Source organism: Sphingopyxis sp. CR5, assembly GCF_059693785.1.
Genome location: NZ_JCATIE010000009.1, coordinates 55,673 through 164,689 on the forward strand (window position 1 = coordinate 55,673; position 109,017 = coordinate 164,689).

At 66.6% G+C, this 109,017-nt stretch carries 119 protein-coding genes (2 of these 119 only partly in view); 59 read left to right on the plus strand and 60 right to left on the minus strand.

Annotated features, from left to right (window positions below; translation table 11 throughout):
- The 5 genes in view from nusA to rbfA are tightly spaced (at most 58 nt apart) and all read left to right on the plus strand, a layout consistent with a single transcriptional unit that may run on beyond the window.
- A protein-coding gene (nusA, locus tag AC58D2_RS14450; protein ID WP_497391518.1) for a transcription termination factor NusA crosses the window boundary here: on the plus strand, positions 1–470 show its 3' end. 1,180 nt of this gene lie to the left of the window's left edge; 470 of the gene's 1,650 nt are visible here — the last part of the coding sequence; its start codon lies off the left edge, out of view; its stop codon occupies positions 468–470.
- Entirely contained in the window at positions 451–1,206 is a 756-nt protein-coding gene (locus AC58D2_RS14455) for a DUF448 domain-containing protein (protein ID WP_497391520.1), read from the plus strand. The genes nusA and AC58D2_RS14455 overlap by 20 nt, the downstream gene beginning before the upstream one ends.
- An 18-nt stretch (positions 1,207–1,224) precedes the next feature.
- Complete coding sequence (infB, locus tag AC58D2_RS14460) at positions 1,225–3,774, plus strand: translation initiation factor IF-2 (RefSeq protein ID WP_497391522.1); 2,550 nt, start codon at positions 1,225–1,227, stop codon at positions 3,772–3,774.
- A 58-nt stretch (positions 3,775–3,832) separates the two neighbouring features.
- Entirely contained in the window at positions 3,833–4,210 is a 378-nt protein-coding gene (locus AC58D2_RS14465) for a hypothetical protein (RefSeq protein WP_497391524.1), read from the plus strand.
- Between the two features lies 1 nt (position 4,211).
- Positions 4,212–4,622 carry a 30S ribosome-binding factor RbfA gene (gene rbfA, locus AC58D2_RS14470; protein WP_497391526.1) on the plus strand — a complete coding sequence of 137 codons (411 nt, stop codon included), beginning with the start codon at positions 4,212–4,214 and terminating at the stop codon, positions 4,620–4,622.
- Positions 4,623–4,684: 62 nt separating this feature from the next.
- On the opposite strand, the gene AC58D2_RS14475 is transcribed toward rbfA, so the two are convergent.
- Complete coding sequence (locus AC58D2_RS14475) at positions 4,685–6,112, minus strand: WS/DGAT/MGAT family O-acyltransferase (protein ID WP_497391528.1); 1,428 nt, start codon at positions 6,110–6,112, stop codon at positions 4,685–4,687.
- 82 nt (positions 6,113–6,194) lie between these two features.
- A complete protein-coding gene (locus tag AC58D2_RS14480; protein ID WP_497391530.1) occupies positions 6,195–6,668 on the minus strand; it encodes a group III truncated hemoglobin in 474 nt (157 codons plus the stop codon).
- Between the two features lie 79 nt (positions 6,669–6,747).
- Here AC58D2_RS14480 and AC58D2_RS14485 point away from each other — a divergent pair, with 79 nt between their 5' ends.
- The 18 genes from AC58D2_RS14485 to AC58D2_RS14570 all read left to right on the plus strand — a co-directional run bounded on the left by AC58D2_RS14485 (position 6,748) and on the right by AC58D2_RS14570 (position 25,436).
- Complete coding sequence (locus tag AC58D2_RS14485) at positions 6,748–7,179, plus strand: RrF2 family transcriptional regulator (RefSeq protein ID WP_497391532.1); 432 nt, start codon at positions 6,748–6,750, stop codon at positions 7,177–7,179.
- A gap of 41 nt (positions 7,180–7,220) precedes the next feature.
- Positions 7,221–7,823 carry a thymidine kinase gene (locus AC58D2_RS14490; RefSeq protein ID WP_497391534.1) on the plus strand — a complete coding sequence of 201 codons (603 nt, stop codon included), beginning with the start codon at positions 7,221–7,223 and terminating at the stop codon, positions 7,821–7,823.
- The gene (locus AC58D2_RS14495; protein ID WP_497391536.1) at positions 7,816–8,358 is read left to right on the plus strand and encodes a GNAT family N-acetyltransferase; all 543 of its coding nucleotides are present in this window, start codon (positions 7,816–7,818) and stop codon (positions 8,356–8,358) included. Before AC58D2_RS14490 ends, AC58D2_RS14495 begins: the two co-directional genes overlap by 8 nt.
- A gap of 69 nt (positions 8,359–8,427) precedes the next feature.
- Positions 8,428–8,859, plus strand: a complete 432-nt coding sequence (locus tag AC58D2_RS14500; protein ID WP_497391538.1) for a DUF6491 family protein — start codon at positions 8,428–8,430, stop codon at positions 8,857–8,859.
- Positions 8,860–8,891: 32 nt separating this feature from the next.
- Positions 8,892–9,851 (plus strand): tRNA pseudouridine(55) synthase TruB, encoded by a 960-nt coding sequence (gene truB / locus AC58D2_RS14505; RefSeq protein WP_497391540.1) that lies wholly within the window; start codon positions 8,892–8,894, stop codon positions 9,849–9,851.
- Positions 9,852–9,878: 27 nt separating this feature from the next.
- Positions 9,879–10,148, plus strand: coding sequence for a 30S ribosomal protein S15 (gene rpsO, locus AC58D2_RS14510; RefSeq protein ID WP_497391542.1), 270 nt, complete (start codon positions 9,879–9,881; stop codon positions 10,146–10,148).
- 294 nt (positions 10,149–10,442) lie between these two features.
- On the plus strand, positions 10,443–12,746 hold the full coding sequence (gene pnp, locus AC58D2_RS14515) for a polyribonucleotide nucleotidyltransferase (protein ID WP_497391544.1): 2,304 nt from the start codon (positions 10,443–10,445) through the stop codon (positions 12,744–12,746).
- 188 nt (positions 12,747–12,934) lie between these two features.
- Positions 12,935–13,636 (plus strand): peptidylprolyl isomerase, encoded by a 702-nt coding sequence (locus AC58D2_RS14520; RefSeq protein ID WP_497391546.1) that lies wholly within the window; start codon positions 12,935–12,937, stop codon positions 13,634–13,636.
- A 68-nt stretch (positions 13,637–13,704) separates the two neighbouring features.
- Positions 13,705–14,499: an outer membrane protein assembly factor BamD gene (locus AC58D2_RS14525; protein WP_497391548.1), complete on the plus strand. Its 795-nt coding sequence runs from the start codon at positions 13,705–13,707 to the stop codon at positions 14,497–14,499.
- 47 nt (positions 14,500–14,546) lie between these two features.
- Entirely contained in the window at positions 14,547–16,229 is a 1,683-nt protein-coding gene (recN, locus tag AC58D2_RS14530) for a DNA repair protein RecN (RefSeq protein ID WP_497391550.1), read from the plus strand.
- Entirely contained in the window at positions 16,229–16,954 is a 726-nt protein-coding gene (locus AC58D2_RS14535) for a GNAT family N-acetyltransferase (RefSeq protein WP_497391552.1), read from the plus strand. The genes recN and AC58D2_RS14535 overlap by 1 nt, the downstream gene beginning before the upstream one ends.
- Positions 16,951–19,095 (plus strand): NAD-dependent DNA ligase LigA, encoded by a 2,145-nt coding sequence (gene ligA / locus AC58D2_RS14540; protein WP_497391554.1) that lies wholly within the window; start codon positions 16,951–16,953, stop codon positions 19,093–19,095. Before AC58D2_RS14535 ends, ligA begins: the two co-directional genes overlap by 4 nt.
- A 168-nt stretch (positions 19,096–19,263) precedes the next feature.
- A complete protein-coding gene (locus AC58D2_RS14545) occupies positions 19,264–20,433 on the plus strand; it encodes a sterol desaturase family protein (RefSeq protein ID WP_497391556.1) in 1,170 nt (389 codons plus the stop codon).
- 51 nt (positions 20,434–20,484) lie between these two features.
- Positions 20,485–20,874, plus strand: a complete 390-nt coding sequence (locus AC58D2_RS14550) for a hypothetical protein (RefSeq protein ID WP_497391558.1) — start codon at positions 20,485–20,487, stop codon at positions 20,872–20,874.
- Positions 20,875–20,948: 74 nt separating this feature from the next.
- Entirely contained in the window at positions 20,949–22,952 is a 2,004-nt protein-coding gene (locus AC58D2_RS14555; protein WP_497391560.1) for a TonB-dependent receptor family protein, read from the plus strand.
- Between the two features lie 13 nt (positions 22,953–22,965).
- Positions 22,966–23,445, plus strand: coding sequence for a copper chaperone PCu(A)C (locus AC58D2_RS14560; protein ID WP_497391562.1), 480 nt, complete (start codon positions 22,966–22,968; stop codon positions 23,443–23,445).
- On the plus strand, positions 23,438–24,067 hold the full coding sequence (locus tag AC58D2_RS14565) for an SCO family protein (protein ID WP_497391564.1): 630 nt from the start codon (positions 23,438–23,440) through the stop codon (positions 24,065–24,067). Before AC58D2_RS14560 ends, AC58D2_RS14565 begins: the two co-directional genes overlap by 8 nt.
- A 22-nt stretch (positions 24,068–24,089) precedes the next feature.
- Positions 24,090–25,436 carry a PepSY-associated TM helix domain-containing protein gene (locus tag AC58D2_RS14570; protein WP_497391566.1) on the plus strand — a complete coding sequence of 449 codons (1,347 nt, stop codon included), beginning with the start codon at positions 24,090–24,092 and terminating at the stop codon, positions 25,434–25,436.
- Here the strand turns inward: AC58D2_RS14570 and AC58D2_RS14575 are convergent.
- Positions 25,433–26,317, minus strand: a complete 885-nt coding sequence (locus AC58D2_RS14575; protein ID WP_497391568.1) for a sterol desaturase family protein — start codon at positions 26,315–26,317, stop codon at positions 25,433–25,435. The genes AC58D2_RS14570 and AC58D2_RS14575 overlap by 4 nt on opposite strands.
- A gap of 69 nt (positions 26,318–26,386) precedes the next feature.
- Here AC58D2_RS14575 and AC58D2_RS14580 point away from each other — a divergent pair, with 69 nt between their 5' ends.
- From AC58D2_RS14580 to phhA, 5 genes are read left to right on the plus strand one after another with little or no spacing between them, the layout of a single operon-like run.
- Complete coding sequence (locus tag AC58D2_RS14580; protein WP_497391570.1) at positions 26,387–27,037, plus strand: Crp/Fnr family transcriptional regulator; 651 nt, start codon at positions 26,387–26,389, stop codon at positions 27,035–27,037.
- An 18-nt stretch (positions 27,038–27,055) separates the two neighbouring features.
- Positions 27,056–27,826 (plus strand): molybdate ABC transporter substrate-binding protein, encoded by a 771-nt coding sequence (gene modA, locus AC58D2_RS14585; RefSeq protein ID WP_497391572.1) that lies wholly within the window; start codon positions 27,056–27,058, stop codon positions 27,824–27,826.
- A complete protein-coding gene (gene modB, locus AC58D2_RS14590) occupies positions 27,826–28,521 on the plus strand; it encodes a molybdate ABC transporter permease subunit (protein WP_497391574.1) in 696 nt (231 codons plus the stop codon). Before modA ends, modB begins: the two co-directional genes overlap by 1 nt.
- Positions 28,511–29,131, plus strand: coding sequence for a molybdenum ABC transporter ATP-binding protein (locus AC58D2_RS14595; RefSeq protein ID WP_497391576.1), 621 nt, complete (start codon positions 28,511–28,513; stop codon positions 29,129–29,131). Before modB ends, AC58D2_RS14595 begins: the two co-directional genes overlap by 11 nt.
- Before the next feature lie 39 nt (positions 29,132–29,170).
- Positions 29,171–30,046: a phenylalanine 4-monooxygenase gene (gene phhA / locus AC58D2_RS14600; protein WP_497391578.1), complete on the plus strand. Its 876-nt coding sequence runs from the start codon at positions 29,171–29,173 to the stop codon at positions 30,044–30,046.
- A gap of 21 nt (positions 30,047–30,067) precedes the next feature.
- On the opposite strand, the gene AC58D2_RS14605 is transcribed toward phhA, so the two are convergent.
- From AC58D2_RS14605 to AC58D2_RS14620, 4 genes are all read right to left on the minus strand, one after another.
- Entirely contained in the window at positions 30,068–31,039 is a 972-nt protein-coding gene (locus AC58D2_RS14605; protein ID WP_497391580.1) for a 50S ribosomal protein L11 methyltransferase, read from the minus strand.
- Positions 31,040–31,042: 3 nt separating this feature from the next.
- Complete coding sequence (locus tag AC58D2_RS14610) at positions 31,043–31,735, minus strand: SDR family NAD(P)-dependent oxidoreductase (RefSeq protein ID WP_497391582.1); 693 nt, start codon at positions 31,733–31,735, stop codon at positions 31,043–31,045.
- Positions 31,736–31,774: 39 nt separating this feature from the next.
- The gene (locus tag AC58D2_RS14615; protein ID WP_497391584.1) at positions 31,775–33,124 is read right to left on the minus strand and encodes a methyl-accepting chemotaxis protein; all 1,350 of its coding nucleotides are present in this window, start codon (positions 33,122–33,124) and stop codon (positions 31,775–31,777) included.
- A 139-nt stretch (positions 33,125–33,263) separates the two neighbouring features.
- Positions 33,264–33,728, minus strand: a complete 465-nt coding sequence (locus tag AC58D2_RS14620) for an Lrp/AsnC family transcriptional regulator (protein WP_497391586.1) — start codon at positions 33,726–33,728, stop codon at positions 33,264–33,266.
- A 157-nt stretch (positions 33,729–33,885) separates the two neighbouring features.
- Here AC58D2_RS14620 and ald point away from each other — a divergent pair, with 157 nt between their 5' ends.
- From ald to sdhA, 5 genes are all read left to right on the plus strand, one after another.
- The gene (ald, locus tag AC58D2_RS14625; RefSeq protein ID WP_497391588.1) at positions 33,886–35,001 is read left to right on the plus strand and encodes an alanine dehydrogenase; all 1,116 of its coding nucleotides are present in this window, start codon (positions 33,886–33,888) and stop codon (positions 34,999–35,001) included.
- A gap of 21 nt (positions 35,002–35,022) precedes the next feature.
- On the plus strand, positions 35,023–35,268 hold the full coding sequence (locus AC58D2_RS14630) for a hypothetical protein (protein ID WP_497391590.1): 246 nt from the start codon (positions 35,023–35,025) through the stop codon (positions 35,266–35,268).
- Between the two features lie 291 nt (positions 35,269–35,559).
- Entirely contained in the window at positions 35,560–35,934 is a 375-nt protein-coding gene (gene sdhC / locus AC58D2_RS14635) for a succinate dehydrogenase, cytochrome b556 subunit (RefSeq protein WP_497391592.1), read from the plus strand.
- The gene (sdhD, locus tag AC58D2_RS14640) at positions 35,927–36,319 is read left to right on the plus strand and encodes a succinate dehydrogenase, hydrophobic membrane anchor protein (RefSeq protein WP_497391593.1); all 393 of its coding nucleotides are present in this window, start codon (positions 35,927–35,929) and stop codon (positions 36,317–36,319) included. The genes sdhC and sdhD overlap by 8 nt, the downstream gene beginning before the upstream one ends.
- The gene (gene sdhA / locus AC58D2_RS14645) at positions 36,316–38,118 is read left to right on the plus strand and encodes a succinate dehydrogenase flavoprotein subunit (protein WP_497391595.1); all 1,803 of its coding nucleotides are present in this window, start codon (positions 36,316–36,318) and stop codon (positions 38,116–38,118) included. Before sdhD ends, sdhA begins: the two co-directional genes overlap by 4 nt.
- A gap of 265 nt (positions 38,119–38,383) precedes the next feature.
- Here the strand turns inward: sdhA and AC58D2_RS14650 are convergent, their stop codons facing one another.
- The 5 genes from AC58D2_RS14650 to leuC all read right to left on the minus strand — a co-directional run bounded on the left by AC58D2_RS14650 (position 38,384) and on the right by leuC (position 42,075).
- Complete coding sequence (locus AC58D2_RS14650) at positions 38,384–38,677, minus strand: hypothetical protein (protein ID WP_497391597.1); 294 nt, start codon at positions 38,675–38,677, stop codon at positions 38,384–38,386.
- Between the two features lie 85 nt (positions 38,678–38,762).
- A complete protein-coding gene (locus tag AC58D2_RS14655; protein ID WP_497391599.1) occupies positions 38,763–38,972 on the minus strand; it encodes a DUF167 domain-containing protein in 210 nt (69 codons plus the stop codon).
- A gap of 68 nt (positions 38,973–39,040) precedes the next feature.
- Entirely contained in the window at positions 39,041–40,036 is a 996-nt protein-coding gene (locus AC58D2_RS14660; RefSeq protein ID WP_497391601.1) for an NADPH:quinone oxidoreductase family protein, read from the minus strand.
- Positions 40,037–40,057: 21 nt separating this feature from the next.
- Positions 40,058–40,648, minus strand: a complete 591-nt coding sequence (leuD, locus tag AC58D2_RS14665) for a 3-isopropylmalate dehydratase small subunit (RefSeq protein WP_497391603.1) — start codon at positions 40,646–40,648, stop codon at positions 40,058–40,060.
- Positions 40,645–42,075, minus strand: a complete 1,431-nt coding sequence (leuC, locus tag AC58D2_RS14670) for a 3-isopropylmalate dehydratase large subunit (RefSeq protein WP_497391605.1) — start codon at positions 42,073–42,075, stop codon at positions 40,645–40,647. Before leuC ends, leuD begins: the two co-directional genes overlap by 4 nt.
- 209 nt (positions 42,076–42,284) lie before the next feature.
- Here leuC and AC58D2_RS14675 point away from each other — a divergent pair, with 209 nt between their 5' ends.
- Positions 42,285–42,803, plus strand: a complete 519-nt coding sequence (locus AC58D2_RS14675) for a sterol desaturase family protein (protein ID WP_497391607.1) — start codon at positions 42,285–42,287, stop codon at positions 42,801–42,803.
- Here AC58D2_RS14675 and AC58D2_RS14680 read toward each other — a convergent pair.
- Genes AC58D2_RS14680 through AC58D2_RS14700 form a run of 5 tightly spaced genes read right to left on the minus strand, consistent with a single transcriptional unit; the run spans position 42,800 to position 47,044 of the window.
- Positions 42,800–43,480, minus strand: coding sequence for a glutathione S-transferase (locus AC58D2_RS14680; protein ID WP_497391609.1), 681 nt, complete (start codon positions 43,478–43,480; stop codon positions 42,800–42,802). The two genes, AC58D2_RS14675 and AC58D2_RS14680, sit on opposite strands and share 4 nt — an antisense overlap.
- Positions 43,481–43,527: 47 nt before the next feature.
- Positions 43,528–44,829: a serine hydrolase domain-containing protein gene (locus AC58D2_RS14685; protein ID WP_497391611.1), complete on the minus strand. Its 1,302-nt coding sequence runs from the start codon at positions 44,827–44,829 to the stop codon at positions 43,528–43,530.
- Positions 44,813–45,469, minus strand: coding sequence for a 3-oxoacid CoA-transferase subunit B (locus AC58D2_RS14690; RefSeq protein ID WP_497391613.1), 657 nt, complete (start codon positions 45,467–45,469; stop codon positions 44,813–44,815). Before AC58D2_RS14690 ends, AC58D2_RS14685 begins: the two co-directional genes overlap by 17 nt.
- Complete coding sequence (locus AC58D2_RS14695) at positions 45,469–46,332, minus strand: HAD family acid phosphatase (RefSeq protein WP_497391615.1); 864 nt, start codon at positions 46,330–46,332, stop codon at positions 45,469–45,471. Before AC58D2_RS14695 ends, AC58D2_RS14690 begins: the two co-directional genes overlap by 1 nt.
- 1 nt (position 46,333) lies before the next feature.
- Positions 46,334–47,044: a CoA transferase subunit A gene (locus AC58D2_RS14700; protein WP_497391617.1), complete on the minus strand. Its 711-nt coding sequence runs from the start codon at positions 47,042–47,044 to the stop codon at positions 46,334–46,336.
- Between the two features lie 87 nt (positions 47,045–47,131).
- Here AC58D2_RS14700 and AC58D2_RS14705 point away from each other — a divergent pair, with 87 nt between their 5' ends.
- Entirely contained in the window at positions 47,132–48,040 is a 909-nt protein-coding gene (locus tag AC58D2_RS14705) for a LysR family transcriptional regulator (RefSeq protein WP_497391785.1), read from the plus strand.
- A gap of 57 nt (positions 48,041–48,097) precedes the next feature.
- Positions 48,098–48,910, plus strand: a complete 813-nt coding sequence (locus AC58D2_RS14710; protein ID WP_497391619.1) for a universal stress protein — start codon at positions 48,098–48,100, stop codon at positions 48,908–48,910.
- Between the two features lie 146 nt (positions 48,911–49,056).
- Here AC58D2_RS14710 and AC58D2_RS14715 read toward each other — a convergent pair whose 3' ends face one another.
- From AC58D2_RS14715 to AC58D2_RS14725, 3 genes are read right to left on the minus strand one after another with little or no spacing between them, the layout of a single operon-like run.
- On the minus strand, positions 49,057–49,704 hold the full coding sequence (locus AC58D2_RS14715; RefSeq protein ID WP_497391621.1) for an HAD-IA family hydrolase: 648 nt from the start codon (positions 49,702–49,704) through the stop codon (positions 49,057–49,059).
- A gap of 53 nt (positions 49,705–49,757) precedes the next feature.
- Positions 49,758–50,462 (minus strand): VIT1/CCC1 transporter family protein, encoded by a 705-nt coding sequence (locus tag AC58D2_RS14720; RefSeq protein WP_497391623.1) that lies wholly within the window; start codon positions 50,460–50,462, stop codon positions 49,758–49,760.
- Positions 50,463–50,464: 2 nt separating this feature from the next.
- Positions 50,465–51,385, minus strand: a complete 921-nt coding sequence (locus AC58D2_RS14725; protein ID WP_497391625.1) for an SMP-30/gluconolactonase/LRE family protein — start codon at positions 51,383–51,385, stop codon at positions 50,465–50,467.
- 47 nt (positions 51,386–51,432) lie between these two features.
- Between AC58D2_RS14725 and AC58D2_RS14730 the strand changes: the two genes are divergently transcribed.
- Both AC58D2_RS14730 and AC58D2_RS14735 read left to right on the plus strand, forming a co-directional pair.
- On the plus strand, positions 51,433–52,032 hold the full coding sequence (locus AC58D2_RS14730; RefSeq protein WP_497391627.1) for a TIGR02466 family protein: 600 nt from the start codon (positions 51,433–51,435) through the stop codon (positions 52,030–52,032).
- 52 nt (positions 52,033–52,084) lie between these two features.
- Positions 52,085–53,527 (plus strand): NAD-dependent succinate-semialdehyde dehydrogenase, encoded by a 1,443-nt coding sequence (locus tag AC58D2_RS14735; protein WP_497391629.1) that lies wholly within the window; start codon positions 52,085–52,087, stop codon positions 53,525–53,527.
- Between the two features lie 202 nt (positions 53,528–53,729).
- On the opposite strand, the gene AC58D2_RS14740 is transcribed toward AC58D2_RS14735, so the two are convergent.
- Positions 53,730–54,494 carry an SDR family oxidoreductase gene (locus AC58D2_RS14740; protein ID WP_497391631.1) on the minus strand — a complete coding sequence of 255 codons (765 nt, stop codon included), beginning with the start codon at positions 54,492–54,494 and terminating at the stop codon, positions 53,730–53,732.
- A complete protein-coding gene (locus AC58D2_RS14745; protein ID WP_497391633.1) occupies positions 54,491–54,862 on the minus strand; it encodes a dihydroneopterin aldolase in 372 nt (123 codons plus the stop codon). The genes AC58D2_RS14740 and AC58D2_RS14745 overlap by 4 nt, the downstream gene beginning before the upstream one ends.
- A gap of 90 nt (positions 54,863–54,952) precedes the next feature.
- Here AC58D2_RS14745 and AC58D2_RS14750 point away from each other — a divergent pair, with 90 nt between their 5' ends.
- The 4 genes from AC58D2_RS14750 (at position 54,953) to AC58D2_RS14765 (ending at position 58,397) form a co-directional block, all read left to right on the plus strand.
- A complete protein-coding gene (locus tag AC58D2_RS14750; protein ID WP_497391635.1) occupies positions 54,953–55,456 on the plus strand; it encodes a GNAT family N-acetyltransferase in 504 nt (167 codons plus the stop codon).
- 570 nt (positions 55,457–56,026) lie between these two features.
- Entirely contained in the window at positions 56,027–56,611 is a 585-nt protein-coding gene (locus tag AC58D2_RS14755) for a DUF1285 domain-containing protein (RefSeq protein WP_497391637.1), read from the plus strand.
- Positions 56,611–57,201, plus strand: a complete 591-nt coding sequence (locus AC58D2_RS14760; RefSeq protein WP_497391639.1) for a CoA pyrophosphatase — start codon at positions 56,611–56,613, stop codon at positions 57,199–57,201. Before AC58D2_RS14755 ends, AC58D2_RS14760 begins: the two co-directional genes overlap by 1 nt.
- Entirely contained in the window at positions 57,189–58,397 is a 1,209-nt protein-coding gene (locus AC58D2_RS14765) for a CCA tRNA nucleotidyltransferase (RefSeq protein WP_497391641.1), read from the plus strand. Before AC58D2_RS14760 ends, AC58D2_RS14765 begins: the two co-directional genes overlap by 13 nt.
- Here AC58D2_RS14765 and AC58D2_RS14770 read toward each other — a convergent pair.
- The 3 genes from AC58D2_RS14770 to AC58D2_RS14780 form a co-directional block, all read right to left on the minus strand.
- Positions 58,370–60,049, minus strand: coding sequence for a putative bifunctional diguanylate cyclase/phosphodiesterase (locus tag AC58D2_RS14770; protein ID WP_497391643.1), 1,680 nt, complete (start codon positions 60,047–60,049; stop codon positions 58,370–58,372). The genes AC58D2_RS14765 and AC58D2_RS14770 overlap by 28 nt on opposite strands.
- Before the next feature lie 89 nt (positions 60,050–60,138).
- Positions 60,139–62,451 (minus strand): DNA topoisomerase IV subunit A, encoded by a 2,313-nt coding sequence (gene parC / locus AC58D2_RS14775; protein WP_497391645.1) that lies wholly within the window; start codon positions 62,449–62,451, stop codon positions 60,139–60,141.
- A 72-nt stretch (positions 62,452–62,523) separates the two neighbouring features.
- Entirely contained in the window at positions 62,524–63,936 is a 1,413-nt protein-coding gene (locus AC58D2_RS14780; protein ID WP_497391647.1) for a M20/M25/M40 family metallo-hydrolase, read from the minus strand.
- 121 nt (positions 63,937–64,057) lie between these two features.
- On the opposite strand from AC58D2_RS14780, the gene AC58D2_RS14785 reads away from it, so the two are divergent.
- The 4 genes from AC58D2_RS14785 (at position 64,058) to AC58D2_RS14800 (ending at position 66,505) form a co-directional block, all read left to right on the plus strand.
- Positions 64,058–64,684 (plus strand): lysophospholipid acyltransferase family protein, encoded by a 627-nt coding sequence (locus AC58D2_RS14785; protein ID WP_497391649.1) that lies wholly within the window; start codon positions 64,058–64,060, stop codon positions 64,682–64,684.
- Complete coding sequence (locus AC58D2_RS14790) at positions 64,681–65,508, plus strand: DUF1295 domain-containing protein (RefSeq protein ID WP_497391651.1); 828 nt, start codon at positions 64,681–64,683, stop codon at positions 65,506–65,508. Before AC58D2_RS14785 ends, AC58D2_RS14790 begins: the two co-directional genes overlap by 4 nt.
- Positions 65,475–65,888, plus strand: coding sequence for a ribose-phosphate pyrophosphokinase (locus AC58D2_RS14795; RefSeq protein WP_497391653.1), 414 nt, complete (start codon positions 65,475–65,477; stop codon positions 65,886–65,888). The genes AC58D2_RS14790 and AC58D2_RS14795 overlap by 34 nt, the downstream gene beginning before the upstream one ends.
- Before the next feature lie 98 nt (positions 65,889–65,986).
- Complete coding sequence (locus tag AC58D2_RS14800; RefSeq protein ID WP_497391655.1) at positions 65,987–66,505, plus strand: PAS domain-containing protein; 519 nt, start codon at positions 65,987–65,989, stop codon at positions 66,503–66,505.
- A gap of 21 nt (positions 66,506–66,526) precedes the next feature.
- Here AC58D2_RS14800 and AC58D2_RS14805 read toward each other — a convergent pair whose 3' ends face one another.
- Positions 66,527–67,456: an isopenicillin N synthase family dioxygenase gene (locus AC58D2_RS14805; protein ID WP_497391657.1), complete on the minus strand. Its 930-nt coding sequence runs from the start codon at positions 67,454–67,456 to the stop codon at positions 66,527–66,529.
- 153 nt (positions 67,457–67,609) lie between these two features.
- Between AC58D2_RS14805 and AC58D2_RS14810 the strand changes: the two genes are divergently transcribed.
- Positions 67,610–68,035: an EVE domain-containing protein gene (locus AC58D2_RS14810; RefSeq protein ID WP_497391659.1), complete on the plus strand. Its 426-nt coding sequence runs from the start codon at positions 67,610–67,612 to the stop codon at positions 68,033–68,035.
- 21 nt (positions 68,036–68,056) lie between these two features.
- On the opposite strand, the gene AC58D2_RS14815 is transcribed toward AC58D2_RS14810, so the two are convergent.
- From AC58D2_RS14815 to AC58D2_RS14845, 7 genes are all read right to left on the minus strand, one after another.
- Positions 68,057–68,377 (minus strand): PilZ domain-containing protein, encoded by a 321-nt coding sequence (locus AC58D2_RS14815; protein WP_497391661.1) that lies wholly within the window; start codon positions 68,375–68,377, stop codon positions 68,057–68,059.
- A 91-nt stretch (positions 68,378–68,468) separates the two neighbouring features.
- Positions 68,469–69,053 (minus strand): SOS response-associated peptidase family protein, encoded by a 585-nt coding sequence (locus AC58D2_RS14820; RefSeq protein WP_497391663.1) that lies wholly within the window; start codon positions 69,051–69,053, stop codon positions 68,469–68,471.
- Positions 69,054–69,060: 7 nt separating this feature from the next.
- A complete protein-coding gene (arfB, locus tag AC58D2_RS14825; RefSeq protein WP_497391665.1) occupies positions 69,061–69,459 on the minus strand; it encodes an alternative ribosome rescue aminoacyl-tRNA hydrolase ArfB in 399 nt (132 codons plus the stop codon).
- A complete protein-coding gene (locus tag AC58D2_RS14830; protein ID WP_497391667.1) occupies positions 69,452–70,135 on the minus strand; it encodes an RluA family pseudouridine synthase in 684 nt (227 codons plus the stop codon). The genes arfB and AC58D2_RS14830 overlap by 8 nt, the downstream gene beginning before the upstream one ends.
- An 8-nt stretch (positions 70,136–70,143) precedes the next feature.
- Positions 70,144–70,968, minus strand: a complete 825-nt coding sequence (locus AC58D2_RS14835; RefSeq protein ID WP_497391669.1) for a dioxygenase family protein — start codon at positions 70,966–70,968, stop codon at positions 70,144–70,146.
- A 4-nt stretch (positions 70,969–70,972) separates the two neighbouring features.
- The gene (gene wrbA, locus AC58D2_RS14840) at positions 70,973–71,575 is read right to left on the minus strand and encodes an NAD(P)H:quinone oxidoreductase (protein ID WP_497391671.1); all 603 of its coding nucleotides are present in this window, start codon (positions 71,573–71,575) and stop codon (positions 70,973–70,975) included.
- 84 nt (positions 71,576–71,659) lie between these two features.
- On the minus strand, positions 71,660–72,367 hold the full coding sequence (locus AC58D2_RS14845; protein WP_497391673.1) for a pirin family protein: 708 nt from the start codon (positions 72,365–72,367) through the stop codon (positions 71,660–71,662).
- Positions 72,368–72,502: 135 nt separating this feature from the next.
- Here AC58D2_RS14845 and AC58D2_RS14850 point away from each other — a divergent pair, with 135 nt between their 5' ends.
- Positions 72,503–73,429, plus strand: a complete 927-nt coding sequence (locus AC58D2_RS14850; protein WP_497391675.1) for a LysR family transcriptional regulator — start codon at positions 72,503–72,505, stop codon at positions 73,427–73,429.
- Between the two features lie 135 nt (positions 73,430–73,564).
- Positions 73,565–74,272: a response regulator transcription factor CtrA gene (ctrA, locus tag AC58D2_RS14855; protein WP_497391677.1), complete on the plus strand. Its 708-nt coding sequence runs from the start codon at positions 73,565–73,567 to the stop codon at positions 74,270–74,272.
- 78 nt (positions 74,273–74,350) lie between these two features.
- Here ctrA and AC58D2_RS14860 read toward each other — a convergent pair whose 3' ends face one another.
- The 25 genes from AC58D2_RS14860 to AC58D2_RS14980 form a co-directional block, all read right to left on the minus strand.
- Complete coding sequence (locus AC58D2_RS14860) at positions 74,351–74,791, minus strand: PilZ domain-containing protein (RefSeq protein ID WP_494227335.1); 441 nt, start codon at positions 74,789–74,791, stop codon at positions 74,351–74,353.
- Between the two features lie 162 nt (positions 74,792–74,953).
- Positions 74,954–75,478, minus strand: coding sequence for a hypothetical protein (locus AC58D2_RS14865; protein WP_497391680.1), 525 nt, complete (start codon positions 75,476–75,478; stop codon positions 74,954–74,956).
- Positions 75,479–75,717: 239 nt separating this feature from the next.
- Positions 75,718–76,254: a hypothetical protein gene (locus AC58D2_RS14870; RefSeq protein WP_497391682.1), complete on the minus strand. Its 537-nt coding sequence runs from the start codon at positions 76,252–76,254 to the stop codon at positions 75,718–75,720.
- Positions 76,255–76,403: 149 nt separating this feature from the next.
- On the minus strand, positions 76,404–77,276 hold the full coding sequence (locus AC58D2_RS14875) for a glycine zipper 2TM domain-containing protein (protein WP_497391684.1): 873 nt from the start codon (positions 77,274–77,276) through the stop codon (positions 76,404–76,406).
- Between the two features lie 126 nt (positions 77,277–77,402).
- On the minus strand, positions 77,403–77,894 hold the full coding sequence (locus tag AC58D2_RS14880; protein ID WP_497391686.1) for a GAF domain-containing protein: 492 nt from the start codon (positions 77,892–77,894) through the stop codon (positions 77,403–77,405).
- 1 nt (position 77,895) lies between these two features.
- On the minus strand, positions 77,896–79,014 hold the full coding sequence (locus AC58D2_RS14885) for an exonuclease/endonuclease/phosphatase family protein (RefSeq protein ID WP_497391688.1): 1,119 nt from the start codon (positions 79,012–79,014) through the stop codon (positions 77,896–77,898).
- Positions 78,990–81,149 carry a prolyl oligopeptidase family serine peptidase gene (locus tag AC58D2_RS14890; protein WP_497391690.1) on the minus strand — a complete coding sequence of 720 codons (2,160 nt, stop codon included), beginning with the start codon at positions 81,147–81,149 and terminating at the stop codon, positions 78,990–78,992. The genes AC58D2_RS14885 and AC58D2_RS14890 overlap by 25 nt, the downstream gene beginning before the upstream one ends.
- A 166-nt stretch (positions 81,150–81,315) precedes the next feature.
- Complete coding sequence (gene rplQ / locus AC58D2_RS14895; RefSeq protein ID WP_497391692.1) at positions 81,316–81,735, minus strand: 50S ribosomal protein L17; 420 nt, start codon at positions 81,733–81,735, stop codon at positions 81,316–81,318.
- A gap of 252 nt (positions 81,736–81,987) precedes the next feature.
- Complete coding sequence (locus AC58D2_RS14900; protein WP_497391694.1) at positions 81,988–83,046, minus strand: DNA-directed RNA polymerase subunit alpha; 1,059 nt, start codon at positions 83,044–83,046, stop codon at positions 81,988–81,990.
- Positions 83,047–83,158: 112 nt separating this feature from the next.
- Positions 83,159–83,548, minus strand: a complete 390-nt coding sequence (gene rpsK / locus AC58D2_RS14905) for a 30S ribosomal protein S11 (protein ID WP_003040416.1) — start codon at positions 83,546–83,548, stop codon at positions 83,159–83,161.
- 103 nt (positions 83,549–83,651) lie between these two features.
- Positions 83,652–84,020, minus strand: a complete 369-nt coding sequence (rpsM, locus tag AC58D2_RS14910) for a 30S ribosomal protein S13 (protein WP_497391697.1) — start codon at positions 84,018–84,020, stop codon at positions 83,652–83,654.
- Positions 84,021–84,232: 212 nt separating this feature from the next.
- Positions 84,233–85,024 carry an inositol monophosphatase family protein gene (locus tag AC58D2_RS14915; protein ID WP_497391787.1) on the minus strand — a complete coding sequence of 264 codons (792 nt, stop codon included), beginning with the start codon at positions 85,022–85,024 and terminating at the stop codon, positions 84,233–84,235.
- Positions 85,025–85,036: 12 nt separating this feature from the next.
- Positions 85,037–86,380 carry a TldD/PmbA family protein gene (locus AC58D2_RS14920; RefSeq protein WP_497391699.1) on the minus strand — a complete coding sequence of 448 codons (1,344 nt, stop codon included), beginning with the start codon at positions 86,378–86,380 and terminating at the stop codon, positions 85,037–85,039.
- Between the two features lie 51 nt (positions 86,381–86,431).
- Positions 86,432–86,830 carry a hypothetical protein gene (locus AC58D2_RS14925; RefSeq protein WP_497391701.1) on the minus strand — a complete coding sequence of 133 codons (399 nt, stop codon included), beginning with the start codon at positions 86,828–86,830 and terminating at the stop codon, positions 86,432–86,434.
- A gap of 172 nt (positions 86,831–87,002) precedes the next feature.
- Complete coding sequence (locus AC58D2_RS14930) at positions 87,003–87,644, minus strand: hypothetical protein (protein WP_497391703.1); 642 nt, start codon at positions 87,642–87,644, stop codon at positions 87,003–87,005.
- Between the two features lie 85 nt (positions 87,645–87,729).
- Positions 87,730–88,263 carry a demethoxyubiquinone hydroxylase family protein gene (locus tag AC58D2_RS14935; RefSeq protein WP_497391705.1) on the minus strand — a complete coding sequence of 178 codons (534 nt, stop codon included), beginning with the start codon at positions 88,261–88,263 and terminating at the stop codon, positions 87,730–87,732.
- On the minus strand, positions 88,260–88,742 hold the full coding sequence (locus AC58D2_RS14940) for a disulfide bond formation protein B (protein WP_497391707.1): 483 nt from the start codon (positions 88,740–88,742) through the stop codon (positions 88,260–88,262). Before AC58D2_RS14940 ends, AC58D2_RS14935 begins: the two co-directional genes overlap by 4 nt.
- Positions 88,743–88,870: 128 nt before the next feature.
- Entirely contained in the window at positions 88,871–90,262 is a 1,392-nt protein-coding gene (locus AC58D2_RS14945; protein ID WP_497391709.1) for a S41 family peptidase, read from the minus strand.
- 129 nt (positions 90,263–90,391) lie between these two features.
- Entirely contained in the window at positions 90,392–91,606 is a 1,215-nt protein-coding gene (locus tag AC58D2_RS14950) for a murein hydrolase activator EnvC family protein (protein WP_497391711.1), read from the minus strand.
- Complete coding sequence (locus AC58D2_RS14955; protein ID WP_497391788.1) at positions 91,603–92,031, minus strand: 23S rRNA (pseudouridine(1915)-N(3))-methyltransferase RlmH; 429 nt, start codon at positions 92,029–92,031, stop codon at positions 91,603–91,605. Before AC58D2_RS14955 ends, AC58D2_RS14950 begins: the two co-directional genes overlap by 4 nt.
- A gap of 145 nt (positions 92,032–92,176) precedes the next feature.
- Entirely contained in the window at positions 92,177–92,575 is a 399-nt protein-coding gene (gene rsfS, locus AC58D2_RS14960) for a ribosome silencing factor (protein WP_497391713.1), read from the minus strand.
- A complete protein-coding gene (locus AC58D2_RS14965) occupies positions 92,572–93,225 on the minus strand; it encodes a nicotinate-nucleotide adenylyltransferase (protein WP_497391715.1) in 654 nt (217 codons plus the stop codon). Before AC58D2_RS14965 ends, rsfS begins: the two co-directional genes overlap by 4 nt.
- Positions 93,222–93,500 carry a type II toxin-antitoxin system RelE/ParE family toxin gene (locus tag AC58D2_RS14970; RefSeq protein ID WP_497391717.1) on the minus strand — a complete coding sequence of 93 codons (279 nt, stop codon included), beginning with the start codon at positions 93,498–93,500 and terminating at the stop codon, positions 93,222–93,224. The genes AC58D2_RS14965 and AC58D2_RS14970 overlap by 4 nt, the downstream gene beginning before the upstream one ends.
- Positions 93,500–93,754, minus strand: coding sequence for a CopG family ribbon-helix-helix protein (locus tag AC58D2_RS14975; protein WP_497391719.1), 255 nt, complete (start codon positions 93,752–93,754; stop codon positions 93,500–93,502). Before AC58D2_RS14975 ends, AC58D2_RS14970 begins: the two co-directional genes overlap by 1 nt.
- Positions 93,755–93,785: 31 nt before the next feature.
- Complete coding sequence (locus AC58D2_RS14980) at positions 93,786–95,069, minus strand: glutamate-5-semialdehyde dehydrogenase (RefSeq protein WP_497391721.1); 1,284 nt, start codon at positions 95,067–95,069, stop codon at positions 93,786–93,788.
- A gap of 77 nt (positions 95,070–95,146) precedes the next feature.
- Here AC58D2_RS14980 and AC58D2_RS14985 point away from each other — a divergent pair, with 77 nt between their 5' ends.
- The 6 genes from AC58D2_RS14985 (at position 95,147) to AC58D2_RS15010 (ending at position 99,428) form a co-directional block, all read left to right on the plus strand.
- Positions 95,147–96,283, plus strand: coding sequence for a DUF3667 domain-containing protein (locus AC58D2_RS14985; protein ID WP_497391723.1), 1,137 nt, complete (start codon positions 95,147–95,149; stop codon positions 96,281–96,283).
- A gap of 65 nt (positions 96,284–96,348) precedes the next feature.
- A complete protein-coding gene (locus AC58D2_RS14990) occupies positions 96,349–97,980 on the plus strand; it encodes an alkaline phosphatase D family protein (protein WP_497391725.1) in 1,632 nt (543 codons plus the stop codon).
- Positions 97,981–98,061: 81 nt separating this feature from the next.
- Complete coding sequence (locus tag AC58D2_RS14995) at positions 98,062–98,385, plus strand: ArsR/SmtB family transcription factor (RefSeq protein ID WP_497391727.1); 324 nt, start codon at positions 98,062–98,064, stop codon at positions 98,383–98,385.
- Positions 98,382–98,792, plus strand: coding sequence for an SRPBCC family protein (locus tag AC58D2_RS15000; RefSeq protein ID WP_497391729.1), 411 nt, complete (start codon positions 98,382–98,384; stop codon positions 98,790–98,792). Before AC58D2_RS14995 ends, AC58D2_RS15000 begins: the two co-directional genes overlap by 4 nt.
- A gap of 14 nt (positions 98,793–98,806) precedes the next feature.
- Positions 98,807–99,010 carry a hypothetical protein gene (locus AC58D2_RS15005; protein WP_497391731.1) on the plus strand — a complete coding sequence of 68 codons (204 nt, stop codon included), beginning with the start codon at positions 98,807–98,809 and terminating at the stop codon, positions 99,008–99,010.
- Positions 99,011–99,020: 10 nt separating this feature from the next.
- Complete coding sequence (locus AC58D2_RS15010) at positions 99,021–99,428, plus strand: DUF1801 domain-containing protein (RefSeq protein ID WP_497391733.1); 408 nt, start codon at positions 99,021–99,023, stop codon at positions 99,426–99,428.
- Positions 99,429–99,708: 280 nt separating this feature from the next.
- On the opposite strand, the gene AC58D2_RS15015 is transcribed toward AC58D2_RS15010, so the two are convergent.
- Positions 99,709–100,632, minus strand: a complete 924-nt coding sequence (locus tag AC58D2_RS15015; protein WP_497391735.1) for a crotonase/enoyl-CoA hydratase family protein — start codon at positions 100,630–100,632, stop codon at positions 99,709–99,711.
- 220 nt (positions 100,633–100,852) lie between these two features.
- Between AC58D2_RS15015 and purC the strand changes: the two genes are divergently transcribed.
- Positions 100,853–101,632, plus strand: coding sequence for a phosphoribosylaminoimidazolesuccinocarboxamide synthase (purC, locus tag AC58D2_RS15020; RefSeq protein ID WP_497391737.1), 780 nt, complete (start codon positions 100,853–100,855; stop codon positions 101,630–101,632).
- Between the two features lie 100 nt (positions 101,633–101,732).
- Here purC and AC58D2_RS15025 read toward each other — a convergent pair whose 3' ends face one another.
- The gene (locus AC58D2_RS15025) at positions 101,733–103,727 is read right to left on the minus strand and encodes a lipoxygenase family protein (RefSeq protein WP_497391739.1); all 1,995 of its coding nucleotides are present in this window, start codon (positions 103,725–103,727) and stop codon (positions 101,733–101,735) included.
- Between the two features lie 154 nt (positions 103,728–103,881).
- Between AC58D2_RS15025 and AC58D2_RS15030 the strand changes: the two genes are divergently transcribed.
- From AC58D2_RS15030 to AC58D2_RS15040, 3 genes are all read left to right on the plus strand, one after another.
- Positions 103,882–105,027 (plus strand): diguanylate cyclase domain-containing protein, encoded by a 1,146-nt coding sequence (locus tag AC58D2_RS15030; RefSeq protein WP_497391741.1) that lies wholly within the window; start codon positions 103,882–103,884, stop codon positions 105,025–105,027.
- A 31-nt stretch (positions 105,028–105,058) separates the two neighbouring features.
- Complete coding sequence (locus tag AC58D2_RS15035) at positions 105,059–107,929, plus strand: M16 family metallopeptidase (protein WP_497391743.1); 2,871 nt, start codon at positions 105,059–105,061, stop codon at positions 107,927–107,929.
- A 119-nt stretch (positions 107,930–108,048) separates the two neighbouring features.
- Positions 108,049–109,017 carry the 5' portion of an FAD-dependent monooxygenase gene (locus AC58D2_RS15040; RefSeq protein ID WP_497391745.1) on the plus strand. Its footprint extends 495 nt past the window's final position, so only the first 969 of its 1,464 coding nucleotides appear in the window; the start codon lies at positions 108,049–108,051; the stop codon falls past the right edge of the window.

Genomic DNA, 109,017 nt, shown 5'->3' on the forward strand with positions numbered 1-109,017 from the left:
CCGTCGAGGAACTGGCGAGCATCGAGGGCTTCGACGAGGAACTCGCCGAGGAGCTGCAGAGCCGCGCGACCGAAGCGCTCGAACGCCGCGAAGAGGCCGCACGCGCCGAGCGCCGCGAACTGGGCGTCGAGGACGCGCTTGCCGACATTCCGCACCTGACCGAAGCGATGCTCGTCGTGCTCGGCAAGGCCGGGATCAAGACGCTCGACGACCTCGCCGACCTCGCGACCGACGAGCTGATCGCCAAGAAGCGCAACGAAAACCGTCGTGGTCCGTCGCGCGAACGCACCGAGGACAAGGGCGGCGTGCTCGGCGAATATGGCCTGTCGGAAGAGCAGGGCAACGAGATCATCATGGCGGCGCGCGCGCACTGGTTCGATGACGAACCCGAAGCGGCTGCGCCTGCCGATGTCGAGCCTGCGGTGGAACCGCAAACCGGGGAGGCCGCCGATGCGGACCCCTCGCAATGATCAGCTAAGCGACACCGACCGCGCAAAGGGGCGCGGCCAACATGCGCCCGAGCGGCGCTGTGTGGTGACCGGCGACGTGGCGCCGGCCGAACGGCTCGTGCGCCTGGCGCTCGGGCCCGACGGCGTCATCGCGCCCGACGTGCTGGCCAAGGCGCCGGGGCGTGGCGCGTGGATCGGCGTGACCCGCGCCGCGCTCGAAGCGGCGCAGGCGAAGGGCAAGCTCAAGGGCGGACTGGCGCGGGCGCTGCACGAAGGCGGCGTGACGATTCCCGATGATCTAGGCGCGCGGATCGAGGCGCAGCTCGAGCGCGCGACGCTGAGCCGGCTGGGCCTCGAAGCGCGGGCCGGAATGTTGGTTTCGGGCAGCGAGCGGATCGAGGATGCGGCGCGCCGCGGGCAGGTTCGCCTGCTCCTCCATGCACTTGATGCCGGCGAGGACGGGCGCCGAAAGCTGGCGCAGGCGTGGCGCGTCGGCGAAAGCGAAGAAGGTTCGGGACGCGAAGGCACGGTCTTGCCGGTGGACCGAAACACCCTATCTATGGCATTGGGGCGTGAAAATGCGGTGCATCTGGCGCTTGTAGACGCCCGTGCCGCGGACCGGGTGCTGGCGCATCTCTCCCGCTGGCAGTTTTTTACCGGATGGTTTAGGGACGCGGCGAACCGCGGTCCCGACACGGATTCCCGCTCGGCGGGTAATGGGGCGGCGTCCGCGGACTCCGCCGTTTCGGACGCGTAGAAGGATAACAGGTTTTCGATGAGTGACGAACAGGACAAGCCGACTCTGACCCGCAAGCCCCTGGGGCTCAAGCGGACGGTCGAGGCCGGCCAGGTGCAGCAGCAATTCAGCCATGGCCGCCGCAACACGGTGGTGGTCGAGGTGAAGCGCCGCCGCGTCATTGGCCGTCCCGGCGAAACCCCGAGCGCGCCCGAAGCCGAAGAGGCGAAGGAAGCGGCCGCTCCGGCACCCGCCGCCTCGCCGAAGCCTGCCGCGCCGAAGCCCGCCGCCGCGCCGCGCAAGAGCGAGGCCGACAGCCTGATGTCGCGCCAGGAGCGCCAGGCGCAATTGCTGCGCGAGGCCGAGGAAGCGCGCCTCGCCGCGCTCGAGGACGCGCGCCGCCGCGAAGAGGCCGAGCGGGCCAAGGCGATTGAGGACGAAAAGACGCGCGTCGCCGAAGCGCGCGAGGAAGAGGCGAAGGCGAAGGAAGAGGCCAAAGCCGAAGCGAAGGCCGAGGCCGAAGCGCCGGCCGAGGTGCCCGCCGCCGCGAAAGCCGAAACGCCCCCCCCCGCAGCGCCGCGTGCCGCGCCGTCGGCCCCCGCTCCGCGCCGGTTCACCCCGGTCGAGGCGCCGAAGCGTCCCGAGCCGAAGCGGCCCGAACCGAAGAAGGATCATCGCGGCGACAACCGTCGCCAGTCGGGCAAGCTGACCGTCACCCGCGCGCTCAACGAGGATGAGGGCGCGCGCGCGCGCAGCCTCGCGGCGCTGAAGCGCGCCCGCGAAAAGGAAAAGCGCGCACACATGACCCCCTCGTCGGGGCCGCGTGAAAAGCAGGTTCGCGAAGTGGTCGTGCCCGACACGATCACGGTGCAGGAGCTTGCCAACCGCATGGCCGAAAAGGGCGCCGACCTGGTGAAGGCGCTGTTCAAGATGGGCATGATGGTCACCGTCAACCAGACGATTGACCAGGACACCGCCGAACTGCTCGTCACCGAATTCGGGCACGAGATCAAGCGCGTGAGCGAGGCCGACGTCGACATTCGGCACGACGAGGACGTCGATGCGGCCGAGGCGCTGAAGCCCCGTGCGCCGGTGGTCACGATCATGGGCCATGTCGATCATGGCAAGACCAGCCTGCTCGACGCGCTGCGCGGCGCGAATGTGCAGGCGGGCGAAGCCGGCGGCATCACCCAGCATATCGGTGCCTATCAGGTTAAGGCGAAGGACGGCAGCGTCATCACCTTCCTCGACACGCCGGGCCACGAAGCCTTTACCGAAATGCGCGCGCGCGGTGCGAACGTCACCGATATCGCGATCCTGGTCGTGGCGGCCGACGACGGTATCAAGCCCCAGACGATCGAATCGATCAACCATGCGAAGGCGGCGGGGGTCCCGATCATCGTCGCGATCAACAAGATCGACAAGGACGGTGCGAATGCGCAGCGCGTGCGCGAGCGCCTGCTGGAGCATGAAATCATCGTCGAGGCGATGGGCGGCGACGTCCAGGACGTCGAGGTGTCGGCGCTCAAGAATCTGAACCTCGACAAGCTGCTCGACGCGATCGCGCTGCAGGCCGAGATCATGGAGCTGAAGGCGAACCCCGACCGCAATGCCGAGGGCACGGTGGTCGAGGCCAAGCTCGACAAGGGCCGCGGGCCGGTGGCGACGATCCTCGTTCGTCGCGGCACGCTCAAGGTCGGCGACGTCTTCGTTTGCGGTGCCGAGAGCGGCCGCGTCCGTGCGCTGATCGACGATCAGGGCAAGCAGGTGAAATCGGCGGGTCCGTCGACCCCGGTCGAAGTGCTCGGCCTCGGCGGCGTGCCGATGGCCGGCGACACGCTGACCGTCGTCGAGAATGAGGGCCGCGCCCGCGAGGTCGCCGCCTATCGCCAGGAACAGGCGCTCAAGAAGCGGACCGCCCAGGCGCCGGTCAGCCTCGAGGGCATGTTCTCGGCGCTTGCCGACAAGGCCAATGTCATCGAATTCCCGGTGGTCATCAAGGCCGATGTGCAAGGGTCGGTCGAGGCGATCGTCACCGCGCTCAACAAGCTGTCGACCGACGAGATCCGCGTTCGGGTGCTCCATTCGGGCGCCGGCGCGATCACCGAAAGCGATGTGACGCTCGCGGCATCGACTGGGGCGCCGATCATCGGCTTCAACGTCCGCCCGAACGCCAAGGCGCGCGAGATTGCGAACCGCGAAAAAGTGCGTTTCATGTACTATGACGTCATCTATCACCTGACCGAGGAAATCGCGAAGGAGATGGCGGGCGAACTGGGACCGGAACGCGTCGAAACCGTCGTCGGCCGCGCCGAGGTCAAGGAAGTCTTCCCGGCCGGCAAGCGCGACAAGGCGGCGGGCCTGCTGGTGCTCGAAGGCGTCATCCGCAAGGGGCTCCACGCGCGCCTCACCCGCGAGGACGTCATCGTTTCGGCAACGACGATCGCATCGCTACGCCGGTTCAAGGACGACGTCGCCGAAGTCCGCGCCGGCCTCGAATGCGGCGTCGTGCTCGCCGACACCAACGACATCAAGCCGGGCGACCACCTGGAGGTGTTCGAGGTCGAGGAGCGCGAACGCACGCTGTAAAGGCTGAATTTGTGTCCCTGCGCAGGCGGGGACGCAGAGCGGAGAGGGGGGAAGCGGAATGGCCTTTCTGTCTGTCCTGCTTTTATCGGCGACAGCCGCCACCGCGCATCCATGCGAAGGCGACTTCATCTACCGTGCTCCGGCTGACGGGGTCTCCGTCGGCGTTCGCGTTCGCAAGGATCCGGACGTCGCGGAAATTCTGTTCTCGGACTATGGCAAGATAACGCCCGCCAACGTCGAATGGGGCAACGGCAGCATCGTGATCGTCGATTCGCATGATCGATCCAACGTGGTAATGATCTGCGATTCCGCCGAGCCGTCGCTGGTTCTGCCTTCGACGGAATATGGACTGGCACAGGTGTTCAAGCTGAGGAAAGTCCAGGGCTCCCTGTGGGAGGTCGGGCAACGCGAAGGCTGGCTGGAGCCGGAAGACTAGAATGCGACACAAGGAACAATCCCAGGGTCCCTCCGTCCGCGTACTGCGCGTGGGCGAACAGGTGCGCCATGTTCTCAGCGAAATCCTGCAACGCGGCGACGTCCACGACGATGTGCTGGCGAAGCATCCGGTCAGCGTGACCGAGGTGCGGATGTCGCCCGACCTGCGCCACGCAACGGTGTTCGTAAAGCCGCTGCTTGGCCGGGACGAGGACGCGGTCGTCAAGGCGCTGCGTACCAACACCGCCTATCTCCAGCGCGAAGTCGCGCACCGCATCCGCATGAAATATGCGGCGAAGCTGAAATTCCTGCCCGACGAAAGCTTCGACGAGGCGAGCCATATCGACAAGCTGCTGCGCGATCCCAACGTCGCGCGCGATCTGGAGAGCGGCGAGGGCGACGTTCAAGACTGAGCCCGATGTCATCGTCATCCCCGCCTACCCCAGGATGACGGGCGGGTGGGGGCGGATAGGCGCTACGTCCCCTTGGGTGTCTTGATCCCCGCCGCGGCTTCCAGTTCGACCAGCGCGTCCTCCAGATAATCGATCATCCGCTGCGCGTGCGGCACGCTGCGGCGACAGGCGGTGATGCCGAAATCGATGTTCCTGAAATTCGACACCTGGGTGATGTTCATCGCCATGCCGTCGACCGGGATGCTCGCGGGGTACATGCCGTCGAGCCGCGCGCCGTTCCAGTACATCTGCTCGCGCGGACCCGGGACGTTCGAGATCGTCACCGAATAGGCGGGCAATTTGTCGGCGGTGCGGGTCAGCGCGGTCAGCATCTGAGGGAAATTGGTGATCGCGGTATAGAGCTGGATCTGCTGGGCGGTCATCGCGCGCAGCTGTGCCTTTGCCGCGTTCATCGAGGCCTGGATCGCGGCCATCCGCTCGGCGGGGTCGTCGATATGGGTCGCCAGGTTCGCGGTGACCGACGCCACCGAATTGCCCGAATCGATGTCGTCCTTGGGACGGATCGACACGGGCGCCATGGCTTTGAGCGGCTTGTCGGGGAGTTCGTTCAGCGACTGGAGATATTTGCGCATCGCACCCGCGCACATGCCCAGCACTGCGTCGTTGATCGTCCCGTCATAGGCCTTGCCCACCGCGCGGACGCGGTCGAGCGACCAGCTTTGCGCGACGAAGCGGCGCGCGCCGGTGATGTTGCGGTTGAAACTGGTGCGCGGCACGCCGGCAAAGGGCGTGACCAGTCCGTCGCCGCCGATCCCGACCATTGCCGCGGCATATTGGTTGAGCGCGCGGGTCACGCCGACGCTGTTGCCCCATTGCTCCTTCAGGAAATCGCCGATCGCGGCGATGTCGGTCAGGCTCGGACGGGGCGGCTTTTTGGGCGACGGGAAGTTGCGCTTGTACGCTTCATAGGCCTCGACCGACAGCGGCGAGCAGCTTCGCCGCTCCTTGGGGTCGGGCGAGAACATCGAATTATAGAAATGGATGCTCGCCGCGCCGTCCATCAGCGCATGATGCACCTTCTTGAAGGTCGCGATCTGCCGGTTCGGCAGGCCCGAGATCAGGGTGATCTCCCACAGCGGGCGGGTGCGGTCGAGCAGGCTGGAATGAAGGCGCGAGGCGAGCTCGAACATCTCGCGATAGCGCCCCGGCCTGGGCAGCGCGGCGGCACGGACATGATAGTGCATGTCGATGTCGCGATCGGGCTCGAGCCGGATCGGGCCGTATTGACCGAGCGGGGTCAGTTTCAGCACCTCGCTGAACGGCCGCCGCAGCCCCTCCGACTGGCGCAGCAGGGCGAGCTGATCGTTCAGCCAGTCGGTCTCGTCGACATCGTCGGGCAGGGTGTAGAGATTGATGCCGCCGATGTGCATCGGCATTTCGCGGCTTTCCCCCCACAGGAACATCGCGTCGCTTACCGGCATCAATCGCATAGGCAGCTCTCCCACCAAAATGCTGCATCTCTTGTGCGCAGCATGACAGCGGAGGCGGGCGAGTCAAGCGAACGCGGCGCGTTTAGGCTTCGGGCAAAGCGGGCTTGCGTGTGAAATCGCCGTCGCGATGGACCCATATGCCGCCGAGCAGGCTTTCGGCGATCATCCGCGCCCGGCCCCCGACCAGCGCGACCGCCGCCTCGCCCGGCGCAATGGCGCGCAGCGTGGCATAGAAGAGTTCGAGCCAGCGGCGGAACTGCGCTTCGCCGATCGACGGGATCGCCAGATGCTTCATCATCGGATTCCCGGTGAAATTGCCGGCGCCGAGCAGGATCGACTGCCAGAAGCGGTTCATCTGCGCGAGGTGGGCGGGCCAATCGTCGACCCGCGCGTCGAAGATCGGCCCAAGTTCGGCGTCGTCCCGGATCGCGGCATAGAAGCGATCGACCAGCGCCGCGATGAAAGTCTCGTCGACGCCCATCGCGATGGCGGCGGCGCGGCGGTCTGCGCGCGCGGCGACCGCGTGGGGGTGGGCGGGAACGGTACGCTTTTGCATCGGACGACTCGATAATATGTATTGCAAATGCCTGTTTATCGGCCTTGCCGGTAAAAGCAATATCTCATATACCACTTATATGCGACTAAGCCTCCACAGCGACTATGCGCTACGCATCCTGATGGCGCTGGCGGCGACCGAGCGGCAAATGTCGGTCGACGAGATCGCCGGCCAATATGGCATTTCGCGCAACCATCTCGCCAAAGTGGCGCAGCGGTTGCAGGCCCTCGGCCATGTGCGCGCGCGGCGCGGGCGGGGCGGGGGGCTGAGCCTTGCCAGGCCACCCGGGGACGTGACCGTCGGCGCGATCGTGCGCGAATTCGAAAATCTGGCCGGCTTCGTCGAATGTATGGACCCTGCCGGATCGACCTGCCCGGTGCGTGGCGGCTGTGGGTTGCAGGGCGCGCTCGCGGGCGCGCTCGCGGCGTTCACATCGCATCTCGACACCTATACGCTCGCCGACCTGCTGCCGCATCCGGGGCGGTTCCGGGCGCTGCTCGGCGCCACCTGATTCGGCTTGCGCCCCGTCGCCGAGGCGGTATCGCTCGGCGCATGGCCAAGCTCTATTTCTACTATGCCAGCATGAACGCGGGCAAATCGACGACGCTGTTGCAGGCGGACTTCAACTATCGCGAGCGCGGCATGGACACGATGTTGTGGACCGCGGCGCTCGACGATCGCTATGGCGCGGGCCAGATCACGAGCCGGATCGGCCTGCTCGCCGACGCGCACAAGTTCGATCCCGACAGCGATTTATGGGCGGCGGTGAGCGCCGAGAACCGGCAGCGCCCGCTCGCCTGTGTGCTCGTCGACGAGGCGCAGTTCCTGACGCGCGATCAGGTGCTGGGCCTCGCGCGACTTGCCGACGAAGCGAATGTTCCAGTGCTTTGCTATGGCCTGCGCACCGATTTCGCCGCGAACCTGTTCCCCGGCTCGGCGGCGCTGCTCGGCCTGGCCGACGCGCTCGTCGAGCTGAAGGCGGTGTGCGAATGCGGGCGCAAGGCGACGATGAACCTGCGGGTCGACGACCACGGCCGCGCGGTGGTCGAGGGCGCGCAGACCGAGATCGGGGGCAACGACCGCTATGTCGCGATGTGCCGGCGGCACTTCATGGAAAAGCGCCGCGAGGCGGCGGCGATGCCCGCCGATGCTTGATCGCCTCTATACCGAACTCGCCGACGGCGACCTGCTGCTCCTCAAGCTCGGCGAACCGCACCGCGAGGCGCTGCGCGCCGCCTGCGCCGCCGATGCCGAAATCTGGCCGATCTATTCGTCGAGCTATGATCCCGATCATTTCGATGCGAGTTTCGACGCGCTCACCGGGCACGAAAGCCGCATGCCCTATGCAATCCTCGACGGCGCACGGCTGGTCGGGATGACCGCATGGCTGCGCCCCGACATGTCGGCCCAGACGATCGAACTCGGCAACAGCTATATCCACCCCGACGCGCGCGGCACCGGCTTCAACCGGCGCGTGAAGACGCTGATGCTGGATCATGCCTTCGCGGTCGGGATCCGCCGCGTCGAATTCCGCATCGACGAGCGCAACACGCGCAGCCAGGCCGCGGTCGCAAAGCTGGGCTGCACCAAGGAAGGGGTGCTGCGGTCCGAACGGATCACCTGGACCGGCCATGTGCGCGATACGGGGCTCTGGTCGTTGCTGGCCGACGAATGGGTGATCGGCGGTTAAGCCCTTTCATGGGAAGAGGAGAAGGGCGGGTCAGCTTCGGTTCAGCCGCATACTGCTAGATGCGGCGGCATGATACGGAATCTCGCACTCTCCCTGGCCGCCGCGCTGCTACCCCTTTCGGCGGCGGCGGCCGACGAGCCCGATGCAAAAACGACCGGAGCCGCCGCGCGCGAAATCGGCGCCGAGGCGAGCATCGTCTTTCCGAGCGACACTACGATCCGCAGCTGGGAGGCCGATCGCGAACGCGGGATATGGATCAAGGATCGTCGCGGTGACTGGTATTACGGCCAGTTTGCCGGCATCTGCCGCGACCTGGCCTTCGCCAATGCGATCGGGTTCGAAACGCGCGGCACGTCGCGGCTCGACCGTTTCGCGACGCTGATCGTGCGCGGCGAACGCTGTCCGCTGGTGTCGTTCGTCAACTCGGCGCCGCCGCCGTCGAGGCGCGACAAGGCCAAGGACATCGCGGACGACAAGGCCGAAAAGCCCAAGGCAAATTGACAAGCCCGGCCCATGCGCCCTAGCCGCGGCGCATGAACGGCTGGATCATCCTCGACAAACCGGTGGGCCTCGGCTCGACGCAGGCGGTGGGCGCGGTGAAGCGCGTGTGCCGCGAGGCGGGGCTCGGCAAGGTCAAGGTCGGCCACGGCGGGACGCTCGACCCGCTTGCGTCCGGCGTGCTGCCGATCGCGCTGGGGGAGGCGACCAAGCTGTGCGGACGGATGCTCGACGCGAGCAAGGCGTATGCGTTCACGATCGCGTTCGGCGCCGAGACTGCGGGACTCGATGCCGAGGGCGAGGTCGTCGCGACCAGCGAGGTCCGTCCGACGCTGACCGAGGTGGAGGCGGTGCTGCCGCGCTTCACCGGCGCGATCGAACAGGTGCCGCCGGCCTTTTCAGCGATCAAGGTCGATGGAGAGCGCGCCTATGACCGTGCGCGCAAGGGCGAGGCTGTCGAAATGAAAGCGCGGGAAGTGACGATCCATTCGCTTCGTCATGCCGGACTTGATCCGGCATCCAAGGGCGCGGACGAAGCATGGACCCCAGATCAAGTCCGGGGTGACGAAAGAGCGGGAAGTAAAGGGCTCGACGATATCACCCTCGCCGCGCATGTGTCGAAGGGCACCTATATCCGCAGCCTCGCGCGCGACATTGCCCATGCGCTTGGAACCGTCGGCCATGTGACGATGCTGCGCCGCACGAAGGCGGGGCCGTTCGCGCTCGAATCTGCGATTTCACTGGACAAATTGAACGCGTTCGGTCAAGGCGCCGCGCAATCAGATGTGATTCTGCCGCTCGAGGCAGGGCTGGTCGACATCCCGGCTCTGGACCTTTCCCCGGAAGCGGCAGGGGCGATCCGCCAGGGTCGCGTCTGGACCGGGGGAAGCACGCAGGACGGGCTCTATTGGGGACGGGACAGCGAAAAGCGGCCCGTCGCGCTGATAGAGGTTTCGGCGGGAACGCTGAAGGTCGTGCGGGGCTTCAATCTATAAGCCACGATGTTCGAAGGAAGCATAGACATGTCGATTACTGCCGAGCGCAAGGCCGAACTCATCAACGAACATGCCCGCGAAAAGGGCGACACGGGGTCGCCGGAAGTGCAGGTCGCGATCCTGACCGACCGCATCAACACGCTGACCGAGCACTTCAAGGCGCACCACAAGGACAATCACAGCCGCCGCGGGCTGCTGATGATGGTCAACAAGCGTCGCAGCCTCCTCGACTATCTGAAAAAGAAGGACGAGGGTCGCTACGCCGACCTGATCGCGAAGCTGGGTCTTCGCAAGTAATCATGGTGGACGGCCCCGTTTCGGGGCCGTTTGCTTACCAAGTCTCCGTTCGCCCTGTGGAGGGACTGAGCGAAGGCGAAGGCCCGTCTCGAAGGACTCGTTTGATCCTTCGAGACGCCATTTCGACAGGCTCAATGGCTCCTCGGGAAGAGCGGCGTTGGGTTGGTCTAGGGGCTATCCCGCATCCGGCGGGACCGCCATCGGGGCAGACAGACGCCCCACACCGCCCGGGCCGGATTGCCCGGAAAAGAGAGGCCCCGCCCGGCATAGGGCCCGGCGGGCGAAGGAAATCAAATGTTTGATGTTAAAAACGTATCGATCGAGTGGGGCGGTGAAACGCTGACCCTCGAAACGGGCAAGGTTGCCCGTCAGGCCGACGGCGCCGTCGTCGCCACCCTCGGCGAAACGGTCGTCCTGTGCGCCGTCACCGCCGCCAAGTCGGTGAAGGAAGGCCAGGACTTCTTTCCGCTGACCGTCCATTACCAGGAAAAATATGCCGGCGCGGGCCGTATCCCGGGCGGCTTTTTCAAGCGCGAACGCGGCGCGACCGAAAAGGAAACGCTGGTCAGCCGCCTGATCGACCGTCCGATCCGCCCGCTGTTCCCCGAAGGTTTCTATAACGAGATCAACACGATCGCTCAGGTGATGAGCTATGACGGTCACAATGAGCCCGACGTCCTCGCGATGGTTGCGGCCTCGGCCGCGCTCACCATTTCGGGTGTTCCGTTCATGGGCCCGATCGGCGCTGCCCGCGTCGGCTATCTCGACGGCGAATATATTCTGAATCCGACCGACGAGCAGGTTGCCGAAGGCGATCTGGACCTTGTCGTCGCGGCGACCCACGACGCGGTGATGATGGTCGAATCCGAAGCCAACGAGCTGTCGGAAGAGGTGATGCTCGGCGCGGTGATGTTCGCGCACGACGCGTGCCGCGACGTCATCAAGGCGATCATCGGCCTTGCCGAACAGGCCGCGAAGGATCCCTGGGAGCTTGCCGGCACCGACGACAATGCCGCGCTGAAGGACAAGCTGAAGAAGCTGGTCGGCAAGGATATCGCCGCGGCCTACAAGCTGACCGACAAGTCGGCGCGCTCGAACGCGCTCAACGAAGCCCGTGCAAAGGCCAAGGACCAGTTCGCGGCCGACGGCCTCGATCCCCAGGCGGTGATGGCCGGAATCAAGCTGGTCAAGAAGCTGGAAGCCGAAATCGTCCGCGGCGCGATCCTGAAGGACGGCACGCGCATCGACGGCCGTTCGACGACGCAGATCCGCCCGATCGAGGCGGAAACGCACTTCCTGCCGCGCGCGCACGGTTCGGCGCTGTTCACCCGCGGCGAGACCCAGACGATCGCGACCTGCACGCTCGGCACCAAGGAAGCCGAGCAGATGATCGACGGTCTCAACGGCCTGCGCTACGAAAACTTCATGCTGCACTATAACTTCCCGCCCTATTCGGTCGGCGAAGTCGGCCGCTTCGGTCCTCCGGGACGCCGCGAAGTCGGCCACGGCAAGCTCGCCTGGCGCGCGCTGCACCCGGTGCTGCCGACGAAGGAGGACTTCCCCTACACGATCCGCCTGACCAGCGACATCACCGAATCGAACGGGTCGTCGTCGATGGCGACCGTGTGCGGCGGCTCGCTGTCGCTGATGGATGCCGGCGTGCCGATCAAGCGCCCGGTGTCGGGCATCGCGATGGGCCTGATCCTCGAAGGCGACGAGTTCGCGATCCTGTCGGACATCCTTGGCGACGAGGACCATCTCGGCGACATGGATTTCAAGGTCGCGGGTACGTCCGAAGGCATCACCACGATGCAGATGGACATCAAGATCGCCGGCATCACCAAGGAAATCTTCGAAAAGGCACTGGCGCAGGCCAAGGAGGGCCGCGCCCACATCCTGGGTGAGATGAACAAGGCGCTGGGCGAGGCCCGCAGCGAATTGTCGGCGCACGCACCGCGCATCGAGACGATCAATATCGACAAGTCGAAGATCCGCGACGTCATCGGTACCGGCGGCAAGGTGATCCGCGAGATCGTCGCCACCACCGGCGCCAAGGTCGACATCGACGACGAAGGCATCATCAAGATCGCTTCGTCGGACCCGGCGCAGATCGAGGCCGCGAAGGCGTGGATCCTCGGCATCGTCGAAGAGCCCGAGGTCGGCAAGATCTATAACGGCAAGGTCGTCAATCTCGTCGACTTCGGTGCGTTCGTGAATTTCATGGGCGGCAAGGACGGCCTCGTCCACGTCAGCGAAATCAGGAACGAGCGCGTCGAAAAGGTCGCCGACGTCCTGTCCGAAGGGCAGGAGGTCAAGGTCAAGGTGCTCGAGATCGATCCGCGCGGCAAGGTCCGCCTGTCGATGCGCGTCGTCGACCAGGAAACCGGCGAGGAACTCGAAGACACCCGTCCGCCCCGCGAACCGCGCGGCGATCGCGGTGATCGTGGTCCGCGCCGCGACGGCGGCGACCGTGGCCGTGGCGGCCGCGACCGCGGTCCGCGCCGAGAAGGCGGCGACCGCGACCGCGGCCCGCGCCGCGAGCGCAGCGACAATGGTCCCGAGGACCAGGGCCATGTGCCCGACTTCCTGAAGGACTGATCGCCTTTGGCATCGGAAAAGAAGGGGGCCTGCGAAAGCAGGCCCCTTTTTCTTTGCGTGCGGTCGGGGGCTTTGGGTGAGGAGCGGATATTTCCGCTATCGTTATGGCAAGGGGTCACAACCGGTCACAACCGGACGCAGGCGCCGGGACTCGCCACGCCCGCCCGATTTGATTATGTCGCTGTCCCATGTTGACGATGATCCTTCCGCTCCTCGCCCTCGCGGTGCAACCCGCGGTCCAGCCGGACGCGCCGCCCGCCGCCACCGATCATGCGCCCGACGCCGTCGCCGCCGCGCCCGATACGCGGCCCTATGTCGCGCTCGACACCGATCTCGGGACCATCACGGTGCGGATCGAGGACGGGCGCGCGCCGGTCACGGCGAGGAATTTCCTGCGCTATGTCGACACGAAGCGGATGGACGGGTTCAAATTCTATCGCTCGACACGGACATGGGGCCCGGCGAGCCGACTGATCCAGGCGGGGAACCGCGGCAATGCCGCGCGCAACTTTCCGCCGATCGCGCACGAGCCGACGACGCAGACCGGGCTGACCAATTGCGACGGCGCGCTGTCGATGGCGCGGCTCAACCCCGGTGACGCGACGACCGATTTCTTTCTGCTGCTGTCCGATATCAAGGGATTCGATGCCGATGCCCAGGGCGGCGACGGCGCGGGGTTCGCGGTGTTCGGGGAGATCGTTGGGGGCCGCGACGTCGCCGAGCAAATCTATGCCGCGCCGGTGTCGCCGACCGCCGGCGACGGTCCGATGCAGGGCCAGATCCTCGACCCGATGGTGACGATCAAGACCGCGCGGCGCGTACCCGCGCCCGCCAATCCGCCGCAGGGCTGCGTCGTCAGGTCGGCCGCGCCCGTCTCCCCGGCGCAATAGGGAGGCAAAGCGCCGAAACGCCCCATCATTTATTTTGCGTTCATCCGCGCTGTGGCTATACCGCCCGCATGACTCACCGGACTAATCCGCGCGCCGCCGTGCGCCTGCTCGCCGCAGCCCTTGTGATGACGCCCTTGCTGGCGGCCTGTGCCGGGGGCGGCGGGGTCAAGAAAGACACGCGGTACATCGCGCGCGATGTCAGCACATTGTACCGTGCGGCGCAGGATCGCCTCGATCGCGGCCAGTACAAGCTCGCCGCCGCGCTGTTCGACGAGGTCGAGCGCCAGCATCCCTATTCGCCCTGGGCGCGCCGTGCGCAGCTGATGAGCAGCTTTTCCTATTATATGGACCGCGAATATACGCCGGCGATCGCCGCGGCGCAGCGTTTCCTCGCGATCCATCCGGGCAACAAGGATGCCCCCTATGCCTATTATCTGATCGCGCTCAGCTATTATGAGCAGATCAGCGACGTCACCCGCGACCAGAAGATCACCGAGCAGGCGCGAAACACGCTCGGCGAAGTGATCCGCCGCTATCCCGACAGCCGCTATGCCGCCGATGCGCGGCTCAAGATGGACCTGGTGCAGGACCATCTCGCGGGCAAGGAGATGGAGATCGGCCGTTTCTACGAGCGCAGCTCGAACTGGCTCGCCGCCTCGATCCGCTTCCGCGAAGTGGTCGACAAATATCAGACGACGAGCCACGCGCCCGAGGCGCTCTATCGCCTCGTCGAATGCTATCTCGCGCTCGGCGTGCCGTCGGAGGCGAAGAAGTCGGCGGCGGTTCTCGGCGCGAACTATCCGGGCAGCAAATGGTACGAACGCGCGTTCGAACTGATGGAAAAGCACGCGCCGACCGCCTGAGGCAACCGGCGATAGATTCGCATTTTGTTCTGCGGTAAGGGCGGGACATGCTGACCGCGCTGTCCATTGCCAATATCGTGCTGATCGAGCGGCTCGACCTCGAATTCGACAGCGGGCTCGGCGTGCTGACCGGCGAAACCGGGGCGGGCAAGTCGATCTTGCTCGATTCGCTGGGGCTTGCGCTCGGCATGCGCGCCGACACCGGACTGGTGCGGCAGGGCGCCGACCGCGCGCAGGTCACGGCGAGTTTTGCACCGCCGGCACCGGGCACGCCGCTCGCCGTGCTGCTGGCCGACAACGACATCGCGCTCGAACCCGGGGAGCCCCTGCTCGTCCGCCGCACGCTCAGGGCCGACGGTGGTAGCCGCGCCTTTCTGGGCGACCAGCCCTGCTCGGCGGCGCTGCTGCGCGAGGTCGGCGGGTATCTGGTCGAAATCCACGGTCAGCACGACGATCGCGGCCTGCTCGCGCCTGCGGGACACCGCGCGCTGCTCGATGCCTATGCGCGTGCCGACACCGGCGCGGTCGCCGCGGCGCATGGCGCGTGGCGCGCCGCCGAGGACAAGCTCGCCGCGGCCAGGGCGGCGCTCGACGAGGCGGAGCGCGACCGCGAATGGCTCGACCATTGCGTTGCCGAACTACAGGCGCTCGCGCCCCGGCCCGGAGAGGAAACCGAACTCGCCGAGGCGCGCGCGTCGATGCAGAAGGGCGAGCGGATCGCCGGCGATCTTGCGACGATCCTCGACGCGTTCGACGGCAGCGAGGGCGGCCCGGCGCTGCTGCGCGGCGCGGCGCGGCGGCTCGACCGGCTCGCGGGCGATCACCCGCTGCTCGCGGAGGCGCTCGCGAACCTCGATCGCGCGATCATCGACGCCGACGAGGCCGAGGCGAAGCTGCACGAGGCGGCGCGCGCGATGGAATATGACCCCGACCGCCTCGAAGCCGCCGAAACGCGTTTGTTCGAACTGCGTGCGCTCGCCCGCAAGCACGGCTGCCAGCCCGACGACCTGCCGCGGCTGACGCTCGACCTCGCGGCGCGGCTCGACGCGATCGAGGGCGGCGGCGCGGGGCTCGCGAAACTCGAGGCGGCGGTGCGCGACACCGCGGCGGCCTATACCCACGCCGCGACCGCGCTGTCGAACCAGCGCACGAAGGCGGCAGCGCGGCTCGACGCCGCGGTCGCGGGAGAGCTTGTGCCGCTCAAGCTCGACGCCGCGCGCTTCCAGACGCTCGTCGAGCCGCTGCCCGCCGAACGCTGGGGACCCGACGGCATCGACCGGGTCGAATTTCTCATTTCGACCAACCCCGGTGCGCCTTTCGCCCCGCTCGCCAAGATTGCGAGCGGCGGCGAATTGTCGCGCTTCATCCTCGCATTGAAGGTCGCGCTCGCCGAGGAAGGCGGCGCCGACACGATCATCTTCGACGAAATCGACCGCGGCGTCGGCGGCGCCGTCGCGAGCGCGATCGGCGAACGGCTGGCGCGGCTCGCCAAGGGAACGGCGGGCGGCGCGGGCAGGCAATTGCTCGCTGTGACGCACAGCCCGCAGGTCGCGGCCAAGGGCGCCGCGCACTTCCTGATCGCCAAGTCGAGCGAGGGCACCGTCACCCGCACCGGCGTCCGCGCCCTCGACGACGCGGGACGGCGCGAAGAAATCGCGCGGATGCTGTCGGGGGCGGAGGTGACGGAGGAAGCGCGGGCGCAGGCGGAACGGTTGCTGGAGGTGGTGTGATGGATCACCCCCTCGACCGCCCCGTCTGGTCAATGCTCACCGGGCGGCAGGCGCATCTCGCGACGGGCGACGCCCAAGCGGTGCGGATCGATCGCGGCTATGGGCCGTTCGGCGCCGCCGCCGATACGGGCGCCGCGGCGCAGGCGGCGCTCGCGGCGCTGGCTCCCCATGACGGCGAACTGTGGATCGTCGAGGGCGAGCCATGGCCCTTGCCGCCGGGCACGCGCGAAGTGCGGCGCGCAGTGCTTGCGCAGATGGTGGCCGAAGGACCGCCGCCCGCGCCGCGCGCCGGCGAGCCTGCGATGGTGCCGCTGTCCGACGCCGATGCGCCCGAAATGGGAGCGCTCGCCGACCATGCGAAGCCGGGTCCGTGGGGGCCGGCGACGCATCGCTATGGCCCCTTCTTCGGCGTGCGCGAAGAGGGGCGACTGCTCGCGATGGCGGGCCAAAGGATGCTGATGCCCGGCATGGCCGAGGTCAGCGGGGTCGCAACCTGGGCCGACTGCCGCGGGCGCGGCCTTGCCCGCGCGTTGATCGGCCATGTCATGCGCGCAATGGTCGCGCGCGGCGACACGCCCTTCCTGCACAGCTATGCCGACAATGCGGGCGCGATCGCGCTCTACGAAACGCTCGGCTTTCGCATCCGGCGGCAGGTGCATGTGCTGGTGATCGCGCGATTGGATACTCGCGCCGAGTTCGCGCCGGTGGCAAAAGCCGGGGCATGACCAACATCGAATCGCTGACCGAGGCCGAGGCCGCGAACGAGCTGATGCGGCTCGCGAAGCAGATCGCGCACCACAACAAACTCTATCATGCCGAGGACAGCCCGGAGATTTCGGACGCCGACTATGACGCGCTTGTCCGCCGCAACAATGCGATCGAGGCGGCCTTCCCCCGTCTGATCCGGGCCGACAGTCCGAACCGGCTGGTCGGCGCTGCGGTCGAGGCGTCGCCGCTCGCCAAGGTTACGCACGCGGTGCGGATGATGAGCCTCGATAATGCGTTCGCCGCCGAGGATGTCGCCGAGTTCGTGGCGCGCGTGCGCCGTTTCCTGGCGCTCGGCGAGGACGAGGCGGTCGCGCTGACCGCCGAGGACAAGATCGACGGCCTGTCCTGTTCGCTGCGCTATGAAAAGGGCGAGCTCGTCCAGGCGGCCACGCGCGGCGACGGCACGGTCGGGGAGGACGTCACCGCCAATGTGCGGACGATCGCCGATATTCCCGAGCGACTGAAGGGCGAGGTGCCCGACGTCTTCGAGATCCGCGGCGAGGTCTATATGGCCAAGGCCGATTTCACCGCGCTCAATGCGCGCCTCCTTGCCGAGGCCGAGGACGCCGAAAAGGCGCGCCAGTTCGCCAATCCGCGCAACGCCGCGGCGGGTTCGCTGCGCCAGAAGGACGCGAGCGTCACCGCGGCGCGCCCGCTGCGCTTCCTCGCGCACGGCTGGGGCGAGGTCAGCGACGTGCCCGAAGCGACGCAGTTCGCGATGATGCAGCGCATCGAAGGCTGGGGCGTGCCGGTGTCGCCGCTACTGAAGCGGTTCGACGGCGCCGCCGGCGTGCTCGACCATTATCGCACGATCGAGGCCGAGCGCGCCGACATGCCTTACGACATCGACGGCGTCGTCTATAAGGTCGACCGGCTCGACTGGCAGCAACGGCTCGGCTTCGTCGCCAAGGCGCCGCGCTGGGCGATCGCGCATAAATTCCCCGCCGAACGCGCACAGACGACGCTCGAAGCCATCGACATTCAGGTCGGGCGCACCGGGAAGCTGACCCCGGTCGGGCGACTGACCCCAGTCACCGTCGGCGGGGTCGTCGTGTCGAACGTCACGCTGCACAATCGCGACGAGATCGAACGCCTCGGCGTACGGCCCGGCGACCGCATCGTCGTTCAGCGTGCGGGCGACGTGATCCCGCAGGTGGTCGACAATCTGACCCGCGATGAAAAGCGGGCGCCCTATGTCTTCCCCGACCATTGCCCGGTGTGCGGCAGCGAGGCGGTGGCCGAGGAGGGCGAGGTCGACGTACGCTGCACTGGCGGCCTTATCTGCGCGGCGCAGAAGTTCGAACGGCTGCGGCATTTCGTCAGCCGCGGCGCGCTCGACATCGAGGGACTGGGCGAAAAGAGTATCGAGGAATTTCTGACACTCGGCTGGCTCGACAAGGGACCGGCCGACATTTTCCGCCTCAAGGCGCACCGCGAGGCGCTGCTGGGGCGCGAGGGTTGGAAGGAGAAGTCGGTCGACAATCTGCTCGCCGCGATCGAGGCGAAACGCGAACCCGACGCCGCGCGGCTGCTCTTCGGGCTCGGTATCCGCCATGTCGGCGCGGTGACCGCGCGCGACCTGCTCAAGGGGCTTGGCGACATCCGGCGGCTTCCCGGCAAGGCGGCCGAATTGCGCACGTGGGGCGAGGCCCATCCGCGCGAGGAGGGCGAATCCGACGGCAAATATGCGAGCCGCAAGCTCGACGCGATCAAGGCGATCCTCGAGGTGCGCGCCGACGGCATCGGCCCCGCGGTCGCCGAGGCGCTGAGCGACTTCTTCCACGAACCGCACAACCGCGCGCTGTGGGACGACCTGCTCGGCGAAGTATCGCCGCCGCTTTATGTCGTCGAAACGCAGGAGAGCGAGGTGTCGGGCAAGACCGTCGTCTTCACCGGCAAGCTCGAGACGATGAGCCGCGACGAGGCGAAGGCACAGGCCGAACGGCTGGGCGCGAAGGCTGCGGGATCGGTGAGCGCGAAGACCGACCTCGTCGTCGCTGGGCCTGGCGCCGGATCGAAACTCAAGCAGGCGAGCGCGCTCGGCATCCGTGTGATCGACGAAGCGGACTGGGCGAGGATCGTCGAGGCGGCGGGATAGCAAATCCTCCCCGCTCGCGGGGAGGTGGCAAGCCGAAGGCTTGACGGAGGGGGCTATCGTCCTCAAGCCTCGGTTTCAGGACGATAGCCCCCTCCACCACCGGCTGTGCCGGCGGTCCCCCTCCCCGCGAGCGGGGAGGATTTGGGAGCGGCCGTCGAGGGAGTTTTCATGGCCAAGCGTGACTATCTGCAAAATCTGATGCGCGACCTTGAATCGCACACCGAAGTGCGGCGGTTCGGGAGCGGCTGGCTGTCGGGCTTTTTCGCGCTGCTGTTCGCGATCAGCGGTTTCTTCATGGTCGTCGCGCTGCGCTTCCCCGACTGGTTCGCGACGCCCGAGCTGGAAGTGGTCAAGGGCTGGACCGGCTTTCGCGGCGCGGTGCACCTTGTCCTGCTCGTCAGCTACGGCCTGTCGCTGCTCAGCCTGCTGCTGCGTCCGCGCAAGGTGCTGGGCGCCACCGCGCTGATGATCGGGCTCGCCGCCGCGCTGATGGGCGGGGCGAACGTCCAGCCCGCCGAGACGCGCGACTGGGGGATTTTCTTCGGACTCGATTTCTTCGTCGTCAACCTGCTGGTCACCGGCTTCATGTTCGCGCCCCTCGAACGCGCCTTTCCGCACCGCCGCGCACAGCGGCTCTTTCGCACCGAATGGCGCGAGGATCTGTTCTACTATCTCGTGAGCACGATGTTCGTGCAGATACTGGGCTTCCTCGCGCTCGCGCCGCAGGCGTTCGTCAACGACCATACGAGTAGCTGGGCGGCGTTCCGCGCCGGAGTCGCGTCGCTGCCGTGGGCGGTGCAGTTCGTCATCGTCCTTATCGCGTCGGACGTCGTGCAATATTGGTTCCACCGCAGCTTCCACCGCTTCCCCTTCCTGTGGGGATTCCACGCGATCCACCACAGCGCGAAATCGATGGACTGGCTCGCGGGGTCGCGGATGCACTTCGTAGAGATCATCCTCCTGCGCTCGATCACCTCGCTGCCGCTGTTCACGCTGGGGTTCAGCCCGTCGGTGATGCAGGCCTATATCGGCTTCGTCTATGTCTGGTCGTCGCTGCTCCACGCCAATGTCGGCGGCGATTTCAACCGGCTCGGCCACTGGCTCGCGACGCCGCGCTTCCACCATTGGCATCACGGGCTCGAGCGCGAGGCGTTCGACGTCAATTTCGCGATCCACTTTCCTTTCCTCGACAAGCTGTTCGGGACTTTCCACCTGCCGAAGGATCGCTGGCCCGAAAATTACGGCATCCCCGAAGATGTCCCGAAACATTATGTCGGCCAGTTTCTCTATCCCTGGACGCGAACGGGCAAGAAGACCGACGAGGCGTCGGCGGAATAGGACGATTTGCCCGCTTGTCAGACGGGCGATTGCGCCATAAGGCGCGCGTCCGTGGGCATCCTCGCCGCCTTGCGCCGTCCCGGCATCCTGCTGCTGCTTCCCGTGCTGCTGGCGCTCGCCGCGCGCACGTTCGTTGCGCCCGGCTGGATGATCGAAACCGACAGCGGCGGATCGATTACCGTCCGCGTCTGTTCGGACCCGTCGAACCCCGGCGCGACCTTGACGATCCCGCTCGAAAAGAGCGGCGATCACGAGGCTTCGAAAAACCAGCATTGCCCGTGGGGCGCGCTGGCCGTCGCGCCGATCATGCCCGATACGCCGGCGCTGCCTATGGCACTCGCGCTCGTTGCGCCGGCGCCGGTGCCGACGCCGCTGTTCGGTTTTGCGCCCGGCGCCGCCTCGCCGCTGCCGCCGAGTACCGGACCCCCCGCCTTCGCCTGAATCCAGCCTGACCGGCCGGCCGCGCAATCCCGCGCGCGCCGCGCCGCACCTGTATTCCATGCGAAGGATCCAAGATGAAAAGCCATGCTACCCGCGCGGCGCCCCTGCTGGCGCTCGCTCTCTCCATGCCCGCGGCCGCGCACGCCGCCGAAACCGATACCGACCGCACGATCATTGTCACGGCGCCCGGCGAAACCGACGCCGCCCAAGAACGCGCCAACAAGACCCCCGGCGGCACCGACGTCATCTCCTATGAAGATTATGCCGACAAATCGATCGTCTCGCTGCGCGACACGCTCGCCTTTTCGCCCGGCGTCTATCTGCAACCGCGCTTCGGGCAGGAGGTCCGGATCTCGATCCGCGGTTCGGGCCTCTCGCGCGGGTATCACATGCGCGGGCTGACGCTGCTCCAGGACGGGGTGCCGATCAACCTCGCCGACGACAATGGCGATTTCCAGGAACTCGAACCGATCTTCTTCGACCATCTCGAGGTCTATCGCGGCGCCAACGCGCTGCGCTTCGGGTCGGGCACGCTCGGCGGCGCGATCAACGGCGTCACGCCGACGGGGCGCACCGCGCAAGGCATCTATCTGCGCGGCGATGCCGGCACGTTCGACAGCTTCCGCGGCCTGGTGTCGGCGGGCGCGGCGAGCGAACGGGTCGATGCGTGGGGCGCAGTGAGCGCCGATACGTCGAACGGCGATCGCGACCATGCGCAGCGGCGCAGCCTGCGCTTTCACGGCAATGTCGGCATGAAACTGACCGAGCGCGTCACGACGCGCTTCTATGCAAGCTATAATAATATCAATCAGGAATTGCCGGGCGCGTTGACCCGGGGCGAGGCGTTGACGACTCCGCGCGGCGCCAATGCGGGCAGCGTCGCGCTCGACCAGGCGCGCGATATCGATTCGCTGCGGCTCCAGAACCGCACCAGTTTCGATTTCGGCGCGGCAAAGCTCGACGTCGGGGTCTTCCTGAACGCCAAGTCGCTCTATCACCCGATCTTCCAGGTCGTTGACCAGGAGAGCGTCGATCGCGGCGGCTATTTCCGCTTCGACTATGCAGGCGGGCCGCTCGAAGCGACGCTCGGCGGCGAATTGCGGGTCGGTGACGTCGCCTCGAAACGCTTCGTCAACCTCGTCGGCAAGCGCGGTGCCAAGACATTCCAGGCCGAACAGGATGCCCGCACCGCCTCGCTCTATGGCGAAGTGCGCGTGAAGCCGGTCGAGACGCTCTCGCTGATCGCGGGCGGCATTTATGCCGACGGCATGCGCAAGCAGCACGAGCTGTTCAACAGCTTCGCGGGCGGCACGGTGGACAACCGGGGCCGTGCCGACTTCGAAGCCTTTTCGCCCAAGGTCGGCGTTTTGTTCGAGCCGGCGCCTGGCGTGCAATTCTATGGCAATTACAGCCGTTCGGTCGAGTTTCCCGGCTTCATCGAGCTGGCGCAGGTTTCGACCTTCGTCCCGCTCGACGCGCAGCGCGCCTGGACGGCCGAGGTCGGAACGCGCGGAACCGCGGGCATTATGACCTGGGATCTTTCGCTGTATCGCGCCGACATAAAGGGCGAATTGCTGCAATACACGGTCAGCGCGGACATTCCCGCATCGACTTTCAACGCCGGCAGGACGCGGCACGAGGGCGTCGAGGCGGCGCTCGAGATCGCGCCGACCGACTGGCTGCGGCTGCGACAAGTCTATACCTACAGCAACTTCCGCTTCCGGGGCGACGTCGAGTTCGGCGACAATCGCCTGCCGGTCGTGCCCCGCCACGTCTACCGCGCCGAGCTGCGCCTCGGCAGCGACGCGTTGCACATCGCCCCGAATGTCGAATGGGTGCCGAAGGGCCCCTATGCCGATTATCGCAACGCGGTGCGGACGCCCGGCTACGCACTGGTCGGCTTCACCGCCGGCGCGCGGGTGACGAAGGGGATCGATGCCTTCCTCGACGTGCGCAATATCACGGGCAAGAAGGCGATCGGCGATATCAGCGCCGCGATCGACGTTACCGACGCCTCGGCCATCTATTATCCGGTCGAGCGCCGCGCGGTGTCCGCCGGCCTCCGCGCGCGCTTTTAAAGGGGGAAGGGTCATGCTTATGGGCACAAGGGTCGCCGTTGCGGCCATCGCCTTTGCAGCTGCGGCGCCGTTGCTGGCGCAGGACGTCGCCGCGGGATCGCTTCATATCGGCCAGCCCTGGTCGCGTCAGACCGCCCCCGGACAAAGCGCCGGGGGCGGCTTCCTGACCATCGCCAACCGCGGCACCGCCGACGACCGGCTGGTATCCGCCAGTTCGCCGGTCGCGGCGGAAGTCCAGATCCACCGGATGACGGTCGAGGGCGGGATTATGAAGATGCGCCAGATGGCCGACGGCCTCGTCATTCCGGCGGGCCGCACGGTGGCGCTCAGGCCGGGCGGCTATCACATCATGTTCATCGGACTGAAGCGCCCGCTGGCGCTTGGTACAAGTGTGCCCGTCACGCTGCGCTTTGCCCATGCGGGCGAGGTCGCGGTTCGCTTCAAGGTCCTGCCGATCACGGCAATGAGCGCGGAGGAGGGCGGCGATGACTGACGAGCAAGGGGCTGGAAAGCCGCTGAGGCGCTTGCGCCTCGCCCTGTGGATATTCGTCGGCATCGTGGCGGCAGGCGGTGTGATTCTGGCCGTCGTCTCTCCGTCGAAGGGCGCAAGGGACGCGCCTTCGATATCGGCCGGGGCAGGGATCGGCGGGCCGTTCACGCTGACCGCCGCCGACGGCTCCGTGCTTACCGACCAGAGGTTGAAAGGGCGACCCTTTGCAATCTTCTTCGGCTTCACGCGCTGCCCCGATGTCTGTCCTACCAGTCTTGCGCGCATGGCGAAACTGCGCAAGCAGCTCGGCGCCGATGGCGACAAGTTCGATATCGTGTTCGTGTCGGTCGACCCCGGGCATGACACGCCCGCCGACATCGGCAGCTATGTCGGCCTGTTCGGGACGCCGATCGTCGGCGCGACGGGCACCGCCGACCAGCTCGCCCGGATCGAGCAGGAATATGGAGTCTATGTCCGCAAGGTTCCGATCGAAGGCGGCGACTATACCATCGATCATACCGCCGCGATCTTCCTGATGGATCGCGACGGCCGCTTCGTGACGACGATCGACTATCACGAGAATGACAGGACGGCGCTGAAAAAGCTTCGCCGGATCGTCGCGTGATCCGGGCGACAAGGAGCAAGCGATGACCGACACCGCCGCCATTCCGCTCTATCGCACGATCTGGCGCTGGCATTTCTATGCCGGGCTGTTCGTGATCCCGTTCGTCCTGTTGCTGTCGGTCACCGGCGCGGCCTTCCTGTTCAAGCCGCAGACCGACCGCTGGGAAGAGCGCGCGTGGCGCGGCCTGCCGGTGGCGCACCAGGTCGACGCCGATGCGCAGGTGGCGGCGGCGCTCGCGGCCTTTCCGGGCGCGCGCTTTCACTACTATCGCATCCCCGAAGCACCGGGCGATGCGGCGGTTGTTCACATCGGACTTCCCGATGGCGCGATGCGCGACGTCGGGGTGTCGCCCCAGGGCCGGGTGCTCGGAGCGATCGACCCCGCGACGCGGCTATCGGCGGTGATGCAGAAAATCCACGGCAGCTTGCTGATGGGTGTAGGCGGCGGCGTCCTGGTCGAACTCGCGGCGAGCTGGGCGACGGTGATGATCCTCACCGGCCTCTATCTGTGGTGGCCGCGCGGGCGCGGACTTGCGGGAGTCGTATGGCCGCGACTGTCGCGCGGCGGACGCACCGCCCTGCGCGACCTGCACGCGGTCACCGGGTTCTGGGTGTCGGGATTCGCGCTCGTGCTGCTGACGACCGCGCTGCCCTGGACCGATGTGTGGGCGACGGGTTTCAACGCGGTGCGCGCCGAAATGGGCTGGGTGTCGGGGCCGCGGGACTGGAAGGGCGGGCTTGGCGACCATGCGACGCACGACCACGCCGCGATGGCGGGGGCGATACCGCAGCGCGCCGCGGTCCCCGCCGTGCCGCTCGACCGCATCGTGCTGCGCGCGAAGGCCGAACATATGCCGGCGCCCGCGATCATCCAGCCGCCGGGCGCGCCGAACCTGTTCGGGCCGCCGAACGGCGACAGCTGGACCCTGACGACGCTGACCCAGAACCGGCCGCTGGTCCGCAAGGTCGGCTATGATCCGCAAACGGGGGTGGAGGTGTCGCGCAGCGGCTTCGCCGACAAGCATGTCATCGACCGCGTCGTCGGCTACGGCATCGCGTGGCACGAGGGCGCGCTGTTTGGCGTCGTCAGCCAGCTCGTCGGCGTGTCCACCGCGCTCGGCATGATCGCGCTCGCGGTCTCGGGTTTCCTGATGTGGCGCCGACGAAAGCCCGAATCGGCGCTCGGCGCGCCGCCGCCGCCGCGCGACCCCGCGAAGCTGAAGGGCGTCGCGGCGATCGTCCTGCTCCTCGCGGCGCTGCTGCCGCTGCTCGCCGCGTCGCTGATCCTGCTGTGGCTCGCCGACCGGCTGATCCTGCCGCGCCTGCCGCGCGCCGCGCGCTGGCTCGGGGTGGCGCCGGCGCGCGTTTAGGCTGGTTCGGCCGCGACCCGCTGCGGGGCGGTCGCGACCGGTGCGGCGCCGGGGATCACGGCGTCGACGTCCTTGTTCTCGGGAAAGATCGGCCACAGAAGCTGCTGGCCCAGCGTCGCGGGCGGCAGGTCTTCGACGCCATAGCTTTCGGGAAAGCGCCGCGTGATCTTCGCGGTTCCGAACAGCACGTCCCAGAGGAAGAGCAGGTTTCCGTAGTTGCCCTTGTAGTTCACGGCGGGATCGCTCGCGTGGCGGCCGTGGTGCGCGTGATGCGTCGCCGGCGTGCTGATCGTGCGCTCGACCACCCACATCACGGGCGCGAGCGCCTTGATGCGATAGAGCGGCGCGTCCCACGCGGCGTCGCTGTGCGCCCCGATGATGACCAGCATCTTGACCACCAGGTAAAAGGCATAGAACCAGCCGAGCCCCAGATAGACGAGTGCCCCGGCGATCCAGATGTTCGGCATCATCGCATAATAGATGATGTTGTTCCGATAGACGAGCCGCACGCTCATATAGCGCGCGTTATGATGCGCGCGGTGGAGGTTGTAGAGCCACGGGGTGCTGTGCGACGCGCGATGCCACCCATATTGGACCATGTCCTCGCACACGAGGAACAGCGCCAGCGCGGCATACCAGGGGGTGTCGAGCAGCGCGCCTTCATAGCCGGGGAAAAACCTGTGCCCAAGCGCGCCCACCGCGAGCAGGATCGCCGGCTGGGTCACCGCCATCAGCGTGAACATGCTGACGATCTCGACGATCGCGTCGTGGCGCGATTGCTCGGGCTTGGCAAAGAATTGCGTGCGCAGGATCTCGACCAGGCAAAAGCCCAGATAGATGCCCGCAACGATCAGGCCCGATTGCGCCGAAGTCAAATGCATGTCCCGTCTCCCGCTGGCGGCACCGCCGCTTGCCTTTTTTTCCTTTCTGTCAGAAAGCGGCGACCAGGAATGCAAAGAAGTTATCAATTGACCCTGGCGGAGCGCACCCGCCTTCCCGCCGCCGAGCGTGACCGCCTCGCCGCGCTCGCGCCGGTGCGCGCCTTTGCCGACGGCCAGTTCGTCCAGCACCAGGGCGACCCCGGCGATAGCTTCTGGGTGGTGATCGAGGGCAATGTGCTCGCGGGTCGCTATGCAGAGGATGGCGGCTTTACCGCCTTCGCGATCGTCGGACCGGGCGATATGTTCGGAGAGCTTGCGTTCTTCACCGGCATCCCGCGACAGGCCGACGCGATGGCGAGCGGCCCCGCCCGCCTGATCGCGATCGACCGCCCGCTGCTGCGACGGCTGATGCAGGAGGATGTCGGCTGGGCCGAACTGCTGTTGCGCAGCCTGGGCCGCCAGCTTGCGGTGTCGCTCGACGTCATCGACGCCGATCGCCGGCTGCCCGTTGCCGAGCGGCTGGTGCGCCTGCTTCGCGCGATGGCCGACGACGCTGGCGGCACCGCGCAGGTCCGCGCGACGCAGCAACAGCTTGCCGACCTGCTCGGCGTGTCGCGCGTGACGCTGGGCGCCGCCTTGCGCGATTTGTCCGCACGCGGCCTCGTCGAACGGGGCTATGGCCGGATCCGTCTCAAGGCTCCGCTTTCGCCGCACGGCTGAGGTCGTTATACCCGCGCGATGATCTCCCGTCTTTGCCGCCAGCTCCTCCTGCTCCTTGCCGCGGCTCTGCTCGCGCCGGCGGCCGGTGCCGCCGAACGCGGGCCGCTCGTGCTCGCCGCGGCGAGCCTCCAGGAATCGCTCAACGCCGCCGCCGATGCGTGGGCGGCAAAGGGCCATGCGCGGCCGGTCCTGTCCTTTGCCGGGTCGTCGGCGCTGGCGCGGCAAATCCTTGCCGGGGCGCCCGCGGACCTGTTCCTTTCGGCCGACGAGCCGTGGATGGACGCGGTGCAGAAGGCCGGGCGGATCAGGGACGGCACGCGCACGACCCTGCTCGGCAACCGGCTGGTGCTGATCGGGCCGGCGCGGGGCTCGCTGCGTCTCGCGCCCCGGCGCGGATTTCCGCTTGCGCGCGCGCTCGGCGGCGGCCGTCTCGCGGTGGCGAACACCGATGCCGTACCCGCCGGCAAATATGCAAAGGCGGCGCTGACCACCCTGGGCGTCTGGACCGACGTCGCCGGGAACCTCGCACCGGCGGAAAATGTCCGCGCCGCGATGGCGCTGGTCGAACGCGGCGCCGCGCCGCTCGGAATCGTCTATGCGACCGATGCGAAAGCGTCGAAGCTGGTGCGTGTCGTCGGCGTCTTTCCGGCGTCGAGCCACCCGCCGATCCGCTATCCGGTCGCGCTGCTGAAGGCGTCGCGCCATCCCGACGCCGCAGGGTTCCGGGCCTTCCTCGCGTCGGGCGCAGGCCGCGCGATCTTTGTGCGTTACGGCTTTTCGGCGCCCTGATGCTGTCGCCGGAGGAATGGGGGGTCGTCGTGCTCTCGCTCAAGATCGGCGGGGCCGCGGTGCTCGCGATGCTGCCCGTCGCCTTCGCGCTTGCCTGGGTACTGGCGCGCTATCGCTTTCCCGGGCGCCTGCTCGTCGACGGACTCGTCCACCTGCCGCTCGTGCTGCCGCCGGTCGTCACCGGCTGGCTCCTGCTCATCGCCTTCGGTCCGCTCGGACCGGTCGGGCGCTGGCTCGAAAGCTGGCTCGGGGTCAGCGTGATGTTCCGCTGGACCGGTGCCGCGCTCGCGGCGGCGATCATGGCGCTGCCGCTGATGGTCCGCGCGATGCGGCTGTCGATCGAGGGGATCGACCGGCGCTACGAGGGCGCGGCACGCACGCTCGGCGCGGGGCGCTGGTACGCGTTCCGGACGGTCAGCCTGCCGCTCGCGCTGCCCGGCGTGCTCGCGGCGCTGGTGCTCGGCTTCGCGCGGTCGATCGGCGAATTCGGCGCGACGATCACCTTCGTGTCGAACATTCCCGGCGAAACCCGCACCCTGCCGCTCGCCATCTATTCGGCGCTCCAGGTGCCGGGGGCAGAGGCGATGGCGACACGCCTCGCGGTCTTCTCGGTGATCTTGTCGCTCGGCGCGCTGGTCCTGTCCGAATGGCTGGTACGGCGCACCCATGCCGGAAAGACGCGGCATGGCGATTGAGATCGACGTCGCGAAGCGCCTCGGCGAGCGCGTCGTGGCCGCGGCTTTCACCGCCGGCCCCGGCCTGACCGCGCTGTTCGGTCCGTCGGGGGCGGGGAAGACCAGCCTGCTCAACATGGTTGCCGGGCTGCTGCGTCCCGACCGCGGCCATATCCGCATCGGCGACCGGACCCTGTTCGGCGCGGGCGTCGACCTGCCGCCGGAGGCGCGGCGCATCGGCTATGTCTTTCAGGACGGGCGCCTGTTTCCACACCGCCGCGTGCGGGCCAACCTTCTCTATGGCCACGACCTCGCCGCACCGTCGGACCGCTGGCTGACTCTCGACGAAGCGTCGGCGTTCCTCGGCATCGCGCCTCTGCTCGACCGCTGGCCGCGCAGCCTGTCGGGGGGCGAAGCGCAGCGCGTCGCGATCGGCCGCGCGCTGCTACGCGGGCCGGAGATATTGCTGATGGACGAACCGCTGTCGTCGCTCGACGCGGCGCGGCGCGGCGACATCATGGCGGTGATCGAACGGATCCGCGACGAGCTGGGCCTGCCGATCCTGTACGTCAGCCACGACCGCGCCGAAGTCGACCGGCTGGCGACGCAGGTCGTGGAGATCGGAGAATAAAGTTTCACTTGAAACCAGTTTTGTGATAGAAGTGTTGTCATGGAGAGCCAGTTTACCCACGTTCACGAAACCCCGCCGCCGGGCGTCGCGCCCGATTGGACGATTCCACAGGATTGGGGCGCGTTCACCGCCGACGAACATGCGATGTGGGACCGGCTGTTCGCACGCCAGTCGGACATGCTGCCGGGCCGCGCCGCGGACGCCTTCCTGCGCGGAATCGACGTGCTCAAGCTCGAAAAGCCGGGGATACCCGACTATCGCGACCTCAACGCGCGGCTGACCGATGCGACCGGCTGGCAAGTCGTCGCGGTGCCGGGGCTCGTCCCCGACGATGTCTTCTTCGACCATCTCGCGAACCGGCGCTTTCCCGCGGGCAATTTCATCCGCACGCCGCAGCAGCTCGACTATCTTCAGGAACCCGACGTCTTCCACGACGTCTTCGGCCATGTCCCGATGCTCGCCGATCCGGTGTTCGCCGACTATATGGTCGCCTATGGCGAGGGCGGGCTGCGCAGCCTGAAATATGACGCGCTGAAACAGCTCGCGCGGCTTTACTGGTACACGGTCGAGTTCGGCCTGATCCGCGAGGGCGGGGGCCTGCGCATCTATGGCGCGGGCATCGTGTCCTCTTATGCGGAGAGCGTTTTCGCGCTCGATTCGGACAGCCCGAACCGCATCGGTTTCGACCTCGCGCGGGTGATGCGGACCGAATACAGGATCGACGATTTCCAGCAGAATTATTTCGTCATCGACAGCCTCGAACAATTGCTCGACGTGACGGTGAACACCGACTTCGCGCCGCTCTATGCGTCGAATGCCGCGCTGCCCGCGATCCCGATCGCCGATATCCTGCCCGGCGACGCGGTGATCACGCGCGGTACACAGGACTATGCGCTGGGCCGGCAAACCGCCTGAACCGATATCGGGACGGCAGGCCTACCAACTGCCGAACGTCGCGTCGGCCGGGTTCGCCCGGTGGAACGACCGCTCCTTGCGCCGATAGCCATAGCGCCGCCGCTTGGCGAGCAGCAGGCACGGCCATTCGGCGCTGCCGCCCTGCGCGATCCGGCGAAAGCCCTGCGCCCGATAGGCGGCAAGCACGGGCTCCATCTGCCGCGCGATCAGCCCGGCCAGGATCGCGTGGCCGCCCGGCGCCGTCGCCGCGGCGATATCCGGCGCCAGGGTGATCAGCGGTCCGGCCAGGATGTTGGCGATGACAAGGTCATAGGGCGCGCGGTGCCGGATCGCCGGATGGTCGGTTCCGGGGGCCACCGCGAGCGCGAGCTGACCGCCCGACCGGCCGAGCGCGACGCCGTTGATCGCGGCATTCTCGCGCGTGACGAAAATACTCGCCGGGTCGATGTCCGACGCGATTGCGCGCGCGCGCGGCCATACCGACAATGCGGCGAACGCCAGCAGGCCGGTACCGGTCCCGATGTCGGCGATGTTGCGCGGCCGCTCGCCGCGCTCCGCCAGCCGGTCGAGCATCGCAAGGCATCCGGCCGTCGTGTCGTGGCCGCCGGTTCCGAAGGCCTGGCTCGCGTCGATCCGGAACGGCGTCGCGCCCGCCGGCACCGCATCGACATAACTGCTCGTGTGGACGAAGAAGCGTCCGGCATACACCGGCTCCAGCCCCTGCTGGCTCAGCGTCACCCAATCCTCTTCGGGGAGTTCCTCGACCTGCGGTGCCGTGCCTGCGGCGCTGGGAGCCAGCGATTGCAGCAGCGTCAGCAGGGCGGCGCCGGGCTTGTCGTCGACATAGGCGTCGAGTTGCCACTGTCCTGCATCCTCGTCGATCTCGCGCGTGACGACGACCGGCGCGTCGGGTAGCGCGTCGAGCTCGGGTATCTCCCCCGACAACGCCTCGGCCTCGTCGCGCGTGCAGGGAAGCGAGACGATCCAGCTCATCGGTCAGCGCACATAGCTTGCGCCATTGGCATCGAGCACCGCGCCGGTCATCGACGGCGGCGCGTCGAGCGCGCACCAGCGGATCATCTCGGCGATCTCGTCGGGCATCGCGACACGCCCCAGCGGGATGTCGGCGAGCAGCTTGTCGCCGCCGCGGCTCGCCAGATAATCGTCGGCCATGCCCGTCATGGTGAAGCCCGGACAGATCGCGAAGGCGAGGATATCCTCTCTGGCATAGGCCCGCGCGATCGTCTTGGTCATCGCGACCATCCCCGCCTTCGAGGCGGCATAATGCCAGTGGGCGGGGCTGTCGCCGCGATAGGCGGCGCGGCTGGCGACGTTGACGATGCGCCCGCCAAGCCCCGACTGCTGCCAATGCAGCACGGCCAGGCGGCACAGCGACGCCGATGCCGTCAGATTGACCTGAAGCGTGCGGTTCCAGCTCGCGAGCCAGACATCGCCCGCCGCCTCGATCGGATTGGGTTCGAAGACGCCGGCGTTGTTGACCAGAACGTCGATGCGCCCGTCGAGCCGGTCCAGGCTCTCGGCCCACAGCCGTGCGGGCTCGTCGGAACTGCCAAGATCGCCGTCGGCGCTCGACAGCGCGACGATGCGGTGGTTCTGGTGCGCAAGGGCATCGGCGGCGGCGGCGCCGATCCCGCGGCTCGCTCCGGTGATCAGGATATGCGTGGTCATGGCCCCGCGTTTAGCGGGACCATCGCCATAATCAAAGCGTCACGCCACCCGCCGGCTGAACTCGCTCGCCGCCTGTTCGAGCGACTGGAGCCGCTCGCCCATCTTGGCGAATTTTTCGCTCAGCACGCTGATTTCGCCCGCCACCATGCCCGAATCGTTGCGGATGCTGGCGATCGTCGACGACATCGAATCGGCGGCGAGCGCGGTCTCGTCGACCGCTGCGGTGATCGACGTCACCGTCTGCGCCTGCGCGTCCATCGCGTCGCGGATGCGCTGCGCCGACTGCTGCACTTCGATGATCGTGTCGCGGATCGACTGGTTCGCGGTGACCGTGCCCTTCGTCGCCTGCTGGATCGCGGTGATCTTGCCCGCGATGTCGTCGGTGGCGCGCGCGGTTTCGTTCGCCAGGCTCTTCACCTCCTGCGCGACGACCGCGAAGCCGCGACCCGATTCGCCGGCGCGCGCCGCCTCGATCGTGGCATTCAGTGCCAGCAGGTTGGTCTGGCCGGCGATCTCGCGGATCAGGCCCAGGATCGATTCGATCGATTCGGCGTGGCGCGACAGCGTCTCGGTCATGGCGACCGCTTCGCCAGCCTGTTCGGACGCCCGCGTCGCGACGCCCGCCGACGCCTCGACCTCGCTGCGGGCGTCTTCGATCGCGCGGATCAGGCCCGCGGCGGTCGAGGCGGCCTCGCGCATCGCGATCGCCGATTGCTCGGACGCGGCGGCGACTTCGCTCGTCTTGGCGATCATCCCCTTGGCGGCGATATCGGCCGACTCGGCCTGGCTCGCGAGCTGCTGGCGCACCCCGTCGGTGTCCTGGACCAGCGAGGCGATCGAGCGGTCGAAATCGCCAGCCAGCGTGTGCCGCTCGCGCGAGACGGCGGCGCGCTCAAGCTTTTCGGCATAGCTTTGCATGATATCCATTTCGAGCAGCGCCAGCCGGTTCACCGCGCTGGTCAGGCGCGTGATGCGATCGGCATCGCCCGCGCACGCCGCGACGACATAGTGGATGGTCAGCCGCTGGCTTTCGGCGATGCACGACAGCACCGATGCGAGCGGGACGCCGACGCGCAACGCCATGTGCGTGTTCTGGCATGCGATCGTCGCCGCTTCCTGCCCCGCGGCGTCGGCATATTTGACCAGCATGTGCTTCGCGCTGCCGCGGACATAGGATTCGAGCAGGTCGCCCTCGACCTTGCGGATATGGGGCAGGGCGTTGAAGGCGTTCCAATAGGCGCGCCCCATCTCCTCTTCATGCCCCTGCGTCATCGCATGGATCTCTGTGGCCTGCGCGGCGAGCTGCCCGTCGAGGTCGTAATAGGGAAAGCGTTCGGCCATCAGCACCGGGTCGATCTGCTGCTTATGAATCGGATTTTCCTTCACCATGATCCTGTCCCCTGGGCTGTGCTCCGGGCGCGCCGGTCTGTCGCCAGCCTGCGTCCGTCAAATGGGTAAACGGGATATGGTCCGAAAACGGTAAATTCGCCGTTAACTGCGCGCCGGCTGTGCGCCGGGCGCGGGGGTGTCAGGGCAGGCGGACGGGATAGCCCTCGAACGCCTTGATCGTGCGCAGCGCAAAGGCGCTGTGCATCGCCGCGACGCCGGGCAGCCGCGACAGGCAATGGCGGTGCAACCGGTCGAAATCGGCCACATTGCGCGCCGCGACGCGCAGCCGGTAATCGGCGGCGCCCGACAAAAGCTGGCATTCGAGGATTTCGTCGAAGCGCAGCACCGCGCTTTCAAAGGCGGTGAGCGCCTCCTGGCTTTGCGAGGTCAGGCTGATGTCGACGAACACGTCGAGCTCGAGCCCGATGCGTTCGCGGTCGAGCCGCGCGCCATAGCCCGCGATGACTCCCGATGCTTCGAGCGCGCGGACCCGCCGGTGACAGGCGGAGGGCGACAGGCCGACCGCTTCGCCCAGCTCGACCGACGATTTCTGGCCTTCGCGCTGAAGCAGGTCGAGCAACTTGATATCGATACGGTCAAGCATTTCGCGTCACAGCGTCCAAAGTTGCACGATTTGTGCGTCCTCATGCCGTACGAAGCGATATTATGCAAACACACGGCGACGCGATACTGTTATGGTTCGCCAAAGGCTTCGGGAGCCGGAAATTGCGGTCCCCGTGCGGCATTTTTGGAGAGCGAGCATGATCATCGGCACCCCCAGGGAAATCAAGAACCACGAATATCGCGTCGGCCTGACCCCCGAGAGCGCGCACGAACTCGTTGCCCACGGCCACCGCGTCCTGGTTGAAACCGGGGCAGGCGAAGGTATCGTCGCCCACGACCGGGCCTATGAAGCCGCCGGCGCGACGATCGTCGGCAGCGCCGAAGAGATATTCGCGCAGGCCGAGATGGTGGTGAAGGTGAAGGAGCCCCAGCCGGTCGAGCGCGCGATGCTTCGCGAAGGCCAGATCCTCTACACCTATCTTCACCTGGCGCCCGATCCCGACCAGACGCGCGACCTGATGGCATCGGGGGCGGTGTGCATAGCCTATGAAACCGTGACCAGCCCGCACGGCGGCCTGCCGCTGCTGAAACCGATGAGCCAGGTCGCGGGGCGCATGTCGATCCAGGCCGGCGCGACCGCGCTCGAAAAGGCGCACGGCGGGCTCGGCATCCTGCTCGGCGGCGTCCCGGGTGTCGCGCCCGGAAAGGTGACGGTGATCGGCGGCGGCGTCGTCGGCTTCAACGCGGCCCAGATGGCGGCGGGGCTCGGCGCCGACGTAACGATCCTCGACCGCGATCCCGACGTGCTCGAACGCGTCGGCACTTTTTTCGAATCGCGGGCGAAGACGCGCTTTTCCAACCGCGCCAACCTGGCCGAATGCGTCGCGGAAGCCGACCTCGTCATCGGCGCGGTGCTCATTCCGGGGGCCGAGGCGCCGAAGCTGGTGACGCGCGAGATGCTGAAGACGATGCGCCCCGGCTCGGTGCTCGTCGACGTCGCGATCGATCAGGGCGGCTGTTTCGAGACGAGCCACCCGACGACGCACGACGCCCCGACCTACGTCGTCGACGGCATCGTCCATTATGCGGTCGCGAACATGCCCGGCGCGGTCGCGCGCACCAGCACCTATGCGCTCAACAACGTCACCCTGCCGCATGCGCTGCGCATCGCCGATCTGGGCTGGAAGGAAGCGATGCGCCGCGACGTGCATCTTTCGCACGGCCTGAACGTTTGGAATGGGAAGGTTACGTTCGAAGCCGTAGCCGAAGCCGTCGGAACCGATTATGTGCCTGTCGAGCAGGCACTCGCCTGACAGGAGGACATGCGTTTCAAAATGACCCCAGGACCAAGCGACGAAGACCAGCCCCTCGCGCCGCCGCCGGCGGGTGAGGACGAAGAAAACGAAGTTCTGCGCGCTGTGCGCGAGCGGAAGCAGCAGGAACAGGCCGCCGAAGAGGCCGAAGCCGCCGAAGGCCCCCCGCGGCGGCTCGGCTGGAAGACCGCTGCGGCGGCCGGTATCGGCATCGGCTCTGCCGCGGTGCTCGCGGCGCTGCTTTACGCAAACCGCGATCGGAAGTGACCGGCGGGGCCGAAAGGCCCGTGTGGCCGCTCGGGGGTGGATTTAGGCCAAACTCCTAAATTCCGTTCGCGTCGAGCGACGTCGAGACACGAACGGGATCTATAGGACGGTTCGCCCGCGACCCCCGACACCACGAAATCTTCCCTAGGCAATTGCATATCGGCGCGGGAAGGCTTAACCGGCCCCCATCGACCGGATAGAGTCATAAGATACGGGACTGATATGGCTGGCAACGAACCGAGCGCACGGCCGCTCTCACCACACCTCGGGGTATATAAATGGGCACCGTCGATGGCGGTTTCCATCTTTCACCGCATCACGGGGGACGGTCTCGCCATCGTCGGCGCGCTGATGTTCCTGTGGTGGCTCGGTGCGCTCGCCGCCGGCCCCGATGCCTATGACGCTTTTCTTGCCTGCGTGTGGCACGATCCCGCCGCCGGGACGGCGCATCAGGTAACGAATATCCTGGGCAAGGTCGTCCTGGTCGGACTGACCTGGGCCTTTTTCCAGCATCTCTTTTCGGGCCTGCGCCACCTCGTGCTCGACACCGGCGCCGGCTATGAACTGCGGGCCAACAGGCTCTGGTCGACGCTCGTCTTCGTCGCCGCGATCCTCGCGACCGCCGCGACCTGGCTTTATATCGCAAAGGTGGCGATCAATGGGTAATGGAACGCGTCTCGGCCGCGTGCGCGGGCTCGGCTCGTCGCATCACGGCACCGGCCACTGGCTGCAGCAGCGCCTGACCGCGCTCGGCAACCTGCTGCTCGTTACCTGGTTCTTCGTGTCGCTGCTGCGCCTGCCGCTTCGCGACCACGGCGCGGTGCTGCAATGGGCGTCGAACCCCACTGTCGCGCTGGGTCTGATCCTGATGATCCTCAGCGTCTTCTGGCACCTGCGTCTCGGGCTTCAGGTGATGATCGAGGATTATGTCCACGGCGAAGCGACGCGCCTGTTCGCCATCGTCCTGCTCAACTTCTATGCGATCGGCGCCGCCGCCTACGGTATCTTCGCCATCGCCCGTATCGCTTTGGCCGGGGGATCCGCGGCATGACCGACGCTTACAAGATCATCGACCACACCTATGACGCCGTTGTCGTCGGCGCCGGCGGCTCGGGTCTGCGCGCCACGATGGGCAGCGCCGAGGCGGGGCTCAAGACCGCCTGCATCACAAAGGTCTTCCCGACGCGCAGCCACACCGTCGCGGCGCAGGGCGGCATCGCCGCCAGCCTGGGCAATAATTCGCCCGACCACTGGACCTGGCACATGTACGACACGGTCAAGGGGTCCGACTGGCTCGGCGACCAGGACGCGATCGAATATATGGTTCGCGAAGCGCCCCAGGCGGTTTACGAGCTCGAACATGCCGGCGTGCCCTTTTCGCGCAACCAGGACGGCACGATCTACCAGCGCCCGTTCGGCGGCCATATGCAGAATATGGGCGAAGGCCCGCCGGTGCAGCGCACCTGCGCCGCGGCCGACCGCACCGGTCACGCGATGCTCCACGCGCTCTATCAGCAATCGCTGAAATATGACGCGGACTTCTTCATCGAATATTTCGCGCTCGACCTGATTATGGAAGACGGTGTGTGCCGCGGCGTCATCGCGTTGTGCCTCGAGGATGGCAGCATCCATCGTTTCCGCAGCCAGGCGGTCGTGCTGGCGACCGGCGGCTATGGCCGCACCTATTTCACCGCGACGTCGGCGCATACCTGCACCGGCGACGGCGGCGGCATGGTGCTGCGCGCCGGCCTGCCGCTGCAGGACATGGAATTCGTCCAGTTCCACCCGACCGGCATCTATGGCGCGGGCGTCCTGATTACCGAAGGCGCGCGCGGCGAGGGCGGCTACCTCACCAACTCCGAAGGCGAACGCTTCATGGAGCGGTACGCGCCGTCGGCAAAGGATCTCGCGTCGCGCGATGTCGTCTCGCGCTCCATGGCGCTTGAAATCCGCGAAGGGCGGGGCGTCGGGCCGCACAAGGACCATATCTTCCTGCACCTCGACCATATCGACCCGAAGGTGCTGGCCGAGCGCCTGCCCGGGATCACCGAAAGCGGCAAGATTTTCGCGGGCGTCGACCTGACGCGCCAGCCGCTGCCGGTCGTGCCGACGGTCCATTATAATATGGGCGGCATCCCGACCAATTATCACGGCGAAGTCGTCACCCTCGGCAAGGACGGCCCCGACACCGTGGTCCCCGGCCTGTTCGCGGTCGGCGAAGCGGCCTGCGTCTCGGTCCACGGTGCGAACCGCCTCGGCTCGAACAGCCTGATCGACCTCGTCGTCTTCGGCCGTGCCACCGGCCACCGGCTCAGGGAACTGGTCAAGCCCGGCGCGGCGCAGAATGCGCTGCCAAAGGACAGCGCCGACCTCGCGCTTTCGCGCCTCGACCATTTCCGCAATGCGGACGGCGGATCGCCGACGGCGGAAATCCGCACCGAGATGCAGCGCGCGATGTCCCAGCACGCCGCGGTGTTCCGCACCGACGAACTGATGGCAGAGGGCAAGGAAAAGCTCGCCGAAACCTACAAGCGGATGAACGACGTCCACGTCACCGACCGCAGCCTGATCTGGAACACCGACCTTGTCGAAACGCTCGAGCTCGACAATCTGATCGCCCAGGCGACGGTGACGATGCATTCGGCGCACAACCGCAAGGAAAGCCGCGGCGCCCACGCGCACGAGGATTTCCCCGATCGCGACGACGCGAACTGGATGAAGCACACGGTCAGCTGGTTCGACGGCTGGGGCGGCAAGGGCGGCGGGGTCAAGATCGACTATCGCCCGGTCCACGAATATACGCTCTCGGACGACGCCGAATATATCAAGCCGAAGGCGCGGGTTTACTGATATCGGACAGCGGGCATCGCGCGACCGGTACGCCCGGCCGGAAGGGAATGACCCATCCTGAGGAGTCCGTTCGTGCTTCGACACGGACGGAAAAAGAGGTTCGTCGGCCAGCGCCGCCCATTGGCGGCTGCACGAGGCTGAACTTTAATGAACTTTGGAACGACAGCGCGGACCCGGCCCGCGACGGCCGAAGACCGCAATGGCAACAGTCCGCCGCCAAACGGACAATCGCAGGGGGGCGGGCAGGCGCTCGTCTCCGGTCAGCCTATTCCCCGAACAGGCTCTTGACCGGATTCAGGTCCGAAAAGGGCTTGTCGACGTCGAGGCCCATGATCCACAGCTTGTGGCACGCGATCGCAAAGAACATGACCGCGATCGTCCATACGATGATCGTCTTGATGATCCGCCAGCGTTTTTCCGCATAGGCGCGGCGGGCACGCTCCTTGTGGTCGATGCCGAGTTCGGCCTCGAATTCCGCGACAAGCTGCGCGCGGCGGGTGCGCGAAATGTTCGCCAGGCTCATGGCTTGCCCATCATTGGTCGAACGGCGAGTCGCCATGTCTCTGTCCTGCGGTCCCTCTTTCCTGCATTTCGCCATAGGGGCGAGGGGCTGACAAAGGGTTAACCGCGCGCTGATCCTGCGATCAGCCGTTGGCGAGTCCGAACAGCTTGGTGCGCGCCTTGCCGCCGCGCAGCAGCACAAGGTCGCGGGGCGGGCGGCCGAGTGCCGCGGCGAGCAGCTCGCGCACCACTGCATTCGCCGCGCCGTCGGCGGGCGGCGCCGTGACGCGCAGGTGCACGACGTCGCCGACGATCCGTACCTCGTCGCGCGCCGCGCCGGGCGTCACGCGCACCTCGATCCGCCCGGTCGCGGCGGCGCGTGCGCGCAGCGCGTCGGTCAGCGCGGGGTCGGGGCGATATTTCAGATCGTGACTACCAGCTTGCCGACCGCGCTGCGGTCTCCCAGCTTGGCGATCGCCTTGCCGCCGTCGGCGAGCGCGAAGCTCTCGGTGACGCGCGGCCTGATCTTGCCCTGTTCCCACAGCTGGAACAGCCGCGCGATATTGGCGCGGTTGCGTGCCGGCTCGCGCGCGACGAAGGCGCCCCAGAAGACGCCCGCGACGTCGCAGCTCTTGAGCAGGGTCAGGTTGAGCGGCAGGCGCGGGATGCCCGCGGGGAAGCCGACGACCAGATAGCGACCCTCCCACGCGATCGAGCGCAGCGCGGGCTCGGCATAATCACCGCCGACCGCGTCGTAGATGACGTTCGCGCCCTCAGGCCCGACGGCTTCCTTGAACCGGCCCGCGAGCGCCTTCGACGCGTCCTTGTCGAACGGCTGATAGCCATAGACGACGACCTCGTCGGCGCCGGCCTGGCGGGCGATCTCCGCCTTGGCTTCGCTCGACACGCCCGCGACCACGCGCGCACCGAACGCCTTGCCCAGCTCGACCGCGGCGATGCCGACACCGCCCGACGCGCCGAGTACGAGCAGCGTGTCGCCCTCCTCGATGTGGCCACGATCGACGAGCGCGTGGATGCTGGTGCCATAGGTCATCAGCAAGGCGGCACCTTCGGCGAAGTCGTGCCCCTCGGGCAGGTGATAGACATTGTGCACCGAAACCGCGACCGCTTCGGACATTCCGCCGTTGCCGCACCCCGCGATCACACGGTCGCCGACCTTGAACTGCGTGACACCTTCGCCAACTTCCGCAACCAGCCCCGCCACCTCGCCGCCGGGGGCGAAGGGGCGTTCGGGGCGGAACTGATATTTATCCTCGATGATCAGCACGTCGGGGAAGTTGACCGCGCAGGCCTTCACGTCGATCACGATCTGCCCTTTGCCCGCCGTGGGGCGCGGCAATTCGCCAAGCGTCAGCGTTTCGGGGCCGCCGGTGGCGGTCGACAAGAGAGCCTTCATCATCTTCTCCTCACAGGGTTGTCATAGCGAAGGTTGCAGCCAGGGCCGGTCCTGCGCCAGTTTCGTCTCATAATTGCCGATCGCGGCGTCGCTCTTTTCGGTGATCGAAATCTCGTCAAGCCCCTCGAGCAGGCACATCTTGCGGAACGGGTCGATCTCGAAAGCGAAGCGGTCCTGGAACCGGGTCGTTACCGTCTGGCTGTCCAGATCGACATGGATGGGGTCGGTCTCCGCCACCTCCATCAGCCGATCGACGGCCGCCTGCGGCAGGACGACCGGCAATATGCCGTTCTTGACCGCATTTCCGGAAAATATATCCGAATAGCTCGGCGCGATCACGACACGGATGCCGAGGTCGCCGAGCGCCCAGGCGGCATGCTCGCGGCTCGACCCGCAGCCGAAATTGTCGCCCGCGATCAGGATTGGTGCCCCCTTGTTCTCGGGTCGGTCGAACAGGTTGTCCGGATCGGCGCGCAGGCTCTCGAACGCCCCTCTGCCCATCCCTTCGCGGCTGACGGTTTTCAGCCAGTGCGCGGGAATGATGACGTCGGTGTCGACATTCTTCAGGCCCAGCGGGATCGCGCGACCTTCGACTTTTTCCAGCGGGGTCATCCCATCAACTCCCGCACGTCGGTCAGCCTGCCCGTCACCGCCGCCGCGGCCGCCATTGCGGGGCTGACGAGGTGGGTGCGGCTGCCGGGTCCCTGGCGACCAACGAAATTGCGGTTGCTCGTTGAGGCGCAGCGTTCGCCCGCCGGCACCTTGTCGGGGTTCATTGCGAGGCATGCAGAGCAGCCGGGTTCGCGCCATTCGATCCCGGCCTCGATGAAGATGCGGTCGAGCCCCTCGGCTTCGGCCTGGGCTTTGACCAGCCCCGATCCGGGAACGACGATCGCCCATTTGACACCCGGCGCCTTCTTGCGGCCCTTGATGACCGCGGCGGCGGCGCGCATGTCCTCGATGCGGCTGTTGGTGCAGCTGCCGATGAAGATATTCTCGATTGCGACATCCTGCATGCGCGTGCCGGGCTCAAGCCCCATATAGGCGAGGCTCTTGGCGGCGGCGGTCTGCTTCGACGGGTCGGCGAAGCTCGCCGGGTCGGGAACGACGCCCGTGATCGGCACGACATCCTCGGGACTGGTGCCCCACGTCACGCTCGGCGCGATGTCGGCGGCGTCGATCACGACGACCTTGTCATAGGTCGCGCCCGGATCGGTGGCGAGGCTCTTCCAATAATCCACCGCCGCATCCCAGTCGGCACCCTTCGGTGCATAAGGACGGCCCTTCAGATAGTCGAAGGTCACCTCGTCGGGCGCGATCAGGCCGGCGCGCGCACCGCCCTCGATCGCCATATTGCTGATCGTCAACCGGCCCTCGATCGACAGCGCGCGGATCGCGCTGCCGGTATATTCGATCACATGGCCGGTGCCGCCCGCGGCGCCGATCGTGCCGGTGATGTGGAGAATGATGTCCTTCGCGCTGACCCCGGGGCCAACCTTCCCCTCGACGCGCACTTCCATCGTCTTTGCGGGCTGGAGGAGCAACGTCTGGGTCGCGAGCACATGCTCGACCTCGCTCGTCCCGATGCCGAAGGCGAGCGCGCCGATGCCGCCGTGGCACGCGGTGTGGCTGTCGCCGCACACGATCGTCGTGCCGGGCAGCGAAAAGCCGAGTTCGGGACCGACGACGTGGACGATCCCCTGCTCGGGCGCGGTCGCGTCGATGTAGCGGATACCGAAATCGGGGGCGTTCTTTTCGAGCGCGGCGAGCTGTGCCGCGCTTTCGGGGTCGGCGATCGGCAGCCTGTTGCCCGCCGTATCCTTGCGCGCCGTCGTCGGCAGATTGTGATCGGGCACTGCCAGCGTCAGGTCGGGGCGGCGCACCGTGCGCCCGGCGGCGCGAAGTCCGGCAAAGGCCTGCGGACTGGTGACTTCATGGACGAGGTGGCGGTCGATGAAAATCAGGCAGGTACCGTCGGGGCGCCGTTCGACGACGTGCGCGTCCCAGATTTTTTCATAGAGGGTGCGGGGTCGGGTCATGCCGCTCACTTAAGCCGATGCGACAACTTTGCAAGCGAGTGGCGATCCAAAACGCAATTTTCGGTCGTGGCGATGCGAACATCCGGCGGTCGTCATACCGGACTTGATCCGGGATCCAGCCATCGGCCGCGACAATGGACGCCGGATCAAGTCCGGCATAGGAGGGAGGAGAACTGGTCACCGGTTCGCAACCGGCGTATGACGATTCCATGTCCGCGCTCGCCATTGTCATGCTCGTGATCGCCACCGTCTTCGCGATGGAGGGCGTCGCATGGGCGAGTCACAAATATATCATGCACGGTTTCGGATGGGCGTGGCACCGCGATCATCACGAACCGCACGACAAGATGCTGGAGAAGAATGACCTGTTCGGCCTCGTCGGCGCGGCGATGAGCATTTCGATGTTTGCGGCGGGCAGCCCGATGATCATGGGACCCGGTGCGTGGGAACCGGGAACGTGGATCGGGCTCGGTATCCTTTTCTACGGCATCATCTACACGCTCGTCCACGACGGACTGGTCCACCAACGCTACTTCAAATGGGTGCCGCGGCGCGGCTATGCGAAGCGGCTGGTGCAGGCACACAAGCTCCACCATGCGACGATCGGCAAGGAGGGCGGGGTAAGCTTCGGCTTTGTGTTCGCGCGCGACCCTGCAAAGCTCAAGTCCGAGCTGAAGGCGCAGCGCGAAGCGGGTATCGCGGTAGTGCGCGAGGCGCTCGCGGATTAGGCGATCCGGTAATCCGCGGTAATCACCCCCGCTGCGGCGAGCTCGGCCTCGTGGCTTTCCTCGCGCCAGTCCTCGGCAAGCGCCTGGCGTTCCCATTCTTTCATCGCAGGGTGGGCGAGCATATGGTCGACCCACACCTGTCCGGCACCGACGTCGAGGCCATAGGTGCGAATGCGAAACGCGACGGGCGCGAAGAAGGCGTCGGCGGCGCCAAAATCCGCCCCGGCAAGCCACGGCCCGCCGAAGCGCGACGATCCTTGCTCGAAGAGTTCACGAATGCGCGCAACATTGGCCGCAAGGGCGGCCGACATCGGCTTGGGCGTCACGCGCACGCCGACATTCATCGTGCAATCGTTGCGGAGCGCTGCAAAGCCGCTGTGCATTTCGCACACCGCGCATTGCGCCCAGGCGCGCGCGTCGGGACCCGCCGGCCAGACACCCTCGTGCCGGTCGGCGAGATAGAGCGCGATGCCGAGCGAATCATGGATTGTGCGGCCGTCGTGCAACAGCGCCGGGACCTGTCCGGTCGGCGAAAAGCTGCGGAAATCGTCATAATTTACCGGCTTGGTGAAGGGCTCGATGCGATCGGCGAATGCGATGCCGAGCCCCTTCATCAGCACCCACGGGCGCAGCGACCAGCTTGAGTAATTGCGGTTGGCGGTGATCAGTTCGTACATGGCTCGATGTCCGGTTGGCGGCGACAGACGGGGCGGCGCATGGGGGCTTATCCGATCCGTTCGGGTGCCGCGGCAATCGTCTGGTTGCCGTGGGCTGGAGGTAGGTCGCCCAGATCGAGCCAGGGCGAATCCTTGCGCTTGTAGTAACTGTCGATCACCGCGAACGGGATACGGAACGGCCGTCCCCAGTCGCTGTTCCACAGCGCCACCACGCCGGTCCGCGTCGCCGGATCGAAGATCATCGTCGAGCGATAGCCCGACACGCCGCCCGAGTGGCCCTCCAGACGATGACCGTCATAGGTAAAGCTGCGCCAGCCAAGGCCATAGCCGGCGTCCTTGTTGGCCTGGCGTAGCGCGCCGCCATAGACGCGCGCGGTCTTGACGCGCGGACGATGGGCGATCTGCAAGGCGCGTTCGGGCAATACATCGGGGCGTTTTCCCATCATCGCCTGCATCCATGTGGCGAAGTCGACGATGTCGCTTTCGACGCCAGCGGCGGCCGGAACGCGCCAATAGGCCTCCTTTAACGGATGCGAATCCCACAGGGCGTGCGGCCGCGCCCAGTCGCGTGCGCCGGTCAGGCCCTGTTTTCCATAGTGCGCGCTTATCATGCCGAGCGGTCGGAAGAGCCTGTCTTCGACGGCGTTGGCAAAGGGCTTCTTTGCGACCTGCGACAGGATCTCGCTGGCGGTATCGAAGGCGATATTCTGATAGGTGTGACAGGTGCCCGGCTCGCATTGCAGCGGCGCCGAAGCAAGGCTGGCGCGCAGGAGGGCCGGGCTTTGGCCCGCCTCCAGCTTTTCGTCATAGGCGTTTTTGGTCAGCCCCGTGCGCTGCGCCAGCAACTGCCCGACGGTGACCCGCGTTTCGGCACCGCCTGGCAAGCGAAGCGAGGTGTGCCAGTCGGCGATCGGGCGGTCGAGATTCAAGGCGCCATCGTTGGCCAGGGCGGCCGCAAGCGCCCCCGTAGCCGTCTTGGATGCAGAGGCCCAACGAAACAGCGTGTGCGGCGTGACCGGCGCCCCGCTCGCGCGATCCGCAACGCCATAGGTCCGGACGAAACGCAGGTCGCCGTCTTCGACCACGGCCACTGCCAGGCCTGCCATTTCGGAGCGCTGCGACAGCGCCGTCAATTGCCGGTCGAGCATGCGATAGTCGATTCGGCCGTGCCATTCTCCAGGCGTATCGGGCAGGTTTTCGGTCGCCCGCAGCGGGATGGGAACGCTCGCCAGCGGCTGGCTTTCGCCGGATGCACCCAAACCGAACCAGCCGGCGAATCCCAGCGCGACGACGGCGACGAGTCCAAGCAGAACCCGCCGCGCGAATGTGTGATTAGATGGCGACCTCATATTCAGCGGTCGTCTTAGCCGCGACTTCGTCGGTCGTCACCCCCGGAGCGAGTTCGATCAGGCGGAACGGGCTGTCGTGATCGGCGCGCTTGAATACCGCAAGGTCGGTGATGATCATGTCGACGACATTCTTGCCCGTCAGCGGCAGGGTACAGGCGGGGATGAATTTCGGATCGCCGTTCTTCGACACATGCTCCATCACGACGATGATCTTCTTGACCCCGGCGACGAGGTCCATCGCGCCGCCCATGCCCTTGATCATCTTGCCGGGGATCATCCAGTTGGCGATGTCGCCACCCTCGCTGACTTCCATCGCGCCGAGCACCGTCAGGTCGATGTGCCCGCCGCGAATCATCGCGAAGCTGTCGGCCGACGAAAAGAAAACCGATTGGGGCAGTTCGCTGATCGTCTGCTTGCCGGCGTTGATCAGGTCGGGGTCCTCGTCGCCTTCGAGCGGGAAGGGGCCGATGCCGAGCATGCCGTTTTCGCTCTGCAGCGTCACGTCCATCCCGTCGGGAATGTGGTTGGCGACCAGCGTCGGAATGCCGATGCCAAGATTGACGTAAAAACCGTCCTGCAGCTCCCTTGCGGCGCGAGCCGCCATGTCGTCGCGGCTCCAGCCTTTGGTGTCGTCGGCCATTATTTCGGCTCCCATTTCGTGTCGGAGGGGAAAAGATCGTCCCAGCCCAGGCGGTCCCACGGACCGTAGACGGGATTGGGAAAGAGGAACCAGCCCTTGTCCCACAGCGCGGTCGCGGCGGGGCCGGTCGCGAGGGCGATGCGAGCGGCGGGCGGCAAGGCCTTGTCGTTGAACTGCTGGCTGAAATCGCCAAGCTGATCGCCGGCCATGGCGATCACGCACCAGCGCGCGGCGATCGTGGCGCGGCGGCCATCCTTGCTCGATCCGTCGGCATCGTCGCCGGCAAGGAACAAGGTTTCGCCATGCTTGAATTCGCCGAGCCCCGCGGCGCGCAGCGTCGCTTCGGTGCCCGCGGCGTTGGCTGCGCGGCGGTTGGTGTTCGCGATCACGGTGATGCCGGCAGCGCGCAGCGCGTTCACCATCGCGATCGTCCCGGGCATCGCCTTCGCAGCGCCAGCGCCGGTCTGTTCCCAGCTATCCCAGATTTTCGGATCGAAGCCGATACCGCGTTCGGCCATGTAGCGCGTCGCGCCCAGATTCCAGATCAGCGTTTCGTCCGCGTCGAACACCGCCGCGAAGGGCTTGTCGCCGCACGGCTCGAATCGCGGAGCGTCGAGCGTCGCGCCGAGCGCCAGGACGACGCTGTCCCGTGGCCGCTCCTTGATCCGCCGGGCCGCATAGTCGGCAATGCGCGCGTTGGTCGTCCGCATTGCCACGGCGGCTTCGGCCGAGCCATAAAGATATTGCAGCGCCGTTGTCGGTTTTGCGGCTTCGGCCGGCGGGGGCGGCGGTGCGACCGGCGCGGGTGCGGTGGACGCGCATCCCGTGAGCAGCAGCCCCAGCGACAAGGCTATCGCGCGCATGTCAGGCGGCCTCGCGCGGGCGGACGGTGCGGAATTCGATTTTCTTGTCGTATGGCGCGCCGACGATCATGCGCTTCACATAGATGCCGGGCAGGTGGATGCAGTCGGGATCGAGGCTGCCGGTCGGCACGATTTCCTCGACCTCGGCGACGCAGATCTTCGCTGCGGTCGCCATCGGCAGGTTGAAGTTGCGCGCGGTCTTGCGAAAGACGAGGTTTCCGGCTTCGTCGGCTTTCCACCCCTTGATGATCGCAAGGTCGGCAAAGATGCCGCGCTCGAGGATATAATCCTGCCCGTCGAAGGTCTTGACCTCCTTGCCCTCGGCGATCGCGGTACCAACGCCGGTCTTGGTATAAAAACCAGGGATGCCTGCCCCGCCGGCGCGGCAGCGTTCGGCAAGCGTGCCTTGCGGACAGAATTCAACCTCAAGCTCACCGGCAAGATATTGGCGTTCGAACTCCTTGTTCTCTCCGACGTAAGAGCTGATCATCTTCTTCACCTGGCGCGTACGGAGCAGCTTGCCGAGGCCCTCGCCGTCGATCCCGGCGTTGTTGCTCGCAATTGTCAGCTCCTTCGTCCCGGCGTCGCGGATCGCATCGATCAACCGCTCCGGAATGCCGCAAAGGCCGAAACCGCCGGCGCAGATGTGCATGCCGTCGAACAAAAGCCCGTCGAGGGCGGCGGCTGCGTCGGAATATTGCTTGTTCGCCATGAATCGGGCTCCTTTGCTGGCGGGCGCGACTGTGGCGCATCCAAATCATCAATTCTAATCATAGTGATTTTAGATTATTCATAAATGATGTCGATCAATCGAATTTCCCTTTATCATCTCGAAACATTGCTCTGGATCGATCGGCTCGGAACCTTCTCGGCCGCTGCCGAACGGCTGAACACGACGCAGCCGGCCGTATCGGCGCGGATGCGCGAGCTTGAACAGCGGCTCGGTTCGACCCTGTTCCGCCGCGACGGAAGGGGGATGGCGCTGACCCCCGCTGGGCGCAAGCTGGTGCGCGACTGCGCGCCGCTCCTGCGCGAGATGGAACAGGCTTTGCTCGGCAGCGGGGGCTTTGGCGAAGCGAGCGGCGTCGTGCGGATCGGCGCCGGCGAGATCGCCGCGGCAAGCTGCCTGCCACCTTTCATCGCGGCCTTGAAGGCCGAAATGCCGAACGTCGGGCTGGAAATAGAGATCGACCTGACCGCTAACCTGATCCAGCAACTCCTGACCGGGCGAACGGACCTGGCCTTTGCCGCCGGACCGGTCGCGCACCCGTCGCTGAAAACCAGCCCGATCGGACGGGTCGCGCTGCTGTGGCTCGCAAGCCCTGCGGTCGCTGCGGATTTTGGCGACGGGGGAGAGGTTGCGTTGCCAGTATGGTCGCTTGCGAGTCCTTCGCCGATCCATGGCCGAATGCGCGATGCGATCGACGCTTCGCGTATCGCCCCCAAGTCGCTCAATCTGTGCAACAATGCCCGGATGATGATCGACATTGCGCGGGCCGGCGGAGGGGTCGGCATCTTCCCGGAACCGATGGTGCGCGCGGAAATCGCCGCCGGCTCGCTCGTCGACCTGACCGGCATGCCGCCGCTCGATCCCGTCGCGTTTCACGTCGCGATGCGCGTCGCGGATACCGAACCGGTGCTGACGCGGATATTCGATCAGGCCGCGGCGCTGCGTATCGACGAACCCCATGTTGATGCCGATCAATGAACCGCACCGCCCCTTCGTGCATTCGATATACGAATGGGATGGCGAAGGAGATTGATCATGCGCTCGATACTGGTTCACGCCGACAATGACGCCGCGTTCGAGGGACGGTTGCAGGCGTCGCTCGATCTCGCACGACGTTTCGAGGGGCATGCGACGCTGCTGATCGCGACGCCGCTGCAACAGTTTGTCAGCTTCGATCCGTTCGGGGGCACCTATTTCGCGGCAGAGGCGCTCGCGGCGGCACAGGCCGACGATCTGGCGCTCGAAAGCAAAGTGTCCGAGCGGCTGGCGGGCGAGGATGTGCCGTGGGACGTCACACAGGCCGATGGCGATATTGCGGGCGCGCTCGCCGCCGCCGCGACCTTCGCCGATCTGGCGGTGGTCAGCCTGCCGCCGGCGCATGGCGAAGCGCGAGGCGGCCCGCCGCCCCTGCTCGCCGGCGATCTGGCGCTCAGCGCCGCGACCCCGGTTCTGGCCCTGCCGCGCGCGGTCAAGGCGCTCGACCTGGATGCGCCGGTCATGGTGGCATGGAACGGCAGCGCCGAAGCCGCGCACGCCTTGCGCGCGGCGATCCCTTTGATGGCGGGTCGCGCGGTAACGCTCGTCACCGTCGGGGCCGACGATGGCGGCTTTCCCGCGACCGACGCGCTGCGCTATCTGTCGCGCCACGATATCCATGCCGAGCTCAAGACGGTCGAGCGCGGCGGCGATACGGTCGAGGAACGGCTTGAAAAGGAAGCGCTCGGTATGGGCGCCGGCCTGATCGTGATGGGCGCGTTCGGTCGCAGCCGGCTGCGCGAGACGATCTTCGGCGGAGTGACGCAATATCTGTTGACGAGCAGCCGCGTGCCGTTGCTGCTGGCGCATTGAGGCGCGGCCATCCTTAACCCAGCAAGCCCGTGTGCTCCCGCGAAGGCGGGAGTCCATCGGCCGACGGCCCTGTCTTGCACTGGTCGGAGATGGATCCCTGCCTTTGCGGGGATACGCCGCTTTTTCATCGACGAGGATGCGCCTGTCTAAGGCAGCGTCAATCCCAGCACCGCCGACAGGTCGGCAAGCGCCTGTTCGCCGCTTGTGACCTTGATGGTGTGCATACCGAGCATCGCCGCCGGCTTGCAGTTTATGCCAAGGTCGTCGAGATAGACGCAATCAGACGCGTCGACGTCCAGCACTTCGCACATCATCTGATAGATGCGCGGGTCGGGCTTGCGAACGCCGACCTTGCTCGATTCGATGACATGATCGAAGCGCGCCATGATCGCGGCGATTTCCGCCGCGGCGCCTTCGCTGCGCGCCATGCCCGCCCCTTTGCCCGACGGGACGTTGTTGGTGATGCAGCCGATCGTGACATCGCCGGCCTTCAGCGTGTCGAGCGCCGCGACCATCGCAGGGCGCACCGCGCCCGCGAGCACGGCCAGCACCGCTTCGCCCTCGAGCTCATGTCCCAGCGCGCGCGCCTCTTCGGCAAAGGCACGGTCGAAGGTTGCGGCGTCGATCTCCGCGCGTTCGAACTTCGCCCAGGCATTGTCGTCGGGGTCGGCGGCGTTGACCCGGCGCACGAAATCGCGCGGCAGTCCGCGTTCCTCTTCCAGGCGATTGAACGCCTCGAAGGGCGAGGCGGTGATGACGCCGCCGAAGTCGAAGATGACGGTCGAATAGGTCATGGAGGTTCCCATGCCCCGCCCGTGCGCCCTCGATCAAGCGAATAAGCTCGAGGTCAGCCGACCGCCGCATCGAAGAGCGACCCGATCGCGATCGTCGCGCCCATCGCCATCGCCCCCCAAAAGCTGACGCGTACGACGGCTCGTCCGATCGGAGCGTTGCCCGCCCACGCGCCGAGCGCGCCCAAAGCGGCGAGGAAGGCGAGGGACGCACCCGAGACGACCCAGGGCAAGGATGATCCGGAAACGACGAGCACGGCCGCAAGCGGCAAGGCGGCGCCGACCGAAAAGCTCGCGGCAGAGGCCGCAGCCGCCTGGATCGGGCGCGCGCGCATCGCGTGGGTCAGCCCCAGTTCGTCGCGCAAGTGGCTGTCGAGCGCATTATGCGCGGTGAGCTGTTCGGCGACTTCGATCGCAAGCCGGCGATCGAGGCCGCGCGCCTGATAGATTTGCGTCAATTCTTCGAGCTCATAGTCGGGATCGGTCGCGAGCTCGTATTTTTCCATCGCGATATCGGCGCGTTCGGCGTCGCGCTGGGAACTGACCGAGACATATTCGCCCGCCGCCATCGACATCGCGCCTGCGACGAGCCCGGCCACGCCGGTCAGCAGGATCGCGTGCGGCGCCGTGCCCGCGGCCGCGACCCCCGCGATCAGGCTGGCCGTCGACACGATTCCGTCGTTGGCGCCCAGGATCGCGGCGCGCAGCCAGCCGACCCGGTCGACCACGTGCGATTCGCGGTGCGCGGGGTTCGCCTGCATGGTCAGTATCGCAGCGCGAGGCCGGGCCGCGCCCAGCGTGTCTTCACCAGTCGCCCGCTGCCCGACAGGGTCAGATAGGCATCGCGCATGTCGGCGCCGCCGAAGGCGATGTTGGTGGTGAAGATATCGTCGGTCGCAACGAATTCGACCAGCTCGCCCTCGGGCGAGACCACGCTGATCCCGCATTCGCCGATCGTCGCGACGCAGATGTTGCCGTTCGCCTCCATCGCCAGGCTGTCGAAGAATTTATAACCCGCCGGACGATAGAGCGGGATGCCCGGGCCGCCCGGCCCCGCCGCGTCGTCGACCTTGCCGGGCGCGACGATGTTGAACTTCATCAGGCGGCAGGTGTAGGTCTCGGCGGCGTAGAGCGATTTGCCGTCGGGCGACAGGCCGACGCCGTTCGGGTTGTTCGACGGGAAAATCACTTCCTCTATGAAGCTGCCGTCGGCCTTTGCATAGAAGATGCCGACGATGTCGTGGCAGCGCTTTGCATAATCGACCTTGCCATGATCGGTGAACCAGAAGCCGCCGTGCGCGTCGAACATGATGTCGTTGGGGCCGCGCAGGGTCACGCCGTGATCGCCCGACTTGTAGAGGGTCTCGACCGCGCCGGTTTCGATGTCGATGCGCTCGATCCGGCCGCCCGAATAGTCGTTCGCGATCCCGTGCGGCGCCAGATAGCCGCCCGATTCGACATATTCGAAGCCGCCGTTGTTGCAGCAATAAAGCTTGCCGTCGGGGCCGATCGCCAGGCCGTTGGGACCGCCGCCGGGGGTCGCGATCACCTGTTTCTTCCCACCAGGCCAGCAGCGCGTGATGCGCCCTTCGGCGATCTCGACCACGATGACGCTGCCGTCGTCCATGACGACCGGCGCCTCGGGGAAGCGCAGTCCGTCGGCGATCAACTCGAATTCGGCCATCCTTGTCTCCCTTGCTCTCGTCTTGCTGCTGTGCTTTGCCGCGCATCATGCCCGTTCGCACGCTCTTCGCCACCCATTTTTACGAGTCCGACATTGGCTCGCCCGATTTGCTGGAGGACCTCGAACAGAGCTGTTGCCTGCTTGCCGAAGAGGATGGCGCGGGGCGCGGATGGAGCCGCGCGCACGGTTACAAGGGTTATACGAGCTATGCGAGCCTCGACGACCTGCCGCAGCGCGACCCTGCGTTCGCCGATCTGAAGCGGTTGCTCGACAAGGAGGTGAGGGCGTTCGCAAAAGCGTGCCATTTCGACCTCGCGAAGCCGTTGCGGCTCGACAGCCTGTGGGTCAATGTCCTGAAACCCGGCGGCGCGCACAGCGGGCATATCCATCCGCACAGCGTCGTGTCGGGCACCTTCTATGTCACCGTACCCAAGGGATCGGGTGCGCTTAAGCTCGAAGATCCTCGCCTGCCGATGCTGATGGCGGCGCCGGGGCGGACCGAGGACGCACCCGAGCATCTGCATCCCTTCCTCTATGCCGAGCCGGCGCCGGGGCGCGTCTTCCTGTGGGAAAGCTGGCTGCGACACGAGGTGATGGTGAGTGCCGCGAAGAGCGAGCGGATCAGCATCAGCTTCAATTACAGCTGAGGCGTCCTACATGGACGCGATAGTTTCCTTCGATACCAAATAGGAGCCCCCCATGACCGCGACCACCGCCGACTATAACGCCGACCTGCAACTTTTCATCGCGGGCGCATGGCGGAGCGGCGAGGGACGCGATGTCGCGCCGGTCTATAATCCCGCGACGGGCGCGCCGATCGCCGAGCTGCCGGTGGCGAGCGCGGCCGATCTCGACGAGGCGCTGGCCGCCGCCGACAAGGCATGGCCGCTGTGGCGCGCCAAGACCCCCGACGAGCGCGCGGCGCTGATGCACAAGGCGGCAGGGATCATCCGCGAACGGATCGAGCCGATCGCCACGCTGCTGACGCTCGAACAGGGCAAGCCGATCGCCGAAGCGCGCGGCGAGGTTGCCTCGGCGGCGGGGCTGCTCGCCTATTTCGCCGAAGAGGGCAAGCGCATCGAAGGCCGCGTGCTCCAGCGCCCGGCGGGGCAGCGGACGATGGTGCTCAAACAGCCGGTCGGCCCGGCGGCGGGTTTCAGCCCGTGGAACTTCCCGGTCAATCTGATGGTCAAGAAGATCGCCCCCGCGCTCGCCGCGGGCTGCGTCGTCATCGCCAAGGCGCCCGAGGAGACGCCGGGCTGCACCAGCGCGATCATGCGCTGCCTCGACGAGGCGGGGATTCCGACCGGCGTTGCGCAGCTCGTCTATGGCGTACCCGATATGATCAGTCGGCATTTGCTGGCGAGCCCGATCATCCGCAAGGTCAGCTTCACCGGCTCGACCGCGGTCGGCAAGCATTTGATGCGGCTGGCCGCCGACGGCGTAAAGCGGATCACGATGGAACTCGGCGGCCACGCTCCGGTGCTGGTCTTCGACGATTGCGATCTCGAAGCGACGCTCGACCGTGTCGTCATGCAGAAATTCCGCAATGCGGGGCAGGTGTGCATCTCGCCGACGCGCTTCTATGTGCAGGAGGGCATTTACGACGCCTTCGTCAAAGGCTTCGCCGAACGCACGGCCAAGGTGAAGATCGGCAGCGGGCTCGACGCCGACACCCAGATGGGCCCGCTCGCGAACAAGCGCCGCGCCCCTGCGCTCGAGGCGATGATCGCCGATGCGAAGGCGAAGGGCGCGCGCGTCGTTGCTGGCGGCGAAGCGACGGGCGAGGGCTATTTCTTTCAGCCGACCGCGCTCGCCGACGTGCCGCTCGACGCCGATGCGATGGTCAATGAGCCGTTCGGGCCGATGGCGCTGATGCGGCCGTTCGGAAGCGAAGAGGAGGCGCTCGAGCAGGCGAACCGCCTGCCCTATGGCCTCGCCGCCTTCGCCTTCACCGAGAACGGCCGCCGCATCAATCGCATCGTCGACGGGATCGAGAGCGGCATGGTCGGGGTGAACAGCTTCGTCATCTCGACCCCCGACACGCCGTTCGGCGGGATCAAGGAATCGGGATTCGGCAGCGAGAGCGGGCCGGAAGGGCTGGACAGCTATCTCGTCACCAAGGCGGTGCATATTTATTGATAGCCGAGTTGGGGGGTGCGACGAACGGCCGCTTCGGGGTGGGAAGCGGCCATTGCCAACTTTTGTCATCCCCGCGAAAGCGGGGATCCAGGGTTGCGCAACTCCGCCCTGGGTTCCCGCTTTCGCGGGAATGACAAAGTGGGCATACCCAATGACCTACGGCCAACTTCAGTCGTTGCCGGCCATCACCCGATGTCGCCGATCAATCGCGCTCCAACCAGACGAAATCGCGCCCCATTGGCGTCAGGTGCGCGCCGCCGTCGACGAAGATCGTCTGCCCCGTCACCGCCTCGGCGCGCGCGAGCCAGGCTACCGCATCGGCTATCTCCGCCGGGGCCGGCAGCGCGCCGAGCGGCATGCGCGCGGCAATCCGGTCGATCTGGGCCTGGCTGTAATCCTCGGTCGCGATGGTGAGCCCCGGCGCGACCGCATTGACCCGCGCGGCGCCGCCAAAGGCGACCGCCAGCGTCGCGGTCGCCTGCCACAGCGCCGATTTCGACAGGCTGTAGGCGATCTGGTCGGGCACCGGATGCGCGACGCGCTGATCGACGATGTTGACGATCGCGGGCCGCTGGCCCTCGCCGGCGTGCGCGACGAGCGCCTTTGCCAGCATCACCGGCGCATGATGGTTGAGCTGCATCATCGCCGCGAGGTCGGGCTGGCTCAGGTCCTGCCAGTCCCCTTCGGCGAACAGCGCCGCATTGTTGACGAGCAGGTCGGGCGCGCGGCCGAAGGCTGCGATCACGTGCGGCACCAGCGCATCGACTTCGGCCGCGACCGACAGGTCGGCGGTGAAGTGGCGGTTCTCGGCGCCCGTCTCGGCGAGGGCGTCGACGAGCACCGCATCGGGATCGGCGACGCTGTGCTTGTGCAGCGCCAGCGCATAGCCTTCGCGCGCGAGCCGGGCGGCGATCGCGGCGCCGACGCGGTGCAGGCCGCCGGTGACGAGCGCCAGTCTTTGCGTCATTTTCGCGCTCGCCGCATCGTGATGCCGATCTGTTCGCCCTCCTCGGCGATCGCGAGCTTGACGATCTTCACCTCGACTTCCTCGACCTTTTCGTCCTGCAGGAACAACGTGTCGATGATATGGTCGGCGACGCTTTCGATCAGCACGAAATGAACGTCCTTGGGGATGCCCTCGGTCGCCGCGAATTTCAGGTTCATATAGTTTTTCGACGCGCTGAGCGGCGTCGTCGGCTCGTAATGCGCCGCCATCTTCAGCCGCGCCCGCACCGATATGCGCAGCGGCTGCGGCAGATGGGTTTCTTCGGAATAGATGCCGGTCAGCACCTGGACGGTCAGCCCGTCCACCTCGAGCCACAATTGATCGGTCACAAGAAAATCCTGCACACGGGCGCCATTATCCGGCTTTCAAATAGGGCGCCCTAACCCTAAAGCGCCGCCGCATTAGCGAAAGGGTGCGCGTTGGTCGAGTTACTTCCCTTGTCGGATATCGAGCCGCAGGCGGTCGAGGATTTGCTCGACGCGGCATTTGGCGCCGACCGCTTCGGGCGGACCGCCTATCGCATCCGTGCAGGCATGACCGAAATTCCGGCGCTCAGCCTTGCGCTGCGCGAAGACGGCGCACTCGCGGGCACGATCCAGTGCTGGCCGGTGATGCACCGCGCGCCGGGCGGCACCGCGACGCCGCTGGTGATGGTCGGACCGGTCGCGGTGCGCCCCGACCTCCAGCGCGGCGGGCACGGGCGCGCGCTGATGGCGCATATGCTGGAGGCCGCGGAAACGGCGGCCGACGGCGCATTGATGATGATCGGCGATCCCGAATATTACGGCCGCTTCTTTGGCTTTTCCGCCGAAGCAACGGCGGCCTGGGATTTGCCGGGGCCGTTCGAGAGGCGCCGCTTGCTTGCGCGGGCCGTAAATGGGCACATCCTGCCCGCAAGGGCGGGGACGATCGGGCCGCGCTGACGACGCGCCTGTTGCCATTGCCGTCCTCGGTTGTGGCGGACCGGTTCCGCGCCGTCGTTCCAAAGTTCAGTAAAGGTCAGCCTTGTGCGGCCGCCGCTGGCTCGCGTTCGCATGCGCAAACCGTGATCGCTTTTATCCACCTGTCGAAAGAGCCGGGACGGACGCTGGCACAGCCGAACAATGTAGGACAGCGTTTTTTTGCGAAATCGGCTTTGGGGTGGGGAGCGGACTGTCCCCTATTCGTCATCCCGGACTTGATCCGGGATCCATAGCAGCGCCGAAGTCATGGACCCCGGATCAAGTCCGGGGTGACGAGAAGAGGAAGGGCCGCATTCAGTCGCATGCGGTCAGTCCGATCACATCGACAGCGATCGTCCCGTTCGTTGTCGGCAGCCCGTGCGCCGCCGGGCTGTCGCAAAAATGCCTGTCCCGCATTTTTCGGGACGCAAGGCGCCGAGACCCCGAATCGCGAGGGATGTCGCGCAGTTTTCCAAGGATGTTCGCGGGGAGGCTTCGCGTCGCTTGCGCCGGCTCTCTTTACTTGATCGCCCACCTTCCTATGTCGGTGTGATGGCCGGTTCCCTCCCCTCGCTTCCGAAGGCATTTTCGCAGCTTTCGCTCGCCGATACGATCGAGCGTCTCAAGGCGCACAAATTGCCGCCCGTCGAGAGCTGGCATCCCGAGCGCGAAGGCGACAGCGCGATGGAAATCCGCGCCGACGGCAGCTGGTATCACGAGGGCGGACGCATCGACCGCCCCGCAATGGTGCGGCTCTTCTCGACCATCCTGCGCCGCGAGAGCGACGGTCGTCATGTGCTCGTCACCCCCGCGGAAAAGCTGGGCATCGTCGTCGAGGATACGCCTTTCCGCGCGGTCGAGATGAAGAGCGAGGGCGAAGGCCCGGCCCGCACGCTCGCCTTCCGGCTCGACACCGACGATCTCGTCGTCGCGGGTCCCGAGCATCCCCTGACGTTCGGGGCCGATCCCGACCGCCCCGATCCGCGGCTGCATGTCCGGGGCACGATCGGCAACGGGCTCGAGGCGCGCATCGACCGCGCGCTCTATTACGAGCTGGTCGAGATGGCGCTCGCCGATGGCGAAACGCCGCCCGCGGTCTGGTCGAACGGCGCACGCTTTCCGCTGGTGGACGGCTGATGCTTTCGGCCAGGCTGCGCGGCGCGCTGGACAATCTGCTTCCCGATGCTGGCGAAGACGAAACCTATCTTGTCGCGGGCAAGCCGACGCTGCGCGACGCCGCGGTCCTGATCGCCTTCACCGACCGCCCGGATCCGGGGGTCATCCTGACCCAGCGCCCGCAATGGCTGCGTGCGCACGCCGGGCAGGTCGCCTTTCCAGGCGGCAAGGTCGATCCGGGCGATCGCGACGTCGTCGATGCCGCGCTGCGCGAGGCCGAAGAGGAGATCGGGCTCGACCGCCGCGACGTCGATATCGCCGGGACCACCGCCCCCTATCGCTCGGGCAGCGGCTATCACATCACCCCCGTGCTCGGCGTGATCCCGCCCGACCTGCCGCTCGATCCCAATCCCGACGAAGTCGAGGAATGGTTCGAAGTTCCGCTCGACATCCTGTTCGACCCCGACAATTACGCGCGGCAAGAGGCCTATTGGCAGGGGCAGGCGCGACATTATTACGACCTGCACTGGCAAGGGCGACGGATCTGGGGCGTGACGGCGGGCATCATCATCAATCTGGCGCGGCGCATGCCGGCGGGATGGCACCGGTGACGCGGCTGCCCGATTCCGCGTGGCGCACGCGTCCGGGCCTGCGACGCATCGTTCGGGCCCTCGAAGCGGACGGCGGGGCGGTCAAGGTGGTCGGCGGCGCAGTGCGCGACACGCTGCTTGGCTTGCCCGTGACCGACGTCGATCTCGCGACCCCGCTGCGACCCGACGAAGTGACCCGGCGGCTGGAGGCCGCGGATATCAAGGTCATTCCGACCGGTATCGCGCACGGGACGGTGACCGCGATCGCCAGCGGCGACGCGCACGAAATCACGACGCTGCGCCGCGACGTCGCGACCGATGGGCGGCGCGCGACGATCGCCTTTTCGAACGAATGGCGCGAGGACGCGGCGCGGCGCGACTTTACGATCAACGCGCTCTATGCCGAGCCGGCGAGCGGCGACGTCGACGACTGGTTCGACGGCCTAGCGGACCTCCAGGCCGGCCGGGTGCGCTTCATTGGCGATGCCGCGACGCGAATCGCCGAGGACCATCTGCGTATCCTGCGTTTCTATCGGTTCGCGGCGCGCTTCGGCACGGCGGGGCTCGATACGGCGAGCCATGCCGCCGCGGTTGCGGCGCGCTCTTCGCTGCGCAGCCTGTCGCGCGAGCGGGTGGCCGACGAACTGCTCAAGATATTGTCGCTCCCCGATCCGCGCGCGATCGTCGGCCAGATGGCGGCGGACGGCATCTTCGCCGAGATCGTTCCCGAATTCGATCCCGGATTTGCGGCGCGCCTTGACCGGCTGGTGGCATCCGAGGCGCGGACGGAGGCGGCGCCCGCCCCGCTCCGGCGCATGGCGGCGCTCCTTCCCGCCGACGCGGCCATCGCCGAGCAGGTGGCCAGCCGGCTGCGCCTTTCGACGCGTCAGCGCAAATATCTGGGGGTACTGGCCGCGCATCGCGAGGACGTCGAACGGCCAATTCGCCAGCTCGCCTATGTAGTCGGCGGCGATGCGGCGCGCGACATCCATCTGCTGGGCGGCGAGTATCCGGAACAGGTGCGCGAGCTCGACGGCTGGGCCATTCCCCGGCTGCCGCTGAAGGGCGGCGATATCGTCGCGCGCGGGGTGGCCGCGGGTCCGGATGTCGCGAGGTTGCTGCGCGCCGTCGAGGCCGCCTGGGTTGCCGAGGATTTTCCCGATGCCGCGCGGGTCCGCGACCTGCTCGATCAGAAAATGGGGCGATCGAGCGACTGACGCCAATAGTCGAAGGCCCGGTCCGCGCCCATCGGGTGCGCAAAAAGATATCCTTGCCCGAAATCGCAGCCGAGCGCCGAGAGCAGGCGCGCCTGGTCGGCGGTTTCGACCCCTTCGGCCGTCGTTTTCATCCCTAGCACTTCGGCCAGGCTCTGGATCGTGCGGACGATCGCCGCCTTGTCGCGGTCCTCGACCATGTGATCGACGAAGCTGCGATCGATCTTGAGCACGTCGATCGGCAGGCGTTGCAGATAGGCGAGGTTCGAATAGCCGGTCCCGAAGTCGTCCATCGCCACCCGCGTGTCGAGCGCCTTGAGCTCGCTGAGCACCGACAGGGCAAGATGCGGATCGCCGATGATCGCGCTTTCGGTCAGTTCGATCATCAGCCGCTCGCCGCCGATCCGATTGCGTTCGAGCGCGTCACGGACCACCGCGGCGACGTCGTCGCGCACGAGCTGGATCGTCGAGACGTTGACCGAGAAATAGCAGTCGACGGGCGTGTCGCCATTGGCGCGGTCCCAATCGGCGATGACCTGGGCCGCCTTGCCGATCACCCACTGGCCGAGCGGCACGATAAGTCCCGAATCCTCCGCGATCGGAATGAATTCGGTCGGAGAGATCGAGCGGCCCTCGCCATTGTCCCATCGCGCCAGCGCCTCGAACCCGGCGACCTTGCCGGTCGCAAGCTCGATCAAGGGCTGAAAGGCGAGGCTCAGCCGGTCCTCTTCGATCGCGTTGCGCAAGGCGGTTTCAAGGCCGAAGCGATTGTCCGACAGCATGGCGGCTTCGGGTTCGTAGATTTCGATGCGGTCGGTCTGCTTGGCGCGTTTGAGCGCGATCTGCGCGTGGCGGATCTGGTCGGCGACGTCGCCGTCGACAGCCGGCTGGATCGCGCAGCCGAGCGCGCAATCGACGCTGACCTTCAGGTCGCCGATCCGAAACGGATGGTCGAAGCAGCCGCGGATGCGGCGCGCCATTTCGCGGACATCGGCACGCCCGCCGGCGACGCGCGACGAGATGGCGAATTCGTCGCCGCCGGTGCGCGCCAATATGTCGCCGCTGCGCAGGCTCGATTTCAGGCGCCGCGCGACAGTGATGATCAGTTCGTCGCCGGCGAGCGGGCCGATATGTTCGTTTATGCGGCTGAAGCGCGCGAGGTCGAGCAGCAGGATCGCATGGTCGGCCGGCTCTTCGGAGCGCGTGCGATGCTCGACCAATTCTTCGAAGCCGGCCCGGTTGGGGAGCCCGGTCAGGCTGTCCGACACGAGTTCGCGGCGCAGGTTGCGCTCGGTCATCATTTCCTGCGTGCGGTCGATCAAGGTCAACAGGAAGAGCGATTCATCGCCATATTCGCCCGATAGCGGGCCGATCGAACCGCGCAGGTCGCGCGCCGCCGGACCTTCGCCCAGGCGGCAGGAAAATTCCTGCGGATCGTCGCCGCATTGCGCCGCGCGCTCGATCGCCCGGCGCAGCTCGAGCGGCGCCTTGGTCCCGGTCGGGGTCAACCCGAGGCGGTCGAAGGCGGCGTTACTCGCATGCAGGGTGAAATTGCCGCGCGCAAGCGGCCGGATAAGCGCGGCTGGCACCGGCAGGGCGTCGATCCAGCCGACGAAAAGCAAGGGCCGGTCTTCGCCGGTTCTATCGATAGGCATAACAGCGGGTTTTATGCGACCTTTCCCCATTGGCCCTTGGCTAGGTTACCGGGGGTAAAGAAGCTATTTACGGCAACAGGAAAATCGGATCAGTTGAAACGATTGTTGCGCGGGAAACCGGTTGGCGGCATGCGGCCCGCCGCGCCGCGCGCGACGCGCCACGGGGCGAGGTCGGTCTCGGTGCGCGTGCGTCCGCTGTCGCCGCCCATCGTCCAGCTCAATCCGTCGGCGAAGGCGAAGGTCGTCGCATCGGACAGGCCGCCGTCGCGATAGCGTTGCAGCATCACACCCTGCCCGCGCGCCATGACCGGCACCTCGGCAAGCGGGAAGACGACGAGCTTGCGGTTTTCGCCGACGGCGGCGACGCTGTCGTCCTTTGGGCCGACGACCCGCACGACCGCCAGCCGCGCCTTGGGTTTCAGGTTCACGACGTTGCGGCCCTTGCGCGTCTCCGCCGTTACTTCGCCCATCTGGACGACGAAGCCGTGCCCGCTTGTCGAAGCCAGGAGCAGACGCCCGTCGGCCTGCGCCGGGATCATCGCGACGATGCGGGCGTCGGGATCGATATCGACCATCAGCCGCAGCGGCTCCCCGAATCCCCGACCGCCGGGCAGCTTGTCGGCGCCGACCGTATAGAAGCGCCCGTCGCTCGCCGCGACGAGCAGCTTGTCGGTCGTTTGCGCATGCGCGGCGAAGGCGAGGTCGTCGCCTTCCTTGAACTTGAAGTCGCCCCACTGATCCTCGGCAACATGCCCGCGCTGCGCACGAATCCAGCCGCGCTTCGACAGGATGACCGTTACGGGCTCCTTTTCTATCATCGCGTCGAGCGGAATGTCCCGGGTCGGAGCGGCTTCGGCGATCGTCGTGCGGCGCGCACCCAGGTCGGTGTCGGGACCATAGACGGCGCGCAGAGCGGCCAGGTCGCGCTTCAATCGGGTCCGCTGCCGCGCGGGGCTCTCGATGAGCCTGGCCAGCTCTTCGCGCTCGGCGGCGAGGTCGGCCTGTTCGCGCTTCAGTTCCATTTCCTCGAGCTTGCGCAGCGACCGGAGGCGCATGTTCAGGATCGCCTCGGCCTGGCGGTCGGTCAATTCGAACTCCGCGATCATCACCGCCTTGGGTTCATCCTCGGTACGGATGATCTCGATGATCCGGTCGAGGTTGAGGAAGGCGATCAGATAGCCTGCGACGAGTTCGAGCCGGTCGTCGATCTTGCCGATGCGGTGCTCGGCGCGGCGGACCAGGACGACGATCTGGTGCTGTAGCCATTCGGTGAGCAGCTGGTGCAGTCCCATGACCTTCGGCGTTCGCGTCGCGTCGAGAACGTTGAGGTTAAGCGCGAAGCGGCTTTCGAGTTCGGTCAGCCGGAACAGGCTTTCCTTCAGGATATCGGGATCGACGTTCCGGCTCTTGGGGACCAGCACGATGCGGATATCTTCGGCGCTTTCGTCGCGAACGTCGTCGAGGATCGGCAGCTTCTTGTCGGCGATGAGCTGGGCGATCTGTTCGATCAGCTTGCTCTTGGCGACGCCGTAGGGGATCTCGCTGATTACCAGCTGCCAGGTGCCGCCGGCGAGCCTTTCGACGCCGCTGTCTTCCCAGCCGCCGTCCTCGCGCTTTCCGGTCGAAAAGCGTCCGCGCACGCGAAAACCCCCGCGGCCGGTCTCATAGGCCTGCGCTATCGCGTCCGGGCTGTCGACGATAATGCCGCCGGTCGGGAAATCCGGTCCCTTAACATGCTCGAGCAATTGCGCGAGTTCAGCCCGGGGATTCTCGATCAGCAACAGGGCCGCGTCGATGACTTCCGACGCGTTGTGCGGCGGGATGTTTGTCGCCATGCCCACCGCGATCCCGCTCGCGCCATTGGCGAGCAGATTCGGGAAGAGGCCGGGCATGATTTCGGGCTCTTCGTCCTCGCCGTTATAGGTCGGACGAAAATCGACGGTGCCCTCGTCGAGGCCCTGCATCAGGTCGATCGCGACACGCGTCAGCCGGGCCTCGGTGTAACGATAGGCTGCGGCGTTATCGCCGTCGATGTTGCCGAAATTGCCCTGGCCGTCGACGAGCGGATAGCGCAGCGAGAAATCCTGCGCGAGGCGGACCATCGCGTCATAGACCGCGGTGTCGCCGTGCGGATGGAACTTGCCGATCACGTCGCCGACGACGCGCGCCGACTTCTTGTAGCCTTGGCTCGGGTCGAGCCGCATCGCGCGCATCGCCCAGAGCAGGCGGCGGTGGACGGGCTTCAACCCGTCGCGAAGGTCGGGAAGCGAACGGGCTGTGATCGTCGACAGCGCGTAGACGAGATAACGCTCCGACAGGGCGCTGTCGAAGCGAGTGTCTATGCTGTCGCCCTTGGGATCGGAAGCCGCCGGAGAAGGGAAATCGTCGTCGTTGGTCGCCATTGTCAGCGGCCGATAGCAAGGCGCGCGTCACATGGCAAAGGGACTGTGGGCAAAGCGGCAATCGTTCCTGGTCTATGGATTGTCGGCATAGGCCTTGACCAGATCGAACAGATAGTCGCGGCCGACATAGACCGAGCGCGCTTCCATCCGTTCGTTGAGGCCGTGCGCGCCATTTCCGTCGGGGTCGCCCCACATGCCGGGAACGCCGTAGGTCGGAATTCCGACCGCCCCCAGGAAGGTGGCATCGGTGTAGCCGTTCGCCATCGACGGAATGACCTTCAGCCCCGGCCAATATCTGTCGACGAGCGACTGCATCGGCCCGATCACTTTGGCGTCGAGAGGCGGAGCGGGCGGCGCGGGGCGCTTTGGCGGCAGTTGCGTCACGGTAACGCCCGGATCGTCGATGATCCGTTCGAGCTCGGCCTTGATCTCTTCGATCGGATGGCCGGGAAAGATGCGGCAGTTGATATTCGCGCCCGCCCGCTGGGGCAGCGCGTTTGCAGCGTGGCCGCCGTCGAGCAAGGTCGCGACGCAGGTGGTACGCAGGTTCGAATGAAGGAAGCGGTCGGTATTGGCGACCGCTTCGGCTTCCTTGTCGGCAGGGTCACGGGCGAGCGCGACCATCGCGCTGCCGATCGCATCGCCGCGTACCGCGCCCGCCTCGGCAAAGTAGCGGCGCGTCGTATCGGTCATTTCGAGCGGAAATTCATACGCTTCGATCTTCGCCAGGGCGTGCGCGAGCTGATAGATGGCATTGTCGGGCACTGGAACCGAACTGTGCCCGCCGGGGTTGCGCGTTTCGAGGCGGAAATTGGCGAAGGTTTTCTCTCCGACCTGCACCGTCTGCCCGATTACCTTTCCCTTGCCGTCGCTGTCGCCGCCACCGCCCTCGTTGAGCGCAAATTCGGCGTCGATCAGGTCGCGCCTGTTCGCGGCGAGCCATTCGGCACCATTGAAGGCACCGTTGGTTTCTTCGCCGCACGTCAAGGCGACCTTGACCGTGCGTTTGGGCCGGTACCCCTGTTTCTTGAACCGGATCAGCGTGTCGATCCACACCGCGGCCTGCGCCTTGTCGTCGGCGGTCCCGCGACCGTAGAAATAGCCGCCTTCCTCGATCATCTTGAACGGGTCGCGCGTCCAGTCCTCGCGCTTGGCCTCGACGACATCGATATGCGCGATCAGCAGCAGCGGCTTTGCGCGTCGCGACGTGCCCGGATAGACGGCGACCAGGCCGCCTTCCTTTGGATGGTCGGGCGCGGCGAAAAGCGTAAGCTGGCCGTCGGCGAAACCCGCCGCCTTCAACCGCGTCGCCATCCGTTCGGCCGCGAGCGTGCAGCTTCCCGACGAGAGCGTCGTGTCGGTTTCGACAAGGTCGCGATAGAGATCGCGAAAGGCGATCCGGTCGGCGCGCAAGGGGGCTTGCTGGGCGCTCGCGGGGGCAGCGACGACGCCCAGAGACAACAACAACGCGGCCGACAGTTTCATGGCAATCCCCCTGTTTCGGACGCGCAGCGGAGCAGAAACGATCGCGTGCCGCAAGTCCATCGCTTTCGCTTGCGCGCCGCGCCGCTTTCGCGCAAGCGCGGGACGGGAGAGAGGAGAGACAGTGGCAAGTATCGAAGACGATCCGCCGGGGCCGCTGGCCCGGTTGGTACGCGCCGCGATGCTGTGGTTCTATCGCCGTCAGGGCTGGACCGCGGTGGGCGATGTGCCCGAGCCCCGGCGCTTCATCATCATCGCGGCGCCGCACACCAGCAATTGGGATTTCCTCTATTATCTGGGCCTGACCGCCGACAAGGGTATTCGCCCGCATTTCATGGGCAAGCTGTCGTTGTTCAAATGGCCGATCGGCGGTTTCATGCGCCAGATGGGCGGTATTCCCGTCGACCGGTCGGGAGGGCTGAACAATGTCGAGCAGATGGTGTCCGAATTTGCGCGCCGGCGCGAGTTCATGCTGACCGTCGCGCCCGAAGGGACGCGGGGCAAGGCGAAGAAGTGGCGCACGGGCTTTTACCATATCGCCGTGGCGGCCAAGGTGCCGATGGTGGTGGGACTGATGGATTATGGCCGCAAGACCGGTGGCCTGGGGCCGCTGATCTGGCCGACCGGCGACTTTCGGGCCGACATGGAAAAGGTGCTGTCCGTCTATCGCGACTGTACCCCGAAGCATCCCGACCGTGCAGTCCGCTCGATTTCGGATATAGTAGGGGACATGGAAGGAGCGATGACATGACAGGCGTCCTGCAGGTTCTGGCGGTGAATTTCGCCGGCTTGCTGCTCGTGATCCTGGCATTGTGGGCGATTGCGCGGGCGATTCGCGACGTGTCGTTCGTCGACGCGTTCTGGGCGTTCGGCATGGTTCTGCTCGCCTGGGGCACGGTGTTGCAGACCGGCATCGACGGCCAGCGCACCCAGATGATCTTATTGCTCGTTTCGATCTGGGGCGTGCGCCTGGCACTCCACCTGTTCCTCCGCTGGCGCGCCGAGGGCGAGGATCCGCGCTATCGAAAGATCCTGGCCAACGTCACGGAATCGCGTGGCTGGAGCTGGGATCGCGCGGCGTTGCTGTCGGTGTTCCTGATGCAGGCACCGTTGCTGTTCGTCACCTGCCTGCCCGCGCAGCTCGGTCTCTACGCGAGCGCAACGGGGCTGTCGGCGGCGATGGGGACGCTCGCGCGGATCGGCGCGTTGCTCGCCGTGATCGGCATCGCCTTTGAAAGCATCGGCGACCTGCAACTCGCGGCCTTTCGCAAGAACCCCGCCAACCGCGGGCGGGTGCTCGACACCGGCCTGTGGCGGTACACGCGGCACCCCAATTATTTCGGCGATGCGCTGACGTGGTGGGGATTGTGGATGATCGCGGCCGATGCGGGGCCGGGAATCGCGCTGGCAAGCCTGGTCGGGCCGGTTTTCCTGACCTTTACGCTGACGCGCTGGTCGGGCAAGCCGATGCTCGAACGCGGGCTGCGTAAATCGCGTCCCGATTACGCCGACTATGTCCAGCGCACCTCCGGATTCATCCCGTGGCCGCCAAAGCCTCGCGCGATCAAGGTCTAGGCGGCGCGCCGGTCCCCGCCGACGCGGCGGCGCTTGGCGATGCCCCGCGCATCCGCGCCATCCTGACCGATGCCGCGCGCGAAGGGCGCAGCGTCAGCTATTCCGAACTTCTCGGCGAACTCGGGTTTCGCTTCACGCGTCCGAAGATGCGTGCGCTTTGCAAGACGCTTGGCGAAGTCGACCGGCTGTGCGCCGCCGAGGGCGAGCCCGACCTCGCGGTGCTGGTCGTGCGCGAAAGCGACAGATTGCCCGGACAGGGATGGTGGGTCGGCGGTACCGCGCTGCTGCTCGGTTACGACGGACCGTGGGAAGGCGCCGCAGCGGCCGCGTTCACCCGCGAGCAGCAGCAACTCGCCTTCGACCATTGGGCCGATCGCTAGGTTCATGATCTAGCCGGCCCTCGCCGCATCTTGCCTGCGTGTCGTACTTGCGGCAGATATGGCATGGGTCGTGCCATTTAAACTGGGGGACGGGGTGCATGCCGGGGGCAATTGCGGGCGCGGTGCCGACGATGGCGCTGGCGCTTTTCGTCGTGGGATCGGTCGTCGTAATCATCATGCTCTATCGCGCACTGGGCCGCGCGCGCGAGGCGCGGCGGGTGGCTGAGGTCAAGCTGGAGATCGTGGAGTTCATAGCCGAGGTAGGGACGTGGGACTTTGCCGCCGACCGGCGCAGCATCGACCTGTCGCCGCAGGCCTTTGCGATTTTCGCCCGCCCGCCCGCGAAGGGCGCGATGGAGGTGGAGGAGGCGATCGCCTATTATCACGCCGAGGACCGCGACATGGTTCGCGCGGCGTTCGATCGCGCGCTGAGCGAGGGCGACGATTTCGAATATCATGCCCGCGTCGTCGATGAATCGGGACGGCTGCGCTATGTCCTCGCGCGCGGGGCAGCGCGCTTTCGCGACGGCGCGATCAGCGGAGTCTTCGGGTCGATCATCGAAATGCGCGGGCCGTGGCAACGCGTGCCCGACCGCGCCTTCGCCGACCAGCGTTAAGGCGGCGCGCGTGCGGGCGCCCTATTTGACGAGCCCGATCTCGCGCAGCCGCTGTTGCAGATATTCATCGGCGGTGATCGGCGCGGGGTACAGGTCGGGGTGCCCGGCGTCGATGCAGCTTTCCAGCGTTTCGATTCGATAATCCGACCGGAAATGCAGGAAAAACGGCATCGAATAGCGCGCGACGCCGGCGCGGCCCGCGTCCGGGTTGCGGACGCGGTGCGTCGTCGAGGGTAGGCGATTGTTGGTCAGGCGTTGCAGCATATCACCGACATTGACCGCCATCGCGCCGGGCGGCGGCGAAACGGGCAGCCAGCTTCCATCCTTGTCGAGGATCTCGAGCCCGGCTTCCTCGGCGCCGAGGAGCAGCGTGATCGTGTTGATGTCCTCGTGCGCTTCGGCGCGGATGCCTTTCGCGGGGGCTTCGACCGGCGGATAGTGGAGCAGGCGCATCACGCTGTTGCCGTCGAGCACCGTGTCGTCGAAGAAATCGGGAGCGAGGCCAAGGTAGCGGGCGATGCCCGACAGCAGCTGGCCCCCGACGCGGTCGAATTCGGCGAACAGGGTTTCGAAGGTCGCGCGGAAGCCGTCGACTTCGCCGGGCCAGATATTGTTGGGCTGTTGCGCCGCGAGCCGGTGTCCCGCGGGCAGGTCGCGGCCGACGTGCCAGAATTCCTTTAGGTCGACATCCTTGGCGCCCTTGGCGATTTCGGTGCCGAACGGCGTATAGCCGCGCGCTCCGCCGCCGCCGGCGATATGATAGGCGCGCTTGGCCTCGTCGGGCAGGGCGAAAAAGGCCTTCGCCTTGGCCCAGGCCCGGTCGATCAGGTCCGGGGCGATGCCGTGGTCGGTGATCATCGCGAATCCGAACCGTTCGAAGGAGGCACCGAAATCCTGCGCGAAACGATCGGCGGGCAGCGACATGGAAATGACGGGAACGGCGGCAGTCATGCTGTAAAATCCATTTGATCGAGGCTGTGGCGCACCGTGCCGAAGCTTTGGCGGCGCGTCTTTGACAGGAATCGGGATTTAGGCGTTCGGGCGCTTGCGCGAAAGGGAAAAAGGCGGTTTCCCCTTTGCCAGCCCTCGGCTAAGCCCCGCGGCATGGGCAAGCAATATTGGCTGATGAAATCCGAACCCGACGCGTATAGCTGGGACGACCTTATCCGCGATGGCAGCGGTATCTGGGACGGCGTGCGCAATCACACCGCCAAGCAGAATATGCAGGCGATGAAGGTCGGCGACGAGGCGCTTTTCTATCACAGCAACATCGGCAAGGAATGCGTCGGGATCGTCCGGATCGTCGAAGCGGCCTTTCCCGACCCGACCGCCGACGCGGGCTCGCCGTGGGTGGTGGTGCGCGTCGAACCGGTCCGCAAGCTGGCGCACCCGGTCACGCTGAAGGCGATCAAGGCCGACCCGAAATTGACCGAGATGGAACTGATCCGCCAGTCGCGCCTGTCGGTCGCGCCGGTGCGTGCCGCCGAATGGCAGCATATCCTGAAGATGTCTGAAAAATCAGAAAATTAGGTCCCGGCCCCGGCCCCGGACTCAGCTGCCCAGCGTCGCTTGCAAATGACTCGCGACCGACGGGTGGAGCGGTTCGATGAATTCGCAGCCGTAATTATTGCCGTCGGCGCGGCGAACGACCGCTTCGCGCGGCTGCAGGCCGGGCAGGCTGACCCATATGCGCTTGCCGATCGCCTGATGCGAATAGGTGAACATGCGAAAGCCGTTCGAAGACAGGTCGAACAACTCGGCGTCGAACGGGTTCTGGCCGGCCTCGCGAAAGCGTGCGCGACCGTCGACCGACGCGCGCTCGGCCCGGCGGGCATTGGAAGACGAGAGAGAGAAACCATTAGTGTCGGGCACGACCGTTCGACCTTCGATCCGTTTCGATTCGGGGCAGTTTTACGCGGAGGCTGGTTACCGAAACCTCAAAGACCATCCTGAAAACTGATGGTTAAGGCGGCGTTGGTCCCATTTTGAGCAGGTGGCCGGGATAGGGCACGACCAGCGCCGACGCCTCGCGCCAGTCGGCCGCGAGCCAGCGCGCATGATCTTCGGGGTGCAGGATCAGCGGCATGCCATCCACGTCCTCGCGCTCGAGCGGACCACTGGGCTCGCTGGTCAATATTGCAAAACTCGGCCAATCCTCTCCCTGACGATGGATGCCGGCGAAGGCGAATACCGGCTGGCCGGGCAGCGAAACCCAGCGCTGCATCCTCGCGCCGGCCCGCCCCGACCAGACGGCGAAGGCAGTCGCGGGGACCAGGCAGCGAAGCTCTGGATGGCGCAAGGTGCCGATCCAGAACGGGCTTTGCAGGTTGCGCACCGACGTGACCGGCCGGGTGCCGCGCGGCGGCGGCGGGACGCCCCAGAGCTTTGGGCGCAGGGCGGGGCGAATGCCCGGACGAGCGCCGCCCACGACGACGGGAGCGGGCCGTCCGGGGGCGACATAATCGCCCGTCCACGGATCGGAGCCCGCGTCCGCCCCCAGCGCCGCCGCGATCGCCGATGCGGGCGCGTCGAGGCGATAGAGCATCATCCGCGGTTCAGTCGGGGCGGACGCGGCCGCGCATCGCCTTGACCGAGCCGCGCGCCTTTTTGCCTTCGATCCGCCGCGCCTTGGCCGCCTTGCTCGGCTTGGTCTTGATCCGTCGTTCGGGGCGTTTGAGCGCGGCATCGATCAGATCGGCAAGGCGCTGGCGGGCATCGGCGCGGTTCGCCTCCTGCGTGCGAAAGCGGCGCGCGAGAATCACGAGCTCGCCGTCGACGGTGAGCCGGCTTCCCGCCAGCGCCTTCAGGCGGCGCCAGGCATCGGGGGGCAGGCCGAGCGCGAACACGTCGACGCGAAGCTGGCAGGCGGTCGCGACCTTGTTGACATTCTGGCCCCCCGGTCCGGAACCGGCGAGAAAGCGTTCCGAAATGGCGCTGTCGGGGATATCAGCCACGGGTCGGGGCGGCGCCCTCGGGCGGCGAAAAGCCGAGCGCGGCGAAGCGGTCGGGAAAGGGAGCCTCGGCGACGATCGGAGGCTTTGTGCCGCGCGCCACGACCAGACGCTCGGCGTGAAGCAAGGTGCGATCGCGCGCCTGGCCGGCGCCATAGACGGGGTCTCCGGCGATCGCGAAGCCCAGCCCTTCGAGGGCATGGACGCGAAGCTGGTGGGTGCGGCCGGTTTCGGGGCGAAAGCGAAGCAGCGTGCGGCCGTCGGCGACGGCGAGCTTTTCCCAATGCGATACCGATGGCTTGCCTTTGGGGTCGCCCACCATTCGCCACCCGCGCTCGGCGGTCGACACCTTGGCGAGCGGAAGGTCGATGGTGCCGCTGTCGGCATCGGGGACGCCGTCGAGGATCGCGAGATACTGTTTTTGGACCTCGCGGCCCTCGAACGCGCGGGTGAAGCGCCCATGCGCCTTCGGGTTGCGGGCGAGGAGCAGGCAACCCGATGTGTCGCGGTCGAGGCGATGAACGGCGAGCGGCCACCGCTTGAAGCCGAACCGCAGGCTGTCGAGATGATTTTCGAGGCTGAGGCTGCCGTCGCGCGGCGCGTCGACCGGCAGCCCGTCGGGCTTGTCGATCACAAGCGCCTCGCCGTCGAGGAAGAGAATGCGATCGGAAAGCAGCATGCGCCCGCCTATAGGGCGGCGGCCCCGCTCCCGAAAGCGTAAACGTCCATCGCCAACAGCGCATAGGTCGTGCTGGCGTGAAGCCGCTGCGCGCGGAGGCCCCCGATATCCGACCCTGCACCCATCGCGACGAACAGCGGCAGGATATGATCGGGCGTCGGATGGTTGTCGCGGCCGTAGGGCGCCCGTTCGACGGCATGGAGAACATCGTCGATCGCGCCGGCGCTCAGGCGCTCGGCGACCCAGTCGGCGAAGCTCGATACCCAGAGGGGGGCCGGGGCGTCGATCGGAGGGCGCGACGCCATCAGCACGCGCAGATTGTGGGTCAGGCTGCCCGATCCGATGACCAGCACCCCTTCGTCGCGCAGCGGCGCAAGCGCGCGGCCGAGGTCATAATGCCATTCGGGGGGTGCGTCGGACGCGATCGACATCTGGACGACGGGAACGTCGGCGCCCGGATAGAGCAGCGAAAGCGGAACCCAGGCGCCGTGATCGAGCCCGCGGTCGGGGTCCGCCACGACCTCCAGCCCATGACCGGCGCACAGTTCGACGACATGCTGCGCCAGCTGTGGGTCGCCCGGCGCCGGGTAGCGCATCGCGAAGAGTTCGTCGGGAAAACCGCTGAAATCGTGGATGGTAGCTGGCGTGGCGGCGGCGGTGACGGTCGCCCGGCCGCCCTCGAACCGCGCGTCGTGATGCGCCGAGACGATCAGGACAGCGCGCGGCCGGGGCAGGTGGGCGCCCAGCCCGGCGAGAAAATCCCGCGCCGGACTGGGCTCGAGCGCCATCATCGGCGAGCCGTGGGAGAGGAAGAGGCTCGGAAGGCGCTGCACCGGATCAGGCCGAGAGCTTCCCCGCCGTCCTGGCGACCCGTTCGCCGAGATAGCGCGCGCCGCCAAGATCGGCTTCGCTCGGCCGACGCGATCCGTCGCCGTCGGCGATGGTGGTCGCGCCATAGGGCGCGCCGCCCTTCACCTCGTCGACGCCCATCTGGTCGGCATAGCCATAGTCGAGGCCGACGATCGTCATGCCGAAATGCAGCAGATTGGTCAGGATGCTGAACAGCGTCGTTTCCTGCCCGCCGTGCTGCGAGGCGGTTGAGGTAAAGGCCGCGCCGACCTTGCCATTGAGCAGGCCCTGCGCCCAGACGCCGCCGGCGGTGTCCCAGAAGCTCGCCATCTGGCTCGCCATCCGCCCGAATCGCGTCGGCGAGCCGACGACGATCGCGTCATAGTCGGTCAGATCCTTTGGATCGCCGAGCAGCGGATGCGCGGTGTCGGTCTTGAAGCCCGCCGCCTCGACCACCGCGTCGGGCGCGGTTTCGGCGACGCGGCGAATGTCGACCTCTGCGCCTGCGGCGCGCGCGCCTTCGGCGACGGCGTCGGCCATCTGCTCGATATGACCGTAACTCGAATAATAGAGCACCAAAACCTTTGCCATGTGCTTGTCCTTTCAGTCGGGAGGGAAAAGGGGGTGGGCCGCCGCCGCAAGGGAGGGGGGTGGCGGCGGCCCGGGGGGGGCTCGTCAGAGGCTGTCGACGAGCACGAGTTCGGCGTCGTCGACCGCTTCGACCTCGATGCGATCGAGATCGCGGATCGCGATACCGTCGCGCGGGCCGGCGTCTTTGCCGTTGACGCGAATGCGGCCCTTGGCGGCGACCAGATAGGCATGACGCCCCGCGCCGAGATCATAGGCGATGCGGTCGCCGGCATTCACCGTCGCTGCGGCGACGCGGGCATCGGCCCGGATGGGCAGCGCCCCGGAGCCTTCGACGTCGCCGTCGATCCCGCTGGCCAGCGTCACGAACTGGCCCGAACGGTCGGCTTTCGGGAATTGCCGCGCACCCCAGCCGGGATTGCCGCCGGCGCGATCGGGAATGATCCAGATCTGGAACAGCGTCGTCTCCTCGTCCTCGAGGTTGAACTCGCTGTGGGTGACGCCGGTGCCCGCGCTCATCACCTGGACGTCGCCCGCCGCGGTGCGGCCGGCGTTGCCCATCGAATCGCGGTGGCTGATCGCGCCGGTGCGGACATAGGTGATGATCTCCATGTCGCGGTGCGGATGCGGCGGAAAGCCGGACTGCGCCGCGATCGCGTCGTCGTTCCAGACGCGAAGCGCCCCCCAGCCCATGCGGTCGGGGTCGTGGTAGTTGGCGAAGGAGAAGTGGTGACGGGCGTCGAGCCAGCCATGATTGGCGTGACCCAGCGTATCGAATTTGCGGATGTCGATCATCGGATATGCCTTTCGCTCGCGCCGCCCCTGGCGAGGATGCCGGCGGCGCTGTGTTGTTGCAGCCAAGATAGCGATTGGGATTGTTTCTAAAATAGCTTAGATAGAAACAGATCGTTTCCATATGGAGATAGGCTGATGGCGCTCCCCGATTATGAAGGCTGGGCCTGTTTCGTCGCGGTGGCGGAGGCCGGGACCTTTACCGCGGCGGCGCGGTCGCTGGGGCTGTCGAAGGCGAGCGTGTCGAAGGCGGTGAGCCGGCTCGAAGCGTCGCTCGGGGTGACATTGCTCCACCGCAGCTCGCGCGTCGTCATGGTGTCGACGGCGGGCGAGGGGTTGCTCGGCGAGGCGCGGGCCATGGTCGCCGCCGCGACCGCCGCGACCGAGGCGGCGCGGGGCGACCGGGTCGATCTGGCCGGTCCGATCCGGCTTGCGGCACCGATGAGCTTTGGGATCAAGGTGCTCGGGCCGCCGCTCGCCGCCTTCATGGCCGCGCATCCCGCCGTCGAGATCGAACTGACGCTGAGCGATGCGCGGCAGGACCTGCTCGCCGAGGGGCTCGATCTGGCGCTGCGGATTGCGCCGCTCGACGATTCGAGCTTGCTCGCGCGCACGATCGCCCCGGTCGCCGCGTCGGTGATGGCCAGCCCCGCCTATCTCGAGCGGCACGGCAGGCCGCGCCATCCGCTCGATCTCGCGGCGCACCGGCTCGTCGGCTATGGCCATCGCGAACGCGCGCGACCGCTGCATTTCCACCGCGATCGCGAGGAGGCAACGGTCGTGCCGGCCGGGCCGCTGTTCACCAACAACGGCGACGTGATGATCCCGCTGCTCGTCGCGGGGGGCGGGATCGCGGTGCTGCCCGATTTCATCGCCGACGCCGAACTGGCGTCGGGGGCGCTGGTCCGCATCCTGTCCGACTGGTCGCTCCCGCAGGCGTGGCTGCACCTCCTGTCGCCGCCCTCGCGGCTTCGCCCGGCGCGCGTCCGGGCCTTGTCGGACCACCTCGTCGACACGCTAAAGCGAAGCTGTACGGGACGCGACTCGCCGGATTCAGGCGATTAAATCAAAATTAACCTTTTCCCTTCATTTGTTTCATGGTTAATATTCCGGCAGTCCCGAACGGGGGCTCGTCGGCATCGCAGAATGATCGCGCGGCGGGTCGCGGGATCATCGTGGGAAACAGCTAAGGGGTGCCCAATGCGCGTATTGCTGATCGAGGACGAGCCGACGACCGCGAAGGCGATCGACACGATGCTCACCACCGAGGGCTTCAACGTCTATACGACCGATCTGGGCGAGGAAGGCCTCGATCTGGGCAAGCTCTATGATTACGACATCATCCTGCTCGACCTGAATCTGCCCGACATGCACGGCTATGACGTGCTCAAGAAGCTGCGCACCGCGAAGGTGCAAACGCCGGTTCTGATCCTGTCGGGCATTTCGGAAATGGATTCGAAGGTGCGCTCGTTCGGCTTTGGCGCCGACGACTATGTCACCAAGCCGTTCCATCGCGACGAGCTGGTCGCCCGCATCCACGCGGTCGTCCGCCGTTCCAAGGGCCACAGCCAGAGCGTCATCAAGACGGGCAAGCTCGCGGTCAACCTCGACACCAAGACGGTCGAAGTCGATGGCGTGCGCGTGCACCTGACCGGCAAGGAATATCAGATGCTCGAGCTGCTGAGCCTCCGCAAGGGGACGACGCTGACCAAGGAAATGTTCCTGAACCACCTGTACGGCGGGATGGACGAACCCGAGCTCAAGATCATCGACGTCTTCATCTGCAAGCTGCGCAAGAAGCTCGCGCTGGCGTGCGGCGGCGACAATTATATCGAGACGGTCTGGGGCCGCGGCTATGTGCTGCGCGACATCGACGACGAGGGCAACGAGGTGCGCCGCGTCGCCTGACGCGCGCCCGAACGCATCACAACGGGGACCCGGCGCGGAGCGATCCGCGCCGGTTTTCTTTTGTCCAGGGTCCCGACCCTATTCCTGTCGATGGCGGCCGTAATGCCCCGGCAGGGGGGCGCTGATGCCGAGGCCGGGGCGCCAGGTCGATAATTTGGGCGCCGGGACGATCTGGAAGTCGGCCTTGCTGTCGGTCGTCACGAGTTCGTCGCCATGCGCGCCGCGCAGGCGCCCGGTTTCGATCGGATGGTCGGTTTCCAGCCCGAACCGGGTGTCGGCAACCCAGCGGACGGTGCCGATCATCGGCTGATGGCCGGGCATATAGAGCGTTACCCGCTCGCCGATCTGCATCATGTGGGGCGCTTTGCCGCCGACCCCGGTCTTCGATACGTTGCGGATTGTCACGTCGAACCGGCCGAGCCGCTCGCAGCCGAGCGACGCCTTCACCAGTCGCGCCTGGCGCGGCTGGCGTTTTTCGGCTTCGGCCGTTGAGGCGATATCGGCCTCTGGGTTGGACATCGGCGACCCAATTCCTGCCGCCTGTCACCCACGCCAGGCGGTTATTGTGGTCCCATTCCCGCCTCTAAACGAAGAAGGTAAATATTCGTATAGCGCCTTTGGAAAGCATTTCGCCCGATCGACGCCGGCCCGGCGCGCGCGGGCGCCGGGCCGGTGCTGACCCTAACGCAGGCCCGAAAAATCGATGTCGTGAATGCGGCCGTAGCGGATCTCGCACGAGAATTTGCCGCGATCATAATATCCGCCGCGGCCCCAACGGCCGCGATAGCCGTCGCGCACGACGACGCGCCCTTTCACCTTGTACCCGTCGCGCTTGCGGTCGATCTTCGTCACCTGGGTGACATCGGCGCGGCCATAGCGGCTCGCGCTGCGTTCGACGGCGCCGACGCACTGGTTCACGGCGCTGCGGCTGCCGCCATAGCGATTATAATCATATCCATAGCCGCGGCGCGGGTCGCCGTAGCGACCGCGATGACGGCCATCGTAGCGGTCGTAGCGATCATTGTCCGATGCAAGGATCGCCGCAAGGCCGCCGAGCACGACGGCGCCCGCGATGATCTCTCCGGCGCCGATGCCGTCGTGGTCGTAGCGGTCGCGCGCCATTGCGGGCGCCGCGCTCATCATCGCGCCGGCGGCGGCCGCACCGACGGCGGCCTTGGTCAAAGAGGTCCTGATTGTCCGAGCCATGGGTCTGGTCTCCTGCTGTTGGGGCGGCGCGACAGTCGCGAGCCTGTTGCAGAGCTTTTACCCAATGGCGGGTGACATGGTGCTGAACCCCGCGCTTATCTGGCGTTCAGGCGCGGTGCGGGGGCGGTTCGGCCGCACGCGTCGACCGTCGCGCAGCGCAAACCAGGCGTGGTATAAAAAAACGGGCGCTTCGCCGGTCTGGCGAAGCGCCCTGCGCAAGCTCTGTAATCGGCAAGGTGTCAGTTGATCCGGACGTCGGTGACCCGGCCGTTCTGATAGGTGCAGCCGAAACTGCGCGTCCGCGCGCCCGGTTGCGACAGGGTGCCGGCGACATACCAGCCATAGCCCTGGTCGGGACGCGTGCCGGTAATGCTTTCGACGCGGGAGCCGTCGCCCATCTCGGCCTCGGCGGCCCAACTGCACGCGTCGGCAGCGCGTTGTTCGACCTCGCCGTTACCGTAAGCTGCGTCCTGCGGCCGCACGTCATAGCGCGGCTGGCCGTCGTCGTAATAGCCGGTGTCGCGCGGTTCGTCGCGATAGGGCGGTTCATAGCGATCGTTGTCGCTGCGGTCCTTGCTCGCGGCGCTCGCGATCGCGGCGATCGCGCCGATAACGAACAGGCCGCCGATGACGTCGCCCGCATCGATGCGATCGTGATCGCGATATCCCCAGCCGCCATGATGATGACGCCCTCGCGCTTCGGCGGGCGTCACGCCGAGGCCCAGGCTGGTCAGAACGACCGCGGCTGCCGCGGTCACGCCGGTAAATCTGCGCATCGTTCGATGCTCCCACTAGGCGGGCGAGAGGTCGTGCCCGATGGGACGGACAATAGGCATGCCATGCTTTCGCGTGGCTGAACCGTCCCAACGACAAAGGCCCGCCACCCCCAGGGCGACGGGCCTTCACCTGCTTGCATCGCCCCCTGTCAGCAGACGCAGCGCACTTTCGGTTTGGGTTTCGGCTTCCACCGCTTCTTGGGCACGTAACGCTTTCGCACCGGAACCGTCTCGTAATAGGTCCGGGTGGTCGTCTCGACCGTTTCGGTCACGACGGGCGGGCCGTTGATGATCGTCGTGACGACGACACCGGGCGAATACCAGCCATAGCCTCCATAAGCGTAGCCATAGCCGTGACCGCCGCCGGGATAGGCGGCCGAATAATAGCCACCGGGATAGCCGCCTCCATAATATTCGCTGCGGCTGGCCCACCAGCTTTCACATTTCCTGCGGTCGGCTTCGCTGCCGATCGCGGCGCCCGCAAGGGCCCCGACGCCGCCGCCGATAAGCGTGCCGGCCGTGCGATCGCCGCGGCCCGCGATGCGGTTGCCGGCGATTCCCCCCACCAGACCGCCGACAACCGCGCCGCCGACGGCATTGCCGTGGCCGCAACGGCGAAACATGTCCGCGTCTTCGCGAGGGTCGTAGCCGCCGCGATAGGCATGATCGGGACCCGGGGGCGGCGGGGCGTAGCCGACGCCCGGGCGTCCTTCCACCGTTCCTTCGTACACGCCGTCATAGCGGCGCCCGTCGGGCGATTCGTAGGTGCCGTCCCAACGGCCGGTCCAGCGACCGTCGGCATCATAGGTGCCGCTGTACACGGCGTCGGGCGGGGGCGGATAGCCGCCGCCGCGATATTCCACCTCGCTGGGCACGCGGTCGGGATAGCCGGTGTAGACGCGTTCGTCCGGCGAGACCGGGGCTCCGTAGTCGAGCGACGGCGACGGCCCCTGGGCATGGGCTGCGTGGCCGGTGAGCAGCAAGGATCCGGTGGCGACGCCGAGAAGCAAGAGGGTGCGCATTGCTAAACTCCCTGTTCCGCGACCGCCGCAGGGCGCGACAACCGCTTGGTTAACAGCTTGTTAGCAAAATCGGCGGTTTTCGGCGAATCCGTTAACCCTCCAATGCACGTCCCATTTTGGGCCACATCAGGCGCCGGCGAACGCGTCCGCGATCCGTGCGATCAACGCTTCGGCGCCGGCCTGGTCGGCACTGGTAAAGCGGCCCGCATCCGGGCTGTCCAGATCGAGCACGCCGACCAACCGGCCGGCTGCGACGATCGGAACGACCAGTTCGCTGCGGCTGTCGGCGTCGCACGCGATATGGCCGGGAAAGGCGTGAACATCGTCGACCCGCTGGCTCGCGCGCAGGCGCGCTGCCGCCCCGCAGACGCCCTTGTCGAGCGGGATGCGGATACAGGCCGCCTTGCCCTGGAAAGGACCGAGCACCAGTTCGGTCCCGTCGAAGCGATAGAAGCCGGCCCAGTTGAGCCGGGGGATCGCCTGCCACACGAGCGCCGCGACATTCGCCATGTTGGCGATCGGATCGGGTTCGCCCGCGACGAGCGCGGCGGCGGCCTCGGCGGCCTCGGCCCACAGGGCTTCGGGATCGGTGGCGGTGAAGGCAAGGGCGTAGGACATGCTATTTCCTGTCGGGGCAGATGGAGGGACGGACCGGCATCGGCGCGGCGTCGCCGCGCCAGCTTAACCGGAAAACGACATATTGGGCGTCGTGATCCGAAAGGCGAGGCCCGTTCTTACCGTCGAACAGGGTCGCGACGGCAAGCGGCTCGACGCGCAGAGCGTCGCTGCTGCGATAGCCAAGCAGGTCGTAGGCCTGTCGCCAGGCGGCAGGGTCGGTCATGGCGGCCGGACGAGCCGCGAAGCCGGCGCCCTTGCCGGCGAGCCGGAATGCGGGGTCGCCGGCAAAGCGACCGATCCGGTCGCCCGCCCGGTAATTGTTGAAATCGCCGGCCGCGATCATCGCCGACTCCATCGGCAGATCCGTCAGGAACCGGTCGTTCTCGCGGGTCTGGAGCCGATGCGCCCGCTCGGCGCGGGCAATCCCGACCTTTGCGGGCTCGCGCGAGTTGCGGTGGGTGTTGAACAGGTAGAGCGGGGCCGGAGCGCCCGGCACCTGAATCGCGGCGCGGATCGCGCCCTTGTTCGACAGGCAATCATAGCCCGCGCAGCTGGTGGCGCCAAAGGCTTCGCTGGATGCGGCGGCGACGGGAAGGTCGGTGGCAATATAGAGGCCGCCGTCGAGCCATTTTCCGAGTCCCTCGCCCTTCCACCAGTGGGCGCCGTCGGCGAAGCGGACCGGTGACGGGGCGGTGGGAAGGTCGCGCACCGCATCGATCGCCGGGCCGGGGATCACCGAATCGAACCCCGCAGCGAGCGGAATGTGCGAGGCGTCAGGGATGAAGGCCTTGTGCAGAATCAGGATATCGGGCCCAAGCCCCGCCGCACGCCGCGCCGCGATCCAGTCGCCGATCCTGGCCAGCTGGGGCGCACGGCCGCTCCGAATCGGCCAAGGCAGGCCTTCGACGTTCCACAGCAGCACGCGAAGGCGCATCGCCCGGCGGCCGTTCGCCAGTGTTTCGACCGGCGGCAGCGCGGCCGGGTCGTAGCAGCCGGCGCGGCGTTCGACGCGTGCCGCGCCGCCGTCGGGCAGCATCGCCCCCGTCACCGCGGTCAGCCCGATCAGGACGAGTGCCGCGGCGGCGAGGACGCGGCCTATTCGACGCTCAGCCCGGTCCATTTCGCCGCGAAGGCATATTTGTCGGCAGCCTCCTCGATGATCTTGTCGGTCGGCTTGCCCGATCCGTGCCCGGCGCGCGTCTCGATACGGATCAGGTGCGGCCTGTCGCCGGCATCGGCGTGCTGGAGCGCGGCGGTATATTTGAAGCTGTGCCCCGGTACGACGCGGTCGTCGGTGTCGGCGGTGGTCACCAGGACCGCGGGATACGCCACGCCGTCGCGGATATTGTGATAGGGCGAATAGGTCAGAAGATTGCGGAAATCGGCCTCTTTCGACGGATAGCCGTAATCGTCGACCCAATAGCGCCCGGCGGTGAAGCGGTCGAAGCGGAGCATGTCCATCACCCCGACCGCGGGCAGCGCCGCGGCGAAGAGGTCGGGGCGCTGGTTGGTCACCGCGCCGACGAGCAGCCCGCCGTTCGATCCGCCCTCGATGGCGAGTTGGCCCTTGCCGGCAATTCCCTCGGCGGTCAGATATTCGCCCGCGGCGATGAAGTCGTCGAACACATTCTGCTTGTTGGCGAGGCGCCCGGCGTCGTGCCACGCCTTGCCATATTCGCCCCCGCCGCGCAGATTCGCGATCGCGAGTATCCCGCCCTTGTCGACCCACGCGAGCCGGGTGGGCGAGAAGCCGGGAGTGAGCGACACGTTGAAGCCGCCATAGCCATAGAGCAGGGTCGGCGAGCCCTTGCTGCGGTCGATGCCCTTTTTCATCACCACGAACATCGGCACCTCGGTCCCGTCCTTCGATTTGAAGAAACGCTGTTCGACCGAGAATTGCCTGGGGTCGAAGGTCAGCTTGGGCTCGGCGAAAATGCTGCTCTCCCCCGTGACGGTGTCGAGCCGATAGATGGTGGTCGGCCGCGCATAGCTGGAAAAGGCATAGAAGGTTTCCGGATCGCCGGGCTTGCCGCCGAACCCCGAAGCGGTGCCGATATCGGCAAGGTTGATGTTGGCGACCGGCTGGCCGCCCAGGGTCACCATTCGCGCCTCCGACTTCGCATCGCCAAGGTAGGACAGGATGATGCGGTTGCCGACCTGCGATGCGCCGACCAGCGTTGCCTCATTCTCCGCGACGAGCGGTTTGACCCGTTTCGGTTTGCGGATGTCCATAGCCACGACCCGCTGGCGCGGCGCATCCTTGTTGGTCAGGAAGATGAAAAGGGGGCCTTCGTTGCCGACATATTCCCAGTTGTTCGCGAAATCGTCGACGAGCGACTTCGGCTTTGCCGAGCGATCCGACAGGTCGTAGAGCGTCAGGCCATAGCGTTCATCGGTGCCCTGCGACGAGGTGACGAGCAGGTAGCGACCGTCGTCGGTCACCTGTGCGGTGTGATTGAGTGCCGGCCTGTCCGGGGTTGCGTGGATCAGCACGTCGGCGCTCTGCGGGGTGCCGAGCTTGTGGAAATAGACCGCCTGATTCTCGTTCAGCGACTGGAAGGTTTCATCGTCCTCCGGAGCCGGAAAGCGCGAATAGTAAAAACCGCTGCCGTCCGCGGCCCAGTCGAGCGCGGAGAATTTCACCCAGCGTATCTCGTCGGGCAGGTCTTCGCCGCTCGCGACGTCCTTGACGCGGACGATGCGCCAGTCGGTGCCGCCGTCCTGCACCGAGTAAAGAAGGTGCGTTCCATCCTTTGACGGTGTCCATTCGGCGAGCGCGGTCGCGCCGTCCTTCGCCCACAGATTGGGGTCGATGAGCACGCGGCCCTCGCCGTCCAGTCCGTCGCGGACATAGAGCACCGATTGCGGCTGGAGCCCGTCGTTGCGCGAATAGAAATAACGGTCGCCCGCCTTTTCGGGCAGGCCGAAACGCTCATAATTATAAAGCTCGGTCATCCGCCTGGCGAAGACGTCGCGGCCCGGCAATGTATGGAGATAGGCATCGGTGACCTTGTTTTCGGCCGCGACCCAGGCGGCGACCTTCGGATCGGTGCGGACGTCGTTTTCGAGCCAGCGATAGGGATCGGCGACATCGACCCCGAATTGCGTATCGACCGTGTCGCCGCGCGCGGTTGCGGGATAGGCAAGCGTGCCGGCCGGCGACGATGCGGCCGCATCCTCCGCGGCATGGGAGAGGCCGGGCGCGGCCATCAGTAGCGCCAGCGCAACGGGCGCGCGGAATTTCGGTCGGGACATGGCAAGGCGATCCTCATCTTTCGGGTAATAATCGTGCGCGCTACTGTAAGCATCGGCCGGGGACGGGCAAGCGGATTTGCGCGTACCTTGACCAGCCGGGCGGACACGAAAAAGGGCGGCGTCCATGCGGACACCGCCCTTTTCAATTTGTCGCTGAAAGCGCGGCTTACGCGTCTTCCAGATCCTCGTCGGTCAGCACCGGACCCGAATCCTGGCCCTTGGCATCGACGTCGCGATCGACAAATTCGATGACCGCCATCGGAGCCGCGTCGGAGGCGCGGATGCCGGCCTTGATGATGCGGGTGTAACCGCCATTGCGGTCCTTGTAGCGTTCGGCGAGCGTGTCGAACAGCTTGGTGAGCTGCGCGTCGTCCATCAGGCGGCTCTGCGCGAGACGGCGATTGGAGAGACCGCCACGCTTTGCCAGCGTGATCAGCTTTTCGACATAGGGGCGCAGTTCCTTCGCCTTCGCGACGGTCGTCGTGATCTGCTCATGCTTGATGAGCGAAGCCGACATGTTGCGGAACATCGCGATGCGATGCGCGCTGGTGCGCTGGAGTTTCCGGCCACCCGATTTGTGACGCATGATTTTATCCTTCGTTTGTCAGAGGGGCCGTTTCACGGAACCCCAAGCCAGGCTCGCTTGCGGGGGAGCCCATTCCCGTTTTGCGTCCCTCTCCCGTTGGGAGAGGGTTGCGAAGACTTGGCAACTTGTTGCCTAGTCGCCGCTGGGTGAGGGGGGCTCTATCGCGAGAGCGCGGAACCCCTCATCCAACTTCGCCTAGCCAGCCAGCTGGCAAGGCTTCGTATCCTTCTCCCAACGGGAGAAGGATGAAGATCAGCCCAGCAGCTCCTGTTCGAGCTTCTTGGCCATTTCCTCGATATTCTCGGGCGGCCAGCCGGGGATGTCCATGCCGAGGCGCAGACCCATCGACGAGAGCACTTCCTTGATCTCGTTCAGCGACTTGCGGCCGAAGTTCGGAGTGCGGAGCATCTCGGCCTCGGTCTTTTGAACCAGGTCGCCGATATAGATGATATTGTCGTTCTTCAGGCAGTTGGCGCTGCGGACCGACAGTTCGAGCTCGTCGACCTTCTTCAGAAGGAAGCGGTTGAGCTGGTTGACGTCCGACTCGTCGCTCGCCTGGCTCGGCGCGGCGACGCCGATCAGGCCGCTGTCGTTCATCGCCTCTTCGAAGTGGACGAAGACCTGGAGCTGGTCCTGGAGGATGCGCGCGGCATAGGCCACCGCGTCTTCCGGGGTCACCGTGCCGTCGGTTTCGACGGTCAGGTTCAGCTTGTCATAGTCGAGTTCCTGCCCGATGCGGGCATTCTCGACCTTGTAGGCGACCTGGCGCACCGGCGAATAGAGCGAGTCGACCGGGATCAGCCCGATCGGCGCATCGGCCGGACGGTTGCCGGTCGCAGGGACATAGCCCTTGCCGGTGTCGGCGACGAGCTCCATGTTCAGCGTCGCGCCCTCGTCGAGGTGGCAGATGACATGGTTCGGGTTCATCACCTTGATGTCGCCCGACACCATGATGTCGCCGGCCTTCACCGTCGCCGGACCGGTCGCCGAAAGCTGGAGCCGCTTCGGGCCTTCGCCTTCCATCTTGAGCGCGATTTGCTTCACGTTCAGGACGATGTCGGTCACGTCTTCGCGGACGCCGGCGAGGCTGCTGAATTCGTGCAGCACATTCTCGATCTTGATCGAGGTGATCGCAGCACCCTGGAGCGAGGAGAGCAGCACGCGGCGCAGCGCATTGCCGAGCGTCAGGCCGAAGCCGCGCTCAAGCGGCTCGGCGACAAAGGTCGCCTTGCGCTTGCCGTCGCTGCCGGCCTTGATTTCCAGGTTGCTGGGCTTCTTCAATTCCTGCCAGTTCCGGATGTTGACAGTCATGGACTTCCCTTTGCTTTTGGCGGGACGGGCGGGGGCTGGCTCCGGCCGGTCCGGCGTTAAAGAGTGTGGTCGGACGGCACCCCCGCGGCAGGGCACCGTTCCGAAAGCGGCGTCAGACGCGGCGGCGCTTGGCCGGGCGGACACCATTGTGCGGGATCGGGGTCACGTCGCGGATCGACGTGATGTGGAAGCCCACGGCCTGCAGCGCGCGCAGCGCCGATTCACGACCCGCGCCCGGGCCCTTCACTTCGACTTCCAGCGTGCGGACGCCATGTTCGGCGGCCTTCTTGCCAGCGTCTTCGGCGCAGACCTGCGCAGCATAGGGCGTCGACTTGCGGCTGCCCTTGAAGCCCATCATGCCGGCGCTCGACCAGGCGATGGCATTGCCCTGCGCGTCGGTGATGGTGATCATCGTGTTGTTGAAGGTCGCGTTGACGTGAGCAACACCCGACGAGATATTCTTGCGTTCGCGCCGACGAAGGCGCTGCGGTTCACGAGCCATTATGCTGTATCCTACCTAAATCCTGACGCTGGCCAGTGGCGGCGATGCCTGCGCACCGGCAGCGAAACAAGGAGGCACGCCCTGTGCTGGACGCGCCCTGTCCTTACTTCTTCTTGCCGGCGATCGGCTTCGCCTTGCCCTTGCGGGTGCGCGCATTGGTGTGCGTGCGCTGGCCGCGGACGGGAAGGCCCTTGCGATGACGCAGGCCGCGATAGCAGGCGAGGTCCATCAGGCGCTTGATGTTCATCGCCGTTTCACGGCGCAGGTCGCCTTCGACCGTATGGTCGGCGTCGAGCGCTTCGCGGATCTGCAGGACTTCGGCGTCCGACAGGTCCTGAATGCGGCGGCTGTGGTCGATGCCCAGCTTGTCGGCGATGTCGACGGCGGTCTTGCGACCGATGCCGTGGATATAGGTGAGCGCGATGATCACGCGCTTGTTGGTGGGCAGGTTGACGCCCGCGATACGTGCCATGTGATTCTTTCTCCTGCTCCACAGGGTTCGCTGGCAAACGAGCCCTATCTCAAAGCGTCTGTTTTCCAACGCAAAAAACGGACCACGAATACGCTGGAGCGTTTCGCCGTCCGGTCAGGCTGTTGGAATAGGGCGCAGTTAGGGTGAGTCGGGCAAATTGTCAAGCGTAGCGGCGGGGTTTCGCCGTGCGTTGCGGCAAGCCGATCCCATGCTTAGGACGCCGACGCCAACTCGGCGGCGCGGTCGTGCAGACGGGAGACGACGGCGCGGTGAATGCCGGGCGCACAGGCAATGACGCCGAAGGCCTGCGCGCGCGGGGTGTTGAAGGCCAGCGGCTCGCCGAACGCGTCGGTCACCGCCGCGCCCGCCTCGGTCGCGATCAGTGCCGCCGCCGCGACGTCCCACTCATAGCCCCAGCGCAGCGTCGCGACGAGGTCGGCGCGGTCGTCGGCGACGAGCGCCATGCGCAGCGCGATGCTGTTCGGCTTGGTCACCATGATCAGGTCGCGGTCGATCCTAGGCAGGCTGTCGGCGGGGACGCGAGCGCCGTCGAAGATCATCCGGCGGCTCGCACGCAAGGTTTCGCCGTTGAGCGTCGCGCCGCCGCCGCGCTGCGCGACCCACAATTCGTCGAGGGCCGGGGCATAGAGAACGCCGAGTTCGGGCGCGCCGTCGACGACGAGTGCGACCGATACGGCCCAGCCGGGGCGGCCGCGGATAAAGTCGCGCGTCCCGTCGATCGGGTCGACGCACCACATCGCGCGTCGCGACAGGCGTTCGTCGCTGTCGGCGGTTTCTTCGGACAGCCAGCCGGCTTCGGGCACCATCGCGCCGAGCACCGCCTTCAATCGTGCGTCGACTGCCAGATCGACATCGCTGACCGGATTGTTGTGCGACTTGTTCCAGACGTTCACCGCCCGGCCTTCGCCCCGCCAGCGGGCCATCGCCATGTCTCCGACCTCTCGCGTTGCCGCGATGACCGCTTCGAGATTGCGTGTGGCGATCACCGAACCCGCCTAGCTGCTTGCCACGGTCATGCCGTCGACGCGCAGCGTCGGCACGTTGACCGACTGACGAAAGGTCAGGTCGTCGGCGGGCACCAGCGCGCCGAACATGGCGAGGAGGTTGCCCGCGACGGTGAACTCGGCGATCGGTTCGGCCAGATGCCCGTCGCGGATGACGAAGCCCGATGCGCCCCGGCTATAGTCGCCCGTCACCGGATTGACCCCCTGACCGATCAATTCGGTAATATAAACGCCGGTGCCGATGTCCGCCATCAGCGCGTCCGGGGTTACCGCGCCGGGGGCGAGGTGCAGGTTGCTCGCACTGACCCCCGACGCGCCTCCGCCCCGGCTGGCGTGTCCGGTCGGCGTCAGGCCGAGCTGGCGCGCCGAGGCGGTGTCGAGCAGCCAGCCGGTGACCTTGCCGCCCGCGACGATATCGCGCGCCGCGGTCGGCAGGCCCTCGCCGTCGAATGCGCGGCTGCGCAGTCCGCGCGGACGATGCGGTTCGTCGCGGATCAGGATCGCGGGGTCGAACAATTGCTCGTCTTCCTTGCCGAGCAGGAAACTGGTGCGTCGCGCGATCGACGGTCCGGCGATCGCCCCGAGAAGGTGGCCCAGCAGGCTCGATCCGACACGCGGATCGAACACGACGGGCAGCTTTCCGACCGGCGCCTTGCCGGGGTTCAGCCGGCGTACCGCGCGCGCGCCGGCGCTGGCGCCGATCTGTTCGGCGCTTTCGAGATCGGACAGATGATGCGCGCTGTGCCAGTCGTAATCGCGCTGCATCGCGGCGCCCTCGCCGGCGATCACGCTCGCCGAGAGACTGTGCCCGCTCGCGCCATAGCCGCCGGCGAAACCGTGGCTGGTGACCAGCGCGAAGCGGGTGCGGCTGTGGCTCGCGGTGCCGCCTTCGCTGTTGGTCACGCCTTCTACCGCACGCGCCGCGGCTTCGACCGCCAGCGCGGTCTCGCGCAGCGCTTGCGGGTCGGCTTCGCTGCCGTCATCGAGGTCGAAGTCGGGGACCGGGCCCTTGAACAGCAAGCCTTCGGGGGCGAGACCCGCATAGGGATCCTCGGGCGCCTCGCGCGCCATCGCCACGCAGCGGTTCACAAGCTTTTCAAGCTCGCCCGCATCCATGTCGGCGGTCGATACGCTGGCGCTGCGGGTTCCGACGAATACGCGCAGCGAAATATCCTGGCCTTCGGAGCGTTCGACATCCTCGAGTTCGCCCAGGCGCATCGAGACCGACGTCGCGGCGTTGCAATAATAGAGCGCATCGGCGGCGTCGGCGCCGGCCTTGGTCGCGGTGTCGCAGAGAAGCTGCGCACGGTCGAGGGCTTCGGAAACGGTGAGCATCGCCGCGCCCTAGACCGCGCGGGCGGGGGCGTCAAAATCTATTGCTGTCGGTCAGCCGGTGATCGCGGCGATCGCGTCGGTGGCAGCCATCGCGCCGCTGACCCACAGGAAGGGCAGGGCGAGCGCCGCGAGCCACAGGCGGCGGACATCGCGCCGGAAGCGTGCGTGAAGCCCCCAGCTTGCAAGCGATTGACGGCTGAGATGATACCAGTGGCGTTCCAGGACGCGCGCGGTCGGAACGGCAAGCGCCAGAAGCAGGATCAGGCCGACGATCGTCAGGGCCGAGGGCGCGCCTGCGGCAATCGCGCTCGACACGAGCCAAACCTGGAGGCCCGCGAAAGCAAGCAAGGCGGCGGCGGCGTGAACGGTCATGCGGCGACCCAGACTTCGTGCGGCGGGCACGCTGTGCGTCGTGCGCCCGATCGGACGCGATCCGAATGTCGATGCCATGTTTCAGCCTCCCCGGCTGGCGATTCCCAGAAGAACTCCAGGCTTTCAGCCGTAAATCCCCGTGTCAAGGGACGGTGGCACCGATTCGTTAATTTTATGAGTCGGTTCATCGCAAAATGCGGGAAAAAGAACCGGTCGAGCCCGAAACGGGCCCGAAGTCGCGATTCCGCGCTCAGGATTGCGGATCGGGCGTCGCGCCCGGCGGCATCGGCAAGGGCTGCGAGTCGGGCGCCGCGGCCGAATTCGCCGATGGCGGTGCCGGCGCTTCGCCATTCGCCTGTCGCTGGAGTTCCTCGGCGGCCCGCTGGCGTTCCTCGAGGGCCTTTTGCTCGGCGTCGACCGCTGCCTGCACTTCGGCCGCGGCTTCGTCGATCCCGGCCATGCGCTTGGCGCGCTCGTCGGCGATCATCGTCTGCCAGTCGGTCTTGTCCTTCGCCTGCCGTTCGGCGCGCGCGCCTTCGAGCAATTGCTGCGTGCATCCGGTGAAGCCGCCGAGCCCGACCGGCGAGCAGCTGTCGGTGCCGAAACGGCCGACGCGTTCCATCGCGACGACACGGTTGAGCCACGCCTGATTGCGCGGGTCGAGCGGATCGCCGCCACGGAATATCTGCGGCACGCGATAACGGTCGGATTCGGGAAGCCGGTTGCAGACGACGATTTCGTCGGGGCTGCTCTGTTCGCATTTGTCGTCGCCATAGACGATGACCTGATTGACCTTGTCGTTCGTCGCCCCGGCGGGGGCGTCCTGCGCGTGGAGCGGCACGGCAATGGCACCGGCGGCAAGGGTGATGGCGAGGAGGGGCAGGCGGGTCATCGATCGTTCCTTCGGTGGTTCGCAGCGAGCCTTGGCATCGATAGCCTGCACGCGCAGTGAACGCCACGGGCTTTCGGCGGACGTATCAGATACGCTTGGAAAGAGCGATGGCTGCGCGGCAACCCGCGCGGATCGCGAGGCTGAGCAGCGGATAGCCGGGCGCGCTTTCGGCGCCCGCGGCGAGCGCCGCCTCCTTATGCTCCAGTTCTTCGGCGCGAAAATCGGCGACCGCGTCGGAAAGTTCGGGGTCGCTGTCGCCCAATTCGGCGAGCTGATCGCGATAGTGCCTGTCGATCTCGGTCTCTACCGCAGCGGTGCAAGCCATTGCGGCGCGCGGCCCCATCGCCGCCGTCACGGCGCCGAGCGCGAAGCCCGCGACGTCCCACACCGGCTGCAGCGCGGTCGGGCGTACCCCACGCCGCGCGACCATGTTGTCGAAAAATGTCCGGTGCCGCTCTTCCTGCTCGGCCATGTGCGCGATTTCGCGCGCCATCGGGTGCCGGTCGCCCATCACCGCGAGTTGCCCGGCATAAATTCGCGTCGCCCCATATTCGCCGGCCTGGTCGACACGGATCATCGATGCGGTGCGGCGGTCGGGGCGGGGCGGCAGGTCGCTCATGCCGACGATGTGGGCCGGCGGCGGAGCAAGGTCAAGACGAGCGCCGCGCCGGCGAGCGAAAAGATCGCGTTGAACCCGGCAAGCGATACGCCGAAGACCGTCCATTGCGGCACGTCGCAGCGAATGATCGGCGCGGCCATGATGCTATCGAGCGTGACCGGTCCGCTCTGGGTCGTGCTGCACGTCGTCAACCCTTCCCAAAAGCCATATTCGACCCCGGCGTGGAATATGCCGATCAACCCGCTGATCGCGATCGCCACCGCCGCGAGGAGCGTGAGGGCGCGCATCGCGCGATCGTTCGCCCGCAGAAGAAGCGCGAGCAGGGCGAGCACGATCGCCGCCTGGTGCGGCCAGCGCTGCCAATAGCACATCTCGCACGGATAGAGGCCGAAGCCGAATTGCGACACGAGCGCGCCGCCATAAAGGGCGAGCGGAACGAGCAGCGCGGCGAGGGGAGCGGCGAGGCGCGAATTCAGCATGGGCGGATCCTGGGGATGGCGGGACGGGCGAGAAGACGCGATCTCCCGCTATCGTCCCGCAAGAACGGGGGCTGGAGATGGCTTTGCTGCGCCCGCGATGACGATGTCGTCTGCAATCGCAAGCGCGGCTAGTTGCGGCGCGTCGGCTTGGCCGCGGGCGCCTTGCCGCCCTGTGCCATGCGCGCGGCATTCGGCCCGATGCGGCCGATCGTTTCGAGCGCGTAGTGGAGCTGGAAGTCCTCGATCCCCTTTGCCTTCAGTTCCTCGGCGGTCGCGGTGAAGCGCGGATCGGGCTTGTCGTCCTTTTCGAGCAGACTGTTGTCGACCTTTTTCTCGTTGATCAAATGGCGGCGCAGATCGCTTTCGCGGAAGCTGGGGCGATCCTTGTAATCGGGATCGGAAAGCTGCGGCACGCGGATGTCCGGATCGATCCCGCCCTCCTGCACGCTGCGACCCGACGGGGTGTAATAGCGCGCGGTGGTCAGGCGCAGGGCGGTGGTATCGGACAACGGCAGCACCGTCTGCACCGATCCCTTGCCAAAGCTGCGCTCGCCCATGACCAGCGCGCGATGCTGATCCTGCAGGGCACCGGCCACGATTTCAGAGGCCGACGCCGATCCCTGGTCGATCAGCACGATGACGGGTTCGCCATGCGCCATGTCGCCCTTTTCGGCGAAATAACGTTCGATATCGCCCGTGCGGCGCCCGCGCTGCGAAACGATCTCGCCGCGGTCGAGGAAGATGTCGCTGACCCCCACCGCTTCGTCGAGCAGGCCGCCCGGGTTCGAGCGCAGGTCGATAATCCAGCCGCGCGGCGTGTGGCCGAGCGATTTTTCGACCGAAACCATCGCGGCCTTCAGATCGGTGCTCGCATCGGCCGAGAAGCTGCTGATGGTCAGGACGCCGACATCGTCCTTGACCTCCCACTTGACGGGCTTGAGGTCGATGATCTCGCGCGTGAGATTCATCTCCAGCGGCTTGTCCTGACCCTCGCGCACCACGGTGATGTCGATCTTTGTGCCCGGCTTGCCGCGCATCTGTTCGACCGCCTCGTCGAGGGTGAGGCCGAAGATGAGTTCGCCGTTGATGTGGGTGATATAGTCGCCCGCCTTGATCCCGGCCCGGTCGGCGGGGGTGTCTGCGGTCGGGGCGATCACCTTTACGACGCCGTCTTCCATCGTCACCGACAGCCCGAGCCCGCCATATTCCCCGTCGGTCTGGGTGCGCAGGTTCGCAAAGTCGCTGGCATTGAGATAGCCCGAATGCGGGTCGAGGCTGGCGAGCATGCCGTTGATCGCGCCGTCGATCAGCTTCTGATCGCTCACCGGTTCGACATAATTGGCCTTAACCTCGAGCAGCACGTCCATGAAGCGTGAAATCTCGTCGGTGGTCGATGCGTCGACGGTCGCCATCGCGCCCGTCGCGAGCGGAACGAGCGCCAGCGTGCTGAGCGCGGCGGCCCCCTGCCACAAGGCGAAGCGACGCTTGGGAGAGGTGGCGGCTTTGGTCGAGTCGGTCATGCGTGTCTTTCAGGTCGAACGGTTTATCGGCGTATACGCCCCGCCGCGCCATCCTCCAACGGCTTTCGGACGGCGTCAAGCGGAGTGTCCCGATAGCGGCTGTCGGTCGAACGCCGGGTTAACGGGCCGTCATCCCAGCATCGCTGCGACGTCGACCGGTCGCCCGGCGCGGCGCAGCTCGATCGTGATGCGACTGTCGTCCGACCCCGCGCGCCCGACCGGAGTGCCGGCATCGAGCGTGTCGCCGACATCGACCGACAGCGCGATCATGCCGGTGAGCAGCGACGTCCAGCCGCCGCCATGATCGACGATCACGATCTTGCCATAGCCCTTGTAGTCGCCGGCGAAGCTGACGCGCCCCGGCGCCGGGGCGACCACCTGCCCGCCGGGGCGGGCGGCGACGGTGATCCCGCGCGAGCGCACCCCGCTGTCGTTGACCTCGCCCAGCCCTTCGACGATGCGACCGACGACCGGCAGGCGATAGGCGCCGCGTGCCAGCTCGACGGGTTGCGCGACGGGTGCGGCGACAAGGGCGTGACTCGTTTCGGGGTCGCGCGGGCGGGGCAGCGGCCCGGCCAGCGCCGCAAGGTCGGCGCGAACCGCGGCGTCGGTTTCGAGCGCGTCCATCAGGTCGACGATGTCGCGTGCCTTTTCCCCCAGCCCGAGCGCGCGGTCCGCCTCCAGCCGGGCGCTGCTCATCAGTTCGCGCGCATGGATGCGCCCCTCGTTCTCGAGCCGGGTCAGCTCGTCGCGGCGGCTCGACAAGTCGGCCTGGCTCGACGCCAGCGCCTGCAGCGCAACCGTCTGTTGCCGCCGGGTTCGGCGAAGGTCGGACAGTTCGGCCCGAACCCCGGCGGTGCGGCGTTCGATCACCGGCATCACGGCGTCGAGCACTGCCCGTGCATGGACCATGTCGCGCAGCGAACCGGGCTGCGCGAGCACCGTTACGGGCGGTTGGCGCGACAATTGCTGGAGCGATGCGGCCAGTTCGAGCAAGGGCTGTTGCTGTTCGGCGAGCCGCGCCTGCTGGGCTGCGAGGCGGCGCCCAACCAGCGCGACGCGCGCCTCGCCCGCGTCGATGTCGGCTTCGGCCGACTGGATGCGAGCGGCGAGCGCCGCGCTGCGCTTTTTCAATCGATCGGCCGCGTTCGTCGCCTTTTGCGCCTGGATTTCCAAGGTCGCGCTTCGCGCCATCGCGTCGGCCGATTGCTTTTTGGCCGTGACGAGCTGTTGGCGTTCGCGCGCCGCGATCGCTTCGGGATCGAACACGTCGTTCGGTGCCAGCGCCAGCGCCCCGCCCATCATCGAGGCGGCAAGCGCCAGCCCTGTGATCGCACGCCTCATTGGCGTCCCTCGCGATGATAGGGGTGGCCGGCGATGATGCTCGTGGCGCGCCACAATTGTTCGGCGAGCATCGCCCGCGCCATCAGGTGCGGCCAAGTCGCTCGGCCAAAGGCGATCACCTTGTCGGCGCCCTCTCGCTCGTCGGGGGTAAAGCCGTCGGCGGCGCCGAGGCAGAAGCGCGCCTCGCGCACTCCGGCGTCGCGCCAGCTTTCGAGCAATTTGGCAAATTCGAGCGACGACATCTGCTCGCCGCCTTCGTCGAGAAGGATGGTACGGCTATTGTCCTGCGCGGCGGGCACGCGCCCGCCGGTGTCTGGGAGTTCCGAAATCTTTTGCGCCCAGTTGACGCGCTTCATGTAGCGCGCAACCAGATCGGCCTCGGGCGAGCGCCCGATGCGCCCCCGCGCGATGATGTGCAGCAACATGACGTCTTCGTTCACCTTCGGTGAAAGCGGCACCAGCCCGCTCCCCCTCCCGGCCTTCCTCACGATAGTAGCCTATGGGAGGCCGGGAGGGGGAGCGGGCTGGTGCCGCTTCTGTTCGGGCTCTAGACCGAACAGACCAAAAACGTCAATTTGCCGCCGCGACCGGCGGTGCGTCGCCGAACGACCACATGCGCTCGAGGTTGTAGAAGCTGCGCACCTCGGGCCGGAACAGGTGGACGATCACGTCGCCGGCGTCGATCAGCACCCAATCGGCGTTGGGCAGCCCTTCGACGCGGACGCTGCGGCCCGCCTCCTGCTTGATCCGCTGCGCCAGCTTGTCGGCGATCGCCGAGACATGGCGCGTCGACCGGCCGCTCGCGATCACCATATGATCGGCGATGCTGCTCTTGCCGGCAAGCGGGATGGAAATGACTTCCTGGGCCTGGTCCTCGTCGAGTTGATCGAGGATCAGTGCGTGGAGCGAATCCACGCTGTCGTTGGCGGGTGCGGCGCTGGGCGCGGCATCCTTGTTGGCGGCTATCAAGCGGGTCCTTTCCTTTCGCCGTCGCCGATAGGCGAATGCGTCAACGGGTCGCGCAGGGCGCGGCCAGCATAGCGTTCGTACCAGCGGGGATTGGCCTGCCGTATAGCGGTTGCGGATCGCACGTCGGGCGAAAAACGCAGGAACACGAGGGCAGGCGGTCTCCAGTCCGTCCAATGAGCTTTCTGGTCCGCGGGCCGGACGAAGCGCCGCAGCCAGCCCATCGCCTGTGCGGCGTGGGTGCGGCCATTATAGCCCGGACGCGCGATAACCGCAATCGGCATCAATCGCGCGATTTCCCGCCAGTCGCGCCAGCGGGGCAGCTGGACCAGATTGTCGGCGCCCATGATCCAGATGAAGCGCCGATTCGGGTAGCGGCGGATCAGCTTCTTCAGCGTGTCGACCGTGTAACGCGTGCCGAGTTCGGCCTCGATCGCGGTCGCACGGATCGGCGAGCGCCGCGCCATGCGCTGCGCCGAGGCGAGACGCGCGGCAAGCGGCGCCATGCCCGCCTGCGGCTTCAGCGGGTTCCCCGGCGAGACGAGCCACCATAATTCGTCGAGACCCAGCGCGTCGACCGCATTCAGGCTGATCGCCCGGTGCCCGCCATGCGCGGGATTGAAGCTGCCGCCGAGGAGGCCGGTGGTAATCACAGCAGGGTTTGCCAGTCGCTGCGGTTGTGGACGAGGCGGAGCAGTATGATCGCGTCGTCGTGGACCATATAAAGGAACAGGAAAGCGGTCCCGGCGATCGGCCATTTGCGGATACGCGTGCCGTCGATGGCCGGGCCGATCCGCGGATGGGCTTCCAATTGGCCGGTCGCGACTGCAATCCCGCGTAGCAGTGCGGTTTCGACGTCGGGATCGATCGCAATATCGGCCGAACGGAAGACGTCGTCGCGAGCGTGCGGCGTCCAGTGAAGGCGCATCAGGCCGCTCTACGTGCCGCCAGCCGGGCCTCGATCTGGGCCATTACCTCTTCGTGCGGAATCAGGCGTCCCGCCGCGACATCTTCGAGCGCCGGTTCGACCAACTCGATATATTCGAGTTCGCGGGCGGTCGCCTGTTGCAACAGACGCGCGATCACCCACGCACGACTGCGCTCGTGAAAGGCGGCGATCCGGTCGAGTTCGTCGAGCATCGCATTTTCGACGCGAGCGGAAATGACGGTCTGCTTGCTCATAAGGGCACTGTATCATTTGTATACAAATGATTCAAGGCCGCGCCTGTCCTGTGCCCCGGACCTGCCATTTATAGGTCGTCAGCCCCTCGAGCGCGACCGGGCCGCGGGCGTGCAGGCGGCCGGTGGCGATGCCGATTTCGGCGCCGAGCCCGAATTCGCCGCCGTCGGCGAACTGGGTCGAGGCATTGTGCATGACGATCGCGCTGTCGACTTCGGTCAGGAAACGGTCGGCGGAGGCGGTATCCTCGGTGACGATCGCGTCGGTGTGGCGGCTCGAATGCGCGTCGATATGCGCGAGGGCGCCATCGAGGCCGTCGACCATCGCGATCGACACGATCGCGTCGAGATATTCGCTGTCCCAGTCGCTCGCGTCGGCGGGGGTGACGTGTGCGGCGAGCGCAGCAATGTCGCGGTCGCCGCGCACTTCGCAGCCGGCGGCGGTCAGCGCGTCGACGATCGCGGCGGGATCCGGATAGGCGCGGTCGATCAGGATCGTCTCGGTCGCGCCGCAGATGCCGGTACGGCGCATCTTGGCGTTGACGGCAAGCGTCACGGCGGTTTCGGGATCGGCGGCGCCGTCGATATAGGTGTGGCAGATGCCGTCGAGATGCGCGAGCACGGGGACGCGCGCTTCGTCCTGCACGCGCGCGACGAGCCCCTTGCCGCCGCGCGGAACGATGATGTCGACCAGGCCCTGAGCGCGGAGCAGCGCGCCGACTGCGGCGCGGTCCTGTGTCGGGACGAGCTGCACCGCGTCGGCGGGAAGCCCCGCCTCGGAAAGGCCTGCCGCCAGCGCGGCGTGGATCGCGCGGTTCGAATGCACCGCTTCGCTGCCGCCGCGCAGGATCACCGCATTGCCCGACATCAGCCCGAGCGCCGCGGCGTCGGCGGTGACGTTGGGGCGGCTTTCATAGATGATGCCGATCACGCCGAGCGGCACGCGGACGCGGCTGAGCAGCAGCCCGTTGGGGCGTTCGACCCGGTCGATCTCGGCGCCGACCGGATCGGGGAGTGCGGCGACCGCATCGACGGCTCCGGCGATCGAGCTTAGCCGGTCTTCGTCGAGCCGCAGCCGGTCGAGCATCGCCGAGGTGAGCCCGCCTGCTTCGCCTGCCGCCATGTCCTTTGCATTCGCCGCAAGAATCTCCGCAGCCTGCACGCGAAGCTGCTGCGCCGCAGCCTTCAGCGCCGAGGCCTTTTTCGCCGTCGGGGCCGTTGCCATCCGCTTTGCGGCCGCGCGTGCACGCGCGCCCATGTGGGCGATCAGCGCGTCGGCGTCGAGAAGGGGCGGCGGCGAAAGGGTGTCGATGGTCATGGGCGCGCCCTATCACGCTTTGCGGCGGCGACGAAGCCCCGTTGCGCGGCGGCGCGCGGCGCTCTAGGCAGGGCGGCATGAGCGGGGATATCGAGGGCATCGGTGCGGCGGTCACCGCGGGACTGGCGGCGCGCGCGATCGAATCGCGGCATGGCGAGGGCGGTCCGGGCTATGCCGGCACACGCTGCCTCAATTGCGGGACCGTGCTCGCGGGTTCGCATTGCCATCATTGCGGTCAGCGTGCCGATGTGCATCGCAGCTTCGGCGCGATCGGGCATGACCTTGTCCACGCGATTTTCCATTTCGAAGGCAAGCTGTGGAACACGTTGCCGCTGCTCGCCTGGCGGCCGGGCGACCTGACGCGGCGCTACATCCACGGGGAGCGCGCGCGGTTCATCTCGCCGCTTGCGCTGTTCCTCTTTGCGGTCTTCCTGACCTATGCGGTGCTGACGGCGGTCGGCGCCGGGGGCGGCTTTAGCGAAGAATTGAACAGGGTGGCGGCCGAACAGACGCGGACCAATGCGGTCAAGTCGAGCCTGCAGGACGAGGTCGATCGCATCGATACGCGGCTCGCGGGCAAGGGCCTGTCCGCCGAAGATCGCCGAACGCTGCTCGACGAGCGCGAGACGTTGCAGAAGAGCGCCGATTACCTGGGCGTAGCGCGTAGTCGCAGCAAGGCGGAACGCGAGGCCGAGCGGGCAAAGGGGCCGCCGGTGCTCGACGACCCGGTCGAACAGGTGACGACGAGCACCCGGTTCGTTGCGGTCAACAAGGTCGATACGGGGGTGCCCTTCATCGATCACGGGATCAAGAAGGCGCTCGCCAATCCCGGGCTGATTCTGTATAAATTACAGGCGAATGCGTACAAGTTTGCGTGGGCACTGATCCCGCTGTCGCTGCCTTTCATGTGGCTGCTCTATCCGTTCAGCCGGCGCTTTCACACCTATGACCATTTCGTTTTCGTCACCTATTCGATCAGCTTCGTGCTGCTCTTGTTCGTGGTCGTGCGGTTGTTGAATCTGACCATCTTTGGCGAACTCGCGACCTTTTTCGCGATGCTCTATATGCCGTTCCACATGTACCGGCAGCTTCGCGGCGCCTATCGCTCGTCGCGTCCGGGCGCGATGGTGCGGATGAGTCTGCTGTTGTTTTTCAGTCTCTTCGCGATGATCGCCTTTCTGCTGCTGCTGCTCGCGCTGGGGGCGATGGGCTGACGACCGCCGCGCGCCAAATCGTAACAATGCCGGGTCACACCGGAAGAGTATGAAGGAGGAGCGCAATGCACAGGTCATGGGCGGAACTGGACCGGCGGCAGTTGATCGCGCTGGGCGGCGGCGGGCTCGCCGCGCTGTCGATTCCCGGCGCGGCGGCGGCGGCAATGGCGCAGGGCTTCACGCACGGCGTCGCGAGCGGTGAACCGGGAGCCAATTCGGTGCTGCTGTGGACGCGCTATGCGGCGGCGTCGAATACGACGCTGACCGCCGAACTGTCCGAAAGCGTCGATTTCGTGCGCGTCGTCGGTGGCGGCACGGTGACGGCCGCGGGCGAGCGCGATCATACCGCGAAGATCGTCGTCGACGGGCTGCATCCCGGCCGCTGGTATTATTATCGCTTCGTCGCGCCCGATGGCAGCATGTCGCCCGTCGGCCGCACCCGTACGCTGCCCGTCGGGTCCACAGCCGCCTTCATGCTCGCGCTCTTTTCCTGTTCCAACATGCCGTTCGGCTGGTTCAATGCCTATGGCCATGCCGCCGCGCGGCAGGATGTCGACCTGCTGGTCCATGTCGGCGACTATTTCTATGAATATAAGGTCGGCCAATATCCGACATTGAAGGAAATGGTGGCCGGGCGGACGATCCAGCCCGACAATGAGTGTATCGCGCTCGCCGACTATCGGCTGCGCTACGCCGCCTATCGCAGCGATCCCGATCTCCAGCGGTTGCACACGCTGTTCCCGATGATCGCGCAGTGGGACGATCACGAACTCGCGAACGACGCGTGGAAGGGCGGGGCGCAGAACCACCAGCCGGACGAGGGCGAATGGAGCGTACGGTCGGCGGCAGCGGAGCGCGCCTATCGCGAATGGATGCCCGTCGCCGACACTCGTTGGCGCCATTACGAGATTGGCGACCTCGCGACGATCTTCCTTCCCGAAACGCGGCTCACCGGACGCGACAAGCAGTTTTCCGTCGGCGCGATCGTCGAGGGGGCAAGCGATCCCGCCGCGGCGCTCAGGCGCTTTCGCGAGACCGACTATATCGACCCCGCGCGCCAGATGCTTGGTAAAGACCAGGAACGCTGGCTCACCGACGCGATCCGCGCGTCGGTGAAGGCGGGCAAGCGCTGGCAGGTCTGCGCGCAGCAGGTAATCATGGGAACGACCTATAGCCCGCCCGAATCGGCGGGGTGGTTCGGCCCCGATGCACCCGACTATGTGATGGACCGGGTAAGGACCGCGAAGATGGTCGCCGACGCGGGGCTGCCCTACAGCTTCGATGCCTGGGACGGCTATCCCGCGGCGCGCGACCGGCTGCTCGGCGCGGCGCAGGCGGCGGGTGCCAACTTCGTCTCGCTCGCGGGCGACAGCCACAATGGCTGGGCGTTCGACCTGCCGCACGACGGTCGCCCGGCCGGGGTCGAGGTCGCGGGGCACAGCGTCAGCTCGCCGGGGATCGAGTCGGCGGCGAAGGGGGCGAGCGATGCCGACCGGGTCGCGGCGCTCCGCCGCTCGTCGCCGCAGCTGCGGTGGGCGAACACCGAACGGCGCGGTTATGCGACCGTCGCGCTGACGCCCGAGCGGATGACGGCGAACTGGCATCTCCTCGATACCGTCGCGCAGTCCTCGCGCACGCTTGCGGGCACGCACAGCATGACGGTGCGGCCCGGACGCAATGTCTATGACGAAAGCTGACGCGGCCTGCGCCGAGGGGGCTTGACCAATTCATATCCCGATGGTTATGGATAAACCATAGCCAAAGGGTTATGAATTGACATGATCGAGACTCGCGACCTTCTCTTCCGGGCGCTCGCCGACCCGACCCGCCGCGCGCTGTTCGAGCGCTTGTGCGAGGGCGGCGAGCAGAGCGTCGGCGCGCTCACCGTGCCGTCGGGCATTTCGCAGCCCGCGGTGTCGAAGCATCTCGCGGTGCTGCGACAGGCAGGGCTGATCGCGGGGCGGCACGAAGGGCGCCAGTCCTATTATCGCGCGCAGCCCGCGGCGCTCGCGCCGCTGGTCGACTGGACCGGGCGGATGACGCGCTTCTGGGAAGCGCGCTTCGACGATCTCAACGATGTGCTGAAAAGGATGGATCAATGACCGACGCCGCCGCCGCAACGCGCTCCGTGATCGTCGAGCGCGAATTCGCCCACCCGCCCGGAAAGGTCTGGCGCGCGCTGACCCAGCCGCACCTTGTCGCCGAATGGCTGATGGCGGGCGACGTCGCGCCGACGCCCGGCCATCGTTTCGCTTTCGGCGCCGACTGGGGCCATGTCGATTGCGAGGTGGTCGAGGTCGAGCCCGAACGCAGGCTGGCCTATAGCTGGGACGGCAAGGGGCTCGAAAGCGTCGTGACCTGGACGCTGACGCCGACCGCGACGGGAACCCTGCTGCGCATGGAACAGACCGGCTTCGCGCCCGACAACAAGCTGGCCTATCACGGAGCGAAGGCCGGCTGGCCCCGCTTCCTGAGCGCGCTCGATGACCTGCTCGCGCGGGTCGACTGACGAAGGGAGACGATATGAACTGGAATGGCGCAATCCGTCAGCTACACCGCTGGCTCTCGATCCTCTTTACGCTGGTGGTCGGGGCGATCTTCCTGACCCTCGCGCTCGGCCGCGAGCCGGTGCAATGGGTCTATTACCTGCCGCTCGGCCCGCTGGCGCTGATGACGCTGAGTGGACTGTGGATGTTCTTTCTGCCCTATCGGGCGCGGCGCGCGTAGGAGCGGCAGGATGGCCGACGAAGACCGGAGCGCGTCCGACGCGATCGACGCGAAGATCGCGAAGCTCGGCGACTGGCGGGGCGAGACGCTCGCGAAGATGCGCGCGCTGATCCACGCCGCCGAGCCCGAAGTCGTCGAGACGGTAAAATGGCGCAAGCCCTCGAACCCGCTCGGCGTCCCGGTGTGGGAGCGGGGCGGCATCTTGTGCACGGGTGAAACCTATAAGGACAAGGTCAAGCTGACCTTCGCGCGCGGCGCGGCGCTGGACGATCCGGCGGGGCTGTTCAACTCGAGCCTCGACGGCAATACCCGCCGCGCGATCGACCTGTTCGAGGGCGACGACATCGACGCGGAGGCCTTCAAGGCGCTGGTGCGCGCGGCGGTCGCGGCGAATGCGGCGAAGGCGCCGCGGACGTAGGGCGGCTGCTCCGCACCTTGTGGTCCCTTACCCCAACGTCATCCCGGCGCAGGCCGGGATCTCGCCGGTGCGTAAAACCGTTGGGGTGAGATCCCGGCCTGCGCCGGGATGACGGGTAGGGGATAGTCCGCTCCTACCCCCGATCCGCCGTTCACGAATAGGGCGGCGCATCCTCGAACTCCGCGAACCACGGATAGTCGTCCGCGACNTTGGGGTGAGATCCCGGCCTGCGCCGGGATGACGGGTAGGGGATAGTCCGCTCCTACCCCCGATCCGCCGTTCACGAATAGGGCGGCGCATCCTCGAACTCCGCGAACCACGGATAGTCGTCCGCGACGCTCGCGGTGAAGTCGGGCGCGCGCTTTTCGAGGAAGCTTGTCACCCCTTCGGCGGCGTCGGAGCTGCGTCCGCGTGCGAAGATGGCGCGGCTGTCCCAGCGGTGCGCGCTCATCGGGTGCGGCGCGCCGAGCATCCGCCACAGCATATGGCGAGTAAGCGCGACCGAGACCGGCGCGCTGTTTTCGGTCAGTTCGCGCGCTTTGGCGATCGCCGCGTCGACCAGCTCGCCGGGCTTGTGGACCGACTGCACGAGCCCCTTTTCATGCGCTTCCTGCGCATCGATCAGGCGACCCGAAAAGCACCAGTCGGTCGCCGCGGCGATGCCGACGAGTCGGGGCAGGAACCAGCTCGACGCTGCTTCGGGGACGATGCCGCGGCGGGCGAAAACGAAGCCATAGCGCGCGGTCTCGCTGGCAAGACGCGCATCCATCGACAGTGTCATCGTGGCGCCGATGCCGACCGCCGCGCCGTTGATCGCGCCGAGCACCGGCTTCTTGCTGTCGAAAATGCGCATCGAGACGCGCCCGCCCGAATCGCGGATCAGCGGGTGCGACCAGTCGATCGTGCCGTCCTCGGCGACCGGGCTCGCCGCGATGCCGTCGGGCAGCGTCGCCGCCTTGTCGGTCCGCTTGTCGTAATCGAAGGTCGAGGCACCCTGGCCCAGGTCGGCGCCGGCGCAATAGGCGCGGTCTCCGGCCCCGGTAAAGATCACCGCGCGCACGCTGTCGTCGGCGTCGCATTCGTCGAGCGCGGCGACGATCTCGAGCATCATTTCGGTGGTGAAGGCATTCATGCGGTCGGGGCGGTGCAGCGTCAGCAGCGCGATACCTTCGTGCCGGTCGAGGCGAATCTGGTCGAAGCTCATAGGTCTCTCTCCCTTTCTGGGTCGGCGCTACCGTTGCAAGCGGCGGGCATCAGCGCAAGCATAAGTTGACGTGGACGTAAGCGTAAACCGGGCGATGAGGTCGATGATGACGCGGCCGCACTTTGCCGCTATAGCGCCGCCATCGCCCCCGGCGCCGGCCTCTTCCTGAGTCGCCTGCCGCCGGGGTCATTCTTTTGGTTCCGGCAGAAAGTCTAACGCCATGGCCCGTCGCCGCCAGATTTACGAAGGCAAAGCCAAGATCCTGTACGAAGGTCCCGAACCGGGGACGCTGATCCAGTATTTCAAGGACGATGCGACGGCGTTCAACGCGCAGAAGCGCGGAACGATCAACGGCAAGGGCGTGCTCAACAACCGCATTTCGGAGCATGTCTTTACCCTGCTGGGCCAGATCGGCGTGCCGCACCATTTCGTTCGCCGGCTGAACATGCGCGAACAGCTGATCCGCCAGGTCGAAATCGTGCCGATCGAGGTCGTCGTGCGCAACGTCGCCGCGGGCTCGCTATCGAAACGGCTCGGGATCGAGGAAGGGACGCAGCTGCCCCGTACGCTGATCGAATATTGCTACAAGGACGATGCGCTCGGCGATCCGCTGATCGCAGAGGAGCATATCGCCTGCTTCAACTGGTGCAGCCAGGACGAGCTTCACGACATTCAGGACATGGCGATCCGCATCAACGATTTCATGTGCGGGTTGTTTGCGGCGGTCGGTATCCGGCTGGTCGATTTCAAGCTCGAGTTCGGACGCCTGTACGAGGGCGACTACAGCCGCATCATCCTTGCCGACGAGATCAGCCCCGACGGCTGTCGCCTGTGGGACATGGCCACGAACGAAAAGCTCGACAAGGATCGCTTCCGCCGCGACCTGGGCGGCGAGGTCGAAGCCTATCAGGAAGTCGCGCGGCGGCTGGGCCTGATGCCCGAAGGCGGCGACAATGCGGTGCTCGACCTCGAGACGCACCGGAAGAAAAAGGGCAGCTGAGGCCCGAGAAAAAGACGGCGCCCCCGCGAAGGCGGGGGCCGCTGGAGATGTTGCGCCATGCCGATTGCGGCCCCCGCCTTCGCGAGGGCGGCGATCCTTCTCAAATATTGATGCTCGTCGGGATCAGGCTGGGCTGCAGATAGGGATAGGGCTGACGCCGCCGGGCGTTGCGCGCGACGATCGTCGCCTCGACATTGGCAAGCGCACCCTTGAACCATGCAAGCGGGCCTTCCGGGCCGGTGACGCGCGGGTCCTGGAACCACGCCGGATAGGGGAAGCTGTTGCTGCGATAGTCGCCGAGCGGCCGGTAATGCACCGATCCGAGCAGCTCGAGCACGTTCAACTGTTCGAGCGCGAGCGCCACCGGGGGCATCATCGCCAGCCAGCCGGGCTTGTCCTGTCCGCCCTGACGTGCCGGCGTCGACTGCCATGCGGCGCCCGTGACGGCCGGGGCAAAGGCCATGATGTCCTTTTGCGGGAAATTGACCGCCGCGTGCTGCGCGCTCGCAGTGAACATCAGCATCGTACAGACGTCGACAAGGTCGGCACGCGACGCGACGGGGCCAAAGCCCCTGATCTTCGCTTCGCCGGCAAGGCTTTCGGCCCAGGCGGCAAGTTCGGTGTCGTCGGTGACGTCGGTGTCGCTGGCATAATAGAGCGCGACATATTGGCTGGCCCACTCGCGGATCGCATTCCAGACGAGCAGCGCATCGTCGCGGTAGGGATAGTCGGTGAGCGCGGACGTCACTCCGACCCCTCGCGCGGCCAGGTCGGCCGGCAGCATCTTGCCCCGGAAATCGAAGGCGAGGCGGTCGTCGGCCGCGGCCTTCTGGCTCGACGCGATCGTTCCGGCGAAGATATGATCGATCGGCCCGTCGGCGGCGATGAGCGACGTCGCGGCCTGTTCGTTGATGAACAATGTACCTTCGAAATGCGGAACGAACAGCGCCCACAGCGGATGCGTCGCGGCGAGGTGGCGGTGCGTGGCGACGGCGAACGCCTCGATGACGAGGTGGGTGCGCGCAAGATGGGTGAAGAGTTCGTGATAGTTGCCATCGGCGACCTGCACGACCAGCTTCGCCATTTCCCAGCCCCAGCCGGCATCGGCGGCGGGCGAGGGGGTGAAGATCGGATTGGCGGCGGGGTCCTGCCCGCACTGGATCGCAACCGGTACCAGCGACGCGCCGCCTGGCGGTATCGCAAACAGGGCGATCGGCCGTGCGACATATTTGGCAAGCGTCCCATACGTGCCCGGCGTCAGCACCGAAAGCTCGCTGTAGTCGAGCAGGAAAAGCCGCCCTTCGGCGAGCGCCGCGGCCAGCGTATCGCCTGCGACCACGGCTTCATAACGCGCGGAATCGAACGGGAAATTGGCCTGAAGTTCGTCGCCGACCGCCGCAATGAGCATGTTGTTCGGACCTTGTACGCGGAGCCGCGCAAAGGTCGCGTCGTCGATAAAGTCATAGGCGATCCCGGGAACGGGCAGCGTTTTGAACAGCGCGCGATAGGCGTCGAGGCTGCGTGGCGTGGCGCTGCCCAGCCCCGCGACTTCGGTCGCGCTGACCTTCATCAGCTCTTCAAGCCGTTGGCGATGACCCTCAAGCCGCGCGATATCGGCGTCATGCTCTGCGGCGGCCACCCTGTGCTCGACCGCGTCGACGATCCCGCCCAGGACGGCATGGCCGGTGGCGGTGCCGTGGCCCGTCGCGACGTGCGCGGTCGAGGCCTCGATCGCATCGCATTCGGCGATCGCGGCCTCATATTCGGCGCGGTGTCCGTCGAGTTCGCCCTTGTCGACGCCGCCGAGCTTCACCGCCAGCGCGTTGCGCACGATGGCGAGGCCCACGCCGATCAGAATCGCGAACCACGCGATCGTCGGCTCGTCGGCCTTTGGCACGTCGGTCGCGAGGGGGACGCCGGGCAGCGTCGGAACGTCGGTCGTCCAGACATAGACTTTTTGCGTTGCCGCAAGCTGGGCGGCGCGCGCCGCCTGGCCGGCGGGCGTGTCCTGCTGAGGCAGGGTCGGGGTAGCGGGCGGAAGGATCGCGCCTTCGACGGGCGTGGGAGACGTAAAGGCGGGTGACGGGACGGACATGGCAAGGCTCCTGCGCGGCTTGATCGCGGCGGGAGATCGCAAAACATGGTTAATATTTGGCAAGTCGACTCTGGCGGAAACCTGTTTACCCCGATGAAAAATCGGCGTTCCTTTGCTTAACGCCTGTTTTACTTGTGTTTGTTATCCGAAGTCCATGTCGGGGGTTTTCACATGGGCGAGGCGGCGGTTCTTTCCGCCGATTCCGGAGGCGATCCGGGACGATGTCGCGATTCTGCGCGCCAATCGTATCGAAACGCTGACCCCGATGTTGTTTCTGACCCTCGCGGCCACGACGCCGACCGCAATCTATGGCGGCGTTCCGAGCGTGCATCCCCTGATTCGCGTGGGTTTCCCCGTGATTCTTGCGGTCGTTTGCCTCTTCGGCTTTGCCGTGCAGATGCAGTTTCGCGGACGCCGGATGAGCCCGCGCCGCGCGCGCCGCGTGATCAAGGAGGCGACCCTGCTCTCCGGCGCAATGGGAGCGATGTGCAGTAGCTGGACTGTGGTCAATTGGCTCGCGGCGCCGCCCGAGGCCCACAGCTATTATGCGATGATCATGGCGATGGGCTCGCTCGCCACCGCTTATTGCCTGTCGTCGGTCCGCTTCGCGACGATCGTCAACCTGGGTATCGGCCTCGTCCCGATCGCGCTGTTGATGCTGACGTCGGGACATCCGCCAGAGATCGCGGCGGGGACCAGCCTCGTCGTCGCGACGGCGTTTCTGCTTCGCCTGATCCTGCAACAGCACGGCCAGCTCATCAACCTGCTCCAGCTCCAGCACCAGATGCGCGACCTTGCGCATACCGATCCGCTGACCGGCCTCGCCAATCGTCGGGATTTCGACGTTCGGCTGGACGAGGAAATCGCGGCCGCGGGACCGGGGAGCCGGTTTGCGATCGGGTTGCTCGACCTCGACGGCTTCAAGCCGGTCAACGATCGCTACGGTCATGCGGTCGGCGACCTCCTGCTTTGCGAAATCGCCAACCGGTTGCTGGCCGCGTGCGGCGACGACGCGTTCGTGGCGCGCCAGGGCGGCGACGAATTCGCGATCCTCGTGCGGGCCGGGTCGCCGCTGCTCGCTTCCTCCTTTGCGGACCATATCCTCGCAGCGCTGGCACGGCCGTATCGGCTGGACGGCCATGTGATCCAGGTCGGCGCGAGCATCGGCATCGCCGAATGGCCCGGGCATGGGGCGACCGCGAAAGCGTTGTTCGATGTCGCCGACCGCGCGCTCTACGCCGCCAAGGCTGCCGATCGCCCCGACATGTCGTCCGTCGAAAGCATAGACCGCGTGGCTTGACCCTGCCGGGCAGGGGGGCCAAACCCTTGGCATGACCATTTTTTCGTTCCGGCTGACCGCCATCCTGCTGTCGCCGTTCGCTCTCCTTGCCACAGCTGCTGCGAGCCCATCCGCCCCGCCGGTTCCGGTCAACCCGCAGACTGCGGCGGCAAAGGCGTGGAATTATGCGGCAAGCGATGTGGCGGTCGATCCGAACGTCGTCTTCGGCGTGCTCCCGAACGGCATGAAATATGCCCTGCTGCATAATGAGACGCCCAAGGACAGCGTGATTATCCGCATGCGGTTCGACGTCGGCAGCTTCGACGAGGCCGACGACCAGCGCGGCCTCGCCCATTTCCTCGAACATATGGCGTTCAACGGATCGACCCACGTGCCGGAGGGCGAGATGATCAAGCTGCTCGAGCGAAAGGGGCTGGCGTTCGGGGCCGACACCAACGCCTCGACCGGCTTCGACCAGACGGTGTACAAGCTCGATCTCCCCAACGCATCGGACGACCTGATCGATACCGGGCTAATGTTGATGCGCGAGACCGCGAGCGAATTGACGATCGCCCCCGATGCGGTCGACCGCGAGCGCGGGGTGATCCTGTCCGAGCGCCGCGCGCGCGATACCTATAAACTGCGCAACCTGGTCGACCAGTTCGCCTTTGCGATGCCCGACATGATCGTCGACAAGCGGCTGCCGATCGGAACCGAAGAGGTGATCCGCACCGCGCCGGCCTCGCGCCTGCGCGATCTCTACGATCATTATTATCGTCCCGAGCGCGCGACGCTGGTGATGGTCGGCGATTTCGATCCCGCTGCGGTCGAGGCCAAGATACGGGCGCGCTTTGCCGACTGGCAGGGACGCGGGCCGGCGGGCCCCGAACCCGATCTGGGGTCGATCGACTATGCCCGGGCATCGGCCGCCGACGATTTCGTCGATCCCGCGATCAACGACGGGGTCACGATCGCCAGCTTCAAGCCGTGGGTCGACGAACCCGACACCAGGGCGAAGCGCGCGCGCCATCTGGCCGAGGAGGTCGGCGAGGCGATCGTCAACCGCCGGCTCGCCAAGCTGGCGCTTGCAGAGGATTCGCCGATCCTCTCCGCCTATGTGAACGATCTGGAGGGCTGGAAGACCTTCGACATGGTCACGGCGGGTGCGGTGGCGAAAGAGGGCGCCTGGAAGGACGCGCTCGCGATGGTCGAACAGGAGTATCGCCGCGCCGTCGAGCATGGCTTTACCCAGGCCGAGGTCGACGAACAGCTTGCGACGCGGCGCACCGCGCTCAAGACCGCGGTCGCCGGGGTGACCACGCGGCGCAGCGAGGCGCTTGCCGACGTCCTCGTCAATGCCGCCGACGGCGATTTCGTGTTCGTCCGCCCCGAAACGACGCAGGCGCTGTTCACGGCGACCGAGCCGTCGCTCGACGCCGCGCGCGTATCCGAGGCGTTCCGCAAGCGCGTGTCGGGCATGAGCCCGCCGCTGGCGCGTGTGACGAGCAAGACCGCGATCGATGGTGGGACCGACGCGATCCTTGCCGCGTTCAAGGCGTCGCAAGCGGTCGCCGTCACCGCACCGGTCGCGGCCGAAAGCACGGCCTTCGCCTACACCGATTTCGGTAAGCCGGGGCGCGTCGTTTCCGACGAACGTGTCGAGGATCTGGGCATCCGCCGCATCCGCTTTGCCAACAATGTGATGCTGAACATCAAAAGGACCGATTTCCAGAAGGACAAGGTCTGGTTGTCGGTGCGCGTCGACGGCGGAACCCTGCTCGCGACGCGCGACGATCCGACGAAGGTTGCGCTCGCGGGTTCGCTGAGCGTTGGCGGCCTGGAGGCGCACAGCTATGACGATTTGCGCACGATCTTCGCCGGCAAGACCGTCGCGCCCAGCTTCGGCGCCGATATAGATGCGTTCGGCGGCAAGGCCGTGACCTCGCCCGAGGATTTCCGGCTCCAGGCGGATTTGATGGCCGCTTATGTCACCCATCCGGGCTATCGTGCCGACGGCCTCGCGCTGATCCGGCGGGTGCTGCCACAGCGTTATGCCGCGAACGACGCGACGCCGGCCGCGGTGATCGGGCGCGATGTCGGCGGCATCCTGGCCAACGACGATCCGCGCGCTCAGACCCCGCCACTCGCGACACTGATGACCCGCGACTGGGACCAGCTCAAGCCGGTCATCGCCGACAGCCTGGAGCATGGCGCGATCGAAATCGGGGTTGTCGGCGATATCGACGAACAGGCCGCGATCGACGCGATCGCCGCGACCTTCGGCGCGCTGCCCGAACGCCGCGCCGCCTTCGATCCGCGTGCGGCGTCGCGCCTTCGCCAGTTTCAGGCCGACACGAGCGAGCGTACCCTGATTCACAAGGGGCCGGCCGATCAGGCCGAGGTGCGCGTCTATTGGCCCGCGCGCGACGACAGCGACCTTGCCGAATCGATGCGGCTGACCCTGCTCGCCCGCGTGATGCAGCTCAAGCTGACCGAGGAACTGCGCGAACGGCTCGGGGAAACATACAGCCCCGGCGCGGCGGCAAGCCTGTCGGACGATTTCCCGAAGTTCGGTCACATCTTCGCGGCGGCCAACGTCGATTACAAGGATATCGCAACGACCCGCGCGGCGATCCTTGCGATCGCGAAGGATCTGCGCGAGCAGCCGGTCGACGCCGACCTGCTCGACCGCGCACGGCGACCTTTTGTCGAGGCGCTTGCCAAGGCGCGGCGCGAGAACAGCTATTGGATGAATTATGTCGCCGAAGCATCGTCGCATCCCGAACGGCTCGATCGCAGCCGCCACGCAATCGCCGAAGTCGAGGCGGCGACGCCGGCCGACTTGCAGCAACTCGCCGATCGCTACCTCGTCGATGACAAGGCGCTGGTGATCAAGGCGGTGAGCGATAAAGCGGGGAAATAGCGTCGGAGACGAACTGCCGTCCCTTCCACTATAGATATATGGGGCGCCCGGGGCTTGCTTCAAGACCCGGGTGCCCGCGTAAGAGTCTGGCCCTCGAATCGAACATAACGAGGTGACAGATGCAGTTTTCGAACCATGACGTCGTAATTGCGGGCGGCGGGCCGACCGGGCTGATGCTCGCTGGCGAGCTGGCATTGGCAGGGGTCGATGTCGCACTTGTCGAGAGGCGGCCCGACCAGTCGGTCGAAGGGTCGCGCGCCAGCGGATTGCATCCGCGCTCGCTGGAACTGCTCGACCAGCGCGGGATCGTCGATCGCTTCGTCGAACAGGGCGAGAAGCATCATGTGATGGCGTTCGCGGGCACGATCCTCGACGCAAGCGACAGGCCGACCCGGCACAATTACACGCTGGGCCTGTGGCAGGCGAAGATCGAGCGCGGCCTTGCCGATTGGGTCACGGAGCTGGGCGTTCCGATCCTTTATGATTGCGAGGTGACGGGGTTCGCGCAGGATGCCGATGGCGTCGACGTGGCGCTGCACGATGGCCGGTCGATGGGCGCGGCCTATCTCGTCGGATGCGATGGCGGACGCAGCCTTGTGCGCAGGCAGGCGGGGATCGACTTTGCGGGCTGGGACGCGGACATCAGCTACCTGATTTTCGAAGGCGAGATGGCCGACGAACCGGCGTGGGGTATCCGTCATGGCGACAAGGGGCTCTATGCGCTCGGCAAGCTCGAAGACGGCCGGGTGCGCGGCGTCGTGACCGAGCCCGAACGGGTTCAGGGGCCGGCACCCGATCTCGGGGCGCTGCGCACCGCGCTCGTCGCGGCCTATGGCTGTGATTTCGGCGTGCACGGTGTGACATGGCTGTCCCGGTTCACCGATGCGGCGCGGCAGGCGACCGCCTATCGCGCGGGCCGGGTGCTACTGGCGGGGGATTCGGCGCACGTCCATTCGCCGGTCGGGGGGCAGGGGCTCAACATCGGGTTGCAGGATGCGGTGAACCTGGGCTGGAAACTTGCGCTCGCGGTAAAAGGCCTTGCCCCCGACGCGCTGCTCGATAGCTATCACAGCGAACGCCATCCGGTC

Bases quoted from the DNA above. Each gene is read 5' to 3' on its own strand.
- sdhC (WP_497391592.1), top strand. From the start codon at position 35,560: ATGGCGGTTTCCATCTTTCACCGCATCACGGGGGACGGTCTCGCCATC.
- AC58D2_RS14630 (WP_497391590.1), top strand. From the start codon at position 35,023: ATGACCCCAGGACCAAGCGACGAAGACCAGCCCCTCGCGCCGCCGCCG.
- wrbA (WP_497391671.1), bottom strand. From the start codon at position 71,575: ATGGCAAAGGTTTTGGTGCTCTATTATTCGAGTTACGGTCATATCGAG.
- rpsO (WP_497391542.1), top strand. From the start codon at position 9,879: ATGTCGATTACTGCCGAGCGCAAGGCCGAACTCATCAACGAACATGCC.
- AC58D2_RS15005 (WP_497391731.1), top strand. From the start codon at position 98,807: ATGAACTGGAATGGCGCAATCCGTCAGCTACACCGCTGGCTCTCGATC.
- sdhD (WP_497391593.1), top strand. From the start codon at position 35,927: ATGGGTAATGGAACGCGTCTCGGCCGCGTGCGCGGGCTCGGCTCGTCG.
- pnp (WP_497391544.1), top strand. From the start codon at position 10,443: ATGTTTGATGTTAAAAACGTATCGATCGAGTGGGGCGGTGAAACGCTG.
- AC58D2_RS14770 (WP_497391643.1), bottom strand. From the start codon at position 60,049: ATGCCTATCGATAGAACCGGCGAAGACCGGCCCTTGCTTTTCGTCGGC.
- AC58D2_RS15000 (WP_497391729.1), top strand. From the start codon at position 98,382: ATGACCGACGCCGCCGCCGCAACGCGCTCCGTGATCGTCGAGCGCGAA.
- AC58D2_RS14490 (WP_497391534.1), top strand. From the start codon at position 7,221: ATGGCCAAGCTCTATTTCTACTATGCCAGCATGAACGCGGGCAAATCG.
- ald (WP_497391588.1), top strand. From the start codon at position 33,886: ATGATCATCGGCACCCCCAGGGAAATCAAGAACCACGAATATCGCGTC.
- AC58D2_RS15035 (WP_497391743.1), top strand. From the start codon at position 105,059: ATGACCATTTTTTCGTTCCGGCTGACCGCCATCCTGCTGTCGCCGTTC.
- AC58D2_RS14480 (WP_497391530.1), bottom strand. From the start codon at position 6,668: ATGCAAAAGCGTACCGTTCCCGCCCACCCCCACGCGGTCGCCGCGCGC.
- AC58D2_RS14845 (WP_497391673.1), bottom strand. From the start codon at position 72,367: ATGATCGACATCCGCAAATTCGATACGCTGGGTCACGCCAATCATGGC.
- AC58D2_RS14805 (WP_497391657.1), bottom strand. From the start codon at position 67,456: ATGACTGCCGCCGTTCCCGTCATTTCCATGTCGCTGCCCGCCGATCGT.
- AC58D2_RS14885 (WP_497391688.1), bottom strand. From the start codon at position 79,014: ATGGACCGGGCTGAGCGTCGAATAGGCCGCGTCCTCGCCGCCGCGGCA.
- AC58D2_RS14735 (WP_497391629.1), top strand. From the start codon at position 52,085: ATGACCGCGACCACCGCCGACTATAACGCCGACCTGCAACTTTTCATC.
- sdhA (WP_497391595.1), top strand. From the start codon at position 36,316: ATGACCGACGCTTACAAGATCATCGACCACACCTATGACGCCGTTGTC.
- AC58D2_RS14740 (WP_497391631.1), bottom strand. From the start codon at position 54,494: ATGACGCAAAGACTGGCGCTCGTCACCGGCGGCCTGCACCGCGTCGGC.
- AC58D2_RS14980 (WP_497391721.1), bottom strand. From the start codon at position 95,069: ATGACCATCGACACCCTTTCGCCGCCGCCCCTTCTCGACGCCGACGCG.
- AC58D2_RS14700 (WP_497391617.1), bottom strand. From the start codon at position 47,044: ATGGCGAACAAGCAATATTCCGACGCAGCCGCCGCCCTCGACGGGCTT.
- AC58D2_RS14710 (WP_497391619.1), top strand. From the start codon at position 48,098: ATGCGCTCGATACTGGTTCACGCCGACAATGACGCCGCGTTCGAGGGA.
- AC58D2_RS14760 (WP_497391639.1), top strand. From the start codon at position 56,611: ATGCTTTCGGCCAGGCTGCGCGGCGCGCTGGACAATCTGCTTCCCGAT.
- AC58D2_RS14610 (WP_497391582.1), bottom strand. From the start codon at position 31,735: ATGACCACGCATATCCTGATCACCGGAGCGAGCCGCGGGATCGGCGCC.
- AC58D2_RS14455 (WP_497391520.1), top strand. From the start codon at position 451: ATGCGGACCCCTCGCAATGATCAGCTAAGCGACACCGACCGCGCAAAG.
- AC58D2_RS14680 (WP_497391609.1), bottom strand. From the start codon at position 43,480: ATGTACGAACTGATCACCGCCAACCGCAATTACTCAAGCTGGTCGCTG.
- AC58D2_RS14875 (WP_497391684.1), bottom strand. From the start codon at position 77,276: ATGCGCACCCTCTTGCTTCTCGGCGTCGCCACCGGATCCTTGCTGCTC.
- AC58D2_RS14595 (WP_497391576.1), top strand. From the start codon at position 28,511: ATGGCGATTGAGATCGACGTCGCGAAGCGCCTCGGCGAGCGCGTCGTG.
- AC58D2_RS14870 (WP_497391682.1), bottom strand. From the start codon at position 76,254: ATGCGCAGATTTACCGGCGTGACCGCGGCAGCCGCGGTCGTTCTGACC.
- AC58D2_RS14520 (WP_497391546.1), top strand. From the start codon at position 12,935: ATGTTGACGATGATCCTTCCGCTCCTCGCCCTCGCGGTGCAACCCGCG.
- AC58D2_RS14675 (WP_497391607.1), top strand. From the start codon at position 42,285: ATGTCCGCGCTCGCCATTGTCATGCTCGTGATCGCCACCGTCTTCGCG.
- AC58D2_RS14465 (WP_497391524.1), top strand. From the start codon at position 3,833: ATGGCCTTTCTGTCTGTCCTGCTTTTATCGGCGACAGCCGCCACCGCG.
- AC58D2_RS15025 (WP_497391739.1), bottom strand. From the start codon at position 103,727: ATGTCCGTCCCGTCACCCGCCTTTACGTCTCCCACGCCCGTCGAAGGC.
- AC58D2_RS14920 (WP_497391699.1), bottom strand. From the start codon at position 86,380: ATGCTCACCGTTTCCGAAGCCCTCGACCGTGCGCAGCTTCTCTGCGAC.
- leuD (WP_497391603.1), bottom strand. From the start codon at position 40,648: ATGACCCCGCTGGAAAAAGTCGAAGGTCGCGCGATCCCGCTGGGCCTG.
- AC58D2_RS14475 (WP_497391528.1), bottom strand. From the start codon at position 6,112: ATGCGATTGATGCCGGTAAGCGACGCGATGTTCCTGTGGGGGGAAAGC.
- AC58D2_RS14950 (WP_497391711.1), bottom strand. From the start codon at position 91,606: ATGAGGCGTGCGATCACAGGGCTGGCGCTTGCCGCCTCGATGATGGGC.
- AC58D2_RS14985 (WP_497391723.1), top strand. From the start codon at position 95,147: ATGAGCGGGGATATCGAGGGCATCGGTGCGGCGGTCACCGCGGGACTG.
- AC58D2_RS14810 (WP_497391659.1), top strand. From the start codon at position 67,610: ATGGGCAAGCAATATTGGCTGATGAAATCCGAACCCGACGCGTATAGC.
- AC58D2_RS14690 (WP_497391613.1), bottom strand. From the start codon at position 45,469: ATGGCCGACGACACCAAAGGCTGGAGCCGCGACGACATGGCGGCTCGC.
- phhA (WP_497391578.1), top strand. From the start codon at position 29,171: ATGGAGAGCCAGTTTACCCACGTTCACGAAACCCCGCCGCCGGGCGTC.
- AC58D2_RS14945 (WP_497391709.1), bottom strand. From the start codon at position 90,262: ATGACCGACTCGACCAAAGCCGCCACCTCTCCCAAGCGTCGCTTCGCC.
- AC58D2_RS14880 (WP_497391686.1), bottom strand. From the start codon at position 77,894: ATGTCCTACGCCCTTGCCTTCACCGCCACCGATCCCGAAGCCCTGTGG.
- AC58D2_RS14545 (WP_497391556.1), top strand. From the start codon at position 19,264: ATGGCCAAGCGTGACTATCTGCAAAATCTGATGCGCGACCTTGAATCG.
- recN (WP_497391550.1), top strand. From the start codon at position 14,547: ATGCTGACCGCGCTGTCCATTGCCAATATCGTGCTGATCGAGCGGCTC.
- AC58D2_RS14925 (WP_497391701.1), bottom strand. From the start codon at position 86,830: ATGGCATCGACATTCGGATCGCGTCCGATCGGGCGCACGACGCACAGC.
- modA (WP_497391572.1), top strand. From the start codon at position 27,056: ATGATCTCCCGTCTTTGCCGCCAGCTCCTCCTGCTCCTTGCCGCGGCT.
- AC58D2_RS14800 (WP_497391655.1), top strand. From the start codon at position 65,987: ATGCCGGGGGCAATTGCGGGCGCGGTGCCGACGATGGCGCTGGCGCTT.
- AC58D2_RS14990 (WP_497391725.1), top strand. From the start codon at position 96,349: ATGCACAGGTCATGGGCGGAACTGGACCGGCGGCAGTTGATCGCGCTG.
- AC58D2_RS14935 (WP_497391705.1), bottom strand. From the start codon at position 88,263: ATGAGCGACCTGCCGCCCCGCCCCGACCGCCGCACCGCATCGATGATC.
- AC58D2_RS14830 (WP_497391667.1), bottom strand. From the start codon at position 70,135: ATGCTGCTTTCCGATCGCATTCTCTTCCTCGACGGCGAGGCGCTTGTG.
- AC58D2_RS15010 (WP_497391733.1), top strand. From the start codon at position 99,021: ATGGCCGACGAAGACCGGAGCGCGTCCGACGCGATCGACGCGAAGATC.
- AC58D2_RS14720 (WP_497391623.1), bottom strand. From the start codon at position 50,462: ATGCAGGCGAACCCCGCGCACCGCGAATCGCACGTGGTCGACCGGGTC.
- AC58D2_RS14780 (WP_497391647.1), bottom strand. From the start codon at position 63,936: ATGAAACTGTCGGCCGCGTTGTTGTTGTCTCTGGGCGTCGTCGCTGCC.
- AC58D2_RS14525 (WP_497391548.1), top strand. From the start codon at position 13,705: ATGACTCACCGGACTAATCCGCGCGCCGCCGTGCGCCTGCTCGCCGCA.
- AC58D2_RS14725 (WP_497391625.1), bottom strand. From the start codon at position 51,385: ATGGCCGAATTCGAGTTGATCGCCGACGGACTGCGCTTCCCCGAGGCG.
- AC58D2_RS14865 (WP_497391680.1), bottom strand. From the start codon at position 75,478: ATGGCTCGGACAATCAGGACCTCTTTGACCAAGGCCGCCGTCGGTGCG.
- AC58D2_RS14500 (WP_497391538.1), top strand. From the start codon at position 8,428: ATGATACGGAATCTCGCACTCTCCCTGGCCGCCGCGCTGCTACCCCTT.
- AC58D2_RS14555 (WP_497391560.1), top strand. From the start codon at position 20,949: ATGAAAAGCCATGCTACCCGCGCGGCGCCCCTGCTGGCGCTCGCTCTC.
- purC (WP_497391737.1), top strand. From the start codon at position 100,853: ATGGCCCGTCGCCGCCAGATTTACGAAGGCAAAGCCAAGATCCTGTAC.
- ctrA (WP_497391677.1), top strand. From the start codon at position 73,565: ATGCGCGTATTGCTGATCGAGGACGAGCCGACGACCGCGAAGGCGATC.
- AC58D2_RS14615 (WP_497391584.1), bottom strand. From the start codon at position 33,124: ATGGTGAAGGAAAATCCGATTCATAAGCAGCAGATCGACCCGGTGCTG.
- AC58D2_RS14995 (WP_497391727.1), top strand. From the start codon at position 98,062: ATGATCGAGACTCGCGACCTTCTCTTCCGGGCGCTCGCCGACCCGACC.
- AC58D2_RS14705 (WP_497391785.1), top strand. From the start codon at position 47,132: ATGTCGATCAATCGAATTTCCCTTTATCATCTCGAAACATTGCTCTGG.
- AC58D2_RS15030 (WP_497391741.1), top strand. From the start codon at position 103,882: ATGTCGGGGGTTTTCACATGGGCGAGGCGGCGGTTCTTTCCGCCGATT.
- rpsM (WP_497391697.1), bottom strand. From the start codon at position 84,020: ATGGCACGTATCGCGGGCGTCAACCTGCCCACCAACAAGCGCGTGATC.
- ligA (WP_497391554.1), top strand. From the start codon at position 16,951: ATGACCAACATCGAATCGCTGACCGAGGCCGAGGCCGCGAACGAGCTG.
- AC58D2_RS14575 (WP_497391568.1), bottom strand. From the start codon at position 26,317: ATGCATTTGACTTCGGCGCAATCGGGCCTGATCGTTGCGGGCATCTAT.
- AC58D2_RS14650 (WP_497391597.1), bottom strand. From the start codon at position 38,677: ATGGCGACTCGCCGTTCGACCAATGATGGGCAAGCCATGAGCCTGGCG.
- AC58D2_RS14930 (WP_497391703.1), bottom strand. From the start codon at position 87,644: ATGACCCGCCTGCCCCTCCTCGCCATCACCCTTGCCGCCGGTGCCATT.
- AC58D2_RS14560 (WP_497391562.1), top strand. From the start codon at position 22,966: ATGCTTATGGGCACAAGGGTCGCCGTTGCGGCCATCGCCTTTGCAGCT.
- AC58D2_RS14660 (WP_497391601.1), bottom strand. From the start codon at position 40,036: ATGAAGGCTCTCTTGTCGACCGCCACCGGCGGCCCCGAAACGCTGACG.
- AC58D2_RS14730 (WP_497391627.1), top strand. From the start codon at position 51,433: ATGCCCGTTCGCACGCTCTTCGCCACCCATTTTTACGAGTCCGACATT.
- AC58D2_RS14765 (WP_497391641.1), top strand. From the start codon at position 57,189: ATGGCACCGGTGACGCGGCTGCCCGATTCCGCGTGGCGCACGCGTCCG.
- AC58D2_RS14860 (WP_494227335.1), bottom strand. From the start codon at position 74,791: ATGTCCAACCCAGAGGCCGATATCGCCTCAACGGCCGAAGCCGAAAAA.
- AC58D2_RS14485 (WP_497391532.1), top strand. From the start codon at position 6,748: ATGCGACTAAGCCTCCACAGCGACTATGCGCTACGCATCCTGATGGCG.
- AC58D2_RS14955 (WP_497391788.1), bottom strand. From the start codon at position 92,031: ATGTTGCTGCACATCATCGCGCGGGGGCGCATCGGGCGCTCGCCCGAG.
- rbfA (WP_497391526.1), top strand. From the start codon at position 4,212: ATGCGACACAAGGAACAATCCCAGGGTCCCTCCGTCCGCGTACTGCGC.
- AC58D2_RS15015 (WP_497391735.1), bottom strand. From the start codon at position 100,632: ATGAGCTTCGACCAGATTCGCCTCGACCGGCACGAAGGTATCGCGCTG.
- AC58D2_RS14975 (WP_497391719.1), bottom strand. From the start codon at position 93,754: ATGAGCAAGCAGACCGTCATTTCCGCTCGCGTCGAAAATGCGATGCTC.
- AC58D2_RS14695 (WP_497391615.1), bottom strand. From the start codon at position 46,332: ATGCGCGCGATAGCCTTGTCGCTGGGGCTGCTGCTCACGGGATGCGCG.
- parC (WP_497391645.1), bottom strand. From the start codon at position 62,451: ATGGCGACCAACGACGACGATTTCCCTTCTCCGGCGGCTTCCGATCCC.
- infB (WP_497391522.1), top strand. From the start codon at position 1,225: ATGAGTGACGAACAGGACAAGCCGACTCTGACCCGCAAGCCCCTGGGG.
- AC58D2_RS14850 (WP_497391675.1), top strand. From the start codon at position 72,503: ATGGCGCTCCCCGATTATGAAGGCTGGGCCTGTTTCGTCGCGGTGGCG.
- AC58D2_RS14535 (WP_497391552.1), top strand. From the start codon at position 16,229: ATGGATCACCCCCTCGACCGCCCCGTCTGGTCAATGCTCACCGGGCGG.
- AC58D2_RS14790 (WP_497391651.1), top strand. From the start codon at position 64,681: ATGACAGGCGTCCTGCAGGTTCTGGCGGTGAATTTCGCCGGCTTGCTG.
- modB (WP_497391574.1), top strand. From the start codon at position 27,826: ATGCTGTCGCCGGAGGAATGGGGGGTCGTCGTGCTCTCGCTCAAGATC.
- rplQ (WP_497391692.1), bottom strand. From the start codon at position 81,735: ATGCGTCACAAATCGGGTGGCCGGAAACTCCAGCGCACCAGCGCGCAT.
- AC58D2_RS14685 (WP_497391611.1), bottom strand. From the start codon at position 44,829: ATGAGGTCGCCATCTAATCACACATTCGCGCGGCGGGTTCTGCTTGGA.
- AC58D2_RS14570 (WP_497391566.1), top strand. From the start codon at position 24,090: ATGACCGACACCGCCGCCATTCCGCTCTATCGCACGATCTGGCGCTGG.
- AC58D2_RS14605 (WP_497391580.1), bottom strand. From the start codon at position 31,039: ATGAGCTGGATCGTCTCGCTTCCCTGCACGCGCGACGAGGCCGAGGCG.
- rpsK (WP_003040416.1), bottom strand. From the start codon at position 83,548: ATGGCTCGTGAACCGCAGCGCCTTCGTCGGCGCGAACGCAAGAATATC.
- AC58D2_RS14755 (WP_497391637.1), top strand. From the start codon at position 56,027: ATGGCCGGTTCCCTCCCCTCGCTTCCGAAGGCATTTTCGCAGCTTTCG.
- AC58D2_RS14940 (WP_497391707.1), bottom strand. From the start codon at position 88,742: ATGCTGAATTCGCGCCTCGCCGCTCCCCTCGCCGCGCTGCTCGTTCCG.
- AC58D2_RS14565 (WP_497391564.1), top strand. From the start codon at position 23,438: ATGACTGACGAGCAAGGGGCTGGAAAGCCGCTGAGGCGCTTGCGCCTC.
- AC58D2_RS14900 (WP_497391694.1), bottom strand. From the start codon at position 83,046: ATGACTGTCAACATCCGGAACTGGCAGGAATTGAAGAAGCCCAGCAAC.
- leuC (WP_497391605.1), bottom strand. From the start codon at position 42,075: ATGACCCGACCCCGCACCCTCTATGAAAAAATCTGGGACGCGCACGTC.
- AC58D2_RS14620 (WP_497391586.1), bottom strand. From the start codon at position 33,728: ATGCTTGACCGTATCGATATCAAGTTGCTCGACCTGCTTCAGCGCGAA.
- AC58D2_RS14820 (WP_497391663.1), bottom strand. From the start codon at position 69,053: ATGATGCTCTATCGCCTCGACGCGCCCGCATCGGCGATCGCGGCGGCG.
- AC58D2_RS14890 (WP_497391690.1), bottom strand. From the start codon at position 81,149: ATGTCCCGACCGAAATTCCGCGCGCCCGTTGCGCTGGCGCTACTGATG.
- truB (WP_497391540.1), top strand. From the start codon at position 8,892: ATGAACGGCTGGATCATCCTCGACAAACCGGTGGGCCTCGGCTCGACG.
- AC58D2_RS14495 (WP_497391536.1), top strand. From the start codon at position 7,816: ATGCTTGATCGCCTCTATACCGAACTCGCCGACGGCGACCTGCTGCTC.
- AC58D2_RS14580 (WP_497391570.1), top strand. From the start codon at position 26,387: ATGCAAAGAAGTTATCAATTGACCCTGGCGGAGCGCACCCGCCTTCCC.
- AC58D2_RS14715 (WP_497391621.1), bottom strand. From the start codon at position 49,704: ATGACCTATTCGACCGTCATCTTCGACTTCGGCGGCGTCATCACCGCC.
- AC58D2_RS14970 (WP_497391717.1), bottom strand. From the start codon at position 93,500: ATGCGCCTTCACTGGACGCCGCACGCTCGCGACGACGTCTTCCGTTCG.